The 112,786-nt window shown below is 72.5% G+C and carries 105 protein-coding genes and 1 tRNA gene (2 of these 106 running past the window's edge); 29 read left to right on the forward strand and 77 right to left on the reverse strand.

Annotation, left to right across the window (positions count from 1 at the left end; all coding sequences use genetic code 11):
- The 7 genes from cobA to ACIGXW_RS28785 all read right to left on the reverse strand — a co-directional run.
- Positions 1–173: the 5' end (the start) of a uroporphyrinogen-III C-methyltransferase gene (gene cobA, locus ACIGXW_RS28755; RefSeq protein WP_399575641.1), read on the reverse strand. The gene continues 1,060 nt to the left of window position 1, outside the view; 173 of the gene's 1,233 nt are visible here — the first part of the coding sequence; the start codon lies at positions 171–173; its stop codon lies beyond the left edge, outside the window.
- A gap of 157 nt (positions 174–330) precedes the next feature.
- Positions 331–3,918: a nicotinate-nucleotide--dimethylbenzimidazole phosphoribosyltransferase gene (gene cobT / locus ACIGXW_RS28760; protein ID WP_399575642.1), complete on the reverse strand. Its 3,588-nt coding sequence runs from the start codon at positions 3,916–3,918 to the stop codon at positions 331–333.
- A gap of 220 nt (positions 3,919–4,138) precedes the next feature.
- The gene (gene cbiE, locus ACIGXW_RS28765; protein WP_360911780.1) at positions 4,139–5,353 is read right to left on the reverse strand and encodes a precorrin-6y C5,15-methyltransferase (decarboxylating) subunit CbiE; all 1,215 of its coding nucleotides are present in this window, start codon (positions 5,351–5,353) and stop codon (positions 4,139–4,141) included.
- A 123-nt stretch (positions 5,354–5,476) separates the two neighbouring features.
- Positions 5,477–6,121, reverse strand: coding sequence for a GNAT family N-acetyltransferase (locus ACIGXW_RS28770; RefSeq protein ID WP_399575644.1), 645 nt, complete (start codon positions 6,119–6,121; stop codon positions 5,477–5,479).
- Positions 6,122–6,296: 175 nt separating this feature from the next.
- Complete coding sequence (locus ACIGXW_RS28775; protein WP_399575647.1) at positions 6,297–7,166, reverse strand: MetQ/NlpA family ABC transporter substrate-binding protein; 870 nt, start codon at positions 7,164–7,166, stop codon at positions 6,297–6,299.
- Positions 7,167–7,263: 97 nt separating this feature from the next.
- Positions 7,264–8,022, reverse strand: coding sequence for a methionine ABC transporter permease (locus ACIGXW_RS28780; RefSeq protein WP_399575649.1), 759 nt, complete (start codon positions 8,020–8,022; stop codon positions 7,264–7,266).
- Positions 8,019–9,068, reverse strand: coding sequence for an ATP-binding cassette domain-containing protein (locus tag ACIGXW_RS28785; RefSeq protein WP_071965248.1), 1,050 nt, complete (start codon positions 9,066–9,068; stop codon positions 8,019–8,021). The genes ACIGXW_RS28780 and ACIGXW_RS28785 overlap by 4 nt, the downstream gene beginning before the upstream one ends.
- 479 nt (positions 9,069–9,547) lie before the next feature.
- Here ACIGXW_RS28785 and ACIGXW_RS28790 point away from each other — a divergent pair, with 479 nt between their 5' ends.
- Both ACIGXW_RS28790 and ACIGXW_RS28795 read left to right on the forward strand, forming a co-directional pair.
- The gene (locus ACIGXW_RS28790; RefSeq protein WP_071965247.1) at positions 9,548–9,907 is read left to right on the forward strand and encodes a hypothetical protein; all 360 of its coding nucleotides are present in this window, start codon (positions 9,548–9,550) and stop codon (positions 9,905–9,907) included.
- 2 nt (positions 9,908–9,909) lie between these two features.
- A complete protein-coding gene (locus ACIGXW_RS28795; RefSeq protein ID WP_399575650.1) occupies positions 9,910–10,335 on the forward strand; it encodes a hypothetical protein in 426 nt (141 codons plus the stop codon).
- 22 nt (positions 10,336–10,357) lie between these two features.
- Here ACIGXW_RS28795 and ACIGXW_RS28800 read toward each other — a convergent pair whose 3' ends face one another.
- The 3 genes from ACIGXW_RS28800 to ACIGXW_RS28810 all read right to left on the reverse strand — a co-directional run bounded on the left by ACIGXW_RS28800 (position 10,358) and on the right by ACIGXW_RS28810 (position 12,676).
- Positions 10,358–10,858, reverse strand: coding sequence for a GNAT family N-acetyltransferase (locus ACIGXW_RS28800; RefSeq protein WP_071965246.1), 501 nt, complete (start codon positions 10,856–10,858; stop codon positions 10,358–10,360).
- Positions 10,859–10,906: 48 nt separating this feature from the next.
- Positions 10,907–11,401 (reverse strand): sigma-70 family RNA polymerase sigma factor, encoded by a 495-nt coding sequence (locus ACIGXW_RS28805; RefSeq protein ID WP_399575652.1) that lies wholly within the window; start codon positions 11,399–11,401, stop codon positions 10,907–10,909.
- Between the two features lie 108 nt (positions 11,402–11,509).
- Positions 11,510–12,676, reverse strand: coding sequence for a glycerophosphodiester phosphodiesterase (locus tag ACIGXW_RS28810; RefSeq protein ID WP_399575654.1), 1,167 nt, complete (start codon positions 12,674–12,676; stop codon positions 11,510–11,512).
- Positions 12,677–12,886: 210 nt separating this feature from the next.
- Between ACIGXW_RS28810 and ACIGXW_RS28815 the strand changes: the two genes are divergently transcribed.
- Entirely contained in the window at positions 12,887–13,555 is a 669-nt protein-coding gene (locus ACIGXW_RS28815) for a lysophospholipid acyltransferase family protein (protein ID WP_399575656.1), read from the forward strand.
- A 25-nt stretch (positions 13,556–13,580) separates the two neighbouring features.
- Here the strand turns inward: ACIGXW_RS28815 and ACIGXW_RS28820 are convergent, their stop codons facing one another.
- The 5 genes from ACIGXW_RS28820 to ACIGXW_RS28840 form a co-directional block, all read right to left on the reverse strand.
- Positions 13,581–14,411 (reverse strand): alpha/beta fold hydrolase, encoded by an 831-nt coding sequence (locus tag ACIGXW_RS28820; RefSeq protein WP_399575657.1) that lies wholly within the window; start codon positions 14,409–14,411, stop codon positions 13,581–13,583.
- A 204-nt stretch (positions 14,412–14,615) separates the two neighbouring features.
- On the reverse strand, positions 14,616–16,157 hold the full coding sequence (locus ACIGXW_RS28825; protein ID WP_399575924.1) for an MFS transporter: 1,542 nt from the start codon (positions 16,155–16,157) through the stop codon (positions 14,616–14,618).
- A gap of 8 nt (positions 16,158–16,165) precedes the next feature.
- Positions 16,166–16,714: a helix-turn-helix domain-containing protein gene (locus ACIGXW_RS28830; RefSeq protein ID WP_360911759.1), complete on the reverse strand. Its 549-nt coding sequence runs from the start codon at positions 16,712–16,714 to the stop codon at positions 16,166–16,168.
- A 74-nt stretch (positions 16,715–16,788) separates the two neighbouring features.
- Positions 16,789–18,219, reverse strand: coding sequence for an argininosuccinate lyase (gene argH / locus ACIGXW_RS28835; protein WP_399575658.1), 1,431 nt, complete (start codon positions 18,217–18,219; stop codon positions 16,789–16,791).
- Entirely contained in the window at positions 18,216–19,409 is a 1,194-nt protein-coding gene (locus ACIGXW_RS28840) for an argininosuccinate synthase (RefSeq protein ID WP_071965557.1), read from the reverse strand. The genes argH and ACIGXW_RS28840 overlap by 4 nt, the downstream gene beginning before the upstream one ends.
- Positions 19,410–19,543: 134 nt before the next feature.
- Here ACIGXW_RS28840 and ACIGXW_RS28845 point away from each other — a divergent pair, with 134 nt between their 5' ends.
- The 5 genes from ACIGXW_RS28845 (at position 19,544) to ACIGXW_RS28865 (ending at position 26,415) form a co-directional block, all read left to right on the forward strand.
- Entirely contained in the window at positions 19,544–20,089 is a 546-nt protein-coding gene (locus ACIGXW_RS28845) for a Uma2 family endonuclease (protein WP_399575659.1), read from the forward strand.
- Between the two features lie 88 nt (positions 20,090–20,177).
- A tRNA-Pro gene (locus tag ACIGXW_RS28850) sits at positions 20,178–20,251 on the forward strand.
- Positions 20,252–20,367: 116 nt separating this feature from the next.
- Entirely contained in the window at positions 20,368–25,407 is a 5,040-nt protein-coding gene (locus ACIGXW_RS28855) for a caspase family protein (protein WP_399575661.1), read from the forward strand.
- On the forward strand, positions 25,400–25,798 hold the full coding sequence (locus ACIGXW_RS28860) for a hypothetical protein (protein WP_399575663.1): 399 nt from the start codon (positions 25,400–25,402) through the stop codon (positions 25,796–25,798). The genes ACIGXW_RS28855 and ACIGXW_RS28860 overlap by 8 nt, the downstream gene beginning before the upstream one ends.
- Positions 25,795–26,415: a hypothetical protein gene (locus ACIGXW_RS28865; protein WP_399575665.1), complete on the forward strand. Its 621-nt coding sequence runs from the start codon at positions 25,795–25,797 to the stop codon at positions 26,413–26,415. The genes ACIGXW_RS28860 and ACIGXW_RS28865 overlap by 4 nt, the downstream gene beginning before the upstream one ends.
- Positions 26,416–26,439: 24 nt before the next feature.
- Here ACIGXW_RS28865 and ACIGXW_RS28870 read toward each other — a convergent pair whose 3' ends face one another.
- From ACIGXW_RS28870 to argC, 5 genes are all read right to left on the reverse strand, one after another.
- Entirely contained in the window at positions 26,440–26,982 is a 543-nt protein-coding gene (locus ACIGXW_RS28870; protein WP_360911745.1) for an arginine repressor, read from the reverse strand.
- Positions 26,983–26,990: 8 nt separating this feature from the next.
- Positions 26,991–28,196 carry an acetylornithine transaminase gene (locus tag ACIGXW_RS28875; RefSeq protein ID WP_399575667.1) on the reverse strand — a complete coding sequence of 402 codons (1,206 nt, stop codon included), beginning with the start codon at positions 28,194–28,196 and terminating at the stop codon, positions 26,991–26,993.
- Positions 28,193–29,092 carry an acetylglutamate kinase gene (gene argB, locus ACIGXW_RS28880; RefSeq protein ID WP_399575668.1) on the reverse strand — a complete coding sequence of 300 codons (900 nt, stop codon included), beginning with the start codon at positions 29,090–29,092 and terminating at the stop codon, positions 28,193–28,195. Before argB ends, ACIGXW_RS28875 begins: the two co-directional genes overlap by 4 nt.
- Positions 29,089–30,240, reverse strand: a complete 1,152-nt coding sequence (gene argJ / locus ACIGXW_RS28885; protein ID WP_399575670.1) for a bifunctional glutamate N-acetyltransferase/amino-acid acetyltransferase ArgJ — start codon at positions 30,238–30,240, stop codon at positions 29,089–29,091. The genes argB and argJ overlap by 4 nt, the downstream gene beginning before the upstream one ends.
- 88 nt (positions 30,241–30,328) lie before the next feature.
- Positions 30,329–31,357, reverse strand: coding sequence for an N-acetyl-gamma-glutamyl-phosphate reductase (gene argC, locus ACIGXW_RS28890; protein ID WP_399575672.1), 1,029 nt, complete (start codon positions 31,355–31,357; stop codon positions 30,329–30,331).
- Positions 31,358–31,606: 249 nt separating this feature from the next.
- Here argC and ACIGXW_RS28895 point away from each other — a divergent pair, with 249 nt between their 5' ends.
- Positions 31,607–32,122, forward strand: coding sequence for a hypothetical protein (locus ACIGXW_RS28895; RefSeq protein ID WP_399575674.1), 516 nt, complete (start codon positions 31,607–31,609; stop codon positions 32,120–32,122).
- A gap of 175 nt (positions 32,123–32,297) precedes the next feature.
- Entirely contained in the window at positions 32,298–33,077 is a 780-nt protein-coding gene (locus ACIGXW_RS28900) for a S1 family peptidase (RefSeq protein WP_399575676.1), read from the forward strand.
- Between the two features lie 13 nt (positions 33,078–33,090).
- Here the strand turns inward: ACIGXW_RS28900 and ACIGXW_RS28905 are convergent, their stop codons facing one another.
- The 7 genes from ACIGXW_RS28905 to ACIGXW_RS28935 form a co-directional block, all read right to left on the reverse strand.
- The gene (locus tag ACIGXW_RS28905; protein WP_399575678.1) at positions 33,091–33,624 is read right to left on the reverse strand and encodes a GNAT family N-acetyltransferase; all 534 of its coding nucleotides are present in this window, start codon (positions 33,622–33,624) and stop codon (positions 33,091–33,093) included.
- A 33-nt stretch (positions 33,625–33,657) separates the two neighbouring features.
- On the reverse strand, positions 33,658–34,329 hold the full coding sequence (locus tag ACIGXW_RS28910) for a response regulator (protein WP_399575679.1): 672 nt from the start codon (positions 34,327–34,329) through the stop codon (positions 33,658–33,660).
- Positions 34,326–35,618 carry a sensor histidine kinase gene (locus tag ACIGXW_RS28915; protein WP_399575682.1) on the reverse strand — a complete coding sequence of 431 codons (1,293 nt, stop codon included), beginning with the start codon at positions 35,616–35,618 and terminating at the stop codon, positions 34,326–34,328. The genes ACIGXW_RS28910 and ACIGXW_RS28915 overlap by 4 nt, the downstream gene beginning before the upstream one ends.
- A gap of 16 nt (positions 35,619–35,634) precedes the next feature.
- The gene (locus tag ACIGXW_RS28920; RefSeq protein WP_399575683.1) at positions 35,635–36,804 is read right to left on the reverse strand and encodes an acyltransferase; all 1,170 of its coding nucleotides are present in this window, start codon (positions 36,802–36,804) and stop codon (positions 35,635–35,637) included.
- On the reverse strand, positions 36,797–37,765 hold the full coding sequence (locus ACIGXW_RS28925) for an alpha/beta fold hydrolase (RefSeq protein WP_399575926.1): 969 nt from the start codon (positions 37,763–37,765) through the stop codon (positions 36,797–36,799). The genes ACIGXW_RS28920 and ACIGXW_RS28925 overlap by 8 nt, the downstream gene beginning before the upstream one ends.
- 159 nt (positions 37,766–37,924) lie before the next feature.
- Complete coding sequence (locus ACIGXW_RS28930) at positions 37,925–38,590, reverse strand: response regulator transcription factor (protein WP_071964694.1); 666 nt, start codon at positions 38,588–38,590, stop codon at positions 37,925–37,927.
- A complete protein-coding gene (locus ACIGXW_RS28935; RefSeq protein ID WP_399575684.1) occupies positions 38,587–39,798 on the reverse strand; it encodes a sensor histidine kinase in 1,212 nt (403 codons plus the stop codon). Before ACIGXW_RS28935 ends, ACIGXW_RS28930 begins: the two co-directional genes overlap by 4 nt.
- A gap of 160 nt (positions 39,799–39,958) precedes the next feature.
- On the opposite strand from ACIGXW_RS28935, the gene ACIGXW_RS28940 reads away from it, so the two are divergent.
- Positions 39,959–40,507: a hypothetical protein gene (locus tag ACIGXW_RS28940; protein WP_399575686.1), complete on the forward strand. Its 549-nt coding sequence runs from the start codon at positions 39,959–39,961 to the stop codon at positions 40,505–40,507.
- 15 nt (positions 40,508–40,522) lie between these two features.
- Here ACIGXW_RS28940 and ACIGXW_RS28945 read toward each other — a convergent pair whose 3' ends face one another.
- Complete coding sequence (locus tag ACIGXW_RS28945) at positions 40,523–41,977, reverse strand: MFS transporter (RefSeq protein WP_399575687.1); 1,455 nt, start codon at positions 41,975–41,977, stop codon at positions 40,523–40,525.
- 81 nt (positions 41,978–42,058) lie between these two features.
- On the opposite strand from ACIGXW_RS28945, the gene ACIGXW_RS28950 reads away from it, so the two are divergent.
- Positions 42,059–42,967, forward strand: a complete 909-nt coding sequence (locus ACIGXW_RS28950) for a LysR family transcriptional regulator (protein ID WP_399575689.1) — start codon at positions 42,059–42,061, stop codon at positions 42,965–42,967.
- On the opposite strand, the gene ACIGXW_RS28955 is transcribed toward ACIGXW_RS28950, so the two are convergent.
- Positions 42,951–44,402: a PLP-dependent aminotransferase family protein gene (locus tag ACIGXW_RS28955; RefSeq protein ID WP_399575691.1), complete on the reverse strand. Its 1,452-nt coding sequence runs from the start codon at positions 44,400–44,402 to the stop codon at positions 42,951–42,953. The genes ACIGXW_RS28950 and ACIGXW_RS28955 overlap by 17 nt on opposite strands.
- Here ACIGXW_RS28955 and ACIGXW_RS28960 point away from each other — a divergent pair.
- The gene (locus tag ACIGXW_RS28960; protein ID WP_399575693.1) at positions 44,401–45,351 is read left to right on the forward strand and encodes a DMT family transporter; all 951 of its coding nucleotides are present in this window, start codon (positions 44,401–44,403) and stop codon (positions 45,349–45,351) included. The genes ACIGXW_RS28955 and ACIGXW_RS28960 overlap by 2 nt on opposite strands.
- Positions 45,352–45,463: 112 nt before the next feature.
- Positions 45,464–45,664 carry a DUF1918 domain-containing protein gene (locus ACIGXW_RS28965; RefSeq protein ID WP_399575694.1) on the forward strand — a complete coding sequence of 67 codons (201 nt, stop codon included), beginning with the start codon at positions 45,464–45,466 and terminating at the stop codon, positions 45,662–45,664.
- 13 nt (positions 45,665–45,677) lie between these two features.
- On the opposite strand, the gene ACIGXW_RS28970 is transcribed toward ACIGXW_RS28965, so the two are convergent.
- Positions 45,678–46,925 carry a glycoside hydrolase family 10 protein gene (locus ACIGXW_RS28970; protein ID WP_399575695.1) on the reverse strand — a complete coding sequence of 416 codons (1,248 nt, stop codon included), beginning with the start codon at positions 46,923–46,925 and terminating at the stop codon, positions 45,678–45,680.
- A 176-nt stretch (positions 46,926–47,101) separates the two neighbouring features.
- Here ACIGXW_RS28970 and ACIGXW_RS28975 point away from each other — a divergent pair, with 176 nt between their 5' ends.
- Together ACIGXW_RS28975 and ACIGXW_RS28980 are read left to right on the forward strand one after the other, a co-directional pair.
- Positions 47,102–47,959, forward strand: coding sequence for a 3-hydroxybutyryl-CoA dehydrogenase (locus ACIGXW_RS28975; protein ID WP_071964701.1), 858 nt, complete (start codon positions 47,102–47,104; stop codon positions 47,957–47,959).
- Positions 47,960–48,129: 170 nt separating this feature from the next.
- The gene (locus ACIGXW_RS28980; RefSeq protein WP_071964703.1) at positions 48,130–48,387 is read left to right on the forward strand and encodes a hypothetical protein; all 258 of its coding nucleotides are present in this window, start codon (positions 48,130–48,132) and stop codon (positions 48,385–48,387) included.
- A gap of 24 nt (positions 48,388–48,411) precedes the next feature.
- Here the strand turns inward: ACIGXW_RS28980 and ACIGXW_RS28985 are convergent, their stop codons facing one another.
- The 10 genes from ACIGXW_RS28985 to infC all read right to left on the reverse strand — a co-directional run bounded on the left by ACIGXW_RS28985 (position 48,412) and on the right by infC (position 59,131).
- The gene (locus ACIGXW_RS28985; protein ID WP_071964726.1) at positions 48,412–48,942 is read right to left on the reverse strand and encodes an NUDIX hydrolase; all 531 of its coding nucleotides are present in this window, start codon (positions 48,940–48,942) and stop codon (positions 48,412–48,414) included.
- A 58-nt stretch (positions 48,943–49,000) separates the two neighbouring features.
- A complete protein-coding gene (locus ACIGXW_RS28990; RefSeq protein ID WP_071964704.1) occupies positions 49,001–50,338 on the reverse strand; it encodes a transcriptional regulator in 1,338 nt (445 codons plus the stop codon).
- Between the two features lie 85 nt (positions 50,339–50,423).
- Positions 50,424–51,500 (reverse strand): PP2C family protein-serine/threonine phosphatase, encoded by a 1,077-nt coding sequence (locus tag ACIGXW_RS28995; RefSeq protein WP_399575697.1) that lies wholly within the window; start codon positions 51,498–51,500, stop codon positions 50,424–50,426.
- A gap of 195 nt (positions 51,501–51,695) precedes the next feature.
- Entirely contained in the window at positions 51,696–54,206 is a 2,511-nt protein-coding gene (gene pheT, locus ACIGXW_RS29000; RefSeq protein ID WP_399575698.1) for a phenylalanine--tRNA ligase subunit beta, read from the reverse strand.
- Entirely contained in the window at positions 54,206–55,327 is a 1,122-nt protein-coding gene (pheS, locus tag ACIGXW_RS29005) for a phenylalanine--tRNA ligase subunit alpha (protein WP_071964707.1), read from the reverse strand. The genes pheT and pheS overlap by 1 nt, the downstream gene beginning before the upstream one ends.
- A gap of 146 nt (positions 55,328–55,473) precedes the next feature.
- Positions 55,474–56,613 (reverse strand): ATP-binding protein, encoded by a 1,140-nt coding sequence (locus tag ACIGXW_RS29010; protein WP_104531681.1) that lies wholly within the window; start codon positions 56,611–56,613, stop codon positions 55,474–55,476.
- A 36-nt stretch (positions 56,614–56,649) separates the two neighbouring features.
- A complete protein-coding gene (locus ACIGXW_RS29015) occupies positions 56,650–57,504 on the reverse strand; it encodes a TrmH family RNA methyltransferase (protein WP_399575699.1) in 855 nt (284 codons plus the stop codon).
- 156 nt (positions 57,505–57,660) lie between these two features.
- Positions 57,661–58,047 carry a 50S ribosomal protein L20 gene (gene rplT / locus ACIGXW_RS29020; protein WP_071964710.1) on the reverse strand — a complete coding sequence of 129 codons (387 nt, stop codon included), beginning with the start codon at positions 58,045–58,047 and terminating at the stop codon, positions 57,661–57,663.
- Between the two features lie 102 nt (positions 58,048–58,149).
- Positions 58,150–58,344, reverse strand: a complete 195-nt coding sequence (gene rpmI / locus ACIGXW_RS29025; protein ID WP_071964711.1) for a 50S ribosomal protein L35 — start codon at positions 58,342–58,344, stop codon at positions 58,150–58,152.
- Positions 58,345–58,471: 127 nt separating this feature from the next.
- Positions 58,472–59,131, reverse strand: a complete 660-nt coding sequence (gene infC, locus ACIGXW_RS29030; RefSeq protein WP_079274136.1) for a translation initiation factor IF-3 — start codon at positions 59,129–59,131, stop codon at positions 58,472–58,474.
- 323 nt (positions 59,132–59,454) lie between these two features.
- Between infC and ACIGXW_RS29035 the strand changes: the two genes are divergently transcribed.
- Complete coding sequence (locus ACIGXW_RS29035) at positions 59,455–59,844, forward strand: DUF1844 domain-containing protein (protein WP_071964728.1); 390 nt, start codon at positions 59,455–59,457, stop codon at positions 59,842–59,844.
- 32 nt (positions 59,845–59,876) lie between these two features.
- Here ACIGXW_RS29035 and ACIGXW_RS29040 read toward each other — a convergent pair whose 3' ends face one another.
- The 4 genes from ACIGXW_RS29040 to ACIGXW_RS29055 all read right to left on the reverse strand — a co-directional run bounded on the left by ACIGXW_RS29040 (position 59,877) and on the right by ACIGXW_RS29055 (position 63,623).
- Positions 59,877–60,701: an MIP family channel protein gene (locus tag ACIGXW_RS29040; RefSeq protein ID WP_399575701.1), complete on the reverse strand. Its 825-nt coding sequence runs from the start codon at positions 60,699–60,701 to the stop codon at positions 59,877–59,879.
- Positions 60,702–60,774: 73 nt separating this feature from the next.
- Positions 60,775–61,509: an SseB family protein gene (locus ACIGXW_RS29045; RefSeq protein ID WP_399575702.1), complete on the reverse strand. Its 735-nt coding sequence runs from the start codon at positions 61,507–61,509 to the stop codon at positions 60,775–60,777.
- 102 nt (positions 61,510–61,611) lie between these two features.
- Positions 61,612–62,787 carry a type VII secretion-associated serine protease mycosin gene (gene mycP, locus ACIGXW_RS29050; RefSeq protein WP_399575703.1) on the reverse strand — a complete coding sequence of 392 codons (1,176 nt, stop codon included), beginning with the start codon at positions 62,785–62,787 and terminating at the stop codon, positions 61,612–61,614.
- Entirely contained in the window at positions 62,784–63,623 is an 840-nt protein-coding gene (locus ACIGXW_RS29055) for a hypothetical protein (protein WP_399575704.1), read from the reverse strand. The genes mycP and ACIGXW_RS29055 overlap by 4 nt, the downstream gene beginning before the upstream one ends.
- A gap of 169 nt (positions 63,624–63,792) precedes the next feature.
- Here ACIGXW_RS29055 and ACIGXW_RS29060 point away from each other — a divergent pair, with 169 nt between their 5' ends.
- Positions 63,793–64,980 carry an amino acid deaminase/aldolase gene (locus ACIGXW_RS29060; protein WP_399575705.1) on the forward strand — a complete coding sequence of 396 codons (1,188 nt, stop codon included), beginning with the start codon at positions 63,793–63,795 and terminating at the stop codon, positions 64,978–64,980.
- Positions 64,981–65,002: 22 nt separating this feature from the next.
- Here the strand turns inward: ACIGXW_RS29060 and ACIGXW_RS29065 are convergent, their stop codons facing one another.
- The 5 genes from ACIGXW_RS29065 to ACIGXW_RS29085 all read right to left on the reverse strand — a co-directional run bounded on the left by ACIGXW_RS29065 (position 65,003) and on the right by ACIGXW_RS29085 (position 71,127).
- Positions 65,003–66,052, reverse strand: coding sequence for a zinc-binding dehydrogenase (locus ACIGXW_RS29065; RefSeq protein ID WP_399575707.1), 1,050 nt, complete (start codon positions 66,050–66,052; stop codon positions 65,003–65,005).
- Positions 66,053–66,194: 142 nt separating this feature from the next.
- Positions 66,195–67,466: a haloacid dehalogenase-like hydrolase gene (locus tag ACIGXW_RS29070; protein WP_399575708.1), complete on the reverse strand. Its 1,272-nt coding sequence runs from the start codon at positions 67,464–67,466 to the stop codon at positions 66,195–66,197.
- An 89-nt stretch (positions 67,467–67,555) separates the two neighbouring features.
- A complete protein-coding gene (locus tag ACIGXW_RS29075) occupies positions 67,556–68,341 on the reverse strand; it encodes a 3-oxoacyl-ACP reductase (protein WP_071964717.1) in 786 nt (261 codons plus the stop codon).
- Positions 68,338–69,714, reverse strand: coding sequence for an aldehyde dehydrogenase family protein (locus ACIGXW_RS29080; RefSeq protein WP_399575709.1), 1,377 nt, complete (start codon positions 69,712–69,714; stop codon positions 68,338–68,340). Before ACIGXW_RS29080 ends, ACIGXW_RS29075 begins: the two co-directional genes overlap by 4 nt.
- 45 nt (positions 69,715–69,759) lie before the next feature.
- The gene (locus tag ACIGXW_RS29085; RefSeq protein ID WP_399575711.1) at positions 69,760–71,127 is read right to left on the reverse strand and encodes a glutamine synthetase family protein; all 1,368 of its coding nucleotides are present in this window, start codon (positions 71,125–71,127) and stop codon (positions 69,760–69,762) included.
- A 73-nt stretch (positions 71,128–71,200) separates the two neighbouring features.
- Between ACIGXW_RS29085 and ACIGXW_RS29090 the strand changes: the two genes are divergently transcribed.
- The 3 genes from ACIGXW_RS29090 (at position 71,201) to ACIGXW_RS29100 (ending at position 74,270) form a co-directional block, all read left to right on the forward strand.
- Positions 71,201–71,923 (forward strand): FCD domain-containing protein, encoded by a 723-nt coding sequence (locus tag ACIGXW_RS29090; protein ID WP_071964720.1) that lies wholly within the window; start codon positions 71,201–71,203, stop codon positions 71,921–71,923.
- 110 nt (positions 71,924–72,033) lie between these two features.
- Positions 72,034–73,500, forward strand: coding sequence for an ethanolamine permease (gene eat / locus ACIGXW_RS29095; protein WP_399575713.1), 1,467 nt, complete (start codon positions 72,034–72,036; stop codon positions 73,498–73,500).
- Complete coding sequence (locus ACIGXW_RS29100; RefSeq protein WP_399575715.1) at positions 73,497–74,270, forward strand: gamma-glutamyl-gamma-aminobutyrate hydrolase family protein; 774 nt, start codon at positions 73,497–73,499, stop codon at positions 74,268–74,270. Before eat ends, ACIGXW_RS29100 begins: the two co-directional genes overlap by 4 nt.
- A gap of 31 nt (positions 74,271–74,301) precedes the next feature.
- Here the strand turns inward: ACIGXW_RS29100 and ACIGXW_RS29105 are convergent, their stop codons facing one another.
- Together ACIGXW_RS29105 and ACIGXW_RS29110 are read right to left on the reverse strand one after the other, a co-directional pair.
- On the reverse strand, positions 74,302–75,162 hold the full coding sequence (locus ACIGXW_RS29105; RefSeq protein WP_071964723.1) for a siderophore-interacting protein: 861 nt from the start codon (positions 75,160–75,162) through the stop codon (positions 74,302–74,304).
- Positions 75,163–75,218: 56 nt separating this feature from the next.
- Positions 75,219–76,169 carry a 5'-3' exonuclease H3TH domain-containing protein gene (locus ACIGXW_RS29110; RefSeq protein ID WP_399575717.1) on the reverse strand — a complete coding sequence of 317 codons (951 nt, stop codon included), beginning with the start codon at positions 76,167–76,169 and terminating at the stop codon, positions 75,219–75,221.
- A gap of 114 nt (positions 76,170–76,283) precedes the next feature.
- On the opposite strand from ACIGXW_RS29110, the gene ACIGXW_RS29115 reads away from it, so the two are divergent.
- Genes ACIGXW_RS29115 through ACIGXW_RS29125 form a run of 3 tightly spaced genes read left to right on the forward strand, consistent with a single transcriptional unit; the run spans position 76,284 to position 79,933 of the window.
- A complete protein-coding gene (locus ACIGXW_RS29115; RefSeq protein ID WP_399575719.1) occupies positions 76,284–77,357 on the forward strand; it encodes a glycine betaine/L-proline ABC transporter ATP-binding protein in 1,074 nt (357 codons plus the stop codon).
- A complete protein-coding gene (locus ACIGXW_RS29120; RefSeq protein WP_071965018.1) occupies positions 77,350–79,161 on the forward strand; it encodes an ABC transporter permease/substrate binding protein in 1,812 nt (603 codons plus the stop codon). The genes ACIGXW_RS29115 and ACIGXW_RS29120 overlap by 8 nt, the downstream gene beginning before the upstream one ends.
- 31 nt (positions 79,162–79,192) lie before the next feature.
- On the forward strand, positions 79,193–79,933 hold the full coding sequence (locus tag ACIGXW_RS29125) for a helical backbone metal receptor (RefSeq protein ID WP_399575927.1): 741 nt from the start codon (positions 79,193–79,195) through the stop codon (positions 79,931–79,933).
- Here the strand turns inward: ACIGXW_RS29125 and ACIGXW_RS29130 are convergent.
- On the reverse strand, positions 79,860–80,981 hold the full coding sequence (locus ACIGXW_RS29130; protein WP_399575721.1) for a TDT family transporter: 1,122 nt from the start codon (positions 80,979–80,981) through the stop codon (positions 79,860–79,862). The two genes, ACIGXW_RS29125 and ACIGXW_RS29130, sit on opposite strands and share 74 nt — an antisense overlap.
- 70 nt (positions 80,982–81,051) lie before the next feature.
- Between ACIGXW_RS29130 and ACIGXW_RS29135 the strand changes: the two genes are divergently transcribed.
- Positions 81,052–81,966 carry a LysR family transcriptional regulator gene (locus tag ACIGXW_RS29135; RefSeq protein ID WP_399575723.1) on the forward strand — a complete coding sequence of 305 codons (915 nt, stop codon included), beginning with the start codon at positions 81,052–81,054 and terminating at the stop codon, positions 81,964–81,966.
- A gap of 126 nt (positions 81,967–82,092) precedes the next feature.
- Here ACIGXW_RS29135 and ACIGXW_RS29140 read toward each other — a convergent pair whose 3' ends face one another.
- The 12 genes from ACIGXW_RS29140 to ACIGXW_RS29195 form a co-directional block, all read right to left on the reverse strand.
- On the reverse strand, positions 82,093–84,918 hold the full coding sequence (locus ACIGXW_RS29140; RefSeq protein ID WP_399575725.1) for a DEAD/DEAH box helicase: 2,826 nt from the start codon (positions 84,916–84,918) through the stop codon (positions 82,093–82,095).
- 44 nt (positions 84,919–84,962) lie between these two features.
- Positions 84,963–85,880 (reverse strand): diacylglycerol kinase, encoded by a 918-nt coding sequence (locus ACIGXW_RS29145; protein ID WP_399575727.1) that lies wholly within the window; start codon positions 85,878–85,880, stop codon positions 84,963–84,965.
- Positions 85,881–85,973: 93 nt separating this feature from the next.
- On the reverse strand, positions 85,974–86,843 hold the full coding sequence (tatC, locus tag ACIGXW_RS29150) for a twin-arginine translocase subunit TatC (protein ID WP_399575928.1): 870 nt from the start codon (positions 86,841–86,843) through the stop codon (positions 85,974–85,976).
- 111 nt (positions 86,844–86,954) lie between these two features.
- On the reverse strand, positions 86,955–87,233 hold the full coding sequence (tatA, locus tag ACIGXW_RS29155; protein WP_071962855.1) for a Sec-independent protein translocase subunit TatA: 279 nt from the start codon (positions 87,231–87,233) through the stop codon (positions 86,955–86,957).
- A gap of 234 nt (positions 87,234–87,467) precedes the next feature.
- Complete coding sequence (locus tag ACIGXW_RS29160; protein ID WP_071962854.1) at positions 87,468–87,665, reverse strand: hypothetical protein; 198 nt, start codon at positions 87,663–87,665, stop codon at positions 87,468–87,470.
- 38 nt (positions 87,666–87,703) lie between these two features.
- Positions 87,704–87,964: a hypothetical protein gene (locus tag ACIGXW_RS29165; RefSeq protein ID WP_071962853.1), complete on the reverse strand. Its 261-nt coding sequence runs from the start codon at positions 87,962–87,964 to the stop codon at positions 87,704–87,706.
- Between the two features lie 14 nt (positions 87,965–87,978).
- Positions 87,979–88,941: a WYL domain-containing protein gene (locus ACIGXW_RS29170; protein ID WP_071962852.1), complete on the reverse strand. Its 963-nt coding sequence runs from the start codon at positions 88,939–88,941 to the stop codon at positions 87,979–87,981.
- Positions 88,942–88,962: 21 nt separating this feature from the next.
- Positions 88,963–89,946, reverse strand: a complete 984-nt coding sequence (locus ACIGXW_RS29175; RefSeq protein ID WP_399575729.1) for a helix-turn-helix transcriptional regulator — start codon at positions 89,944–89,946, stop codon at positions 88,963–88,965.
- A 116-nt stretch (positions 89,947–90,062) separates the two neighbouring features.
- Positions 90,063–90,434 (reverse strand): FKBP-type peptidyl-prolyl cis-trans isomerase, encoded by a 372-nt coding sequence (locus ACIGXW_RS29180; RefSeq protein WP_399575730.1) that lies wholly within the window; start codon positions 90,432–90,434, stop codon positions 90,063–90,065.
- Between the two features lie 66 nt (positions 90,435–90,500).
- Entirely contained in the window at positions 90,501–91,484 is a 984-nt protein-coding gene (locus ACIGXW_RS29185; RefSeq protein ID WP_360911655.1) for an FKBP-type peptidyl-prolyl cis-trans isomerase, read from the reverse strand.
- 153 nt (positions 91,485–91,637) lie between these two features.
- Positions 91,638–92,999 (reverse strand): Pup--protein ligase, encoded by a 1,362-nt coding sequence (gene pafA / locus ACIGXW_RS29190; RefSeq protein WP_399575732.1) that lies wholly within the window; start codon positions 92,997–92,999, stop codon positions 91,638–91,640.
- A gap of 9 nt (positions 93,000–93,008) precedes the next feature.
- On the reverse strand, positions 93,009–94,277 hold the full coding sequence (locus tag ACIGXW_RS29195; RefSeq protein WP_399575733.1) for an MFS transporter: 1,269 nt from the start codon (positions 94,275–94,277) through the stop codon (positions 93,009–93,011).
- Positions 94,278–94,553: 276 nt separating this feature from the next.
- On the opposite strand from ACIGXW_RS29195, the gene ACIGXW_RS29200 reads away from it, so the two are divergent.
- On the forward strand, positions 94,554–95,531 hold the full coding sequence (locus ACIGXW_RS29200; protein ID WP_399575930.1) for a LacI family DNA-binding transcriptional regulator: 978 nt from the start codon (positions 94,554–94,556) through the stop codon (positions 95,529–95,531).
- A gap of 66 nt (positions 95,532–95,597) precedes the next feature.
- Here ACIGXW_RS29200 and prcA read toward each other — a convergent pair whose 3' ends face one another.
- From prcA to arc, 5 genes are all read right to left on the reverse strand, one after another.
- The gene (gene prcA / locus ACIGXW_RS29205; protein ID WP_399575735.1) at positions 95,598–96,353 is read right to left on the reverse strand and encodes a proteasome subunit alpha; all 756 of its coding nucleotides are present in this window, start codon (positions 96,351–96,353) and stop codon (positions 95,598–95,600) included.
- A 51-nt stretch (positions 96,354–96,404) separates the two neighbouring features.
- Positions 96,405–97,247, reverse strand: coding sequence for a proteasome subunit beta (prcB, locus tag ACIGXW_RS29210; RefSeq protein ID WP_360911647.1), 843 nt, complete (start codon positions 97,245–97,247; stop codon positions 96,405–96,407).
- Positions 97,248–97,351: 104 nt separating this feature from the next.
- On the reverse strand, positions 97,352–97,570 hold the full coding sequence (locus ACIGXW_RS29215; protein WP_016325855.1) for a ubiquitin-like protein Pup: 219 nt from the start codon (positions 97,568–97,570) through the stop codon (positions 97,352–97,354).
- Between the two features lie 176 nt (positions 97,571–97,746).
- Positions 97,747–99,258: a depupylase/deamidase Dop gene (gene dop, locus ACIGXW_RS29220; RefSeq protein ID WP_360911645.1), complete on the reverse strand. Its 1,512-nt coding sequence runs from the start codon at positions 99,256–99,258 to the stop codon at positions 97,747–97,749.
- 307 nt (positions 99,259–99,565) lie between these two features.
- Complete coding sequence (gene arc / locus ACIGXW_RS29225; protein ID WP_399575737.1) at positions 99,566–101,332, reverse strand: proteasome ATPase; 1,767 nt, start codon at positions 101,330–101,332, stop codon at positions 99,566–99,568.
- Positions 101,333–101,574: 242 nt separating this feature from the next.
- On the opposite strand from arc, the gene ACIGXW_RS29230 reads away from it, so the two are divergent.
- On the forward strand, positions 101,575–101,871 hold the full coding sequence (locus tag ACIGXW_RS29230) for a ferredoxin (protein ID WP_360911641.1): 297 nt from the start codon (positions 101,575–101,577) through the stop codon (positions 101,869–101,871).
- A 14-nt stretch (positions 101,872–101,885) separates the two neighbouring features.
- On the opposite strand, the gene ACIGXW_RS29235 is transcribed toward ACIGXW_RS29230, so the two are convergent.
- The 3 genes from ACIGXW_RS29235 to ACIGXW_RS29245 form a co-directional block, all read right to left on the reverse strand.
- A complete protein-coding gene (locus ACIGXW_RS29235; protein ID WP_399575739.1) occupies positions 101,886–102,440 on the reverse strand; it encodes a hypothetical protein in 555 nt (184 codons plus the stop codon).
- Between the two features lie 173 nt (positions 102,441–102,613).
- Positions 102,614–103,501, reverse strand: coding sequence for a tRNA (adenine-N1)-methyltransferase (locus ACIGXW_RS29240; RefSeq protein WP_099202134.1), 888 nt, complete (start codon positions 103,499–103,501; stop codon positions 102,614–102,616).
- Between the two features lie 44 nt (positions 103,502–103,545).
- Entirely contained in the window at positions 103,546–104,790 is a 1,245-nt protein-coding gene (locus tag ACIGXW_RS29245; RefSeq protein WP_399575740.1) for a site-2 protease family protein, read from the reverse strand.
- Positions 104,791–104,916: 126 nt separating this feature from the next.
- On the opposite strand from ACIGXW_RS29245, the gene ACIGXW_RS29250 reads away from it, so the two are divergent.
- A complete protein-coding gene (locus tag ACIGXW_RS29250) occupies positions 104,917–105,891 on the forward strand; it encodes a RecB family exonuclease (RefSeq protein WP_399575742.1) in 975 nt (324 codons plus the stop codon).
- 15 nt (positions 105,892–105,906) lie between these two features.
- Positions 105,907–106,578 (forward strand): response regulator transcription factor, encoded by a 672-nt coding sequence (locus ACIGXW_RS29255; protein WP_071961902.1) that lies wholly within the window; start codon positions 105,907–105,909, stop codon positions 106,576–106,578.
- A 40-nt stretch (positions 106,579–106,618) separates the two neighbouring features.
- On the opposite strand, the gene ACIGXW_RS29260 is transcribed toward ACIGXW_RS29255, so the two are convergent.
- From ACIGXW_RS29260 to ACIGXW_RS29280, 5 genes are all read right to left on the reverse strand, one after another.
- Positions 106,619–108,214 carry an ABC transporter substrate-binding protein gene (locus ACIGXW_RS29260; RefSeq protein WP_399575743.1) on the reverse strand — a complete coding sequence of 532 codons (1,596 nt, stop codon included), beginning with the start codon at positions 108,212–108,214 and terminating at the stop codon, positions 106,619–106,621.
- A gap of 96 nt (positions 108,215–108,310) precedes the next feature.
- Complete coding sequence (locus ACIGXW_RS29265; RefSeq protein WP_399575746.1) at positions 108,311–109,900, reverse strand: ABC transporter substrate-binding protein; 1,590 nt, start codon at positions 109,898–109,900, stop codon at positions 108,311–108,313.
- 429 nt (positions 109,901–110,329) lie between these two features.
- On the reverse strand, positions 110,330–111,022 hold the full coding sequence (locus ACIGXW_RS29270; RefSeq protein WP_071961907.1) for an HAD family phosphatase: 693 nt from the start codon (positions 111,020–111,022) through the stop codon (positions 110,330–110,332).
- A 172-nt stretch (positions 111,023–111,194) separates the two neighbouring features.
- On the reverse strand, positions 111,195–112,265 hold the full coding sequence (locus tag ACIGXW_RS29275; protein ID WP_399575748.1) for a PAC2 family protein: 1,071 nt from the start codon (positions 112,263–112,265) through the stop codon (positions 111,195–111,197).
- 143 nt (positions 112,266–112,408) lie between these two features.
- Positions 112,409–112,786, reverse strand: partial view of a glycosyl hydrolase family 18 protein gene (locus ACIGXW_RS29280; RefSeq protein ID WP_399575750.1) — the 3' portion only. Its footprint extends 663 nt past the window's final position; the window shows 378 of its 1,041 coding nt (coding positions 664–1,041); its start codon lies off the right edge, out of view; its stop codon occupies positions 112,409–112,411.

Below are 112,786 nucleotides of genomic sequence, written 5' to 3' on the forward strand. Positions count from 1 at the left end.
ATGGCCTCGACGGAGGGGGTGGCGGAGGGGGAGACGAGCAGCACGTCGGCGCCGGCGGCGATCAGGGCGGGCAGCCGGCGCTGTGCGACCTGGCCGGCGCCCAGGACGACGACGCGGCGCCCGGCCAGGCGCAGTCCGACGGGGTAGGCGGCGACTTCGGCGTGCTCGGCCATGGGCAGGTCTCCTCGTACGAATGCGCTGGTGAGGACACCTTAAGGGGCGTGACGCAGGTTGTGGGTAGTCGTTCCGCAGGGCTGGGGGCACCTCCCAGCGGTAGCTGGGGGAGGGTGGGCACAACCCGACCACCGGATCGCACCCACCCACCAAGCGTCAGCTCTTCTCGGCCACACCCGCCGCGTCGAACGTGGCGACCTCGTGCATCGCCCGCGCAGCGCTCTGCACGATGGGCAGCGCCAGCAGCGCCCCCGTGCCCTCGCCCAGCCGCAGGTCGAGGTCCACCAGCGGGCGCAGGCCCAGCTTGGTGAGGGCCGCGACGTGGCCGGGCTCGGCGCTGCGGTGGCCGGCGACGCACGCCGCCAGCGCCTCGGGGGCGATGGCGCGGGCGACCAGGGCCGCGGCGCCGGCGCTGACGCCGTCGAGGATCACCGGCGTACGCAGGGACGCGCCGCCCAGGATCAGGCCGACGAGCGCGGCGTGCTCCAGGCCGCCGATCGCGGCGAGCACACCGATCGGGTCCTTCGGGTCCGGCTTGTGCAGCTCCAGCGCACGGCGTACGACGTCGATCTTGCGGGCGTGCATCTCGTCGTTGATGCCGGTGCCGCGGCCGGTGATCTCGGCCGGGTCGGCTCCGGTGAAGACGGAGATGAGGGCTGCCGACACCGTGGTGTTGGCGATGCCCATCTCGCCCGTGAGCAGCGCCTTGTTGCCGGCCGTGACCAGGTCGCGGGCCGTCTCGATGCCCACCTCGAGGGCCTGCAGGGCCTCCTCGCGGGTCATCGCGGGACCGGTGGTGAAGTCGGCCGTGCCGGGCCGGATCTTGCGGGGCAGCAGGCCGGGCGTGCTGGGCAGCTCGGCCGCGACGCCCACGTCCACGACGCAGACCTCGGCGCCGACCTGGTTGGCGAAGGCGTTGCACACGGCTCCGCCGCCCAGGAAGTTGGCCACCATCTGCGAGGTGACCTCCTGGGGCCACGCCGTGACGCCCTGGGCGTGCACGCCGTGGTCCCCGGCGAAGATCGCGACGGCCGCGGGCTCCGGGATCGGCGGCGGGCACTTGCGGGACAGTCCGCACAGCTGCGCGGAGATGATCTCCAGCATGCCGAGCGCGCCGGACGGCTTGGTCATCCGCTTCTGGCGCTCCCACGCCTCGCCGAGCGCCTTGGCGTCCAGCGGGCGGATGCCGCGCAGGGTCTCGGCGAGCAGGTCGTGCGGGTCCTCGCCGGGCAGGGCGCGGCGCCCGTACTCCTCCTCGTGCACGACCCAGGACAGCGGGCGGCGCTTGGACCAGCCGGCCTGCATCAGCTCGGGCTCGTCGGGGAACTCGTCGACGTAGCCGATGCAGAGGTAGGCGACGACCTCGAGGTGCTCCGGGAGGCCGAGGGCGCGGACCATCTCGCGCTCGTCGAAGAAGCTGACCCAGCCGACGCCGAGGCCCTCGGCGCGCGCGGCGAGCCAGAGGTTCTCCACGGCGAGCGCGGAGGAGTACGGCGCCATCTGCGGCTGGGTGTGCCGGCCGAGGGTGTGCCGGCCGCCGCGGGTGGGGTCGGCGGTGACGACGATGTTGACCGGGGTGTCGAGGATGGCCTCGATCTTCAGTTCCTTGAACTGCTTGGCCCGGGCCTTGGGGAGGGACTTGGCGTAGGCCTCGCGCTGGCGGGCGGCCAGCTCGTGCATCGTCCGCCGGGTCTCCTCGGAGCGGATGACGACGAAGTCCCAGGGCTGGGAGTGGCCGACGCTGGGCGCGGTGTGCGCGGCCTCCAGGACGCGCAGCAGCACCTCGTGCGGGATGGGGTCGGTGCGGAACCCCTTGCGGATGTCGCGCCGCTCCCTGATGACACGGTGGACGGCGGCCCGCTCGGCCTCGTCGTAGCCGACGGCCGGGGGGCCCAGCGGCTCGGGCTCGGGCTGCGGTTCGGCCTCGGCGGCTTCGGCTTCGCCTTCGTCGGCGGACGTGGTGTCTGCCGCCGGAGCCGCCTCGTCCTCCTGGGCCGGTTCGGCCGGGACCAGGTGGATGTGTACGGGCTCGGGGACCGCTTCCGGCTCCGGCTCGGGCGCCGGGGCCTGGGCGGTCGGCGTCTCCTCGACGGGAGCCGGGGCTGGGGCCTGGTCCTGCTCCGGGACGCCCTGCGCGGGCACCGCGGGGGCGGGGGCCGCCTCTTCGGGGGCCGCCTCTTCGGGAGCCGTCGCCTCAGGAGCCGCCTCCTCGGGGGCGGCCGCCTGCGGCGCGGGCTCCTCGGCGGGGGCCGGGGGCTGCTCCTCGGCGGCGGGGGCCTCGGGCGCGGGCTCGACCGGCGCCTCGGCGGGCACCTCCACGGCCGGGGCCGGCACGACCGGGACCTCGGCGACCGGGGCCTCGACCACGGGGGCCGGGGCGGGCACCTGCTGGTCGGGGGCCGGCGCGACGGGCGCCTCGACGACCGGGGCCGGCGCGGGCTGCGCGACCGCCACCGGCTCGGCCGGGGCCGGGACGGTCTCGGGGACGGGCTCGGGCTCGGCCGGGGCCGGTTCCGCCTCGACGACGGCCTGGACGGGCGCGGGCTGCTCGGCGTCCACGGCCGGCGTCTCGACCGGCGCGACGGCCGCGTCGTGCTGCTCGGGTGCGGACGGGGCGTCAGCCGCCGCCACCGCGACGGGCTCGACGGCCTCCGCGACCGGCGCCTCGGGCGCGGGCTGCTCGACGACGGCCTGCGGCTCGGGCACGGCCGCCTCTTCGGCAACCGGAGCCGGGGGCACGACCGCTGCCGCTTCCTGGGCGGGCGTCAGGGGTTCCTCGACGGCGACCGGCGCCTCGGGCTGCGGGTCCAAGGGTGCGGCCGGGGCCGGCGTGGGCGCCGGTGCCTGAGCCGGGGGCTGCGCGGCGAGGTTCGGTACCAGGCGGTCGACGAACGCCTGTGCCGCGCCGGGGGCCACGCCCCCGACCGGCGGCTGCGGCTGCGGTTCGGCAGGCGCCGGGACGGCGGGCTCCACGGCCGCCGTCTGCGGCTGGGGCGCGGCGGCCGGCACGGGCACGGCCTGCGGCTCGGCGACGGCGGCGGCCCCGGGCTCCCGCTGGCCGGGCACGGACTGCGCGGCAGGGCTCTCCGCGGACACCGCGACCGCTGACACCGGCTCAGGCTCCGGCGCGGTCTGGGGTTCGGCGAGTATGTCGTGCGCCACCGCGGGTGCGGGCGCCGCCTGCGTGGCGACACCGGTGTTCTGCGGCGGCACGAAGGCCGCGGGGGGCGCCGTGTCGTCGGCGCCCGGGACGGGCGGTGCGTCGAGGTACTCGACGCCCGCGACCTGCGGGGATCCGGCGGGCTGCTGGGGGGCGGCCGGGCCGCGGTCGGCGAGGGAGAGGACGACGCCGTTGGAGGGGTCGGGCACGGGCGGGCCCATGTGCAGGGGGCGGCGCGGCGGCGCGGCGGCCGCGGGGGCCTGGCCCGGCGGCGGGGTGCGCACGCCCGTGTAGTCGAGCGAACCCGTGTCGCGGCCGCCCGTCTCGTGCGTACCGCCCTGGGGCGCCGGCTGCTCCATCCAGGCGCCCTGGGCGCCCGGCATCAGCAGGAGGTCGTCCTCGTCGGCGGCGTCGTTCTCGAGGAAGGCATACGTCGAAGGCGCAGTGGGTGCGGCGGGCGCCGGGGGCGCCGTCGGGACTCCGGTGTCGGCAGGGGCTGCGGCGTCCGCGGGAAGCGGGTGGCCGGGCAGTGCGCCTGCGTTCTCCGGCTGTCCCTCGTCCGGGAACCGGCCGGTGTCGGTCATGCGTACCCCTCGCCCATCGGTAGTGCTCCTTCCAACCGCTCACGCCCATAGACAAGAACGAGCGTGGATGCCTCGCGGCACGTTGTGTGCCGTCCGGTGTCACCCTGCCCTGTACGCGCCAAGCGGGGGGTGCGTTCGGAGCATTGACGACTGTGGTGTCGGACACCGAGCGGCTTGCAACAACGATCCGCCAGCCTACCCTCCGCCCGGCCCCCGGCCCTCAGGGGTGTGTACGACGGCCACTCAGCAAGAAGGCTACGGCGCGCTCGCGCTCGGACCAGGCGGTTGTGTCCAACTCCACCGCCTGGAGCAGCGTGCACTCCACGGCGTACCCGCCCTCGGCGAGGGCGCGGCCGATGGCCTCGGCCTGGTCGCGGGTGGCGGCGTGGGCGACGATGCGCTCGGGGCGGCGGTCGGCGCAGGCGGCGACGACGGGGGCTCCTCCGCCGCCGACGCGGATGACGTCGGGCTCGGGGAGGTCCTCCAGGACCTGGGGTGCGGTGCCCTGGACGACCTGGAGTTGCACGCCGTGGTGCCGGGCCGCGGCGGCGGTGCGCCGGCAGGCCTCGGGGTCGCGGTCGACGGCGATGACGGCGGCGCCGAAGCGGGCGGCCTCCACGGCCGCCGCGCCGCTGCCGGAGCCGATGTCCCAGACGAGGTCGCCGACGCGCGGCCCGAGCCGTGCGAGTTGGGCGGCGCGCAGTTCGGTCGACTCGCCCTCGCCGAGCCCGGAGCCGTACGCCGCGGCGGGCAGGGCCCAGCCCCGTACGGCCGGCGGGTAGCCGGGGTCGCGGCCGGCGATCCAGCCGCCGGTGCGCACGGCGGGGATGCCGGAGCCGCCGATGACGATGACGACGTTGGGGTCGCGCCAGGTGTGGTCGGCGGCCCGGTCGGAGGTGACGACGGTGACCTGTTCGCGCTCGGTGCCCAGCTCCTCGCAGATGACGAAGGTGCGGTGGACGGGGCCGAGGAGGAGGGCGAGTTCGGCGGGGCCGGCGCCGGGCGAGGTGAGGACGGCGACCTTGGGGTGGGCGCGGCAGACGTTGACGGCGCGTCGCAGGTCGCGGCTGTGGGCGACGACGATCTGGGCGTCGTCCCAGGGCATGGCGGCCCGGGCGAAGGCGGCGGCGACGGCGGAGACGGCGGGCACCACCTCGACCTCGAGTCCGTGCTCCGGGGCGCGCAGGGTGCGGACGACGCCGAAGAATCCGGGGTCGCCGTCGGCGAGGACCACGGCCGAGCCGCGGTGCTGGGCGATGCGGCGGGCGGCGAGGTCGACGCTGCCGAGCCGGATGCGCTCGGCGGTGGGCGGCACCTCGGGCAGGGCCAGGTGGTGGGCGGCGCCGGCCACCAGGGTGGCGGCGGCCAGGGCGGAGCGGGCCGCGTCCGTCAGCGGTGAGCCGTCCCACCCGATCACCGTGACCCGGTCGGCCATCGTCGTCTGTCTCCTGGGCTTGTCTGGGGTCGGTGGTCCCCCGGGCGGGGGGGGGTGGCACGGGCAGGGTGAGCGTACCCCGATTGGTACGGACCGCAGCCGGGGCTGTGCGGCGGGAGGGGGCTAGCGCCAGTCGGGGAAGGTGGCGGCGTAGTCGTAGCCGCCCCCGGCCGGGGAGTCGCGGACCTCGTCGAGGTCCTCGGGCAGCAGGCTCCAGACGATGAGGTCGGTGCGGTTCTCGGTCCAGCCCGCGTCCTCGGTGCGGGTGCGTGCTATCCAGGCGCTGCGCAGGACCCCCTCGCTGACGCAGCCGGTCTTCTGGGCGACCTGCTGGGCGGCGGTGTTGTCGGCGGCGGTGCGCAGTTCCAGGCGTTCGAATTTCTGGTCGCGGAAGAGCCACTCGGCGACGGCGAGGACGGACTCGCAGGCGTAGCCCTCGCCCCGGGCCCAGGGGGCGGTCGCGTAGGCGGCCTCGGTGGCCAGGATGCGCCAGTCGGTGTTGCGGAGGTGGACGGTGCCCACGAGGCGGTGGGTGAGGAACTCGGTGACCGCAAAGACGATTCCGCGCCCGGAGGTGCGCTCGCCGGGCGCCCGGCGCAGCGCCCAGTCGCGGGCGTCGGCGGTGGTGTAGGGGTACGGGGCGGAGGTCCAGGCCGTGATGAGCTCGTCGTTCATCATCTCGGCGAGGGCGGGGATGTCTCCGGCTTCGAACGGGCGCAGCACCAGCCGGTCCGTACTGATGGAGATGTCCGGAAAGGTGGAAGTCATGCGCTGCTCCAACGCCGGGGCGGGTGGGCTCGGGGGTGTTGCGGGTGTGCTCGGGTGCACCAGCATGCAGCATCGGTGGGTGGGTACGCCAAGCGCCGGGCCCCGCGTACGGCGAATGCGTACGCGGGGCCCTGGGCCGTACGGGTCGGCCTTGATGACGAAGTGTCAGGTACCGTCAGCTCTTCGGGGCGCCGAAGGCGGGGATGACCGCGCCGTTGCTGAACTTCTCCTCGATGAACTTCTTGACCTCGTCGGAGTTGAGGAGCTTGGCGAGCTTGGCGATGCGGGGGTCGCCCTCGTTGCCCTTCTTCACGGCGAGGAAGTTCGCGTAGGGGTTGCCGTCGGCCTTCTCCAGGGCCAGGGAGTCCTTGGCCGGGTTGAGCTTGGCGCCGATGGCGAAGTTGCCGTTGATGACGGCGGCGTCCACGTCGGCCAGGCGCGAGGGGATCTGGGCGGCCTCGAGCTCGGTGAACTGCACGCCCTTCTTGTCCTCGATGTCGGAGAGCTTGGCCTCGGCGCCGACGCCGTCCTTCAGCTTGATCACGCCGTTGTCGGCGAGGAGCTTGAGGGCGCGGCCCTCGTTGGTGGCGTCGTTGGGGACGGCGATGGTGGAGCCGGAGCCCAGGTCGCCGACCTTCTTGCCCTTCTTGGAGTACAGGCCGAGCGGCTCGATCTCGACGTTGACGACGGGGACGATGTCCGTCTTGTTCTTCTTGTTGAAGTCGTCGAGGTACGGCTTGTGCTGGAAGAAGTTCGCGTCGACGTCGCCGTTCTGGGTGGCGGTGTTGGGGAGCACGTAGTCGTTGAACTCCTTCACCTCCAGGTTCAGGCCGGCGTCCTTGGCGAGCTTGTCTCTGACGAAGTTCAGGATGTCGCCGTGGGGGGTGGGGCTGGCGGCGACGACGAGCTTGGCCGCCGGGTCGGCGTCCTTGCCCTTCTTCGAGCTGCTGGAGGAGGTGTCGGAGGGGGCGCTGCAGGCGCTCAGGCCGAGGGTCAGCGCGGCGGCTGCCGCGACGGCGGCGGTGAGCTTGACGGTGGTACGCACGAAGAGTGCCTCTTTCTTGTTCTCACGAGGTGTTGCCGCCCGGCAAAGGGTCCGGGCTCGTGGGTGTGGGGGGTGGGGGCCCTGCGGGCCGCCCGGCTCAGGAGACCTTGGTGGCCTCCGCGGCCTCGGGGGCGGTGCGGGGCTTGGGGACGGCGGGGGCCCAGAGCCTGCGCAGGCCCACGGACGCGGCCTGGCGGCCGCTGCGCCGGGTCAGGCGTCGTACGGCCAGGTCGCCGGCGAGCTGGACGATCGTCACGATGGCGATGAGCAGCACGATGGTGACGTTCATCAGGCCGGTCTCGTGGCGCATGTAGCCGTAGGTGATGGCGAGGTTGCCCAGGCCGCCGCCGCCGACCGCGCCGGCCATGGCGGAGTAGCCGAGGAGGGCGATGACCGTGGTGGTCAGGCCGGCGATGAGGGAGGGCAGGGCCTGCGGGAGGAGCACCTTGAAGATCACGGTGAAGGTGCCGCCGCCCATCGACTGGGCCGCCTCGATCAGGCCGTGGTCGACCTCGCGGATCGCGGTCTCCACCAGCCGGGCGAAGAACGGCACGGCGCCGATGACGAGGGCCACGACGGCGGCGCTGGGGCCGATGGAGGTGCCGACGATCATGCGGCTGAAGGGGATCAGCCACACGAGCAGGATGATGAAGGGCAGCGACCGGCCGAGGTTCACGATCACGCCGATGACCTTGTTCACCACGACGTTCTGCAGCAGGGCGCCCCGGTCGGTGAGGACCAGCAGCAGGCCCAGCGGGATGCCGCCGACGACCGCCCAGACGGTGGACCACCACACCATGAAGAGGGTGTCGAGACAGGCGTCGCGCAGCAGCGGCTGCATCTCGGTCCAGGTCACTTGGCACCTTCCTTCAGGAGCGCGTCGGCAGGTGCCGGGGTGGTGAAGTCGGCGACGTCGACCTGCAGGCCCTGCTCGCGCAGGAAGCCGATCGGTACGACGTTCTCCTCGAAGCGGCCGGGCAGCTCGATGCGCATCCGGCCGACCTGCTTGCCGGCGACGGTGTCCATCGCGGCGCCCAGGATCGAGATGTCGATGTTGTACGTGCGGGACAGCTGGGAGATCACCGGCTGGGTGGCCGCCTCGCCGTGGAAGGTGACGTCCACGACGGTGCGGTCGGGGCCGGAGGGCTCGCCGCCGACGGGGAAGAGCTCGGCGGCGAGCTCGGAGCCGGGGGTGGCGAGGATCTCGGAGACGGTGCCGGACTCCACGACGCGGCCGCCCTTCATCAGCGCGGCGGAGTCGCAGATGGTCTTGACGACCTCCATCTCGTGGGTGATGAGGAGGACGGTCAGGCCGAGCTGCTGGTTGAGGTCGCGCAGCAGCTGGAGGATCGAGCGGGTGGTCTCCGGGTCGAGCGCGGAGGTCGACTCGTCGGAGAGCAGCACCTTGGGGTCGCCGGCCAGGGCGCGGGCGATGCCGACGCGCTGCTTCTGGCCGCCGGAGAGCTGGGCGGGGTAGGCCTTGGCCTTGTCGGCGAGGCCGACGAGGTCGAGCAGCTCGAGGGCCTTGCGCTCGCGCTCCTTGCCGGAGATGCCGAGGATCTCCAGCGGCAGCTCGATGTTGCTCTGCACCGTGCGCGAGGAGAGCAGGTTGAAGTGCTGGAAGACCATGCCGATGCGGCTGCGTGCCCGGCGCAGTTCGGCGCCCGCGCGGGGACCTCGGCCGGCCAGCGCCGTCAGGTCCTGTCCGGCGACGGTGACCGTGCCGGAGCTGGGGCGCTCCAGGAGGTTGACGCAGCGGATGAGGGTCGACTTGCCGGCGCCGCTCTGGCCGACGACGCCGTACACCTCGCCCTCACGGACGTGCAGATCGACGCCGTCGAGGGCGGTGACCTCGCGGCCGCCTGAGCGGTAGACCTTTGTCAGGCCCGTAGTGGTGATCACAGGGGTTTCCGTCACTGTCGAGTGCGCGGCGGTGGTGGTGCCGGCACGGGCATTCATTGCGGAACGCGGCATGGGAGTCCCCGGAGGGTGCGCGAAAGCGCGGTGCGGGGGAATCCTGGTGACGCGGGGCGGGTGGTCCGGCTCCGGCGGCGGTGGCCGGGGCGCGGGGTCCACGGGGTCTCGCTTCGGGGCGCGAGGCTACAGAACGGGGGCCCTCAGCGGTCACACATTCGACACATGCAACGAGCAGCACCGGGCGTCGTCATCGCCTCGGTCGCAAGGGTGCGGGTGCTCGTCGTGGTCATGCGGGCAAGTAAAACAGAAGTGCGTGCGAATCGGCCAAGCCTGTCCGAATGTCGGACATCGATGATCACCTGGTGGACAGGCGGGGCCGCGGGCGGCCCGCCCGCACCGGACGATTAAAGTCGTCCCATGCCTGTCACGTCCCATTCGCCCGCCCGCGCCGCCGGGGGGTCACGGTGATCGGCGCGCTGACGCTCGCGGCCGGTCTGGCCGCCCTCGCGCTCGCCGCCTGGTGCGGCTTCGCCTTCTCGCGCGACCAGCCCACCAAGGACTGGCACTTCATCGGCATGGCCGTGGTGACGGTGCTGGTGCTGGTGCAGCTGGTCATCGGCGTGGTGCGGCTGGCCGGCGGCGACGAGCCCGCGCAGGGCACGGCCATCTTCGTGGCCTATCTGCTCGGCGCGGCCGCTGCGGTGCCGGCGGCGGGCTTCATGTCACTGGCCGAGCGGACCCGCTGGGGCTCGGCCACCGTGGCGGCGGGCGCCGTCATCCTGGCCGTGCTCGAGGTGCGGCTGTACGACATCTGGGGAGGCTGACCGTGTCCGAACCCACGACGCCCGGGAAGGGGTCCGGGGCCGCCTTCGACCTCGGCCAGGGGCCCGGCCGCCTGCTGGTCTGGCTGTACGGCGTGTTCACCGTCGCCGCGGCCTCGCGCTCGATCGTGCAGATGATCCTGGACTTCGGCCGGGCGCCGCTGGCCTATGTGCTGTCGGCCGCCGCCGCGCTGGTGTACGCCTTCATCACGTACTCCCTGGTGCGCGGCGGCGAATCGGCCCGCAAGGCGGCGCTGGTGTGCTGCGCCGCCGAGCTGGCCGGCGTCCTGATCGTGGGCACCTGGACGCTTCTCGAGCCGTCCGCCTTCCCCGACGCGACGGTCTGGTCCGACTACGGCATGGGCTATCTGTTCATCCCCGTGATCCTGCCGGTGACCGCCATGGTCTGGCTGCGCCGGGCGGAACGCTGAGGGGAGCGCGACCGCAGGAGGCTCAGGCGCTCGCCACGAAGGCGGGCGCCGCTTCCTTTTCCAGGGTGATCAGGGTCAGGGTGCGCGAGATCTGCTCGGTATGGGTGGGCTGGTAACCCCTGTTGCGGTAGAGACGCAGATTGACCTCGCTGCGCTGGCCGGTGGCGAGCCGGTACCGCTTGGCGGACCACTCCCCCGCCAGCTGCTCCTCGATCGCGGCGAGCAGCCGCCCGCCCAGACCGTGCCGCCGCATCCGCGGGTGCACGATGAGCCCGGTGATCACGGCGGTTCCCGCACCGTCGACCGTGCCGCGCACCGAGCCGACGACCTCCTCGCCGAGCCGGGCCACGAGCACGCAGCCGCCGCCCAGTTCGGCGCGCAGGTCGTCGAGGGTCTGGGTGAGGGGGTCGATGGAGTAGTCGCCGTAGAGCTCGGCCTCGCTCTGATAGCAGAGGTACTGGAGTTTGAGGATCTGCTCGGCATCGTTCCCGGCCGCGGCCGAGATGGTCACGCTCATGCCCATGTGCGCCTGCCTCCCCTGGTGGGTTGCCTATCGCTCCTTTCCCCCGGGTCAAGGAGCCGCAATCTCTGCCATGAGCATTCTGCGCAGGCATCCCAGGCAACGGGAACGTACGGGTCCCAAAGATCCTTGTGACATTCCCAACTTCCCTGCGATTTCCCGGTAGGTCGGGTCGTTGCCGGACAGCAGGGCGGCCAGCAGCCTGGGGCAGCGGCCCGGCAGACGGCGTACGGCGGCGCGGAGCTCACGGCCCGCTTCGGCGTCCAGGACCGCTTGTTCGACGCCGGGCCCGTCCCCGGCCGGCGGCTGTGCGGTCGGATCGTACGGCACCTCCCGGCGCGCCCGGCGGCGGGCGGCGCGGGCCTCGGCGCGCACGGTGGCCCGTAACCGGGCGGCGGAGACGGCGGTGCGGCCGTCGCTCAGCAGCCGCAGCCAGACGGACTGTTCGAGATCGGCGGCGTCGAGCCCGCCGGCCGCGGCCGCCTCGGCGGCGCACTCGGCCTCGAGCAGGGGGCCGAGCCGCGTCAGGAGATCGCTGTGCGTCATGCGGTCGGGGACGTCGTCCCCTCCCCCGCCGGTTTCCCCCTCACCCGGCAATCACCCGTACGGGGCGGGCCGCGGCCGGCCCGCCCCGTACAGCGAGGACGTCGTGCGTCAGCGCTTGAGGTAGGCGTCCCGCGCGAGCGCCGCCGTGTCGGGGTTGTCCGAGAAGATGCCGTCGATGCCGGTCGCGAAGTACGTGTTGAACGCGCCGAACGCGTCACCGTAGGCGTTCGGGTCGCTGCCGCGCCGGAAGTCGGCCGGCAGGAAGCTGTTCTCGTTGCGCATCGTGTACGGGTGCAGGATCAGCCCGGCGGCGTGCGCGTCGCGCACCAGCGCGGTCGGCTTGGTGAGCTTGTCGTTCTTGTCCCGGGGGATGATCAGGTTCAGCCACGGGCCGATGCCCTGGGCGAAGCCGGAGACCCACTTCAGACCCTTGGGCGTGATCAGGTCGGCGACCGTGCGCGGGTCCTTCGCCTCGGTGAAGTCCCAGGGCCGGGTGGTGAGGTCGTCCAGCAGCAGGACCTTGGGGCAGTCGACGCCGAGCCTGTTCAGCCGCTGGAGGCTGCTGGGCTCGAAGGACTGTACGAAGGTGTAGCCGTTGCGGCCGGAGCGCCCGTAGCGGCGCAGCAGCTTGGCCAGGCGCTCCTCCAGGCCGAGGCCGGCCTTGCGGAAGTAGGTGGGGTGCTTGGTCTCGACGTGCAGCCAGATCCGGCGTCCGCGCTTGCGGCCCTGCTCCTCGGCCCACTTGAGGACCTCTTCGAAGGTGGGCACCTGCCAGCGGCCGTCGTAGAGGGTGTTGTGCTGGCGGGTGGCGGGGATGCGCTCCTTGGCCCGGAGCGTCTTCAGCTCGGCGAGGGTGAAGTCCTCGGTGAACCAGCCGGTGTGGGCCTCGCCGTCGACGGTCTTGGTCGTCTTGCGGGAGGCGAACTCCGGGCGGGAGGCGACGTCGGTGGTGCCGGTGATGTCGTTCTCGTGACGGCACACCAGGTGTCCGTCCTTGGTGGGCACGAGGTCCTGCTCGATGACGTCCGCGCCGTTGTCCAGGGCGAACTGGTAGGAGCCGAGGGTGTGCTCGGGCCGGGAGCCGCTGCAGCCGCGGTGGCCTATGACGGTCGGCACCGGCAGGTCCTTGTACGAACCTCCCCGGCCGCCGCGCTCCGTCGTCGTCCCTGCCGCCATCGCCGGTGCCGCCCCGCCGCCGAGGACGGCCGCTCCCGCGCCGAGGGCCGCCGCGGCCCCCAGCACCGTGCGCCTGCCCGGCCGCTGCTCCTGCTGCATGAACTCTCCTCGTTGCATTGTGTTGCGCTGGCCGGGCGATCGTATGCATGTACGACTGCCCGGTTGAAGAACGGAAACGGAACGGAGTGAAAAGTCACGTCAACACTCTGTTTCGAGTCGGTCAACCCCATGTGCACAGGGTGGGTACCCGCGAGTATCGTCACGACCGCGCCCTGCGCGCCTGACCGAACACCACGACCGGAGGGTCCGTTGTCCCGCATCTTGCTCAAGGCGTTCCTCGGATTGCTCATGCGTGTCCTGTACCGTCCGACGGTCCAGGGAGCCGAGCACATCGCCGGCAGCGGGCCCGTGATCCTGGCCGGAAACCACACCACGTTCATCGACTCGCTGTTCCTGGCCCTGGTCGTCAAGCGGCAGGTGTTCTTCATCGGCAAGGACGAGTACGTCACGGGCAAGGGCATCAAGGGCCGGCTGATGGCGTGGTTCTTCGGCGCCTCTGGCATGATCCCGGTCGACCGGGACGGCGGCAACGGCGGTGTGGCCGCGCTGATGACGGGCCGCCGGGTGCTGGAGGAGGGCAAGGTCTTCGGCATCTACCCGGAGGGCACCCGCTCCCCCGACGGCCGTCTGTACCGCGGCCGTACCGGCATCGCCCGCCTCGCGCTGATGACGGGCGCGCCGGTGGTGCCGTTCGCGATGATCGGCACCGAGAAGGTCCAGCCGAGCGGCAAGGGCATCCCGCGCATCGCGCCGGTGACGGTGCGCTTCGGCGAGCCGCTGGACTTCTCCCGCTACGAGGGCATGGACCGCGACCGCTATGTGCTGCGGGCCGTCACCGACGAGGTGATGAGCGATGTGATGCGCCTGTCGGGCCAGGAGTACGTGGACATGTACGCCACCAAGGCCAAGGCGGCCTGACAGGGATCGCACCGCCCCGGGAGGCTCAGGCCCCGCCGAGGCAGCGGGGCTGGAACGCCGGGTCGGCCGGGCCCTTGCGGCCCAGTGCGTTGAGCACCCACTGCGCGACGACCGGGTCCTTGGTGGCCTGGTCGTGCATGTAGAGGTCGAGCGGGCACTTGTCCTGCAGGACGACGTTGGTCAGGCGCTCGGCCGGTCCGGTGAGCAGGGCGCTGGTGTAGGGGATGACCACCTCGTCGTACCGGGTGGTGACGACCGTGTAGTCCGGGCCGGCGGGCGTCTCGTCGCCCTCGTTGAGCTTCTTCAGCAGGTCGGAGCCGACCTGCTGGTCCACGCACGAGGGGCAGAAGGTCCAGCCCGCCGGGATGGCGAGCGGGTTCTTCGTGCCGTGGTTGGAGGGGACGATGCCCACGAGGTCGTCGACCTTGTCCGCGCCGCCGAGGAACTTCACGTAGTAGCGCGGCAGCATGCCGCCCTGGCTGTGGCCGACGATGTCGACCTTCTCCGCGCCCGTCGCGCCGCGCACGGCCTCGACGAAGTCCTTGAGTTCGGCGGCGCCCTGCGGGATGGGGGCGGTCTCCATCTTCCCGTAGTTGAAGGCGAAGACGCAGTAGCCCTCCTCCTTGAGCTTCGGGGAGAGCTTGGCCCAGTTCTCGACCATCAGCTTGAACGTGCCGTTGACCAGCACGACCGGCTGCGGATGCGCCGAATCCGGCTTGCAGGACCAGTCGTTGGCGCCCTTGGGCGGGATGTCCAGGGGCGAGGCGGAGGCCGGGGAGGCGTTGAGCCCCATGAGGCTCAGGGCGGCGGTGGCCGCGGCGGCGACCAGGAACCGTGCAGTGGTGCGCAGACGCATGGTGTGGGGATTCCTTTGAACACGGCGTCCGACCACGGGACGCCCTCGTCCGAACCACGTTCGACAATGTCGACCGGTGGCGTGATGTTCTCCGGTGCGTCAGGACCGCGTCAAGACGGTTACTCGCCGGTAAAATTCACAGGGCCCGGGGCTTGCCAGCCCCGGGCCCTGTGCGGTTTGCTGCTCATTCGAGCCGCGCCCGGCTCAGCCGCCGTACCCTTCCTCCAGCCGTTGGCCGCGCAGCAGGCGCCAGGCCGCCACCGCCGTGACCAGCAGCACCACGGCCCCGACGCCGGAGGCGATCCGCATCCCCTCGACGAACGCGTCCTGGGCCGAGGCCAGCAGCGCCCCGCCGGTGTCCGCCGGCAGGGTGCCCGCCGATTCGACCGCGCCGCCCAGGGATTCCTGGGCCGCGGCCGCCTGGGCCGCCGGGACCCCCGCGGGAACGGCGAAGTCGCGGTAGACGCCGGTGACGATCGAGCCCAGCAGCGCGATGCCGAGCGCGGCACCGAGCTCGTAGGCCGTCTCGGAGACCGCCGAGGCCGAGCCCGCCTGCTCCTTGGGCACGCTGGAGAGGATCACATCGGCGGTGACGGTGAACGAGAAGCCCGCCCCCACGCCGACGACCAGCAGCACCGTGCCGAGCACGGGGTAGGAGGTGTCGGTCTCCAGCCCGACGAGGACCGCCAGCGCCAGGCCGATCGCCGCCAGCCCGCCGGCCACCACCGACCGCACCGACCAGCGCCGGGCGGCCTGCCCCGCCAGCAGACCGGCCGTCACCGCGCCGATCGCCGCGGGCAGCTCCGCGAGCCCCGCCTCCAGGGGGCTGCGGTCCTGCACCAGCTGGAGGAACTGGGACAGGAAGAAGACCATCCCGGACAGGCCCAGCACGGTCAGCAGGTCCGCCATGACCGCGCCCGAGAAGCCCCGGTGATGGAAGAGCCGCATGTTCAGCAGCGGCGAGTCCAGGGTGAGCTGACGCCGCACGAACCACGTCAACGCCCCCGCGCCCACCGCGGCCACCAGGGCGATCTGCCAGGTCGGGCCGTGCGTGGCACCTTCCTTGATCGCGTAGACGACGGCGATGATGCCCACCATCGACAGCACCACGCTGAGCAGGTCCCAGGGCCCCGGCGCGGGGTCGCGGGACTCGGGCAGCAGCTTGATGCCGACGAGGACGAGCACGGCCATGACCGGCAGGTTGATCAGGAAGACCGACCCCCACCAGAACTTCTCCAGCAGGAACCCGCCCACGACCGGGCCCACGGCCGCACCGGCGGAGGCCATGGCACCCCAGATGCCGATGGCCAGGCTGCGCTCCCTGGGGTCGTGGAAGATGTTGCGGATGAGGGCGAGGGTGGACGGCATCAGCGTCGCGCCCGCCACGCCCAGCAGCGCCCGGGCGGCGATCATCATCTCGGGGCTGGTCGCATAGGCGTTGAGCACCGAGACCGCGCCGAACGCCACCGCGCCGGTCAGCAGCAGCTTCTTGCGGCCGATGCGGTCGCCGAGGCTGCCCATGGAGACGAGCAGACCGGCGATGACGAAGGAGTAGACGTCGCCGATCCACAGCAGCTGGGTGCCGGTCGGCTGCAGGTCCTCGCTGAGGAACGGCGTCGCCAGACCCAGCACGGTGGCGTCGACGGCGACGAGCAGCACGGCCAGCGCGAGCACGGCCAGCGCGAGCCAGCGCCCCGGACGCGGCGGCTGGACCTCTTCCCGCTCGCCCGGCCGGGGGGTGGTCATCTCGCTGCTCACCGCTCCATCCTCCGCTGTGCGCCGCCGAGCAGCAGCTCGGCGACCATGCGGCTGATGTCCTTGGCGGCCACCCGGCCGTCGTGCACGGCCCAGGCCCCGGTGCCGATCAGCCCGTACAGGGCCTCGGTGAGCCAGGCGGGTGACAGGTCGATCCGGAAGGCGCCTTCCTCCTGGCCCCGGAGGAACAGGGCGTGGACACGGGCGTCGAGCCGGTTCCAGCCCTCGTTGGTCCCGCCCTCGTAGAGCTGGTTCTCGGAGAAGAGGAAGGCGAGCATCGCGGCGATGGGCTCGGCCTCGGCGACCAGCCGGCGCACGGCCTCGGAGGCGTCGCCCTCGTCCACCCGCGCCGCGTCCAGAGCGCGCCCGAAGAGCTCGATGCCGAGGTCCTCCAGGGCGCGCACGAGCGCGTCACGCCCGGCGAAGTGGCGGTGGAGGGTGGCGCGGCTGATGCCGGCGGCCTTGGCGATCTCATCCATCGAGGCGGTCGACTTGCGGGTGAGCAGGGCCGCAGCTGCTCTCAGGACACGTTCACGATCGAGGCTCATGAGACGACGATAACCCGAATGAGACGTTGATGTCTCACTCGGGTTATCGTCGTCTCACTTACGACGGGTCGTCGTCAGCCGCGTCGCTGGTCCGACCACTCCCGCTGGAGGGCCAGGTCCGCCTTGACCTCCTGCAGCTGCACCGCCACGGCGGAGGGGGCCGTACCGCCCCGGCCGCTGCGGGACGCGAGCGCGCCCGGCACGCTGAGGACCGTGCGGACCTCGGGGGTCAGATGGGCGGAGATCGCCTCGAACTGCTCGTCGGTCAGCTCGTCCAGCTCGATGCCCCGCGTCTCGCACTCCTTGACGCACTCGCCGGCGACCTCGTGCGCCACCCGGAAGGGCACGCCCTGCTTGACCAGCCACTCGGCGATGTCGGTGGCCAGCGAGAAGCCGGCGGGGGCCAGCTCCTCCATCCGCTCGCGGTGGACCGTGAGGGTCGCCATCATCCCGGTGAAGGCCGGCAGCAGGACCTCCAGCTGGTCGCAGGAGTCGAAGACCGGCTCCTTGTCCTCCTGCAGATCGCGGTTGTACGCCAGCGGCAGGGCCTTGAGCGTGGCCATCAGACCGGTGAGGTTGCCGATCAGCCGGCCCGACTTGCCGCGCGCCAGCTCGGCGATGTCGGGGTTCTTCTTCTGCGGCATGATCGAGGAGCCGGTGGAGAAGGCGTCGTGGAGGGTCACGAAGGAGAACTCCTTCGTGTTCCAGATGATGACCTCCTCGGCGATGCGCGACAGGTCGACGCCGATCATCGCCGCGATGAAGGCGAACTCCGCGACGAAGTCGCGCGAGGCCGTGCCGTCGATGGAGTTGCCCGCCGAGCCCCGCTCGAAGCCGAGGTCGGCGGCGACCGCCTCAGGGTCCAGCCCCAGGGAGGACCCGGCGAGCGCCCCCGAACCGTACGGAGAGACCGCCGTGCGCTCGTCCCACTGCCGCAGCCGCTCCGCGTCCCGGGACAGCGCCTGGACGTGGGCGAGCACATGGTGGGCGAAGAGGACGGGCTGGGCGTGCTGCAGGTGCGTACGCCCGGGCATGGCCACGTCCGGGTGGGCCTCGGCGAGGCCGACGAGCGCCTCCTGGAGGTCGGCGATCAGGCCGCCGATGATCCGTGCGTGGTCGCGCAGGTACATCCGGAAGAGCGTGGCGACCTGGTCGTTGCGGGACCGCCCGGCACGCAGCTTGCCGCCGAGGTCGGGGCCGAGCCGCTCCAGCAGCCCCCGCTCGAGGGCGGTGTGCACGTCCTCGTCGGCGACGGTGCCGGTGAACGTGCCGGCCGCGACGTCGGCCTCGAGCAGCCCGAGGCCCTCGATCATGCGCGTGAGCTCGTCGTCCGTCAGCAGCCCGGCCTTGTGCAGCACGCGCGCGTGGGCCCGGGAGCCGGCGATGTCGTAGGGGGCGAGCCGCCAGTCGAAGTGGACGGAGGCCGAGAGCTTGGCGAGGGCCTCGGCCGGTCCGTCCGCGAACCGGCCGCCCCACAGGCGTACGTCCTGCTGCTGCCCGCTCATGCGAGGTCCCGCTTGGCGGCGATCTTCGAGGACAGGCCGAAGATCTCGATGAAGCCCTTGGACATGGACTGGTCGAAGGTGTCGCCGGTGTCGTAGGTGGCGAGGTTGAAGTCGTAGAGCGACTGCTCGGACTTCCGGCCCGTCACGACCGCCCGGCCGCCGTGCAGGGTCATCCGGATGTCGCCGGAGACATGCTCGTTGGCCTCGGCGATGAAGCCGTCCAGGGCCCGCTTGAGCGGGGAGAACCACAGGCCGTCGTAGACCAGCTCGGTCCACCGCTGCTCGACGCCCCGCTTGTACCGGGCGAGCTCGCGCTCGACGGTGACGGCCTCCAGCTCCTGGTGGGCGGTGATCAGCGCGATGGCGCCGGGCGCCTCGTAGATCTCCCGGGACTTGATGCCGACCAGCCGGTCCTCGACCATGTCCAGCCGCCCGACGCCCTGGGCGCCGGCCCGCTCGTTGAGCTGCTGAATGGCCTGCAGGACGCTGACGGGCCTGCCGTCGAGGGCCACCGGGACGCCCTGCTCGAAGGTGATGACCACCTCGTCGGCCTCCCGGGGGGTGGCCGGGTTGGCGGTGTAGTCGTAGACGTCCTCGATCGGCGCGTTCCAGATGTCCTCGAGGAACCCGGTCTCCACGGCCCGCCCGAAGACGTTCTGGTCGATGGAGTACGGCGACTTCTTGGTCGTCGCGATCGGCAGGCCCTTGGCCTCGCAGAAGGCGATGGCCTTGTCCCGGGTCATGGCGTAGTCCCGGACGGGCGCGATGCACTTCAGCTCGGGGGCGAGCGAGGAGATGCCCGCCTCGAACCGCACCTGGTCGTTGCCCTTGCCGGTGCAGCCGTGGGCGACGGTGGTCGCGCCGTGCTTCTTGGCGGCGGCCACGAGGTGCTTGACGATCGTGGGCCGCGAGAGGGCGGAGACCAGCGGGTACCGGTCCATGTACAGGGCGTTGGCCTTGATCGCCGGGAGGCAGTACTCCTCGGCGAACTCGTCCTTGGCGTCGGCGACCTCCGCCTCCACCGCACCGCAGGCGAGCGCGCGCTTGCGAATGACGTCCAGGTCCTCGCCGCCCTGGCCGACATCCACGGCGACGGCGATGACCTCGGCGCCCGTCTCCTCGGCGATCCAGCCGATGGCGACGGAGGTGTCAAGGCCGCCGGAGTAGGCGAGTACGACGCGCTCGGTCACGGTTCCTCCTTACGGTGCTGCATGTACTGGTAGGCATAACTATGCAGTGCGCCGTATGTTTCGTCAATAGCTCGTGGGGGTGAACGTCGGCCCCCGGGTCCCCGCGCAGGCCGCACGTCCAGCACGCTGGGCACATGTCATGGCCGCTCGACGCCCTCGTCAGCACGTTCCACGCCATCTGCGAGCGCCAAGGGGGCATCAAGATCGATGTGGTGGGCGACCGGATCGTCATCTCGATGCGGACAGAGGTCCACTGCCACACTGACTTCGCCGTCCAGGAGGCGGTAATTGCAGCAGGCCTGGTCGGCGAACGGGTGCTGTCCAATGTGCTGATCGAGTTCCCGGGGGAGGCCCCCCGCGTACCGGACGTGTCGATCCTCCGGGGCGGCCGACCCGAGGAGCCCTACTCGTACAAGGACCTCCTGGCCGCTGTCGAGATCGTCTCCACGAAGCACGACAGGTACGACTTCACGCTCAAGGAGGAGCAGTACGCCCGCTTCGGCGTCCCAGCGTTTCTGGTCATCGACCCGTTCCGGGGCGAGTGCGACCTGCTCACCCGTCCCGTCGACGGCAGGTACGCCAGCCGCAAGCTGTCCAAGTACGGAGACGTGATCCACCTCCGGCTGGCCGACGGCAGCGAGATCGACATCCCCACGGACACCTTCGACCGGAGGAAGTAACCACCCCCGATTTGGATCAAAGCGCGGAACAGGATATTTTCTTCCTGCACGCCCCACCGGGAAGAAACGCCCGGAGGGAACGTCGCACCGGGACGTGGCGCAGCTTGGTAGCGCACTTGACTGGGGGTCAAGGGGTCGTGGGTTCAAATCCCGCCGTCCCGACGGTGAAGTAAAGGTCGGCCGCCCGAGGGTTTCCTCGGGCGGCCGGCCTGTTTTGGTGCACCCGTACGGCCGCCTCCCCGGTGACATCATGATTCCTCCGCACTGGGGAGGGACCAATGGAGAACGTCGCCCGAAGGGCACTGCTGATCGGTGTCCGGCAGGCGCCCGGAGCGCTGGATGCGTTCGAGCCCTTGGACGAAGCGGTCGACGCGGACCTCGCGGCCATGCGATCCGCCCTCGAAGAGTCCGGATACGAGGTGGACACGCTGGCGGGGGCCGAGCGCGCGGCCATCGGGACCGGCATTCACGAGGCCGCCCAGCGGATTCCGGCCGGTGGCACGCTGCTCCTCTACTTCACCGGCCACGGCGTGCGCTTGAACGGCGTGGACTACCTGGTGCCGGCGGACGCCCGGGCACCGCGGGACGGCGACTGGCAGCAGCCCTACCTCGACTCCCTCCTCCGTGCCGACATCAGCCCCTACCTGCGCTCCAGTGCGGCGGGAACCGTGCTGTGGATCATGGATGCCTGCCGCGACGAGCTGTCCGGAACGCGGGAGGCGTTCGGCAGCCACATCGTGCAGGGCCCGCCCACGGGGCGTTTCGCCGTCATGGCGGGTTGCTCGGCCGGAGAGCGTTCCGGTTTCACGGCGGACGGCAGCTTCTTCACCCGGGGGCTGGCCGAGGCCCTCGGTTCCCTGTCGGCGCCGAGAACCGTGGAGGAGGTGTACGCGGCCGCCAAGGCCCACGCCTTCAAGGCCGCCAGAGGACACGGCCTGACGCAGAAGGCGTGGCTGCGCTGCGGCACCGAGCTCGACCGCGAGACACGGGATACGGAGATCTGCCAGGGGCGCCACATGCTGGAGGAGTGGCGGGACGCGGTACTCGACGAACGGCTGTGGAAGCTCGCCACGGCGGCGGACGCCTCGCACAAGGAGGTGTCCCACCTGCAGGAGTGTCTGGTCTCGCTGGTCGGGGAATGCGCGCGTACGGTCCACCACGCCCGCAAGCGGTTACCGGACCCGTGGGCCGACGACGACTTTCCCGTACGCCTGCTCCAGCGCGGCCTCGTCGACCTGCTGCCGGAGGGCGCCGAGCTCTCGCTCGTGGAGGTCGCGGCGGTCCTGGCCGCGCCCTTCCTGCACGAGGCCGCGTGGGCCGAGCGACTGAGCCAGGCGGCGGAGATCGATCCAACGTGGATGCGGCACGACCCCGATGCCGGTCCGCACCGCAGACATCTGGAGCAGGTCTGGGATCACCACGCACCGGCCGCGCAGAAGCTGAGGTCCTGCTGGCTGCAGGACCGTGAGGACGACACGCAGGCCGTCTCCCTGTGGCTGGTGCACCGCTGGATCGCCGAGCGCTTCGAGACGGACGAGCAGCCGGTGCCCGCCGGGCGCGCGGACGCCTGGGCTCGCGACGTGCTGGGCGCGCACGAGAGCGAAGGGGCGCGGAGCGACGAGCTCTCGGTCGCGCTGCGTGGCCTCGCGGCGGCGGTCACCGCGCACGCGCCGCTGGACGACGTCCAGGACATGGCTCCCCTCATGGTCCGTCTCCCCGGGGGATGGAAGCCGCAGCGGCTGCGGGTCCGGCCGCTGGCCGCGCTGCTACGGCTGGCGGCTGCCCTGGCAACCGACGTGCGCACCCTGCCCGAGATCGTCGCCGAACACCTGGCGGTATCGGACCCGCTGCGGCCCGAGGCCGTCGTCCGGGCGGCCCAGCACTCCCTGCGCTGGACGCCTGACGGCGACCAGCTGCACATGGACATGCCCTGCCGGCACCACGCGCTCCACGCCGCCATGGCCGAGACGGCCGAACGAGCCGACCGGCTCGCCTCCCTCGCACGGAGGGCTGCCGAAGACCTCCCCCGCAGCGAGGAAGACCTCCTGACCGCGGTTCCCTCCCGCATCACGGCGCGCGGCCTGCGTCCCTCGCAGCTGCAGGACGGACGTGCAGCGTACGAGATACCTCTGCTGCGCTTTCACCTGGCGCAGACGGAGGTACGCGACCTCCTGATGGGCACCCAGCTCTACGGGGACCGGGCGCTGGCCGTGCGCGAGCTCTACCAGAACGCGATGGACGCCTGCCGGTACCGCGCCATGCGCGGCAAGTACCTGCGGCTCAAGGGGCGGCAGACGCTCGACTGGGCCGGTGAGATCACCATCGTCCAGGGCGAGGACGAGCGCGGGCGGTACGTCGAGTGCCGGGACAACGGCGTCGGCATGAGCAAGGAACAGCTCATGAACACCTTCACCCGGGCCGGCAGCCGCTTCGAACGGTCGCGGACGTTCCAGCGCGAGCAGGCGAGCTGGCTCCGGCTGGACCCGTCTCTGCAGCTGTACCCGAACAGCCGGTTCGGTATCGGCGTCTTCAGCTACTTCATGCTCGCCGACGAGATGTCGATCGTGACCCGGGAGGTGAGCCCGGACGGCATCCCGGCCGACCACGCGTTGCGGGTCGACATTCCGAGCAGCGGGAGCCTGTTCCGCATCCGGCGGCACGACGACAGCCAGGACGGGGACGGGCTGCTGGCGGGAGGAACGCGCGTACGGCTGTATCTGCGCAGTGGAGTCACTGTGTCGTGCGCGGACACGCTCCGGAAACTGGTGCGTGTGAGCGAGTTCGCGTTGAGGGTCGACGACGGATCGCTTGCTGAGGAGTGCTGGGAACCTGGGGTGCTCTACGAAGGCCGTGAGAAGAGCACAGGGCAGGAAGCGGTGCCAGGCGTGCTGTGGTGGGTGAACGGTCAGGGCGCCATCCTGTGCGACGGTATCGCGACGGACAAGACGCCCTACGGCTACGTCCTCAATCTCACCGGCCGGCATGCCGGAAAGCTCACCGTGAACCGCAATGAGCTGCAGGAGTACGACAAGGGCTGGGCAAAGCACAACTGGCGTGAGGGCGCCGGCTGCCTTCCCAAGTGGCCGGGGCTCAGCATGGAGTGGCTCTGGGCACTGGAAGAAAAGAGTCTGCCCACTGCCCGGGTGGTCTGGGGCGTGTTGCGGGGCAAAGGAATACAGGTCCCGTCACGCACGCGCGAGTGGGAATCACACTCCTTGGACGCGGTCGGATGGTTCCGGCCGGACCAGCAGGTGGATCAGGCGATACCGGCCGGCGGTCACGGCATCGCACTGAACGCACGGCCGTGGCGTGCGTCCGTGCTCGGGAGGCGGTATACACCGGCCTCGAAATCCGCCCCTCTGTCATTGACCGGTTTCCCAGTGCCTGGCCCGGGAGACGCTGCCATCTGTGACGAGGTCGGCCAGGACTGGCGCTCCGCCGTATATCAGGCAGCCGGCCGAAACATCACGGTCGCCGATGTGCTGCGATCCCTGCGACGGCTGAGAATCGTCCACCCTTCCGTCGCACCTCCGCCTGTCCTTGACGGAGCACTCGACTGGAAACCGAACGCACTGGACGCTTGGTTGGCCGAGGCGTTGAGGGGCGGCTTGGCCGCGCAGAAGCGGCGGAAGGTCGTCACCACGGAACCGGACGACCTGGGCGCCTTGGTCTGGGCATCGCAGCTCCATCGCAGGCCACTGGGTGAATTGGCCCGCGCGTGCGCGCGCTACGCGCCGCTGCTGCGTTCGCCGGTCCCCGAGGCCCCCGAGCCTCACCAGGACTACGTGTGCACCAGCAGGGACCTCTCGTTGCTCTACGTCACCGAGGGGGACGGAAGTTCACGTTCGACGCGACGCACACAGTGGTCCTGGGACATCTGGGCAGTGGCCCGGGAGCAGTCCATGGACCCGCGGGACGTCCTGAAGCACGTCTCGCAGTTCCGCTGGCTCGGCTGGACTCCCCCAGCCGAACACGAGGTCCTCGCGTGGACCCCGGACGACATCGAGGTCCTCGGAGTCCTTCGGGAATACCTCATCGTCGAGCCCGACGGCCGTCACGTCCTTCCCTGGGCAGCCACCATTGCCGCTGCGGAGCAAGGACTCGAGCCGGAGCGGAACAAGGAAGGAGAGCCGGAGGACGCGGACGATTGGGAGGATTGGTGGGAGACCAATCTGCAGGAGGCCGAAGACAGGCTGGCGAGCTGTGCGGCACGGCTCGGGTTCATCTACAAGAAGCGCTTCGTCTCCGACGATCCCCGGGGCGAGGTCGTGCCGTCGGAAGAGGCGGCGACCATTGTGTCCCTCGCGCACCAGCGCGGAATCCGGGTCGAGGACGGACTCACGCTGGAAGACCTGGCACTGGCGCAGCCGTACGGGCTGGACGAGGAAGATTTCTCCGCTGCTGTTGACGACCTCCGTGATGCGGGAATCTCCGTCCCGGACAACCTAGATCTCATCCACCAGTGGAACGACCTCCCCACCCGTACGCGCTATGCATTTTCAGGGGAGGACCCCAACTGGGACGGCAACGACTTTCCCGTCCTGCCCACTGCGGTGGTGCTCTTCACCGCGAGCACGGAACTGGGCGAGCCCCTCGGCGACATGTGGGAAGTTGTCCGGCGCGAGGCTCCGCGCTTCGAAGTCAGCACCCCCTCCCTGCCCGATTCACTCACCGGCTTCACACCCGCCGGGCAGGAGTGGCAGGCGCTGGTGTCGGGCGGGATGACCGAAGACGATGACGAAGCCGGCCTTCACTTCGAACCCCTCCGCTGGCGCCCCCTGACCGCCGGTTCCCTCGCCCGCTACGCCCACAACCGGAATCTGACCCCGGCCCGTGCCTACGACCGCCTGGCTCCACTCCGCGACATCGGCGCCCTGATCCCCGAGCTCACCCCGGACACACTGGCCGGCTTCCCCCAGACCGTCCCCACCGCACACGACCTCATCGCACTGGAGGACGGCCACCGGGTCTCCTCCCCCGACGCACCCCTCACCCCGCTCGACCTCGTGAGCATGGCCGGCCGTCTGGGTGAACCCGTCACCGACACCTGGCAGCGCATCGAGCCCTACCTGCCCCTGCAGCCGACCCCTCGGCTCTCCGCACCGCACATCCCTCACGTCACCCCCCTCTGGCAGGACCTGGCCCTCCTCTCCCTCCATCTGGACGGCCTCCTGCCCGCCCTCAGCGGCAGCGTGTCCGCGGCTCACGTGAGCTTCGCCGCACGGGAGGTGGGCGAGAGCGCAGCATGGGTATGGCAGCGCCTGGAGTTGTACGCAGATCTGTTCGGACTGGAGCTTGATGAACGTCCCCATGAGTGAGAACCGGGCCGTGGGCGGCCACGACTTCGACGTCCCCTACGTCGAGACGCCGCCCCTGGAGGCGTCCGCGCCGTTCACCGCCCGTACCTCGGCCGATGGCCGGCGGGTGATCGTCGAGGGGCACTGTCCCCGCTGTCAGGGCCGGACGGTGTCCGAGCTCCCCCGCGGTGTCCCGGGCGGCCGCGGGGCCACGAAGGGCGTGCTCTCCCGCCTCTCCGGGCGCGAGCGCCGCGGCGGTGCGCCCGACCCCGCCGCGGAAGTCCTCTCCTCGGAGGTCTTCTTCTGTGAGTGCGGCTACGCCCATCCGCAGCAGCCCGCCGACGTGTCGTTCATGGGGTGCGGGGCCAGCTGGCGTGCCGTCGCGCCGGCAGACGGCGGCAGCGGCCGGTGAGCAGTGCCCGTACGGAACGACGGTGGGCGGAGCTGGCCCGGGAGCTGGAGTTCAACCAGCTGCCGGAGCTGCGCCGCCAGGCCGAGGGGTGGCGGACGGGACTGACCGGGCTGACGGCGCTCATCACGGTGCTGGCCGTGCTCAAGGGGCGGGACAACCTGGCGGATCTGCCCGAGGGGGCCCGGCTGGCCGCCACGTGTCTGCTCGGCAGCGCCTTCCTCGTGCTCGTCGTGGGTTCGCTGCTGGCCGTGCGGGCGTCGCACGGGCGGCCCGGGGACGAGATCATCCTCGGTGGCCAGGCCCTGCGCCGGTGGACCGAGCGCGAGGTGGTGCGCATCAGTCGGTTCGTGAAGGCCTCGGCCGTGTGCTGCGTGCTGGGCGTCGTCCTGGTCTTCGCCGCGGTGGCCACCGCCTGGTCAACGGCGGGCGGCCCGGCGGCGGGCCTCGTACAGGTCCGCACGCCGTCGGCCACCGTGTGCGGCGAACTCCACGCGGCGGGGTCTGAGGGGGTGAGCCTGTGGGTCACGGCGGAGGGCCGGCGTGAACTGCGCGTCCTGCCGGTGGGGGCGGACACCTCGATCACGCCCGCCAAGGCCTGCCCCGCCGCCCGGCCGTGACGGCGGGGGCGGCGGGGACGGGCCTCAGCGTTCCTTCTGTGCCAGCCTCAGCAGGTGGTCCGCCAGGGCCTGGCCGCCGGCCGGGTCGCGGCTGATCAGGAGGAGGGTGTCGTCGCCGGCGATGGTGCCGATGATCTCGTGGACGCCCGCCTGGTCGATGGCCGAGGCGAAGAACTGCGCCGCGCCCGGCGGGGTGCGCAGGACCACGAGGTTGGCCGAGGCCTCGGCCGAGATCAGCAGTTCGGCGGCCAGGCGGCCCATGCGGGCCTCCGTGGCGGACTCGCCGAGGGGGGCCCGGGGGGTGCGGTCGCCGCCCTCGGAGGGGACCGCGTAGATGAGCTCGCCGCCGGTGTTGCGGATCTTCACCGCGCCCAGCTCGTCGAGATCCCGGGAGAGCGTCGCCTGCGTGACGGAGAGGCCGTCGTCCGCGAGCAGCTTGGCCAGCTGGCTCTGCGACCTGACGGCTTGCCGGCTGAGGATGTCCACGATCCGGCGGTGGCGTGCGGTGCGGGTCTGCGGCACGGCCTGGCCGCCGTGGCCCGGCTCGGTCTCCTGCGCCTCGGTCATCGTTGTCGTCAGTCTCCGGATCGTCGTTCCCCGTGTGCCCCGCCGGCGGCGGCGTCCAGTACGCCGGGCAGCGCCTGGAGGAACGTCTCCACCTCATCCTCGGTGATGATCAGTGGAGGGGCCAGCCGCACCACGTGGGGTGCGACCGCGTTCACCAGGAGACCGGCTTCCTGGGCCGCCTGCTGCACCTTTGGTGCGAGGGGCTCGTCAAGGACAATACCCAGGAGCAGGCCCGCACCACGGACGTGGCCGACGAGCGGGTGCTTCAGCGCAGCGATCCCGTCACGCAGCAGGGCGCCCGTGCGCCGGACGTGGGCGAGGGCGTCCCCGGCCGCGAGGGTGTCGAGGACGGCGAGGGCGGCCGCGCAGGAGACGGGGTTGCCGCCGAACGTGGAGCCGTGCTGACCGGGTGTCAGCAGGTCGGCGGCGGGTCCGAAGGCCAGGGTGGCCCCGATGGGCAGGCCGCCGCCGAGGCCCTTGGCGAGGGTGACGACGTCGGGCTCGATGCCCTCGGACGTGTGCGCGAACCAGTCCCCGGTGCGGCCGATACCTGTCTGGATCTCGTCCAGTACCAGCAGCGTCCCGGTGGCCCGGGTGATCTCGCGGGCGGCGGCCAGATAGCCCTCCGGCGGCACGACCACGCCGTTCTCGCCCTGGACCGGCTCCAGCACCACCAGCGCGGTGTCGGTGGTGACCGCCGCGCGCAGGGCCGCGACGTCCCCGTACGGGACGTGGGTGACGTCTCCGGGCAGCGGAAGGAACGGTTCCTGCTTCGTGGGCTGGCCGGTGAGGGCGAGGGCCCCCATGGTGCGGCCGTGGAAGCCGCCGGCGGCGGCCACCATGTGGGTGCGGCCCGTGCGCCGGCCGATCTTGAAGGCGGCTTCGACCGCCTCCGCGCCGGAGTTGGAGAAGTACACCCGCCCCGGCCGGCCGGCCAGACTCAGCAGCCGCTCCGCCAACTGGACGGTGGGCTCGGCGGTGAAGAGGTTGGAGACGTGGCCCAGCGTGGCGATCTGGTCGGAGACCGCGCGGACGATCGCGGGGTGCGCGTGCCCGAGGGCGTTGACCGCGATGCCGCCGACGAAGTCCAGGTAGGCGTTGCCGTCGGCGTCCCAGACCGTGCTGCCCTCGCCGCGCACCAGCGGGATGCGGGGGGTGCCGTAGTTGTCCATGAGGGCGCCTTGCCAGCGCCGGGTGAGATCCGCGTTGGTCATGACTTCCCCTCGGGGTCAGGGACGACCATCGTGCCGATGCCCTCGTCCGTGAAGATCTCCAGCAGGATGGCGTGCTGGACCCGTCCGTCGATGACGCGGGCGGTGGTGACGCCGTTGCGGACGGCGTGCAGGCAGCCCTCCATCTTGGGGACCATGCCGCTGGCCAGCTCGGGCAGCAGCCGCTCCAGCTCGCTGGCGGTGAGCTGGCTGATGACGTCGTCGCTGTGGGGCCAGTCGGCGTAGAGGCCCTCGACGTCGGTGAGGACCATCAGGGTCTCGGCGCCCAGCGCGGCGGCGAGCGCGGCGGCGGCGGTGTCGGCGTTGACGTTGTAGACGTGGTCGTCGTCGGCGCTGCGGGCGATGGAGGAGATGACGGGGATGCGGCCGTCGTCCAGCAGTGCGCGCACCGCGCTCGGGTCGATGTCGGTGATCTCGCCGACCCGGCCGATGTCCACCCGCTCGCCGTCGATCTCGGCGAAGTGCTGGGTGGCCGTCATCAGGTGGGCGTCCTCGCCGGTGAGGCCGACGGCGAGCGGGCCGTGCCGGTTGAGGAGCCCGACGAGCTCGCGCTGGACCTGGCCGGCCAGCACCATGCGGACGACGTCCATGGCCTCGGGCGTGGTGACCCGCAGCCCGGCCTTGAACTCCGACGGCAGGCCCATCCGGTCCAGCTGGGCGCTGATCTGCGGGCCGCCGCCGTGCACGACGACCGGGCGCAGTCCGGCGTGGTGGAGGAAGACGACGTCCTGGGCGAAGGCGGCCTTCAGCTCGTCGTCGATCATGGCGTTGCCGCCGAACTTGATGACGACGGTCTTGCCGTGATGGCGCGTCAGCCAGGGCAGCGCCTCGACGAGGGTGCGGGCCTTGGGCAGGGCGGTGTGCTTGCGGGTGCTCATGAGCTGTACGCGCTGTTCTCGTGGACGTAGTCGGCGGTCAGGTCGTTGGCCCAGATGACGGCGGTCTCGGTGCCCTCGGCCAGGTCGGCGGTGATGCGGACCTCCCGGTAGCGCATGTCGACGAGGTCGCGGTCCTCACCGACGGAGCCGTTCCGGCAGACCCAGACGCCGTTGATGGCCACGTTGAGCTTGTCGGGGTCGAAGGCGGCGGAGGTGGTGCCGATGGCGGAGAGCACCCGGCCCCAGTTGGGGTCCTCGCCGTGGATGGCGCACTTGAGGAGGTTGTTGCGGGCGATGGAGCGGCCCACCTCCACGGCGTCGTCCTCGGTGGCCGCGCCGACGACCTCGATGCGGATGTCCTTGCTGGCGCCCTCGGCGTCGCCGATGAGCTGGCGGGCGAGGTCGTCGCAGACGGTGCGGACGGCCTCGGCGAAGGCGGCCGCGTCCGGGGTGATGCCGGAGGCTCCGGAGGCGAGCAGCAGCACGGTGTCGTTGGTGGACATGCAGCCGTCGGAGTCGACGCGGTCGAAGGTCTGCCGCGTGGCGGACCGCAGGGTCGCGTCGAGGCCTTCGGCGTCCACGTCGGCGTCGGTGGTGAGGACGACGAGCATGGTGGCCAGGCCCGGGGCGAGCATGCCCGCGCCCTTGGCCATGCCGCCCACCGTCCAGCCCTCGCCCTGGGCGACGGCGGTCTTGTGGACGGTGTCGGTGGTCTTGATGGCGATGGCGGCCTTCTCGCCGCCGTGCGCGGAGAGTTCGGCGGCGGCCTTGTCGATGCCGGGCAGCAGCTTGTCCATGGGCAGCCGGACGCCGATGAGGCCGGTGGAGGCGACGGCGATCTCGCCGGCGTTGTGGCCCAGCACCTCGGCGGCCTTCTCCGCGGTGGCGTGGGTGTCCTGGAAGCCCTCGGGGCCGGTGCAGGCGTTGGCGCCGCCGGAGTTGAGGACGACGGCGGAGACCTGACCGCCCTTGAGGACCTGCTGGGACCACAGGACGGGTGCGGCCTTGACGCGGTTGGCGGTGAACACGCCGGCGGCGGCCAGACGCGGTCCCTGGTTGACCACGAGGGCCAGGTCGGGCCCGCCGCTCTCCTTGATCCCGGCGGCGATGCCCGCGGCCGTGAAGCCCTTTGCTGCGGTGACGCTCACTGCATCTCCTCGTCGGTCGTGCTCGTGGTGTTCCGGGGGTCGCACGGCACCAGCCGTGCCAGTACGGTCGCGATCATCCGGCGGACGCTCACGGCGCCACCCCGGTGGCCGGCAGCCCCAGCTCCTCGGGGAGCCCGAGGGCGAGGTTCATGCTCTGGACCGCGCCGCCGGCGGTGCCCTTGGTGAGGTTGTCGATGGCGCTGACGGCGACGATGCGGCCGGCCGCCTCGTCGAGGGCGACCTGGACGAGCGCGGTGTTGGAGCCGTACACGGACGCCGTGGCCGGCCACTGCCCCTCGGGCAGGAGGCGGGCGAACGGCTCGTCCTGAAAGGCCTTCTCGTACGCGGCCCGCAGGGACTGCGCGGTGGTGCCCGGGGCGGCCTTGGCGCTGCACGTGGCGAGGATGCCGCGCGACATGGGCGCCAGGGTGGGGGTGAAGGAGACGCTGACGGTCTCCCCGGCGACGGCCGAGAGGTTCTGGCTCATCTCGGGGGTGTGCCGGTGCCCGCCGCCGACGCCGTACGGGCTCATCGAGCCCATGACCTCGCTGCCGAGCAGGTGGGGCCTGGCGGCCTTGCCGGCGCCGGACGTGCCGGAGGCGGCGACGATCACGGCCTCGGGCCCGGCCAGGGCGGCGGCGTAGGCGGGGAAGAGCGCGAGCGAGACGGCGGTGGGGAAGCAGCCGGGCACGGCGACCCGCTTCGTCCCCCGCAGCGCCTGCCGGGCGCCGGGCAGCTCGGGCAGCCCGTACGGCCACGTGCCGGCGTGGGGCGAGCCGTAGAAGCGCTCCCACTGCCCCGCGTCCCGCAGCCGGAAGTCCGCGCCGCAGTCGACGACCAGCACCCCGTCGCCGAGCTCCGCCGCGACGGCGGCGGACTGCCCGTGCGGCAGGGCGAGGAAGACGACGTCGTGTCCGGCGAGCACCTCGGCCGTGGTCGGCTCGAGCACCCGCGCGGCGAGCTGCGGCAGGTGCGGCTGGAGGACGCCCAGCGGCTGACCGGCGTTGGAGTTCCCGGTCACGGCGCCGATGCGCACCTCGGGGTGCCCGAGCAGCAGGCGCAGTATCTCCCCGCCCGCGTATCCACTCGCCCCGGCCACTGCGGCACGTATCGCCATCGGTCGTTCCTCCTCCGTATCGAGCATGACTATACGGATGCCTGCAGTTTTATGCAATGCCTCTTTTGAATGCGCTCTTTACGGGCCATATCAGGCCGCGCAGGCCGTGGCGCCACGTGTGGCGCCATTAATGGCTCGCCATGGCGCCATTCATGCGCCATGATGACGCCACGAGCGGCGAATCCCTCGGCCTCACGGGCCGGAGGGGTGCGCGTTCGCGGGGGTGGGCCATCAAAAGGGGGACGGATCATGGAGACAGCACAGGGCCGGCAGCAGGCGGCACCGGGGGCCTTCGCCGCCTTCGCCCGCTTCGTGCTCTGCGGCGGCGGGGTAGGGCTCGCCTCCAGCTTCGCCGTGGTGGCCCTCGCCTCCTGGGTTCCCTGGTTCCTGGCCAACGCCCTGATCACCGTGGTCTCCACGCTCCTCGCCACCGAGCTGCACGCCCGCTTCACCTTCGGCGCCGGCGGACGCGCGACCTGGCGCCAGCATGCGCAGTCGGCCGGGTCCGCGGCGGCCGCGTACGCGGTGACCTGCGGGGCGATGCTCGCCCTGCAGCAACTGGTGGCGGCGCCCGGTGCGGTGCTCGAGCAGGTCGTCTATCTGTCCGCCTCCGCACTCGCCGGGGTCGCGCGGTTCGCGGTGCTGCGCCTCGTCGTCTTCGCGCGCGGCCGCTCGCAAGCCGCGACCACCGCCCTCCCCGTGCACGCGACCGTGGCCCTCGCCTCGGCCCCGGCCGGCCCCGCAGAACTCTGCCACGCCGCCTGACCGTTCCACCCCGCCGTTCCACCTTCGCCCGTTCGCGCAGGTCACAGGCGGTAAAACGTCCCGGCGTCCCGCATCGGCGGCAGCCTCTGGCGGTGGGGACGGCCCCCGGGCCAGGGTCGGGGCCAGACCCGCCGGGCCGACCGGCACCGCACCGACAGACAACGGGGAATCCCACATGTCCCAGCACAGCCGACGCCTCACCGCCGCCCTCCTGACCGCCGCCGGCCTGACGGCGGTCGCCGGCGTCGGCGCCACTCCGGCTGCCGCCGTCCGCGGCGGCTCGGCCACCACGAGCCAGGCGGCGCCCTTCACCGTGATGCTCAAGAACCCGGACGCGCCGGCGGGCGCGGACAGCGCGTGGTGCGGCGGCACCCTCGTCGCCCCCGACAAGGTGCTCACGGCCGCCCACTGCGTGACGAACGCGCCCCGCCCCCTGTCGATGACCGTGGTCGGCGGGCGCACCGACCGGCTGTCGGCGGCGGGCCAGGAACGGCGCGTCACCGCCGTCAAGCTGGACCCGCGGTACACGAGCGACCTCGTGCACGACGCGGCCGTCCTCACCCTGGACAAGCCGCTTCCGTACAAGCCGCTGCGCGTCGCGACGGACAAGGACGCCGCGCTGTACGCCACCGGGCGCACCGCCACCGTCTACGGCTGGGGCCTCACCGACGGCGCCACCCAGGGCCGCGTCCTGAAGAAGGCCACCCTGACCCTCTCTCCGCTCGCCGCGTGCGAGCCGTACTCCAACACCACCGACACGACCCTGAAGGTCTGCGGCACCTCCGCGAAGGGCAAGGGCGACAGCATCTGTCCGGGCGACTCGGGCGGTCCGCTCGTCGCCGACGGGGTCCTGATCGGCATCGTGTCGACGGGCAACAAGTACTGCGACGCCCAGTACCCGGTCTCGGTCTTCACCAAGGTGAGCACGGTCGCCCCGGCGCTGGGCCTGCGCTAGCCCGGCCACGCGGTCACATGGGGAGGGAATGCAGCCGCACCGGGCCCTCGGGCCATGGCGCGTCCCCGTGCAGGGGCGTCCACATGGTGCACAGCGGCATGACCACGGGGCCCGTGGGCTGTTCGACGTGGACGTCCCCCTCGAGCACCCGCCACCCCAGCCGGCGGTAGAGGGCGACGAGGGGCGGCCGGCAGAAGAGGAGGGCGTGGCGGGGACCCATGGTGCGGGCGTGGTCCAGGGCCGCCGTCATGACCAGCCGGGCCAGACCCTGGCCCCGGGCGTCGGCCGCGACGGCCACCCCGCCGACGCCCACCGCCTCGGTGGCCGCCCCGCCGACCGAGAGCGGCAGCCTCACCAGGCCGGTGTGCGCGACGAGCCGGCCCGCACGCCTGATGCCGAAGTGCTCGTCCTTGGGGCGCCACGTCAGGCCGGTGTCCTCGACGCCGAAGGGGTCCGCGACGTCACCGAGGATCTCGCTCAGGTCGGTCTTCGTGTACTGCGCGAGCCGCACCACGGCCGGCGGCGTGGGAAAGGGATCATCAGTCATCTCCCCATGATCACTCCCGGCCCGGCGGAGGGGTCAGTATCCGGCCGGGCGCACCAGGCCCGTCTCGTAGGCGAAGACGGCTGCCTGGGTCCGGTCGCGCAGGCCCAGCTTGACCAGGATCCGGCTCACATGGGTCTTCACGGTCTGTTCCGCGAGCACCAGGCGTGCGGCGATCTCCGCGTTGGACAGGCCCTGGGCGATCAGGGACAGGACCTCGGTCTCGCGTTCCGTCAGGCCGCCGACGCGTTCCCTGAGCGGGGCGCGGGGGGCGCCGGCCGTCCGGGAGAACTCGGCGATGAGGCGCTTGGTGAGGTTCGGGGAAAGCAGGGCGTCGCCGCCCGCCACCACGCGGACGGCGTGGGCGAGCTCGTCGGCCGAGGCGTCCTTCAGCAGGAACCCGGACGCGCCCGCGCGCAGCGCCTCGTAGACGTACTCGTCAAGGTCGAAGGTGGTCAGGACCAGGACCTTGACGGTGGCGCCGGCGGGCGCGGTGATGCGGCGCGTGGCGTCGATGCCGCCGAGCCGGGGCATGCGGATGTCCATCAGCACGACGTCCGGGGCGAGTTCGGCGACCTTGGCGACGGCGTCCTCGCCGTCCACGGCCTGGCCGACGACCTCGATGCCGGGTTCGGCGTTGAGCAGGACCGTGAAGCCCTGACGGACCATCATCTGGTCGTCGGCGATCAGCACGCGGATGGCGGTCATGCGGTGTCCTCGACGGGGTCGGCGCCTGGGGCGGCGAAGAGTACGGGCAGGGTGGCGATCACTTCGTAGCCGCCGTCGGGGGTGGCTCCGGCGGCGAGTTCGCCGCCGAGCATCGCGGTGCGCTCGCGCATGCCGAGCAGGCCGTGGCCGGCGCCCGGCGAGGGCGCCACCGGCCGGTCCGGGGCGGTGTTGACGACGCGGACCGTGACCCCCGAGGGGTGGTAGCCGATCCCCACGCGCACCTGGGCTCCGGGGGCGTGGCGCATCGCGTTGCTGAGCGACTCCTGGACGATGCGGAAGGCCGAGAGCTCCACGCCCGGGGACAGCGAGCGCGGCCGGCCCGTGATCTCGGTGGTGACGGCGAGGCCGGCGCCCCGTACGTTCTCGACCAGTTCGGCCAGGCGGTCGAGGGTGGGCTGCGGCGCGTGTCGCGCACCCTCGGCGGAGGGGTCCTCGGAGCGCAGGACGCCCAGGACCCGGCGCAGTTCGGTCAGCGCCTCGACCGCGTTCTGGCGGATGCCGGCGAGGTTCTCCTTCAGATCCGCGGACGGGTTCTCGACCAGGTGCGGGGCGACCTGGGCCTGGATGGAGATGACCGACATGTGGTGAGCGACCACGTCGTGCAGCTCGCGGGCGATGCGGTTGCGCTCCTCCAGCAGGGTGCGCCGGGAGCGCTCCTCGGCGGTGAGCACCTCCTGCTCGACCAGGCGCGTGCGGGCCACCCGGCTCATGCGCAGGGAGGCTCCGACGACGACCGCGGTCGCGAAGGGTACGAGGGCGCGGGTGAGGACCTCGTTGTGGTCCTGGGTCTGGAAGACGGTGTTGAGCAGCCCGGACAGGACGGTCAGTGTCAGCGCCTGGGCCGCGATCAGGGGGCGGACCCGCAGGGCGAGGAGGAGCAGCACGAGGGTGTGCAGGACGATGCCCTCGATGCCCCACGGCCACAGGTGGTCCCGGCTGACCTCGGCCTCGCCGAGCGCCGCGACGAGGAAGAGGGTGGTCGTCGACAGCCACCAGGCGGGTACCGGGCGGGACAGCGCGAGGACGACGGACGCCGACTGGAGCACCGAGAGCAGCATCCGGAGTGTCGGATTCTGGTGGAACTCCCCGCTGCTGCCGGCGACGTTGAAGGGACAGATGAACAGCGCGATCAGCACCACGTGGGCATGCGGCAGCCAGCCGAGCGAGCGCAGCCGCGGCAGCGGGTCGCGCCGCATCGTCAACAGGCCCGTGGCCAGGGCGCGCAGCGTCGAGCGCGCCCCTGCGGCGAACCGTTCCTTCTCCCCCATCCGCACAAGATCAACTCTAGGCACGCCGTACCTCCGCCGTCCGCGCGGGCCCCCGCCCGCGCACGGTGCGGCTCCCGCCGCGCCCGCCCGCGGTGCCCCGTTCGTAGGCGTGGAAGGCCGCCAGGCACACCAGCAGCGCCACGGCGAACACCGGCAGCCAGGCCAGCCGGGCGAGCACCCAGCCGGGTCCGTCGGGCACGGTGTGCAGGCCGGGCAGGGCCTCGCCCGCGAGCAGGCCGAGGGCGGTTACCGCCATCATCGCGGTCTGGTGCCAGAGGAAGACGGTCATCGCGGCCAGGTTCACCAGCGCCACCGCCGCCCACGCCACCGGCCGCCGCAGCAGCCGGCGCAGCGGGCCGAGCAGCAGCAGGGCCGCCCCGCACTGGGCGAGGCCGAAGGTGACGGCCGCGAGGGTGGGCGGGTCGAGGTTGGACACCGCGGCGCCGGGCACCCCGACCATGGACGCCGGGTAACCGGCGTACAGGACGAGGCCCGTGGCGGCGGCCGCGCCGCCGGCCAGCAGCGCCCGCCCGGTCGCGCGCACCGGGAAGGCGCCGCGCGCCCAGGCCGCGCCCAGGCAGTACGGCACCAGCCAGCCGGCGGCCACGTTCAGCCAGCCGAGCCAGGCGGGGCCGCCGAGGCCCAGCCGGACGAGGTCCCCGCACGCCACCACCGCGAGCGGCCACAGCGGGTGCAGCCCGGCGACCAGCGGGGTCGCGGCCGTCAGCACCGCGAAGACCAGCAGGAACCACAGGGGGGAGAGCACCAGCTTGCCCAGGGTGTGCACGGTCGCGTACCCGGCCCCGGCCGCCAGCATCGCGCCCGCCGCCACCGTCCACACCGCCAGCACGGCGGCGACCGGCCCGAACAGCCGCGCCAGCCGGGCGCCGAGCCACTGCCGGTACGTCGCGCCGCGGGCGCGGGCCGAGGCGTACCCCGCGGCGCCGACGTGCCCGCCCACCAGGAAGAAGACGGCGAGGGTCTGGAACAGCCAGGAGAGGGGGGCCAGCCCGGGCATGTGCTGCAGGGGGCTGGCGCCGCGCACCGTGCCGGTGTCGGCGACCAGGGCGGTGACCAGCCAGTGGCCGAGGACCACGCCGAGGACGGCGAGGGCGCGCAGGGCGTCGATGCCGCGGTCGCGGCCGGGCGGGGTGGCGCGCTCGATGCGCCGTACGGTGTCACGCATGGCGACCCTCCTCGGCGGGCATCGCTCCGGAGACGATCCGGGCGATGTTCCTCAGGGACGTGGAGCGGGGCTCGAGGTAGTCGCCGTGCCCGGCGGAGCCCGCGTCGAAGGGGCGGGCTCCGAACCGCTTCGCGAGCGGATCGGTGCCGAGCCCGACGGTGGCGAAGCCCAGGGCGAGGCGTATGTGCGGCACGTCCGCGATCCAGTCGCGGGCGCCGCGGCCCGCCCAGACCCTGGCCCGCGTCCGCAAGTGGCCGACATGGTCGGCGGCGCCGGTGCCGGGGCTGCCGTACAGGACGATGTCGGCGACCGGCAGGCCCGGGGCGGCCCGGGCGCAGACGACCGCGCCGTAGGAGTGGCACACCAGCGAGGTCCTCGCCGCCGGCCTGGCGACGCTCAACTCCTGGACGAAGTCCCGCAGTCGGGGGGCGGCGGTGTCGGCCCGCGCCGGCGTGAGCACCGCGGTGCTGAAGGTGCCCGGGGTGCCGTAGCCGAGCCAGGCGACGACGGCGGCCCGCTCGCCCAGCTCCCGCCGCAGGGCCACGGCGCCGGCCAGGAACCGCCCGTAGGTGTCGAGGCTGGTGTCGGAACCGGGTACCAGCACCGCGATCCGCTCTGCGCGCGCGAGGTCGCCGAGGACCTCGGCGGTGCGTCCGCCGTCACGGCCGTCGAAGGCGAGGAAGCGGCGCGCCGGGTCGGCCATGGCGCGCAGCGTGGCGGCCCGTCGGCGGTCGCCGTGGGCGGCGGCCGCCCGTTCGGCCGCCCGGATGCCGGCGCGGTGGGCGGCGTAGCGCTCCTGGAGCGCGGCGGGGGTCGCGGCGCGCAGGGGGGTGAGGGCGGCGGGGGCGGGGGCCGGGACCGCCGCCGGGCGGGCGACGCCCGCCACCGGCACCGCGACGGAGGCGGCGACGAGCGCGGCGAGCAGGGCGCGGCGCGGGCCGCTGCGCGGGCGGGACGCCATGACGGCCATGACGGGGTCCTTCCGTACCGGGGGCTTTCGTGCTTGCGGTACGGAAGGTAGGGATCAGGTGGTGTGGTTGGCGTCCCACCGGGGAGCCGACCCTGCGCGTAGCTCCGGAGTACTACGGGTAGGGGGCGCGGGCGGTCGGAACGGCCGGTGCTACGGGCGCGGGGCAACCAGGCCCGTCTCCCAGGCCCAGGCCGCGATGCCGACGCGGTTGCCGGCCCTCAGCTTGGCCTGGATGTTGGCGACGTGGGTCTTGGCGGTCCCGGGCGAGATGAACAGCTCCGCGCCGATCTCCGCGTTGGTGCGGCCGCGGGCGATCAGGCGGACGATCTCCCGCTCGCGGTCGGTGAGCGGATCGGCCACGGGCGTGCGCACGGTGGGCGGGTCGGCCAGCCGGCGCAGCAGGCGCACCGTGATCTGCGGGCTGATCAGGGCGTCCCCGGCCATGGCCGAGCGGACCCCCTCGATCAGCAGGGCGGGGCCGGAGCGTTTGAGGAGGAAGCCGCAGGCGCCGTCGCGCAGGGCGGTGTGCACGTAGTCGTCGAGGTCGAAGGTGGTGACGACCACGACCCGGACCGGCTCCGGTGCCTGGGGGCCGGCCAGGAGGCGGGTGAGTTCCAGGCCGTCGAGGCCGGGCATCCGGATGTCGGCCAGGACGACGTCCGGCCGCAGCCGCCGGGCCAGTTCGAGCGCGGTACGGCCGTCGGCGGCCTCGCCCACGACGGTCATGTCCGGCTGCGAGTTCAGCACGAGGCGGAAGCCGCTGCGGACGTCGTCCTGGTCGTCGGCCAGCAGGATGCGGGTCGGTCCGTCGCTCATGCCACGTCCTGGTGGGTGTGGGGCAGGACGGCGGCCACGTGCCATCCGCCGTCGTGCGGGCCGTAGGTCAGGGTTCCGCCGGCGGCCCGTACGCGCTCGCGCAGCCCGCTCAGGCCCTGTCCGCCGTGCCCCTCGCGCTCCCGGCGCAGCGCCGTGCGGGTGCCGGTCGCGCCGGTCCCGGGGGCGTTGACCACCCGGACCTCGACGGCGGGCGCGCCGTCGGCGGTACGGGCGCGGTCGAGCGTGACGTCGACGTGACGGGCGCCGGGGGCGTGGCGGCGGACGTTGGTGAGGGCCTCGGCCACCACGCGGTGGACCGTGGATCCGGTGGCACGGGAGAGGCCGTCGGTGGCGCCGGGCGCCACGACGAGCCGGGCCTCTTCGCCGATGCCGGCGAACCGTTCGACGAGGCCGGGCAGTTGGTCCACGCCCGGCAGGGGCTCGACGGCACCGCCGTCCGGCCGTTCGGTGCCGGCCGCCGCGCGCAGCATCGCTATGGTGCGGTCCATCGAGGCCAGGGCGCTCAGGCCGGCGGCCTCGATGCGCTCCAGGGCCGGCAGCGCCTGGCGGGGGTCGGTGGCGGCCACGAAGCGGGCGGCCTGTGCCTGCGCCACGATGCCGCTGACGTCGTGGGCCACGAAGTCGTGGAGGTCGCGGGCGAGTTCGAGCTGCTGGGCCCGGCGGACCTCGGTGACCAGCAGGTTCCTGCGGTGTTCCATCAGCCGCGGATAGCCGCCCACGACGACGGCGCCCAGGACGGGCAGGCTCCAGAACGCGGCGGCGCCGGCCAGCGACAGCGGGGAGGGCGCCGGCAGCAGCGGCAGCGTCCACGCGGCGACCGCCGCGCCCGCGAGGGCGACCGCCACCGCCGCCCGGCGGAGCGGGGCCCGGCGGGTCACGACGACGATCAGCAGCAGGAGCGCGACGGTCTCCCCGAGCCGCGGCCAGGAACCGCCGGACGTCGTCGGCGGGGCCGTCAGGGCCGTGGTGGCCAGGGACAGCACGCCGGTGACCGCGAGCGGTTCCGCCAGTCCGTGCCGCGCGGACGGCCCGCCGACGAGCGCCCACAGCAGCAGCGCCACCGCGGCGGTCGCCGGCACGACCGCGTACGGCAGCGCCGCCGTGCCGTACGCGACGACGGTGGCGCCCACCGCGGCGCAGCCGGCCGCGGCCGCGTCACGGCCTGTCCATCCCCCGGTCCTCCCCATGGAGTCGATCTTACGGACGGGTGGCCGCCGTTCTCCTCTGCCGATCGGCGGAGGAGAACGGCCCCGCGGGGGCCGGAGATCCGCTGATCGGCAGATGGTCCGGGGGCCGGGGTGCGCACGAGATTGGAGACGCCCACTCACCACGGACAAGGAACGCGCCATGGCTCTCTCGACGACAGTCCACCACCCCCGGCCGACCGCACCGGCCGTCCCGCGGGCGATCCGCTGGGCGGCGCACGCCGTGCCGCTGACGCTGCTGCCCTCCGGCCTGTGGCGGTGCGCGATCGCCGTCGGCATGCCGTCCGGGTTCGGGGAAGGCAGCGAGCTGCACGCGAGCAACTTCCCCGGCTGGACCTCGCTCAATCTGGTCGCGCTGAGCGTCTTCGCCGAGTGTCTGGGCCTGCTCGCCCTCGGCCTGATCGGCGCGTGGGGCGAGCGGGTGCCGCGCTGGGTGCCCGTCCTGGGCGGACGGAACATCCCCGTCCTCGCCGCGGTCGTCCCCGCCGCCCTGGGGGCCGCCGCCGTCACCGTGATCACGGGGATGGCGGCGTGCGGCGGCTGGCAGGGCCAGTTCGAGGCCGCCGACGCTCCGAAGGGCGCCTCGGCATGGCTCATGACGGCCTGTTACGTACCGCTGCTGGCCTGGGGGCCGCTCCTGGCGGTGGTCACGGTGGCGTACTACCGCAGGCGCCGCGCGGCCGGTGCGTGAAGGGGCGGGCCCTCGTCACGCGCGCTCGAGGTCACGGTGCCCCGCGGGGCGCGGTGCCGGGCGGCGGACCGCGTCGCCCGCCGTGGGGTGCAGGCGCAGGGCGCCGGCCAGCGCGCCGAGGCTGACGAGCGCGAGCAGGCAGAAGGCCACCGTGTAGGCGGTCGCCGGGGTCGGCTGTCCCGGCAGCAGGTCGCCGAGGGGCCCTCCGGCGCGCAGCGCGACCGTGGCGGCGGCGACGCCGAGGCCCGCGGCGGCCTGCTGGGCCGTGGACTGGAGGGTGTTGGCGTGGCGCATCCGCTCCTGCGGGACGTCGGCGAAGGCGATGACCTGGTAGCAGGTGAGGCCGAGGGAGCGGGCGGCGCCGCTGATCACGGTGAGGACGACGACGAGGGCGAGCGGCGTCGCGGCGGTGAGGAAGGCGCACAGCGTCGTGGTGGCGCCGACCCCGAGCGTGGCGACGACCAGCAGCGGCCGGAAGCCGTAGCGGTTGAGCAGGAAGGTCGTCGCCGGCTTGATGGCGATGTTGCCCACGAAGACGAACAGCACCATGGCGCCGGACTCGACCGCGCTCCAGCCGAAGACCTCCTGGAAGAGCAGCGGCAGCAGGAAGGGCACGGCCGCCACGACGATCCAGAACAGCGAGCCCCCGGACACCGACGCCCGGAAGGTCGCCACCCGCAGCGTGCGCAGGTCGATCAGCGGCTCGGCCGTACGCAGCAGATGCCGCGCCGCCACCGCCAGGAGCAGCACGGCGACGCCTCCCGCGACGAGCGCGGGCACCAGGTCCGTCCCGGGCTCGGAGAGCAGGTGGGCCGTCCATGTCAGCGCGCCGAGGCCGGTGGAGGTCAGGACGACGCCCCACCGGTCCAGGCGCGGCACGGCGGCGGTGTCCGGGCCCTCGGCGGGGGCGTCGACGAGGCGCCATGCGACGGCGAACGCCAGGGCGCCGAGGGGGAGGTTGACGAGGAACATCCAGTGCCAGCTCGCATAGGTGGTGAGCAGGCCGCCTGCCAGCGGTGCGAGGACCGGGGCGACCAGAGCGGGCCAGACGACGTACGAGACGAGCCGGGGTATGTCGGGCTTCTCGGCGCCGGAGACCACCATCAGCCGTCCGACCGGGACCATCATGGCGCCGCCGGCCCCCTGCAGGACGCGCAGGGCGACCAGCTCGCCGAGGCTGGTGCTGAGCGCGCACCCCAGCGAGGCCAGGGTGAACACGGCGATGGCGGTCAGGAAGACGCGCCGGGCCCCGAAGCGGGCGGTCAGCCAGCCGCTGAGCGGTATCAGGACGGCGAGCGTCACCAGGTAGGCGGTGACGACCAGGCCGATGGCGGTCGGGTCGACGCCCAGGGCGTCACCCATCCTGGGTGCGGCGGTGGTGACGATGGTGCCGTCCAGGTTCTCCATGAAGAAGCAGCCCGCGACCAGGAGGGCGGTGTTGCGTCGCTTGGTGTCGATCATCTGTCCCATCGCTTTCCGGTGTCGGGTTCATCGTGGGGGCGGGGGATGATTGACCACAAGTTCCGAATGCTCAAGCCAGAATTGACTGCCATGCAACTACCGGACATGAACCTGCTGCCCGCGCTGGACGCCCTGCTGCGCGAGGGCAGTGTGACGGGGGCGGCCGCGCGGATGAACGTCTCGGCGTCCGCGATGAGCCGCACCCTGGGCCGGCTGCGCCGGGTGCTGGGCGATCCGCTGCTGGTCCCCGCCGGGCGGGGGCTCGCCCTCACCCCGCGGGCGCTGGAGCTGCGCCCGCGGGCCGAGGCGGCCCTCGCCGGCGCGCTGGCCGCGCTGCGGCCGGCCGAGCCGCTCGACATCGCCTCCGTCCAGCGGGACTTCACGCTCCGCACGAACGACGCCTTCGCCGTCGTCGTCGGCCCGGCGCTCACCGAGCGCGTCGCCCGCGAGGCCCCCGGCATCCGGCTGCGCTTCCTGCCCGAGGGCGACGAGGACCCCGCCGACCTGCGCGACGGCGTCGACCTGGACGTCGGCCGACTGCCCGCGCTCCCCCACGACGTGCGCAGCGCCCCGCTCGCCCGGCACCATTTCGTCACCGTCTGCCGGGCCGGCGCGCCGCACGCCCACGAGCCGCTGACCGTCGAGATGTTCGCCGCGCTCCCCCACATCACCGTCACCCGCCGGGGCCGCCTGCGCGGCGTCGTCGACGAGCGTCTGGCGGTGCTGGGGCTGAGCCGTCAGGTGCTGGCGACCGTGCCGAGCCATGCGACGGCTTGCTTCCTGGCGCTGAGCTCGGACGCCCTGGCCCTGGTGGCCGCGCCCGTCGCCGCGCACGCCGCGCGGACGATGCCGCTGGTCGTCCGGGACGTTCCGCTGTCGCTGCCGGGCGTCGACACGGGCATGGCGTGGCATGTGCGGGTCGATGACGATCCGGCGCACCGGTGGCTGCGGGAGGCGGTGACGCGGGCCGGCGGCGGGCCCCTCAGCGACCCGCGCTGAGCTCCTCGTACGCCGTGCGCAACCGGCGTACTCCCTCGGCCAGTTCGGCCGTGCCCGCCGCGCCCGCGAAGCACAGGCGCAGGTGCGGGGCGGGGGGTTCGGCGCAGTAGAACGGGCGGCCGGCGTTGACGGCGACCCCGGCGCGCAGCGCGGCGGCGGCCAGGGCGCTCTCGTCGGTGCCGTCCGGGAGGCGGAACCAGATGTGGAAGCCGCCCTGGGCCACGACGTCCGGGACGAGGACGGGGAGTTCGCGGGCCAGTTCGGCCAGGAGCGTCTCGCGGCGGGTGCGCAGTTCGGCGGCGACCGCGCGGCGGTGCCGGGACCAGGCGGGGGCGCCGACGAGTTCGAGGGCCGTTTCCTGCAGCGGGCGGGGCACGAAGAAGCTGTCGACGACCTGGATGGCCCGCAGCCGTTCCAGGACGGGGCCGCGGGCGGCGAGGGCTCCCACGCGCAGGCTGGGCGAGGTGAACTTGGTCAGTGAGCAGACGTGGACGACGACGCCGTCCACGTCCTGCGAGGCCAGCGTGGGCGGCAGCGGCGGGGCGCCCTCGTGGACGAGGCGGCGCGCGAAGTCGTCCTCGATGACGAAGGCCCCGGCCGCGCGGGCGATCCGCAGGACCTCCCGGCGCCGGTCGTCGGCCAGCACCGTGCCGGTGGGGTTCTGGAAGAGCGGCTGGCAGACGAAGACCCTGGCGCCGCTGGCCCGGAAGGCCTCCGCGAGCAGATCGGTGCGTACGCCGCGGTCGTCCACGGGTACGGGCACGGGCCGCAGCCCCGAGGCGCGCGCGGCGGCGACCATGCCTGGGTAGGTGGGGGACTCGACGAGCACGGGTGCGCCGGGCGGGGCGAGGGCGCGCAGGGCGGTGGTGAGGGCGCTCTGGCCGCCGGAGGTGATCAGTACGCCGGAGGGGGCGACCGTGCCGGCCGGGCCGCCGATCTCGCGGGCGAACCACGACCGCAGCTCGTCGACGCCCTCCAGGGGCGGGCGCTCCCACGCGCCCGGCCGGCGCCCGGCCCGTCCGAGGGCGGCGGCCAGGGCGCGTTCGGGCTGGAGGCCGGGGTGGAGGTAGCCGCCGCTGAGTTCGATGACGCCGGGGGGCGGGCTGGCGAGGGAGGTGAGGACGCCGCCGGCGTCGACGGAGCGGGGCACGGAGTCGTCGCCGGTCTCGGCGCTGAGCGCGACCTGCTGCCAGGAGGTGTCGCCGGCCCGGGCGGGGGCGGCGTGCGGCTGGGCCCGGAAGGCGCCCGCGCCGGGCCTGGTGCGCACCAGGCCCTCGGCGGCCAGGGAGGCCAGCGCTCGGGAGACGGTGACGGGGCTGACGTGGAAGCGCTCGACGAGGGCCCTGCTGGAGGGCAGCTTCTCACCGGGAGAGTAGCGGTCGAGCTCTCCGCGCAGGATGCCCGCGAGTTCGGCCACGCTGTTACGCTCATGCATGACAGCACAAGATAGCGCTACTGCCCCTTCTTCGATAGCGGTGAGCGTTCCCGCGCAGGCGCCGCCCGTGGTGGACGCCGCCGGGGCGCGCGGCCGTTCGGGCGGCGGCATGCTGCTCGCCGCCCTCGGGGTCGGCATGTTCTCCCTGACGTTCCCCGCGACCGCCTGGGCCCTCGAGGGGATGGGGCCGTGGTCGGTGACGACCTGCCGGGCCGTCCTGGCGGCGTTGATCGCCGGAAGCTGCCTGCTGGCCGGGCGGGTGCCGCTGCCGGCCCGCCGGCACCTGCTGCCCCTGCTGGCCGTGGCCGCCGGCACCGTCGTGGGGTTCCCCCTCCTCACCACGCTGGCCCTGCAGACGTCCTCGACCTCGCACGCGGCCGTGGTGGTGGGCCTGCTGCCGCTGACGACGGCCGCGTACGCGGCGGTGCGGACCCGCACCCGGCACTCGCGCGGCTTCTGGGCGGCCGCGCTGGCCGGCGCCGCCGTGGTCGTCGCCTTCGCCCTCTACCAGAGCGGCGGACGCTTCTCGCCCGGCGACCTGTACCTGCTGGGCGCCCTGCTGATCTGCGCCGCGGGATACGCCGAGGGCGGCGCCCTGGCGCGCGAGCTGCCGGGCTGGCAGATCATCGGCTGGGCACTGGTGCTGTGCCTGCCCCTGGCCCTGACCGGTGCGGTCATCGCCCTGCTCGCCGAGCCCGTCCGGCCGACCGGGCACGCCCTCGCCGGGCTGCTCTGGCTGGGCACGTCCCAGTTCGTCAGCCTGTGGGTCTGGTACCGGGGCATGGGCGCCATCGGCGTGCCCAGGGCCAGCCAGGTGCAGCTGGCCCAGCCGCTGCTCACCCTGGTGTGGTCGGTGGCCCTGCTGGGCGAGAGCCTGACGCCGGCGGCGCCGCTGGCGGCGCTCGCCGTGCTGGTCTGCATCGGCGCGACGCAGCGGGCCGGACGGTGACACGACGGCCGGCCGCCGCACATTCCTGAGCGCGCCCTATACCGCCGGTCACCCTAGGCTGGGAGTATCCGAGTGCACCTTGTCCACCCACACAACGGAAGGGTCACCGTCGATGCATGCGAGCAAGGGCGACCGGCTGGTCGTACACGGCAGGGTGGTCGGCAAGCAGGACCACGTCGTGGAGATCGTTGAGGTACTGGGCCCCGACGGAACGCCGCCCTACCGCGTCCGGGCGGAGAACGGGCACGAGACCATCATGTCCCCGGGGCCCGACTCCGTGGTGGACCACCGCAAGGCCGGCGACCAGGGCTAGCCGGCCGTAGCCGTCAGCGCGGCGGGCGCGCGCGGTGGGGGTAGTGGTCCTTCACCACGCGCGCCATCGCCCCGATGCGGTCGGCCGCCACCTGCTTGGCGGAGAAGTAGACGTTGCCGAGCACTTCGGGGTGCGCACGGCCCAGGGCGATGTGGCGGGAGAGCTCGGCGGGGTCCTGCCAGGGCGCCGGCTGCGCGGGATCGCCGGCCCGGTACAGGGCCTCGCCGATGTAGAGGTGGACGTCCGTGCCGCGTACGGTCCGCGCCCACCAGGGGACGAGCTTGGCGTAGTCGGCGACGGGGAAGCCGATGTGCCAGTAGCACTGCGGGACGATGTAGTCGATCCAGCCCTCGCGGACCCACCTGCGGGTGTCGGCGTACAGGTCGTCGTAGGTCTGCACCCCGGCCCGGGTGTCGGAGCCCAGGGGATCGGTGGCGCGGTTGCGCCAGACGGCGAACGGGCTGACGCCGAAGCGCACGTGCCGCTTGCGCTTCTTGATGCGCTCGCGCGTCTCGCGCACCAGGCGGTCGATGTTGTCGCGCCGCCAGGCGGCCCGGTCGGGGAAGCCGGCGCCGTAGCGCTGGTAGGCGGCCGTGTCGTCGAAGACCTGACCGGCCACGGGGTAGGGGTAGAAGTAGTCGTCGAAGTGCACGCCGTCCAGGTCGTAGCGCCAGACCGCGTCGAGCATGGCGTCCTGGACGAAGCGGCGCACCTCGGGCAGGCCGGGGTTGTAGTAGAGCTTGCCGCCGTAGCGCACGGCCCACTCGGGGTGGACCCGCGCCGGGTGGCCGGGGACGAGCCGACCGGGGTCGGTGTGGTTGGCGATGCGGTAGGGGTTGAACCAACCGTGCAGCTCCAGGCGGCGCTTGTGGGCCTCGCGCACGGCGAAGGCCAGCGGATCCCAGCCGGGCGAGCGCCCTTGAGTGCCGGTCAGGTATTCCGACCACGGCTCGTACCGTGACGGCCAGAAGGCGTCGGCGGTCGGCCGGATCTGCAGCAGCACGGCGTTCAGCCGGCGGGCCACGGCGGCATCGAACAGCGCCAGCAGCTCGGCGCGTTGGACCTCGGGTGCCAGGCCGGGGCGCGAGGGCCAGTCGACGTTCACGACCGTGGCCGCCCACATGCCGCGGAACTCCCGCTTGCGGGCCTGGGCTCCGCCGGCCCCCGATGCCGGCAGCGCGCCCGCCTCACCCGTCGCCAGCATCACCGTCATGGCACCGGCCGCGGCGACGGTGAACCCTCTTCGACTCATACGTCCCATATGCAACCCCTCTTTCGTCAACGGCGGACCGCCCGTCACACCCCTCGCGCAGAGCATGCCCGCCCCGGCCCGCCCGGCACCGCCCCCCGCGGAGTAACGTCTTTTCCGAGGCGGGAGCCGGATGACCTCCGATCCCCGCCGGTCGACGAAGATCAGCGATCAGCGAAAGGCACGATGTGACCGACATCGAACGCGTCGGAGTGGTGGGCTGCGGCCAGATGGGCGCGGGCATCGCGGAGGTGTGTGCCCGGGCCGGCCTGGACGTCAAGGTCGCCGAGACGACGGGCGAGGCGCTGGAGCTGGGCCGCACCCGCCTGACCAACTCCCTCGGCAAGGCCGCCGAACGCGGCAAGATCACCGAGGCGGAGCGCGACGCCACCCTGGCGCGCCTGACCTTCACCACCGACCTGGGCGAATTCGCCGACCGGGACCTCGTCATCGAGGCCGTCGTCGAGAACGAGCAGGTCAAGACCGAGATCTTCCAGGTCCTCGACCAGGTGATCACCCGCCCGGACGCCATCCTGGCGTCCAACACCTCCTCCATCCCGCTGGTGAAGCTGGCCGTGGCGACCTCCCGCCCCGACCGCGTGATCGGCATCCACTTCTTCAACCCGGCCCCCGTGCAGCAGCTCGTCGAGCTGATCCCCGCGCTGACCACCGGCGAAGAGACGATCAAGCGCGCCGAAATACTGGTCGGCAACGTCCTGGGCAAGCACGCCATCCGCGCCCAGGACCGCTCCGGCTTCGTCGTCAACGCCCTGCTCATCCCGTACCTGCTCTCCGCGATCCGGATGTTCGAGTCGGGCATGGCCAGCCGCGAGGACATCGACAACGGCATGGAGCTGGGCTGCGCCCACCCCATGGGCCCGCTCAAGCTCGCCGACCTGATCGGCCTGGACACGGTCGCCTCCGTCGCCGACAGCATGTACGCCGAGTACAAGGAGCCGCTGTACGCCGCCCCGCCGCTGCTGCAGCGCATGGTCGACGCGGGCCGGCTGGGCCGCAAGACGGGCTCGGGCTTCTACACGTACTAGATCGCTACGCACGGTGACCGACGGCGGCCCGGCGCACCCCCTGCTTTCACACGGGGTGTGCGCCGGTGACCCGCATATACCCCCCGCACACGCTCCCGCCCCGCAGGCCGACGCGGTTGACTCGCACTCGTCGGCAAGCACGAAGGACACTTCCGGAAGGGGTACGGACCGTGACCACCCATCCCGAGCACGCCGCGAAGGCGGCCGAGCTCGCGGAGCTCAGGCGCAGTCTCGATGTGGGCGTCGTCCGCATCGACGGCCACCTCGCTCTTCTCACCCAGCGCAGCGACCAGACCGAGCGCGACATCACCGAGATGACGGAGCGGGTACGGGCTCTGGAGCACGGCAAGTGGCCGCTGCCGTCACTTGCCGCGCTCACCGGCCTCGCCGGACTGGCGGTCGCCGTGTGGCAGGCGGTCGGCCGATGAGCGCGGGACGCGCCCGGCGGCCCGTCAGCCGAGCCGGATGTGGTGCAGGAGCAGCAGGGCCGCCGCCATGTTGGCGGCCGGCACCTCACCGCGGGCGATCAGGTCGGGCACCAGCTTGAGCGGCACCCACTCGCGGCGGTCCGACTCGAAGCCGTCCTCGGGGTCGCCGATGTACTCGGCCTCGTCCGTCCAGTAGATGTGGTGCCGGGCGTCGGTGAGCCCGTTGGACGGCTCGACGGACATCAGGTGCCGCAGCCGGGAGGGCCGCCAGCCGGTCTCCTCCTCCATCTCCCGGGCCGCCGCGTAGGCGATGTCCTCGCCGTCCTCGACGACGCCGGCCGCCAGCTCCCAGCCCCAGTTGTCGGTGATGAAACGGTGCCGCCACAGCAGCAGGACCTCGTTGGCCGCGTTGACCACCGTGGCCACGGCGACGGGCCGCAGCCGGATGAGGAAGTGGTCGAGATGCCGGCCGTCGGGGAGCTCGACGTCCGCGAGATTGACCTGGAACCAGCGGTTCTCGTAGACGGTCAACTCCTTGAGATTCTTCCAACGCACGTGTTTGCCACCTTCCGCCGAGGTGGCCACCTCCCGGGCGCTGTCCTGGCGATCTCACTCACAAGGGCACGCGCAGCGCCCCGTCGATCATCTCGGCGGCCTCGGCCGTGGCCGCGCACCCACTCTCGATCAGGTGCTCGCGCACCGCACGGAGCCGGTCCCGTAAGCGCTGCGATTCCATGCCTCTCGCCTGCTCGGTCATCTCCCGTGCGGTGGCCACCGCCTTGTCCGCGTCTCCCTGACGCAGCTCGATGTGCGTGAGCATGGCGAGCCGGTGGACACGGCCCCGGTCGTGGGCGGGGGTGTCGACGGCCCGGTCCGCGTGCTCACGGGCGGGTCCGAGGTCGCCGAGGCTCAGCAGCGCCTCCGCCACCTGTACGTTCACCAGGCCGGGCTGGACGTAGCCGGTCTCGGCGGGTTCCTGGCCACGGTGGATGCGCTCGGCGGCCGCCTCGGCCCGCCGGATGCAGCCCAGCGCCCCGGCGCCGTCGCCCAGCCGGGCGTAGGCCTTGGCCTGCATGGCGTAGAGGTCGGCGGCGAGGGCGGGGGTGAGATGGGTGCCCCCGGCCCGCAGCGCGGACTCGGCGAAGGCGACGGCCTGGCGGTACTCCCCCATGAACAGCGACTGGTTGACGAGGAGGGCGATCACATACGCGCCCAGCCCGCGGTCCCCGCTGGCCTTGGCCAGCCGGAGCGCCTGGTGGAAGTAGCGCTGGGCCAGTCCGTGCGCGTCGGAGTCGTAGGCGCAGATGCCGGCGACGGCCACCAGTCCGCCTGTGGCACGGTGCAGTTGACGGCCCATCGCATCGGAGTAGCCGCCGCGCAGCAGCGGCGCCGCCTCGGCGTTGAGGAAGCCGACGACGCGGCCCCGGGTCGCCACGCCGCCCGCCTTGCGGTACATCTGCTCGTAGTGCGCCCGGGCCGCGCGCAGCATGTCGATGTCGTCGTGGGAGACCCGGGTCAGGCCGCGCCGGGAGACGTCGGCGTCCTCGGGAGGGTTCTCCCACTCCCAGACCGGGATGACCGCGGGGGTGCCCGTGACGGCGGGGGCCGTGACCACGTGTTCGCGTTGCTGTTCGTCGGAGCGCCACAGGGCGGTGGCGCGCTCGACGAAGCCGGACAGGGGGGTGCCGGGCACCCGGGGGCTGCCGGGGGTGCCGAGTCCGATGTCGTCGAGGGTCAGCGCGCGGTGCAGCCGCTCGCCGAGGACCTCGCAGATGAGGTCCGGTACCTGGCCGCGCGGCCGCTGGCCCTTGAGCCAGCGGGCGACGGCGGTGTGTTCGTAACGCAACGCCAGTCCCCGGGCCCGGCCTGCCGCGTTGATGTGGGCGGCCAGACCTGCGTGGGAGATTCCCGCCTCGTCGAGGATGGCGTCGAGCAGTGTGTTGGGCTCCATCCTGCCCTCCGGTGCGCTCGGTGGGATCAGCGTAGTGGAGATCCCTTCGCACGGGGTGTGAACGGGCCACGGCCGCCCTCGCACGTCAGGAGCGCAGGCAGGAGCGCGCCAGGGACGGGGGACGGGACTGCGCCGGGACGCGGTCGCGGTCGTTGCGCAGGGCCAGCAGCGCGAAGTCGTCCGAGAGCAGCCCTCCGGTGTGCCGCAACAGGGCGTCCTGGACGCGCTCGACGACGGTCGCGGGGGCCGCGTCCACGCCGGCGCGGACGGCCTCGGCCAGGGCGCCGGCGAGGGGGAAGAACGCCCCCGCGGCGTCGCGGGCGTCCTCGGCGCCGTCGGTGTGCAGGACGAGGGCGTCGCCGGGCAGCAGCCGGGTGAGGGCGAGCGGGGGCAGCTCGGCGGGGAGCGGGAACATCCCCAGCGGCGGCAGCGGTTCGCCGCCCGTGGGCAGGACGGCCGGGGCCGGGCCGTCCGCGCCGGTGAGCCGATGCGGCCAGGGGTGACCGCAGTTGAGCGCCATGACCTCGCCCTGGTCGCGGATCTCCAGGAGCAGGACGGTCACGAACTCCTCGGCGTCCGAGCGGTCCCGCTCCGCGGCGTCGGCGGCGGGATGCTCGCCGCGCGCCCGGTCGCGCAGGTGGCGGTGCAGGGCGCGCTCCAGGCGGCGCAGCACGCCGGGGAGTTCGCCCTCGTCGTGGGCGGCCTCGCGGAAGCTGCCGAGTAGGGCGGCGACGGTGGCCAGCGCGGGCAGGCCGTGGCCGCGGACGTCGCCCATGATGATGCGCACCCCCTGCGGGGTGGCCTGCACGTCGTACAGATCGCCGCCGACCAGGGCGCCTTCGCTCGCCGAGAGGTGGCCGCCGGCGAGGGCGAGCCCGTCGATCCGGGGCGGCAGGGGGCGCAGCAGGGCGCGCTGTGCGGTGACCGCGATCTCCTTGGCGCGCTCCAGCTCGGCCGCGAGGCGTCGGCCGTGGCCGTCGGGCCGGCCTCCGCCGGCGGCCACGGCCACGGCGCAGGCGATGACGGGTGCCGCGGCGAGGAGCGGGACGAACTGCGGGCCGAGCGAGCCGACGAGCTCGAAGACGACGACGGTGAGCATCCACAGGCCGGGCAGCGCGAACACCGCACCCCGCCAGCAGCGCAGCGCCCCGGTACGGATCATGCCGTGCCCCCCGTAGCAGCAATGACGGCTCGATTCTTGCGAGCAGTCACGCGAAAGTAACGACCCGACCCCCCGATTCCACCCCATTGAGTGATATTCGGACCGTGCTTCGCTGACGGTGCGTGACATACGGAAGGGCGCCCCGGAGTTCCGGGGCGCCCCTCGCGCATGACGGCGGCGTGCCGTCGGGCAGTGCTAGGCGCCGCGCAGCACCGCGCCCGTGCGCTCGACGGCCACCCGGACCGCCGCGTCACGGGCCGCCGAGGCCTCCTCGGCGGTCAGGGTGCGGTCGTCGGCGCGGAAGCGCAGCGCGTAGGCCAGCGACTTCTTGCCCCCGCCCAGCTGTTGGCCGGTGAAGACGTCGAACAGGCGCAGCGACTCCAGGAGTTCACCGGCGCCCTCGCGCAGCGCGGCCTCGACGTCGGCTGCGGCGACCGAGGCGTCCACGACGAGCGCGACGTCCTGGGTGGCCACGGGGAAGGTCGACACGTGCGGGGCCTCGACCACGCCCGCGCCGGCCTCCTCCAGCCGGTCCAGCTCGATCTCCATCGCGCAGGTGCGCTCCGGCAGACCGAACGCCTTGGTGACGCGCGGGTGCAGCTCACCGGCGTTGCCGACGAGCACCTCCTGGCCGTCGACCAGCGCCAGCAGCGCGGCGCAGCGGCCGGGGTGGAAGGGGGCCTGCTGGTCCTGGCGGACGATCAGCTCGACGCCGGCCTCGCGGGCCACGACCCGGCCGGCCTCGACGGCGTCCGCCCAGGTCGCCGGGCGGCCCTTGTCCCACCAGCCGGCCTGCTCGCGCGCTCCGGCCAGGACCACGGCCGCCCGGCGCGGCTGCCGGGGCAGCGCGGCGTTCAGGCGGGCGATCTCCTCGTCGGTCGGGCGGCGGTCGACGGGCAGCCGGACCGGGGCGACCTCCTCGCCGGTCGGCCGGAAGACCGAGCCGGTCTCGAAGAGCGCCAGGTCGTGCTCGCCACGGCTGTCGTTGCGGCGCAGGGCGGCGAAGAGCCCGGGCAGCAGCGTGGTGCGCAGCGACGGCTCGGCGTCGGAGAGCGGGTTGAGCAGGCGCACCGTGGTGCGGCGCGGGTCGTCGGCGTCCAGGCCGAGGTGGTCCAGGGCCCAGTCCCCGATGAAGGGGTAGTTGAGCGCCTCGACGTAGCCCGCGCCGGCCAGCGCCCGGCCGACGCGGCGGTGCAGGCGCTGACGCGAGGTCAGACCGCGGCCGGCCGGCGGGTGCGGGAGGGTGGCGGGCAGGTTCTCGTAGCCCTCGAGCCGGATGACCTCTTCGGCGAGGTCGTTCGGGTCGGTGAGGTCGGGCCGCCAGCTGGGGACGGTGACGAGCAGCTCGTCCTGTCCGTAGACGTCGCAGCCGACCTGCTGCAGGCGGCGCACGACGGTCTCCCGGCCGTACTCGACACCCGCGACGCGGTCCGGGTGGTCGGCGTTCAGCGAGATGGTGCGCGGCCCGCTGGGGGCGACGATCTCGGTGACGCCGGCCTCGGCGGTGCCGCCCGCGAGCAGCACCAGCAGGTCGACGGTGCGCTGGGCGGCCGCGGAGGCCGCCTGCGGGTCGACGCCGCGCTCGAAGCGCTTGGACGCCTCGGTGGACAGCTTGTGGCGGCGGGCCGCCCGGGCGATGGCGACGGCGTCGAAGTGCGCCGCCTCGATGACGACCTCGGTGGAGCCCTGGCCGGCCGCGTGGTCCGCGATCTCGGTGTCGGCGCCGCCCATGACACCGGCGAGCCCGATGGGGCCGCGGTTGTCGGTGATGACCAGGTCCTCGGCGTCCAGGACGCGCTTGGTGCCGTCGAGGGTGGTCAGCTTCTCGCCCGCCTGGGCGCGGCGCACGCCGATGGTGCCCTCGACGCGGGAGCGGTCGTAGGCGTGCAGCGGCTGGCCGAGCTCGAGCATCACGTAGTTGGTGATGTCGACGGCGAGCGAGACCGGTCGCATGCCCGCCTTCTGCAGACGGCGCTGCAGCCAGATCGGGGAGCGGGCCTCGGGGTCGAGGCCGGTGACCGTGCGGGCGGTGAAGCGGTCGCAGCCGGACGGGTCGGCGACCTGGACGGGGTAGCCGTAGCTGTTGGGCGCGGGCACGTCCAGCAGGGCCGGGTCGCGCAGCGGCAGGCCGTAGGCGGTGGCGGCCTCGCGGGCGATGCCGCGCATCGACAGGCAGTAGCCCCGGTCGGGGGTGACGGCGATGTCGAGGACGTCGTCGACGAGCTCGAGCAGCTCGATGGCGTCGGTGCCGGGCTCGTACTCCTGCGGCAGCACGATGATGCCGTGCGTGCCGTCGTCGCCCATGCCCAGCTCCTCGCCGGAGCAGATCATGCCGTGCGAGGTCTTGCCGTAGGTCTTGCGGGCGGCGATCGCGAAGTCACCGGGCAGCACGGCGCCGGGCAGGACCACGACGACCTTGTCGCCGACGGCGAAGTTGCGGGCGCCGCAGACGATCTCCTGCGGCTCGCCGGTGCCGTTGGCCTGGCCGACGTCGACCGTGCAGAAGCGGATCGGCTTGCGGAAGCCCTCGAGCTCCTCGATGGTGAGGACCTTGCCGACGACCAGGGGGCCCTTGAGGCCGGTGCCGAGCTGCTCGACGCGCTCGACCTCGAGGCCGGCGGCGACGAGCTTGGCCTGTACGTCACGGCCGGTCTCGCCGACCGGCAGGTCGACGTATTCCCGCAGCCAGGAAAGCGGGGCGCGCATCAGATCTCCATCCCGAACGGCCTGGTGAAGCGCACGTCACCCTCGACCATGTCTCGCATGTCCTCGACGTTGTGGCGGAACATCAGCATCCGCTCGATGCCGAACCCGAAGGCGAAGCCGCTGTACTTCTCCGGGTCGATGCCCGCGGCGACCAGCACGCGCGGGTTGACCATGCCGCAGCCGCCGAGCTCGATCCAGCCCTCGCTGGAGCAGGTGCGGCAGGGGCGGTCGGGGTTGCCCACCGACTCGCCGCGGCAGACGTAGCACTCCATGTCCAGCTCGGCGGAGGGCTCGGTGAACGGGAAGTAGTTCGGGCGCAGCCGGGTCGTGAGGCCCTCACCGAACAGCGAGCGCACCATGTGCTCGATGGTGCCCTTGAGGTCGGCCATGGTCAGGCCCTCGTCGATGGCGAGGAGCTCGACCTGGTGGAAGACCGGGGTGTGCGTGGCGTCCAGCTCGTCCGTGCGGTACACACGGCCGGGGCAGACCACGTAGATGGGGGGCTCGCGGTCGAGCATCGAGCGGACCTGCACCGGGGAGGTGTGGGTGCGCAGTACGATGCCGGACTCGGCCTTGGGGTCGGCGCCCTGGACGAAGAAGGTGTCCTGCATGGCGCGGGCCGGGTGGTCCGGCTCGAAGTTCAGGGCGTCGAAGTTGAACCACTCGGCCTCGACCTCGGGGCCCTCGGCGACCTCGTAGCCCATGGCGACGAAGACGTCCTCGATGCGCTCGCAGAGCGTGGTCAGCGGGTGACGGGCGCCGGCCGGGATGCGGTCGTAGGGCAGCGTGACGTCCACCGCCTCCTCGACCAGCACGCGGGCGTCCCGCTCGGCCTCCAGCTCCGCCTGACGGGCGGCGAGGGCCTTGTTCACGGCACCGCGGGCCATGCCCACGCGCTTGCCGGCCTCGGCCTTGGCCTGCGGGGGCAGGGCGCCGATCTCGCGGTTGGCGAGGGCGAGCGGGGAGCGGTCGCCCATGTGCGCGGCCTTCGCCTCCCGCAGAGCCTCGAGGTCGGCGGCCGCGGCGAAGGCGGCGAGCGCCTCGTCCCGCCTGCGCTCGATCTCTTCCGGTTTCAGTGCCTCGACCTCGACAGGGTCGTACGACTTATTGGGTGCCGACATATCTTCCCGTGCTTCCGATTCGCTGGCTTCGCTTGGCTGCGCGCTTTCGCCCGACGGCATGGACCGGGGGCCTTCAGTAATGCCAAAGGTGCCAAAGGTCGAGTCTAAGGGGCGCGTGTGGTCGGATGAGCCCGTGGGGCGCGGCTTCAGGCCTGGGTGAGGAAGGCCGGGGCGCCCACGGGCAGGGTAAATCGGAACTGGGCGCCGCCACGGGCGGCCCGTCCCACCGTGATCGTCCCGCCATGGGCCTCGACGATGCCCTTGACGATGTACAGGCCCAGGCCGGTGCCGCCGCGCTTGCTGCCCCGCCAGAAGCGGGTGAAGACGCGGGCCATCGATTCCTCGGGGATTCCGGGGCCCTCATCGCTCACGGTGACCGCCGTCCCCTCCGTCCGGGCCTTCGTCACTGCTGGTGTCACCTCTATGGTGACCGTTCCCTCGCCGTGGCGCACCGCGTTTTCCAGGAGGTTGCCCAGAACCTGGTCGACCTTGTCCGGATCGGCCCAGAGCGCGGGCAGCCCGTCGGCGACCTCCACCCGGAACCGGTCGGCCCGCAGGCCGGCCCTGGTGTACGCCTCGACGTGCCGGCGCACGGCCGCGGCCATGTCGACCGGCTGGCGGCGCACCTCCAGCCGGCCGGAGTCGATCCGGGAGATGTCCAGCAGCTCGGCGATGAGCCGGGTGACGCGGTCGGCGTCGGCGTCGACGGTCTCCAGCATCAGCCGCTTCTGGTCGTCGGTGAACCGCTCCCACTTGGCCAGCAGCGTCGCCGTGAACCCCTTGACGGACGTCAGGGGCGAGCGCAGCTCGTGGGCGACGGTGGCGATCAGCTCGGCGTGGCTGCGCTCGGTGCGGCGCCGCGCCTCGGTGCCGCGCAGCTGGATCACGACGCGCACCACGGGCCCGCCGGGCCGCTCCCGGACGTACCGGGCGGAGACCAGCACCTGGCGGCCGCCGGGCAGCAGGAGGTTCCGCTCGGGCTGGCCCGTGCGCGTGGCGAGCCCGCCGTAGGGATCGGTCAGCGGCCACCAGCGGCGGCCGTCGAGGTCCTCCAGCGGCAGGGCGCTCTCCAGGGGGCGGCCCAGCGCCTCGGCGGGGTGGACGGCCGTGATGCGGGCGGCGGCGGCGTTGAAGCAGGTCACGCGGCCGGCGGCGTCCGCGACGACCAGACCGTCGGGCAGGTCGTCGGCGTGCAGGCCGAAGCCGTTCGCCGTGCCCGGAGAGCCGCTGGAGGCGGTCGGACAGGTGCCGACCACCGCGCTCCCGGAAGTCCTGACGTTCCTCATCCGCACCCCCTCCCGAGCCCCCGGAGCGCCACCCTACTAGCTGGAGGTCACGGAGCGGCACCCTCCGGACGCGCGCTGCGCACGGGCGGAGGCGTACAGGCACACCGCGGCGGCCGTGGCGAGGTTGAGGGACTCGGCCTTTCCGTGGATCGGCACGCGCACCACGGCCTCGGCCAGGGCGCGGGTCTCCTCGGGCAGGCCCCAGGCCTCGTTGCCGAAGATCCAGGCGGTGGGGCCGCCCATCGTGCCCCGGTCCAGCTCCGCGTCGAGGTCCCGGTCCCCGGCGCCGTCGGCGGCCAGGATGCGCGCTCCGGCCCCCTGCAGGCCGCGGACGGCCTGCTCGACGGGGACGCCCACGGCGACCGGCAGGTGGAAGAGGGAGCCGACGGAGGCCCGCACCGACTTGGGGTTGTACAGGTCCACCGAGGCGTCGGTCAGCACCACGGCCTCGGCGCCCGCGGCGTCGGCGCAGCGCAGGACCGTGCCGGCGTTGCCGGGGTCGCGCACGTGCGCCAGGACGGCCACCAGCTTGGGCCGGGCGGCGAGGATCTCCTCGAAGGGCGAGTCGAGGAAGCGGCAGACGCCGACGAGGCCCTGCGGGGTCACGGTCTGCGAGAGGTCCGCGACCGTGGCGTCGTCGGCGTGGTGCACCCGCACGCCGGCGGCGTGGGCGGCCTCGATGATCTCGGCGTGCCGGCCGGCCGCCTCGACGGTGGCGAAGAGCTCGAGCAGGGTCGGCTCGCCGCCGCTGCGGTGCTCGATCGCCTCGCGCACGGCCTGGGGGCCCTCGGCGATGAACCGGCGCTCCTTGACCCGGAAACTGCGCTTGGCCAGCCGGCGGGCGGCGATGACGCGGGGGGAGCGCGGGGAGATCAGCTCGGGGGTGCCCATGGGCGGCGGCTCACTTCACTGTGGGGGTCGTACGGCATCGCGGACTCGCGAGGCGGGGCGGGGCGGCCGCTGGGGCCGCCCATGACGGCAAAAGTCAGCGGACCCGCAGGCCGCGGGGGCCTGCGGGTCCGCTCATGCCATGAGGGGCGCGCCGGATCAGGCAGCGGCCTTCGGGGCGTTGACGTCGGCCGGCAGCGCCTTCTGCGCAACCTCGACGAGCGCGGCGAACGCGTTCATGTCGTTGACCGCGAGCTCGGCCAGGATCTTGCGGTCCACCTCGATGTTGGCGGCCTTCAGACCCTGGATGAGGCGGTTGTACGTCATGCCGTTCTGGCGGGCAGCGGCGTTGATGCGCTGGATCCACAGCTGACGGAAGTCGCCCTTGCGCTTCTTGCGGTCGTTGTAGTTGTAGACCAGGGAGTGGGTGACCTGCTCCTTGGCCTTGCGGTACAGACGCGAGCGCTGGCCGCGGTAACCGCTGGCCGCCTCGAGGATCGCCCGACGCTTCTTGTGCGCGTTGACTGCGCGCTTGACGCGTGCCACTTGTTAACTCCTTGTAGCGGGGCCGCGGTGGGTTCTCACACGGCCCGAATTCGATTGGGTCCCGGTCCGACGCGCACCCCGTGGGTCACGGGGTGCAGGGCGTCACTTGCCGAGAAGCTTCTTGATCTTCTTGGCGTCGCCCGGGGCCATCTCGGCGTTGCCGGTGAGGCGACGCGTCAGCTTGGACGACTTGTGCTCGAGCAGGTGGCGCTTGCCGGCGCGCTCACGCATGACCTTGCCGGAACCGGTGATCTTGAAGCGCTTGCTGGCACCGGAGTGCGTCTTGTTCTTCGGCATCGCGCCGTATCTCCTCGTCGGTGGCGCTCCCCCGGCCCGGCTACGGGCACACGGGTAGCGTCAGCTGTGTTCGGTTGCTGTCCGGGGCGGCTGCCCCGGAGTGAGCCAGGGCACGAGTGCCCCGGAATCACGCCTCTGCGGGCTCCTCGGCGGCGTCCGCGCTGGATCCACCCTGGCGCTCGGCCTTGCGGGCGGCCTGCGCCTCGCGGGCTTCGGCCATCGCCTCGGTCTTCTTCTTGTGCGGACCGAGAACCATGATCATGTTGCGGCCGTCCTGCTTGGGGTTCGACTCGACGAAACCCAGGTCCTGGACGTCCTCCGCCAGACGCTGCAGCAGTCGGTAGCCCAGCTCGGGCCGGGACTGCTCGCGACCACGGAACATGATCGTGATCTTGACCTTGTCGCCCTGCTTGAGGAACCGTACGACGTGACCCTTTTTGGTGTCGTAGTCGTGCGGGTCGATCTTCGGCCGGAGCTTCATCTCCTTGATGACCGTGTGCGCCTGGTTCTTGCGCGCCTCACGGGCCTTCATGGCCGACTCGTACTTGAACTTCCCGTAGTCCATGAGCTTGCAGACCGGCGGGCGTGCGTTCGCCGCCACCTCGACCAGGTCGAGGTCGTACTCCTGCGCAAGCTCCAGTGCCTTGGCAAGCGGCACGATGCCGACCTGCTCGCCACTGGGACCGACAAGTCGCACCTCGGGGACTCGGATCCGGTCGTTGATGCGGGGCTCGGCGCTGATGGGGCCTCCTCGGTAGCACCACGCGGCACCCTCGCGGGCGGCCACGTAACGTCTTTTCGTAAAGACCAACCGCGCCGGCACATGAAAAAATGCCCCGACGGGACACAGGCGGGGCTCCATGAAACCGGAACACCGCCACGGCATGCCGCGGGGCGCATCATCGGGCAGCTCCATCGTCCGTACGGAACGATGGGCGCCGCCTGACCGGAGACCTGCCGACCTGAGATCGGCGAGGTGGGAGATCGGAGCTCCACTTGTGGGCCGGGCACACATGCGCCCAGCCGGTCGTTCCACAACCTTAGCAGCTGGTGAGCGGGCGTGCTAACCGGTGGCGAACCGATACGGCAACGGGACGTATCGTGTCCGCCATGAGCGACGCGACCCCCAGCGCCAACGGCCACGCCGACGGCGCCGAGCCCACCAGCCCGGACTTCGACACCATGACCCGCGACATCGCGGACGTCCCCGCCGTCGAGGTGATCACCACGGTCGCGGTGCACCTGATGAGCGCCGCCGCCGTCAACCTCGGCCTGGCCGAGGAGGGCGACAAGCACAAGGACCTGGACGAGGCCCGCAAGCTGATCCACGCCCTCGCCGGCCTGGTCACCGCGAGCGCCACCGAGGTCAGCAACTTCCACGCGGCGCCGCTGCGCGACGGCCTGAAGTCGCTGCAGCTGGCCTTCCGCGAGGCCTCCGTCGTCCCGGACGAGCCGGGCCAGGGCCCCGGCGAGAAGTTCACCGGGCCCGTCTTCGGCTGATCCTCCGGTCGGCGGCCCGGGGGCCGCCGCCCTCAGGGCACGTCGCCGCGGTGCGGCTTGTCCTGCCGGACCTCGCCCGGCTCCGGCAGCGGCTCGGGCCGCGCGACGTCGTTGGCGACGATGGCCGCGCCGTGGTACGGGTGCGTGACCCGGTGCGCGAAGGCGGCCAGGGCGGCCCCGATCAGCGGCGCCACGATGAACAGCCACAGCTGGGACAGGGCCGCACCGCCCGCGAAGAGGGCCGGGCCGATGCTGCGGGCCGGGTTCACGGACGTACCGGTCAGCGGCACGCCGATGAGGTGCACCACGGCCAGGGCGAGTCCGATGGCCAGCCCGTCGAAGCCCACCACCGCGATCCGGTGCGTCACCGCCAGCACCACGAACACCAGCAGGAAGGTCATCACGACCTCCGCCAGGAACGCGCCGCCGGTGTTCAGGTGCACGGCGGAGCGGTCGCCGAAGCCGTTGCTGCCGAAGGCCCCGTCCGTCTTGAGCCCCGGCACCTGCTTGGCCAGCAGGAAGAGGATCAACGCGCCCACGATGGCGCCGAGCAGCTGCGCGATCCAGTACTCGATGGCGGTGTGCAGCGAGATGCGGCGCTCCACCAGCATTCCGAGGGTCACCGCCGGGTTGACGTGACACCCCGAGACCGGCCCCAGGCCGTACGCCAGGGCCAGAAGGGTGAAGCCGAAGGTGAGCGCGATGCCGAGCACACCGATGTAGTCGGCCGCGAGCACCACGGAGCCGACGGCGAAGAAGACCAGCAGCAGGGTTCCCAGGAATTCCGCGGCGATGGTCCTCGTCTTCACCGGGTCGAGGCCCGCCAGGGCCGGCTTCACGTTCTTCAGGGCGTCCATGGCGTCCTCCAGAGGATCAGTGGACAGTCCTCTGGCATTGTCGGACGATCCACCGCCCGGCGCCTGTCGGAGATCAGCGGCTGTGGAGCGGCTCCCCCGGAACGTTCGCCTCCGCCGGCAGCAGGGCCAGGTCCAGGCCCTGTACGAGCCGGGCCCGCAGCACGTCGTCGGCCGCCAGCCCCTCCGCGACCCGCCGCACCACCTCGGGGGCCTGCGCCCCGGCCGCCAGCACGAGGGCCAGGGTGCCGTCGGCGTCCCGGGAGGGGGTCAGATGGGCGCGCAGCACGCCGGGCTCGGCCGCCAGCACGGCCCGCAGCGCATCGGCGACGGCGGGATCGGCCAGCGGGTCGGCGCTGTCGCGCCCCTCGGCCAGGGCGAGCAGGGCCGGGCCGGTCAGCGGGTACGTCACCGGGCCGGCCAGGTCCAGGACGATCGTGTCCGCCTTCTCGTGCGCGGCCGCCTGCAGCGCCTGGTGCAGCGGTACGGCCACGGGCCGGGCATCCGCGCGCCAGCGCGCCAGCGTCTCGGTCGAGGTGAACGCCGGGAGCGCCCGGCGCCCGTCCGGCGCCTGCAGCGTCGGCACGGCCATGTCGCTGGTCTTCTCGCGCTTGAGCCCGTCGGGCCCGGTCTCCACCTCGCCGAGCACGGCCACGACGGGGACGAGCAGCCGCGCGCCCTGCAGGGCGGCGAGCACCCGGCCCTCGGCGGAGCGGTCGGCCGACCAGGCGGCGAGCGCCTCGGTCAGGGCGGCGTCGGCGGAGCCGTCGTCGTCGGAGAATCCGGGGTCGGGGATGTTCTTGAGGGCCACGCCCCCGAGCCTATCCGGGCAGGGGGGTGGCGACGGATGGGGGTGCGCCTCAGTCGACGGGCGGGACCGGAATTTCAGCCCCTCTGGGGGCACCTCCCAGCGTTAGCTGGGGGAGTTTGAGGAGCGGGGTCTGGGGCCGAGCCCCAGGACGGCGGCCAGCAGGAGCAGAACGACGCCCGCCCCACCCGCCGTCAGAGCGGAAGCGCTCAGGCCACTGCCCCCGCCGTCGCCGCGGCCCTGCCGAGGGCCGGAGCCGAAGTAGCGCGGGGCAAGCGCAGCGTCACGGCTCTGGGGCCGCTCCCCCGCCCCCCGCGCAATGGCCGCCGCCGGATCGACCAACCCCGCGCCCAGCTCGTCGCTGCGCCCGCCCGCCGGGGCGTCCTGCGCGGTCTCGGTCAGCAGCTCGCGGACCTGCGCCGGGCTCAGGCCCGGGTGCGCGGCGCGGACGAGCGCCGCGGCGCCGGAGACGAAGGCGGCCGCGGCGCTGGTGCCCCAGCCCTCGTAGTAGCGCCGGTCCGGGTCGGCGATCACGACGTCGACGCCCGGCCCGCTGACGGTGGCGTACCAGCGGCGGGTGGAGAACGGGGCGCGGACGCCGTAGCGGTCGACCGCGGTCACCGCGATGACGCCGGGGTAGGCGGCGGGGTAGGAGACGTGGTCGCCCTTTTCGCCGCCGTTGCCGGCCGAGGCCACGACGACGGCGCCCTTGGCGAGGGCGTACTGGACGGCGGCGTCCTCGCGCGGTTCGGGGTGGGCGGTGTCGCTGTCGTCGCCGAGGGACAGGTTGATCACGTCGGCGCCGTGGTCGGCGGCCCAGCGGATGCCGTCGGCCAGCGCGCCGCCGCGCGCCCCGCGGGCCTTGGCGCGGGCGGGGTCGCCGTCCTCGAGGATCACGCGGACCGGCAGGATCCGGGCCTCGGGGGCGACGCCGGTGACGCCGTCGGCGTCGCCCTCGCCGTGGCCGCGCCCGGCGATGATCCCGGCCATGGCGGTCCCGTGCCGGGCCCAGGCCCGCTCGCCGGGCCCGGCCCCGAAGCCGATCAGGTCCTTGCCCGGCAGCACCCGTCCCCGCAGGTCGGGGTGGCTCTCGTCGACGCCGGTGTCGAGGACGGCGACGGTGACCCCGGCGCCCTTCGTGGTGCGCCAGGCGTCCTGCGTGTGCAGGGCGTCCAGCGCCCACTCCTGGGCCCGTATGACGTCGGCGCGCGCGGGGGCGGCGGCGACCAGGGCGAGGCTGACCGCGGCGGCGAGTACCGGCAGGGCGCGCGGGGCCGTCATCGGTCCGCCTCCCCCGGCGGCTTGTGCGCCGCGTCGCGGAAGGCGCGTTCCACTTCCTCCGCGAGGGACGTGGCGTCGTGGCCGAGGCCGGCCTGGGCGGCGGCGGTGGTGCCGCCCGGGGCGACGGCCCGGGCGGCGGGCTGGGCCGGGGTGCCCGTGCGGCCGTCGGCGAAGCCCGTCACCGCGAAGACGACCGCGGGGACGTCGGTGAGGACGGTGATGTGCCAGCTCACGCGCTGGGCGACGCCGAACCGGTCGGCGGCCGTGCCCTGGGGGGCGTACGGGCGGGGCATCAGGTCGGAGCGCTCGTCGAGGCGTTCGTCCGCGAACCTCTTGCGCAGGGCACGCATGCCGGCGGTGTCCGCGTCCGTGACGAGCAGGCCGACCGTGGTCACGGAGGAGCCGGTGGCGTCGGTGTAGGTGGCGCGCAGCAGGCGCTTGCAGCCGACGGGGGCGAGGGCCGTGGCGAGCAGCGGGTCGAAGGCCTCCGCGCAGTCGCCGTCGGGGGCGACGCCGGCCCGGTTCCAGTCGCGGGGGGCACCGCCGGGGCCGGCCGCGTCGCGGTGGACGGTGGGCGGGAAGAGCCGGTCGACGGGGACGTTCTGCCACACCGTGGCGCCGCGCGCGTACGCCGCTTCCGCGGCCGAGCGCTCGGGGGGCCCGTCCGTGAGCCAAGTACCGGCCGCCGCCCCGGCTATGAGGCCCAGTCCGAGGACGAGGCACACGCCGGCGGCAGCCGTACGGCCGCGCGGGCGGGGGTCCTCGGGGGGCGGTGGGGGCGGCGGGGCGCACAGGGGAACGGTGGGCGGCGGCATGGCATCCGCTTCGGTGCTCAACTGCGCTCCCCCTCGCGAGCCGGCTCGCCGTACCGCCTCATGTCGGACATCGCCGCCGGCCCGTGGGCCGTGGCGTGCGCGCCACTTTACGGGGCACGGCGCGGCGGGTGCCATTTCGTCCGTGCGGGACCTCTATCCAGGGCAATTCGGCTCTGGCAAGCTGCCCGCCATGTCGTCCGACCGAGTGCGCTACGACCGGGCCACCGCCCACCTGGACGCCCCGCTGGCGGTGGTCGACCTCCAGGCGTTCGACGCCAACGCCGCCGATCTGGTGCGCAGGGCGCGGGGCAAGCCGGTGCGGGTGGCGAGCAAGTCGGTGCGCTGCCGGGCGCTGTTGGAGCGGGTGCTGGAGCGCGAGGGCTTCGCGGGGGTGCTGAGCTACAGCCTGGAGGAGTCGCTGTGGCTGGCGCGCTCGGGGGTGGCGGACGTGCTGCTGGCGTACCCCTCGGCCGACCGGGCGGGCTTCGCGGAGCTGACCTCGGACCCCAAGCTGGCCCGCGCGGTCACGGTGATGGTGGACGACCCGGCGCAGCTGGCGGTGGTCGAGGCGGCCCGTGCGGGGCGCGAAGAGGTGCGGGTGTGCCTGGAGTTCGACGTCTCGCTGCGGCTGCTGGGCGGCCGGGTGCGGATCGGGGCATTACGGTCGCCGCTGCACACCCCCGAGCGGCTCGCGGAGCTGGCCCGGGCCGTCGTCCGCCGTCCGGGCTTCCGGCTGGTGGGCCTGATGGCGTACGAGGCCCATGTGGCGGGCGTCGGGGACGCGGTGGCGGGTCGTCCGGTGCGCTCGGGGGCCGTCCGGCTGATGCAGTCCGCCTCCCGCGGCCGGCTGGCGGCCCTGCGGGCCGAGGCCGTGCGGGCGGTACGGGCCGTCGCGGAGCTGGAGTTCGTCAACGGCGGCGGTACGGGCAGCGTGCAGCACACGGCCGCCGAGGAGGCGGTGACGGAGGTCGCCGCCGGCTCGGGGCTGTACGTGCCGCGGCTGTTCGACCACTACACCTCGTTCCGGGGCAGCCCGGCGGCGCTCTTCGCGCTGCCGGTGGTGCGCCGCCCCGGGGTGGGCGTGGTGACCGTGCTGGGCGGCGGCTATCCCGCCTCCGGCGCGGCGGGCCCGGACCGGCTGCCGGTCCCGTACCTGCCGGCGGGGCTGCGGCTGACGGCGCGGGAGGGCGCGGGCGAGGTGCAGACGCCGCTGCTGGGGCAGGCCGCGGACGATCTGCTGATCGGCGACAAGGTGTGGTTCCGGCACGCGAAGGCGGGCGAGCTGTGCGAGCGCTTCGCGGCGCTGCACCTGGTCGACGGCGACCGGGTGACGCGGACGGCCCCCACCTACCGGGGCGAGGGCCGCGCGTTCCTGTGAGCCGGCCCGCCGCCGGGTGCTGTCAGGGGATCAGGACGATCCGGATGGGGTCGCCCTCCTTCTTCCGCAGGCGTTCCACTCCCGCCGCCGCCTCGGCGAGCGGCAGCGTCGCGCTGATGGACCGGCCGAGGTCCAGGCGGTGCAGCCGCGCGAGCGAGACGAGCTCCTCCACGTGGGAGGGCTCCGAGCCGTAGTGGCCGAGGACGCGCTGCTCGCGGTAGCTGAAGGCGATGCTGTCGGCGAGGGTCAGCGGGCCGGGGCCCAGGCCCACGAGGACGAGGCGGCCGCCCCGGCCCAGGCAGCGCACGGCCTGGTCGCGGACGGCGGCCACGCCCGCCATGTCGAGGGCCAGGTCCAGCCCGAGGCCCCCGGTGGCGGCCAGGATCCGCTCGCGGACGTCGGGGGCGGCGGGGTCCAGGGCGAGGTCCGCGCCGAATTCCAGGGCGCGTTCGCGTGCGGCCGGCAGCGGGTCGAGGGCGATGACGGGCGCGGCGCCGGCGAGCCGCAGCAGCTGCACGGCGTGGGCGCCCAGGCCGCCCACGCCCCATACGCCCACGGGGCGGGCGGGCCGGACCCGGCCGGTGGCGGTGAGGGCGGCCCAGGGGGTGGAGACGGCGTCGGGGATGACGGCCGCCTGCTCGAAGGGGAGGTCGTCGGGGATCGCGACGAGCGTGTGGTGGGTGGCCAGGGCGTACTCGGCCCAGCCGCCGTCGTAGTCGAAGCCGCGGGTGCGCACCGCCAGGCAGGGCTCGTGGCGCAGGCAGGCCGCGCAGCCGCCGCAGCGCTCCCCCGCCTGCAGCAGGACGCGCTGCCCGGCCGCCCAGTCGCCGGGTACGTCCAGGCCGAGGGCGTCGATGACGCCCGCCGTCTCGTGGCCGACGGTGACCTTGTCCGCGGTCGCGTACGCGGGCCTGAGGCTGCCGTCCATGAGGTGGACGTCGGACAGGCAGATGCCGGCGGCCTTGACCTTGATGCGGACCTGGCCGGGGCCGGGCTCGGGCACGGGGGTCTCTTCGACGGCGAAGCGGCCGGTGCGCAGGTCGAACCGTCCGGCGAGCATGGTCTCGGGCATGGCTGGGGCCTCCTGGGGACGCGAAACCGGCGAGGAGAACAGGAAAACCGATACTTCATGCATCGGAAAAGACGGCAGGGACCGGTGGTGCCGATGGCCACCGGTCCCTGCCGTCCTGCAGAACCGCGCGGGAGACGTTCCGTCAGAACGCCTTGTCCGCCTGGTCCGGGATCACACTCCCGTCGGCGCGCAGCACCGGCACCTTGGAGCCGTCCGCGGCGGTGGCACCCGTCGTCGAGCAGGGGTACGTACCGGACTTGCGCGGCATCGGCTCGATGAACATCGGGTTGGCCACCCAGCGGCCGTCCGCGTCGTCGTAGGCGCGGCACATCAGCTCGGACTTGTTGCGGTTGATGGCGACGTGGGCGCCCGTGGCGTCGTTGACGAACGTCACGTCGGTGTCGGCGTCGCCCGCGCCGAGGGCGATGCGGTGGGCGGCGTCCTGCTGCTTCCAGGCCTTCGCACCCTTGATCTTGAAGATCTCCTGGTTGATCATGCAGCGCTTGCCGTCCATGTACGGCAGGGCGTCGCCGCGGCCGGTCTCGACGCCACCGCAGCCCTTGAGGGACGCGGTGAGGCGGCCGTGCTCGGTGATGCTGCGGATGCCGATGGTGTGCTTACGGTCGAGGCCGACGCCGCTCGACCAGGCCTCGGCGATCGGCTCCGAGGAGGCGGAGACGATGTAGACGTCGAACCCGGCCGCCTTGAGCGTGCGGATGAGGTCCTTCTGCTGGTCGTAGTAACGGATGTAGCCGGCGATGGTGTGGGTGCCGACGGTCTGCTTGGCGCCGACGGGTGCCGCGAGCTGCTCGGCGCGTGCCTGCTTGGCGAAGGAGTTGAGGGCGGCGGGGGTGTGGCCGGCGAACAGCTGCGGTATCCAGCCGTAGGCGGGGACCGTGCGCCGGTGGTTCCAGCCGCCGGCGAAGGCCGGCTCGCCCGCCATGGTCTGCGACTTCTCACGGATCTCGAAGATCTCGTCGGTGCAGGCGGTGTTCTTCGAGGTGGGCAGCGGCCGGCCGACGGGCACGGAGGTGCCGCACGCCTTGGTGAGGGCCGCATCGGCGGCGGGGGTCAGCCAGGCGCTGGTGTCGCTCCAGCGCTTGGGCCGCAGGATCTTGTCGTGCTTGAGAGACCAGGCGAGCGTGGCGTCCGTGATGTCGTTCTTGACGACGGTGTTGTCCCAGTCGAAGGCGGCGACCGGGCGCGGGCCGCGCTTGCCGGAGCAGGTGCCGCGCTCGTCGATCATCTTCTGCAGCCGGGCGCGGTTGTCGCCGGCCCAGGGAAGCTTCTTGTCCAGCTGGGGGCAGTTCGGGCGGGACGCGCGGTCGTGGGCGGGGGCCGCGGTGGCGGGGACCGACGCGGCGAGGGCCGCGGCGGCAGCGAGGCCGACGACGATGGCGGACTTGGTGCGCATGTGCTCTCTTTGGTGCGTGAGGAGGGCAGGACGTACGCCGGGCCGGACCGGTCAGACGGCGGACCGGCCCTGGCGTCTGATCATGGACCTTACAGCGGGGTCACATACGCGCCCGCGATGCCACCGTCCACCAGGAACTCGGCGGCGTTGACGAAGGACGAGTCGTCGCTGGCGAGGAAGGCGACGGCGGCCGCGATCTCCTCGGGCTCGGCGAACCGGCCCACCGGCACGTGCACCAGGCGCCGCGCCGCCCGCTCGGGGTCCTTGGCGAACAGCTCCTTCAGCAGGGGCGTGTTCACCGGCCCCGGGCAGAGCGCGTTGACGCGGATGCCCTCGCGGGCGAACTGCACGCCCAGCTCGCGGGACATGGCCAGCACGCCGCCCTTGGAGGCGGTGTAGCTGATCTGCGAGGTGGCGGCGCCCATCACGGCGACGAAGGAGGCGGTGTTGATGATGGAGCCCTTGCCCTGGCGCTGCATGTACGGCAGCGCCGCCTTGCAGCACAGGTAGACGGAGGTGAGGTTGACCTCCTGGACGCGCTTCCAGGCCTCGAGGCCGGTGGTGAGGATGGAGTCGTCGTCGGGCGGGGAGATGCCGGCGTTGTTGAAGGCGACGTCGACCGAGCCGTAGGTGTCGTAGGCGGTCTTGAAGAGCGCCTCGACCTCCTCGGGGCTGGTGACGTCGACCTTGACGAACAGTCCGCCGGTCTCGGCCGCGGCGGCCTTGCCCGCGCTCTCGTCGATGTCGGCGCACACGACGTTGGCGCCCTCGGAGGCGAACCGCCGGGCGGTGGCCAGGCCGATGCCGCTGCCGGCTCCGGTGACGACGGCGGTCCGTCCGGCGAGTCGGCGGCAGACGGGGGTCTGGTCGGTCACTTGGTCTCCTCCAGAGGGTCGATGGCGATGAAGACGTTCTTGGTCTCGGTGAAGGCGGACAGCGCGCCGGGGCCCAGCTCGCGGCCGAGGCCGGACTGCTTGAAGCCGCCGAAGGGGGTCCAGTAGCGCACGCTGCTGTGGGAGTTGACGGAGAGGTTGCCCGCCGCGACGGCGCGCGAGAGGCGCAGGGCGCGGGAGACGTCCCGGGTCCAGATCGAGCCGGAGAGCCCGTAGTCGGTGGCGTTGGCGATCCGCACCGCCTCCGCCTCGTCCTCGAAGGGGATGACGACGGCGACCGGCCCGAAGACCTCCTCCACGGCCGCGCGGTCGCCCGCCGTGCCCTCGAGCACGGTGGCCGGGTACCAGAAGCCCTTGCCGGCCGGGGCCTCGCCGCGGATGGCGGCGGGGGCGGACTCGGGGACGTAGGACCGTACGCGCTCACGGTGGGCGGCGGAGATCAGCGGGCCCATCTGGGTGGCCGGGTCGGCGGGGTCGCCGGCGACGAAGGCCTTGACCGCCGGCTCCAGCAGCTCCATGAACCGGTCGTAGACGCCGCGCTGGACCAGGATGCGGCTGCGGGCGCAGCAGTCCTGGCCGGTGTTGTCGAGGAAGGAGCCGGGGGCGGCCGCGGCGGCCTGTTCGACGTCGGCGTCGGCGAAGACGATGTTGGGGCTCTTGCCGCCGAGTTCGAGGGTCACGCGCTTCACGCCGGCCGCGCACTTGGCCATGATCTGCTTGCCGACGGCGGTGGAGCCGGTGAAGACGACCTTGGCGACGCCGGGGTGTTCGACGAGCGCGTCGCCCGCCTCGGGTCCGGCGCCGGGCAGGACCTGCAGGAGGCCCTCGGGCAGACCGGCCTCCAGGGCCAGCCCGGCCAGCCGCAGGGCGGTCAGCGGGGTGGTCTCGGCGGGCTTGACGAGCACGGCGTTGCCCGCGGCCAGGGCGGGGGCGAAGCCCCAGGCGGCGATGGGCATGGGGAAGTTCCAGGGCGCGATGACGGCGACGACGCCCAGCGGCTCGTGGAAGGTGACGTCCAGGCCGCCGGCCACCGGGATCTGGGAGCCGGTCAGCCGCTCCACTCCGGCGGCCGCGTACTCCAGCAGGTCGCGGACGTTGCCGGCCTCCCAGCGGGCGTTGCCGATCGGGTGCCCGGCCTCGCGGACCTCCAGCTGTGCGAGTTCCTCCAGGTGGGCGTCGACTACGGCGGCGAAGCGGCGCAGCTGCCGGGCCCGGTCGCCGGGGGCAAGCCGGGCCCAGCCGCGCTGGGCGTCGGCGGCGCGCGTCACCGCCGCGTGGACGTCCTGCCGCGTCGCGGCCGGGACGGTGGCGACGAGTTCCTCGGTCGCCGGGTTGAGTACGTGAAGCTCGTGCAAGTCCTCTCCTGTGGTTCGGCGGAACGATTGCCCACAACGTGGTGGTTACATCCGCTCGAAGGAGCGGAACCGCTCCCAGTCGGTGACGGCGGTGTCGTACGCCTCCTGCTCGACACGCGCCATGTTCAGGTAGTGCTCGACGACCTCGTCGCCGAAGGCGGCCCGGGCTATGGGGCTGGCCTCCCACAGCTGTGCGGCCTCGCGCAGCGTGGCGGGGACGTGTGCGGCGCCGCCGGTGTAGGCGTTGCCGGTGCACACCTCCGGCAGCTCCAGTTCGTGCTCGACGCCGTACAGTCCGGCGGCGACCATGCCGGCGACGGCGAGATAGGGGTTCACGTCGCCGCCGGGCAGCCGGTTCTCGAAGCGGTGGGAGTGGCCGTGGCCGACGACGCGCAGCGAGCAGGTGCGGTTGTCGGGGCCCCAGGCGACGGCGGTGGGGGCGAAGGAGCCGGGCCTGAAGCGCTTGTAGGAGTTGATGTGGGGTGCGTACAGGAGGGTGAAGTCGCGCAGGGCGGCGAGCTGCCCGGCGAGGAAGTGCCGCATCGTCGTCGACATGCCGTACGGGCCGGAGTCGTCGGCGAGCACGGGACGGCCGGCCTCGTCGCGCAGCGAGAGGTGGATGTGGCAGGAGTTGCCCTCGCGCTCGTCGTACTTGGCCATGAAGGTGAGCGCCATGCCCTCCTGGGCGGCGATCTCCTTGGCGCCGGTCTTGTAGACGACGTGCTGGTCGCAGGTGGTGAGCGCCTCGTCGTAGCGGAAGGCGATCTCGTGCTGGCCGAGGTTGCACTCGCCCTTGGCGGACTCCACCGTCATGCCGGCGGCGCCCATCTCGTTGCGGATGCGGCGCAGCAGGGGCTCGACGCGGCCGGTGCCGAGCACGGAGTAGTCGCAGTTGTACTGGTTGGCCGGGGTCATGTCGCGGTAGCCGCGGTTCCAGGCCGCTTCGTAGGTGTCCTTGAAGACGATGAACTCCAGCTCGGTGCCCACGTGGGCGCTCCAGCCGCGCTCGGCCAGCCGGTCCAGCTGGCGGCGCAGGATCTGGCGCGGCGAGGCGAGGACGGGCGAGCCGTCGTGCCAGGCGAGGTCGGCGGTGATGAGGGCGGTGCCGGGATTCCAGGGGGTGCGGCGCAAGGTGGTGAGGTCGCCGTGGAGGGCGAAGTCGCCGTAGCCGCGTTCCCAGGACGACATGGTGTAGCCGTCGACCGTGTTCATCTCGGCGTCCACGGCGAGGAGGTAGTTGCAGCCCTCGGTGCCGTGTTCGAGTGTGTCGTCGAGGAAGAACCGGGCGGCGAACCGCTTCCCCTGGAGCCGTCCTTGCATGTCCGTGAAGGCGAGGACGACAGTGTCGATCTCCCCGGTGTCGACGAGCCTGCGCAGCTCCTCGACCGTGAGCGGGGGCATGCGGTCTGCCACGGTGTTGCCTCCTGTCGGTGCGACCGGAGGTCTTAAGGTAGGGCCGTAGACCATTGATTGGGAAGGGGGGCCGATGAACGAGCATGCGACGGACCGGCTGTCGCCGGTCCTGCGACCGGTCCGGGCGGGCAACGGCTTCGAGGAGGCGCTGGAGCAGATACTCCAGATCATGCGGCTCGGCCTGGTGGCCCGGGGGGAACGGCTGCCGGCCGAGCGCGAATTGGCCGAGCGGCTGCGGATCAGCCGGGTGACGCTGCGCGAGGTGCTGAAGGTCCTGCACGACCAGGGCCTGGTGGAGAGCCGGCGCGGCCGGTACGGCGGCACGTTCGTCCTGGACCGGGACCGGTCGGCGGGCGAGGACGAACTGCGGCGCCGGGTCGCGGCCGTGGACGTAGAGGACACCCTCCGCTTCCGGGAGGTCCTGGAGGTGGGCGCCGCAGGGCTGTGCGCCGCGCACGGGCTGGACGACGAGCAGGCCGCCCGGCTGCGGGCCGCGCTGGCCGCCACCCATGACGCGCCGCTGGCCGACTACCGCCGCCTGGACACACTGTTCCACCTGACGCTGGCGGAGCTCTCCGGTTCCGTCTCGCTGGCCGCGCAGTACGCCGCGGTCCGTGCGACCGTCAACGACCTGCTGGACTGCATCCCGCTGCTGGTGCGCAACCTCGAGCACTCCCAGCGGCAGCACACCGCCCTGGTGGAGGCCGTGCTGGACGGGGACGCGGACGGGGCGCGCGAGGTGATGCGGGAGCACTGCTGCGGCACGGCGGCGCTTTTGCGGGGATTCCTGGCATAGGCGGCGGGCCCGTAACCGGGGTTTAACGCACGGGGGTTGCCTTTCGGCCGTCGGCACGGCAAAGGTATGGCGCGAAACCTTTGCCTCACGTCTCCAGGCAGGAGCGGCTCATGGCCGAACGCACGGATTCCCCCAGCGCACCTCCCGCCGGCCCAGTGGGTTCGGCGGACCCGGCCGACTATCTGGACAGGCGCACGCTGCGCCGGGGAAGCGCCGGACCCCTCCTGCTCACCGGCCTGGGAGTGGCCTACGTCGTCTCCGGCGACTTCTCCGGCTGGAACTTCGGCCTCGCCCAGGGCGGCTTCGGCGGACTGGCCATCGCCGCCGTGCTCATGGGCCTGATGTACACCTGCATGGTCTTCGCCCTGGCCGAGCTCGCCGCCATCCTCCCCACGGCGGGCGGCGGTTACGGCTTCGCCCGCCGCGCGCTGGGCCCCTGGGGCGGCTTCCTCACCGGAACCGCCATCCTCATCGAGTACGTCCTGGCGCCCGCCGCCATCTCGCTGTTCATCGGGGACTACGTCGAGTCGCTGCAGCTGTTCGGGCTCACCTCCGCCTGGCCGGTGTACCTGGCCTGTTTCGTGATCTTCATCGGCATCCATCTGTGGGGCGTGGGCGAGGCGCTGCGCTTCAGCTTCGTGGTGACGGGGGTGGCGGTCGCCGCCCTGGTCGTCTTCGCCGCGGGCGCGTTCACCGACTTCGACGCGGGGCGGCTGAACGACATCCCCGCCGACCCGGACGCCTTCGGGGCCTCCTCCTGGCTGCCGTTCGGCCTGCTGGGCATCTGGGCGGCGTTCCCCTTCGGCATGTGGTTCTTCCTCGGCGTCGAGGGCGTGCCGCTCGCGGCCGAGGAGACCCGGGACCCGGCCCGGACGCTGCCGAAGGCCATGGCCACCTCCATGGGCATCCTGCTGCTCCTGGCCCTGCTGACCTTCCTCGCCTCCACCGGCGCGGGCGGCGCGGACGCGCTCAAGGACGCCGGCAACCCCCTGGTCGCCGCCCTGCAGCCGGACGGGCGGGCCACGACGCTGGGCCGGATCGTCAACTACGCCGGCCTGGCGGGCCTGGTGGCCTCCTTCTTCTCCCTCATCTACGCCGGATCGCGGCAGCTCTTCGCCCTCTCCCGGGCCGGCTACCTGCCCCGCTTCCTCTCCCTGACCAGCCGCCGCAAGGCCCCCTGGCTCGGGCTGGTGGTGCCGGGCGCGCTCGGCTTCACGCTGGCGGCGGTCACGGGCGACGGGGCGCGGATGCTCAACGTCGCGGTGTTCGGCGCCACCATCTCCTACGCCCTGATGTCGCTCTCCCACATCGTGCTGCGCCGCCGCGAGCCGGACCTGGCGCGGCCCTACCGCACCCCGGGCGGCACCGCCACGTCCACCGTGGCCTTCGCGCTGGCCTGCTCGGCGCTGGTGGCCACGTTCCTGGTGGACGTCACCGCCGCCTTCATCGCCCTGGGCGTCTACGCCGTCGCCGCCGCCTACTTCGCCCTCTACAGCCGGCACCGCCTGGTGGCGAGCGCCCCGGAGGAGGAGTTCGCGGCACTGGCCGCGGCGGAGGCGGAGCTCGCCCGACAATGACCGTGCACACGACCGTTCACGAGGAAAGGACAAGGACGTTGGAGGACCGGCGGCCGCTCATCGGCGTCAGTACCTATCTCACCCGGGCCCGTTGGGGAGTGGCCTGGGACCTTCCCGCCGCCCTGCTGCCGGCCGCGTACGCGCGCTACGTCCAGGGGGCGGGCGGCCTGGCGGTGCTGCTGCCGCCGGACGAAGACCCGGCGAGCGGCGCCGCGGTGGTCCGGCGGCTGGACGGCCTGGTCCTGGCCGGCGGGGAGGACCTGGACCCGGCCCTCTACGGCCAGGAGCCGCACCCCCGTGCGGGCGTCCCCGTGCCCGAGCGCGACCGCTGGGAACTGGCCCTGCTGGGGGCCGCGCTGGAGCAGGGTGTCCCGGTCCTCGGCATCTGCCGGGGCATGCAGCTGATGAACGTCCACGCGGGCGGCACCCTCTGCCAGCACCTGCCCGACGCGGTGGGCCATGACGCCCACAACCCGGTGGCGGGCTCCTTCACCGACCACGCCGTCAAGACGGTCCCCGGCACCCTGACCGGCCATCTGGCGCCCGGATCGCTGGACGTGGCCACCCACCACCACCAGTGCGTGGACCGCCTGGGCGCGGGCCTGGTGGCCACCGCCCACGCGGAGGACGGCACGGTCGAGGCGCTGGAGTACGCGGACGGGCGCTTCGCGCTGGGCGTCCAGTGGCACCCCGAGGCCCGGGACGACCTGCGGCTCGCCGAGGCGCTGGTGCGGGCCGCCACGGGGACGGCGGGGCCGTCCGGCGGGTGACGGCCCCCCGGGAGGACCGGGGCGGGGAGGGCTAGGCGGCGGCCCCGGCCGCCGGCCCGCTCTCCTGCTCCGCCTCCACCTGCTGGTTCCACTCGCGCTTGGAGGCCTGCCAGCCGTCCTCGTCGTGACCGCGCCGCCAGTAGCCGGAGATGGACAGCCGCTCGCGGGGCACCTCGCGCTCCATCCGCAGGTGGCGGCGCAGCTCCTTCACGAAGCCGGCCTCGCCGTGCACGAAGGCCTGCACGTCCCCGGCGGGGAAGTCCAGCGAGCGGACGGCCTCGACCAGGGCCTCGCCCACGGGGCGGCCCGCCCGGTGCAGCCAGGTGACCTCGACGCCGGCGGGCAGCTCCAGCTTCTGCTCCTCCTCGGCGTCGGCGACCTCGACGAAGGCGTGGACGAGGGCGCCCTCCGGCACCCGCTCCAGGGACGCGGCGATCGCGGGCAGCGCGCTCTCGTCGCCCGCCAGCAGGTGCCAGCCGGCGGCCGGGTCGGGGACGTAGGCGCCGCCGGGGCCGAGGAAGCGGATCTCGTCGCCGGGACGCGCGGCCGCAGCCCAGGGGCCGGCCAGGCCCTCGTCGCCGTGGAAGACGAAGTCGATCACCAGCTCGCGCGCCGCGCGGTCGAAGGAGCGCACCGTGTACGTACGCGTCCGCGGCCACTGATCGCGCGGCATGTCGCGGCGGATGACCTCCATGTCGAAGGGCTCGGGGTAGGCCACGCCCTCGACCGGGAAGAGCAGCTTGACGTAGTGGTCGCTGTACTCGCCGGCGCCGAACCCGGCGAGCTCCTCGCCGCCGAGCACCACGCGCACCATGTGCGGGGTCAGCCGCTCGGTGCGCACCACGTGCGCCCGGGTCAGCTGCGGCTTCTTACGGACCGGACGGTCTGCCATGGCTGTCTCCCCTGATCCCCTGATCATTCAAAGTTAGGACTGCCTAACCTAACAGCTCACCCGCCGAGCGTGGACAGCAACCGCTGCAGCGAGCCGCCCAGACCCCAGCGCTCGGCGAGGGCGTCGAGGCCCTGCGGATCGCGGGGCGCGGCCGGCAGCGCGGCGTCGAAGGGCGCCAGCGGCACGTCCGCGGCGACCCGCACCACCTTGGGCGCCACCGCCAGGTACGGCCGCGCCTCGTCCAGCCGCCGGCGCTGGGCCGGGGTCAGCTTCGCCGCCGGGTCGTCGACCGCCGCCATGATCCCGGCCAGGTCGCCGAAGGCCGCCAGCAGCTTCGCCGCCGTCTTCTCCCCCACGCCCGGCACGCCCGGCAGCCCGTCGCTGGGGTCGCCGCGCAGCAGGGCCAGGTCGGCGTAGCCGGGGCCGTCCACGCCGTACTTCTCCCGCAGCAGCGCCTCGTCCACGGCCTGCAGGGTGCCCACGCCCTTGAGCGGGTACAGCACCCGCACCCCGCGGCGGTCGTCGACGAGCTGGTAGAGGTCGCGGTCGCCGGTGACGATGTCCACCGGGCCCCCGGCCCGGCCGGCCAGCGTGCCGATCACGTCGTCGGCCTCGTACCCCACGGCCCCGACCCGGGCGATGCCCACCGCGTCCAGCACGGCCTCGATCACCGGCACCTGGGGGGAGAGGGTGTCCGGCGTCTCCTCCTCATCGGGAGCGCCCTCGACCTCCTCGGCCACCCGGTGCGCCTTGTACGAGGGGATCAGCGCCACCCGCCACTCGGGGCGCCAGTCGAAGTCCATGCAGGCGACCAGGGCGTCGGGGTGGTGGTCCTGGACCAGGCGGGCGATGAAGTCCAGCAGGCCGCGCACCGCGTTCACGGGCGTGCCGTCGGGGGCCTTCACCGATTCCGGCACCCCGAAATAGGCACGGAAGTACAGGGAGGCGGTGTCGAGGAGCATCAGGCGTCGCGTCACGGCACCGATCATGCCGCACCCCGCTGACATGTGAACCGGGTCACTGTTCGGTTTGCCCCGAATGAACGGGGGCAGGCGCGGCGCCGGAGTGGCCCCGTCCCTTGGGGGGTGGCGGGGCCTTGCTGTTCGACCCGAGAGGTTTATGTGTCCAGGCTGAAGGCCGAGCACCTGTACAAGGTGTTCGGCAGACGACCCGAAGCAGCCGTCCGGCGGCTCGAAAGCGGTGCGGACCGCGACGAGCTGCGCGCCGACGGCACCACCGCGGCGGTGATCGACGCGTCGTTCGAGGTCGAAGCCGGCCAGATCTTCGTGGTGATGGGGCTCTCCGGATCCGGAAAGTCCACCCTCCTGCGCATGCTCAACGGGCTGCTGGAGCCGACCGCAGGCCGCGTCCTGTACGACGGACGGGACCTGACCGCGCTGTCCCCGCGCGAGCTGCGCGACGTGCGCTCGCGGAACATCAGCATGGTCTTCCAGCACTTCGCCCTCTTCCCCCACCGCAGCGTGCTCGAGAACGCCGCCTACGGCCTGGAGGTGCGCGGCGTGCCGCGCGAGGAGCGCGAGACGCGGGCCACCGAGGCCCTGGAGCTCGCCGGCCTCAAGGGCTGGGAGCGCTCCTGGCCCGACGAGCTCTCCGGCGGCATGCAGCAGCGCGTCGGCCTGGCCCGTGCGCTGGCCACCGACGCCGACCTGCTGCTGATGGACGAGTCCTTCAGCGCGCTGGACCCGCTGATCCGCCGCGACATGCAGGACCAGCTGCTGGACCTGCAGAAGCGGCTGAAGAAGACCATCGTCTTCATCACCCACGACCTCAACGAGGCCATGCGCCTGGGCGACCGCATCGCCGTCATGCGCGACGGCCGCGTCGTCCAGAACGGCACGGCCGAGGACATCCTGCTCCGCCCGGCCAACGACTACGTCGCCTCCTTCATCCAGGACGTCGACCGCTCCCGGGTGCTCACCGCGGGCTCGATCATGGACAAGCCGGCCGGCATCCCGGCCGGGGCCGCCACCGTCAGCGCGCAGACGGCCGTCTCCGAGCTGTTCGCCCCCTTCTCCCACAGCGGCGACCCCGTCGCGGTCACCGACGAGCGCGGCGAGCTGGCCGGCGTCGTCACCCGCGACCGCCTGCTGGAAGCCCTGGCCGAGCAGCCGGCCGAAGCGGACGCCGCGCCCCTTGCGCAGCGGCCCGAGCCGGAGGTGACCGCCCATGCCTAAGATCCACCTCGGCAGCTGGGCCGAGAGCGCCGTGGACTGGCTGCAGTCCCACCTCTCCTGGCTCTTCGACGCCGTCAACACCGTCCTGTCCGGCATGTACGACGGGGTCAACGCCGTCCTCGGCGCCCCCGACGCGCTGCTCATGGCCGGCATCCTCGCCGTCCTCGCCTGGTGGCTGCGCGGCCTGCTCGCGGGCGCCCTGGCGTTCGCCGGGCTCGCGCTCATCGACTCCTTCGGCCTGTGGGACGAGGCGACCTCCACCCTCTCGCTCGTCCTCGTCGCCAGCCTCATCACGCTCGTGCTCGCCGTTCCGCTGGGCATCTGGGCGGCCCGCGACCGCCGGGTCAGCGGGGTGCTGCGGCCCGTGCTCGACGTCATGCAGACGATGCCCGCCTTCGTCTACCTGATCCCGGGCGTGATGTTCTTCTCCATCGGGCCCATCCCCGGCCTGATCGCCACCATCGTCTTCTCGATGCCGCCCGGCGTGCGGATGACCGAGCTCGGCATCCGCCAGGTCGACGGCGAACTCGTCGAGGCCGCCCGCGCCTTCGGCACCACCCCGCGCGACACCCTCACCCGGGTGCAGCTGCCGCTCGCCCTGCCCACCATCATGGCGGGCGTCAACCAGGTCATCATGCTGGCGCTGTCCATGGTCGTCATCGCCGGCATGGCGGGCGCCGGCGGCCTCGGCGAGTCCGTCTACGCGGCCGTCACCCAGGTCGACATCGGCGGCGGCGTCGAGAGCGGCCTGGCCGTCGTCGTCCTCGCGATGTACCTGGACCGGATGACCGGCGCCCTCGGCAAGCGGGTCTCCCCGCTCGGCCGCCGCGCCGCAGCCAAGGCCGCCGCCTCGGTGCGCTCCGGCGCCCCGAAGTTCCTCAGCCACCGGCCCGGCACCGCCGTGGCCGCCGTCGGCGTCGTCGTCCTCGCGCTCGTCGCGGGCGGCATGCGGCTGACCCAGGGCGGCGGCGACGGGCAGGCGGTGGCCGCGGGCAAGAACGTCGGCCACGGCAAGCAGGTCAAGCTCGGCTACTTCCCGTGGGACGAGGCGGTCGCCACCACCTACCTGTGGCAGAACGTCCTGGAGGACCGCGGCTACAAGCCGGACGTCAAGCAGCTCGACCCCGGCCCGCTCTACACCGCCCTGGCCCAGGGCCAGATGGACCTCCAGTTCGACTCCTGGCTGCCCACCACCCACAAGCAGTACATGGACCGCTACGGCGACAAGCTCAGCGACCTCGGCTCCTGGTACGGCCCCACCTCCCTGGAGCTGACCGTCCCCTCGTACGTCAAGGGCATCGACTCCCTGGCGGACCTCAAGGGCAAGGGAGCGCAGTTCGGCGGGAAGATCATCGGCATCGAGTCCAGCGCCGGGATGATGGGCACGCTCAACGACAAGGTGCTCAAGGAGTACGGCCTGGACGGCGAGTACAAGGTCGTCTCGTCCTCGACGTCCACGATGCTCGCCGAGCTCGACCGGGCGATGAAGAAGAAGGAACCCATCGTCACCACCCTCTGGTCGCCGCACTGGGCGTACGCCAAGCACGACCTGAAGAAGCTCAAGGACCCCAAGGGCGCCTGGGGCGAGGGCGAGCAGATCCACGCCGTCGGCAAGAAGGACTTCGCCGCCGACTTCCCGAAGATCGCTCAGTGGGTGAAGAACTTCAAGATGTCCGAGAAGGACCTCGCCTCCCTCGAGGCGGAGATCCAGAGCGGCGGCAAGGGCAAGGAGAAGGACTCCGCCCGCCGCTGGCTCGACGCCCACCCGGGCTTCGCCGACAAGCTGGCGCCTGTCGGCGCCTGACGAACAGGCGTACGGTGGGGCGGTGAGCTCGCTGAGCGGCCGCCCCGCCGTACGCCGTGTCGTCTCCCTGGTCCCCTCGCTCACCGAGGCCGTGGCCGCCACCGCGCCCGGCCTCCTCGTGGGGGCCACCGACTGGTGCGAGCACCCGGCCGGCCTCGACGTCGTCCGGGTCGGCGGCACCAAGAACCCCGACACCGCGCGCATCGCGGCCCTCGCGCCCGACCTCGTCATCGCCAACGAGGAGGAGAACCGCGCCCCCGACCTCGCCGCGCTGCTCGCCGCCGGTCTCGAGGTCCTCGTCACCGAAGTACGCACCCTGGACCAGGCGTTCACCGAGCTGGAGCGCGTCCTGGTGCGCGGCTGCGGGCTGGCCCGGCCCGGCTGGCTGGACGACGCGCGCGACGCATGGCGGGACACCAGCGCCGCGGGCCCCTTCCTGCGGGCCGTGGTTCCGGTGTGGCGCAGACCCTGGATGGTGCTCGGCCGGGACACCTTCGCCGGTGACGTCCTCGCCCGGCTCGGCGTCGTCAACGTCCATGCCGGGCACGCCGATCGCTATCCGCGCATCCCGCTGGCCGAGCTGAACGCCTGCGGCGCGGAGCTGGTCGTCCTGCCCGACGAGCCGTACCGCTTCGGCGCGGACGACGGGCCGGAGTCCTTCCCCGGCCTGCCGTCCGCGCTGGTCAGCGGGCGTCATCTCACGTGGTACGGGCCATCGCTGACCCAAGCGCCGCAGGTGCTGGGCGCGGCGCTGCGAGCAGCCTCCCGCTGACCACGCCGGCCAGCGTCCGGGCCCCCGCGACCGCCCAGGCCGCCACCAGCAGGACGTAGAGCGCGACGGCCAGCCAGGTCAGGGCGTGCAGACCCGTGTGGCGCGCGAGCGCCGCGGCGCCCGTCACGCACGTACCGACGGGGAAGGTGAAGGCCCACCACGTCATGGCGAAGCCCATACCGCCGCGGAAGGCGCGCACCACCATCGCGACGGCCAGCGCGAGCCACAGCAGGGCGAAGCCCATGACGGGCGTGCCGTACAGCACCGCGAAGCCGGCCATCGCCTGCGCGTACGGGGCCGGGACGGCGCCCTGGGCGACGTCGGCGAGGTTGTTCACGGCGGTCGTGGACTGGCCCAGCGGGCCCAGGACGAGGAACAGCGTCGGCGTCAGCGCGAGCGGCAGCGGGCCGTGGTGGACGAGCCGCGCGAAGACCAGCGGCAGGATGACCAGCGTCGCCAGCAGGCTCAGCCCGAACAGCGCGTAGCAGCCCAGCACCATCGCCTCCCGCCACTGCCCGGCCGGCAGATGCGGTACGAGGGCGGGGCCGAGCGCCGCGGAGACCATGGGCGCCACCACGGGCAGCAGCCACACCGGCGAGGCGTCGCCGGGCGCTATGCGGTGCCGGGTCACCATCAGGTATGGAATGGCGGCCGCCGCGCCGAGCCCTATGACGGTGCCGCTCACCCACAGCACCGCGTCGGTCGCCAGGGCGGCCCGTTCGCCGATCACCCCGGACCCCACGGAGAGCGTGGCGCCGCCGACGGCCAGCAGGGCCATCGCCAGACAGCCGTAGAAGGGCGCCACGGCCGGGTCGGCCAGGTGCCGCCTGGCCTGGTCGCGGTGGCGGGCCCAGTGGCCCGCGCGCGCGGCGAGCACGGTGAGCAGCGCCAGCGCCGCCAGCGCCCACACCGTCTCGTACGCGCCCCGCAGCCCGGGCCCGTGGAGGGGCAGGGCGGCTCCGGCGGAGGCGACGATGGCGGTGCCCATGACGGTGGCGTACCAGTTCGGGCCGAGGTGGCGCAGGCGGGGGCGGGGTTGCTCACTCATGTCCCCACCGTCTCCCGGGCCCGCACCCGCCACCAGGGACCGCCGGGCTATGAGGACATAAGCTGGGGTTATGAGTGCGGACCTGCCGACGCCCCTCGCCCACCGGGTGCCCGACCTCGGGGCGCTGGAGCTGCTGCTCGCCGTGGCCCGGCTGGGGAGCCTGGGGCGGGCCGCGAGGGAGCTGGGCATCACCCAGCCCGCCGCCAGCGGCCGGGTGCGCAGCATGGAACGGCAGCTCGGCGTCGCCCTCGTGGAGCGCTCCCCGCGCGGTTCCCGGCTGACGGACGCCGGGGTGCTGGTCACGGACTGGGCGCGGCGCGTGGTGGAGGCCGCGGAGGCCCTCGACGCGGGGGCGCAGGCGCTGCGCGGGCGCCGCGACTCGCGGCTGCGGGTGGCGGCCAGCATGACCATCGCGGAGTATCTGCTGCCCGGGTGGCTGATAGCGCTGCGCACGGAGCGGCCGGGCACGGCCGTCTCGCTGCTGGCCGGGAACTCGGCGGCGGTGGCCGGGCGCCTGCTCGCCGGGGAGGCCGACCTCGGGTTCGTGGAGGGCCTGGACGTGCCGCCCGGCCTGGACGGCGCGGTCGTCGCCCACGACCGGCTCGTCCTGGTCACCGCCCCGGGCCACCCGTGGGCCCGCCGCAGGGCCCCACTGGCCGCGTCGGAGCTGGCGGCCACCCCGCTGATCCTGCGCGAGCGCGGCTCGGGCACCCGCCAGGTCCTGGACACGGCCCTGGCCTCGTACGGCGGTCTGGCCGAGCCGCTGCTGGAACTGGCGTCGACGACGGCGGCGAAGGCGGCCGTGGTCAGCGGCGCGGGCCCGTCAGTGCTGAGCGAGCTCGCGATCGGCGAGGAACTGGCGACGCGGCGCTTGGTGGAGATACCCGTCGCCGACCTGCCGCTGCGCCGGGCGCTGCGCGCCGTCTGGCCCCGCGGCCAGCGCCCGACGGGCCCGGCCCGCGACCTACTGGGGCTGACGCGGTAACGCGTCTCTTGTCCTCAATCGCCGGACGGGCTGAATTTCAGCCCGTCCGGCGATTGAGGACACGGCACAGTCAGCCCGTCCGGCGCTTGAGGACCGGGGTCCGGGGCTGAGCCCCGGTTACGGCGCTCAGCCCACCGACGAGTACGCCACGACCCCACGCAGCAGACCATCCACCGCGCGCCGCGCATTCCGCGCGACAGGACTACCCGCCGGCGCCGCCGCCGCGATCTGCCCCAGCACATCGATCAGCTGCTTCGACCACCGCACGAAGTCGCCCGCCGGCATGTCGATCTCCCGCAGCACCTCGTCCAGGCCATGGCCGGAGGCCCACCGGTAGGCGGGCCAGGCGAAGCCGAGGTCCGGCTCGCGCTGGCCGACGCCCTCGGCCTGGTTGATCTTGTGCTCCTCCTCCAGGGCGTCCAGCCGGCCCCAGATGCGGACCATCTCGGCGAGCGCCTCCTTCGCCGCCCCCGTGGGCAGCTTCGGCGGCACCGCGTCGTCGGCGGCCCGCGCCTCGTACACCAGCGCCGAGGCGCACGCCGCCAGCTCCGCCGGCCCCAGGCCGTCCCAGACGCCTTCGCGCAGGCATTCGGAGGCCAGCAGGTCCAGCTCGCCGTAGAGGCGGGCCAGCCGGCGGCCGTCCTCGGTGACCTCGTCCGCCCGCAGGTAGCCGAGCTCGCTCAGCAGCGCGCAGATGCGGTCGAAGGTGCGCGCGATGGTGTTCGTGCGGCCCTCGATGCGCCGCTCCAGCTGACGGGTGTCGCGCCGCAGGCGGTGGTAGCGCTCCGCCCAGCGGGCGTGGTCCTCGCGCTCGTCGCACCCGTGGCAGGGGTGCGCGCGCAGCGCGGCCCGCAGCCGGGTGATCTCGGTGTCGTCGGCGGCCGCGGCCCGCGACTTGCGGTGCCGGTCGGGCTCGATGTGGCCGGCCTTCGTGCGCAGCGCGGAGGCGAGGTCGCGGCGCGACTGGGGGCTGCGCGGGTTGAAGGACTTGGGGATGCGCATCCGCTCCAGCGGTTCCACCGGGATGGGGAAATCGATGGAGGCGAGCCGCTTGACCTGCCGCTCGGCGGTGAGCACCAGCGGACGGGGCCCGTCGTAGTGGTCGAAGCCGCGGTGACGGTCGGTGCGCCCGGCGGGCAGGCCCGGGTCGAGCACCAGCGCGAGGCCGGCGAACTTGCCGGACGGCACGTGGATGACGTCGCCGGGCTTGAGCCGCTCCAGCGCCGCCGCGGCGGCGGCCCGCCGCTGTACGGCGCCCTGCTTGGCCAGCTCGGTCTCGCGGTCCTTCAGGTCGCGGCGCAGCCGGGCGTACTCCTCGAAGTCGCCCAGGTGGCACTCGATGGCCTCGCGGTAGCCGGCCAGGCCCTCCTCGTTCTTCTGCACCTGGCGGGAGATGCCGACGACCGACTTGTCCGCCTGGAACTGGGCGAAGGAGGTCTCCAGCAGCTCCCTCGAGCGGTGCCGCCCGAACTGGGAGACCAGATTGACCGCCATGTTGTACGACGGCTTGAAGCTGGAGCGCAGCGGGTACGTGCGGGTGCCGGCCAGGCCGGCCAGGGCGCCGGGGTCCATGGCGCGCTGCCACAGCACGACGGCGTGGCCCTCGACGTCGATGCCGCGCCGTCCGGCGCGCCCGGTGAGCTGGGTGTACTCGCCGGGGGTGATGTCGGCGTGCTGCTCGCCGTTCCACTTCACCAGCTTCTCGAGGACCACGGTGCGGGCGGGCATGTTGATGCCCAGCGCGAGGGTCTCGGTGGCGAAGACGGCCTTGACCAGGCCCTTGACGAAGAGCTCCTCCACGACCTCCTTGAAGGTCGGCAGCATGCCGGCGTGGTGCGCGGCGATGCCCCGCTCCAGGCCCTCCAGCCATTCGAAGTAGCCCAGGACGTGGAGGTCCTCGTCGGGGATGGCGGCGGTGCGCTCCTCGACGATCTCCCGGACCTTCACCCGGGCCGCGTCGTCGTTCAGCCGCAGCCCGGCGTAGAGGCACTGCTGGACGGCGGCCTCGCAGCCGGCCCGGCTGAAGATGAAGGTGATGGCGGGCAGCAGGCCCTCGGCGTCCAGGCGCTCGATGACCTCGACGCGGCTGGGCGTCCAGATGCGGCTGCGCTGGCGCCGCTCGCGCTCGCGGTCGGCCTCGCGCACCATCTTGCCGCGGCGGCGCTCACGCGGGTTGTAGGTGCGGCTGTTCTCCATGCGGGCCATGCGCAGCAGGTCGGGGTTGACCTCGCGCCGGGCGGCGCCGCGGCCGCCGTGGTCGCTGCGCTCCTCGAAGAGGTCGTACATCCGCCGGCCGGCCAGCACGTGCTGCCACAGCGGGACGGGCCGCTCCTCGGAGACGATCACCTCGGTGTCGCCGCGCACGGTGTCCAGCCAGTCGCCGAACTCCTCGGCGTTGGAGACGGTGGCCGACAGGGAGACCAGGGTCACCGACTCCGGGAGGTGGATGATGACCTCCTCCCAGACGGCGCCGCGGAAGCGGTCGGAGAGGTAGTGCACCTCGTCCATGACCACGTAGCCGAGGCCTATGAGGGCCTGGGAGCCCGCGTAGAGCATGTTGCGCAGGACCTCGGTGGTCATCACGAGCACCGGGGCGTCGGGGTTGACGCTGTTGTCGCCGGTCAGCAGGCCGACCTTGGCGGCGCCGTAGCGTCTGACGAGATCGCTGTACTTCTGGTTCGACAGCGCCTTGATGGGCGTGGTGTAGAAGCACTTGCGGCCCTGGGTGAGGGCCAGGTGGACGGCGAACTCGCCCACGATGGTCTTTCCGGAGCCGGTCGGCGCCGCGACCAGCACTCCCTTCCCGGCTTCCAGGGCCTTGCAGGCCTCTATCTGGAAGGGGTCCAGCTCGAATTCGTACATCTCGCGGAAGGGGGCGAGCGCGGTGGCCTGCTCCGCGGCGCGCTGCCGTGCCAGGGCGTAGCGCTCAGCAGGGGACATGTCGTCGGTCATCTTGTCTACGAGCCTACCGGGGACCTCCGACAGCCACCCGATCTTTATCGAGCTCCCAGGAGGCGTACGGCCGCGGGCACGGTCTCGGCGGTGAGCGGCAGCGGGCCGAGCCGCTCGCCGTCCGCGTAGCCGGTGACGCTCCCGGCGTCCGGCGCCGCCGCGGGGTCCACCTCCAGCGTCACCTTGGCCGCGCGGTAGGTGGTGACGCGCGGGTGGCTCAGGTGGGTGCCGCGGTAGACCTTCGGGAAGACCCGCAGCAGGGTGGAGCGGCTGCAGGGGCCGACGACGGTGACGTCGAAGAGTCCGTCGTCCAGCCGGGCCTGACCGCAGATGCGCATGCCGCCGCCGTAGGAGCTGCCGTTGCCGACCGCCACCAGCGTCGCCTCGACGCAACTCTCGGGCCCGTCGTCGAGCCGTATGCGGTACGGGACGGTGCGCAGCGCGGCCAGCTCCGCGACCATGGCCACGTCGTAGCGCAGCCGCCCGGTGGGGAAGCGCATCCGGTTGCCCCGGTCGTTGACGCGCGAGTCGAAGCCGGAGGCGAGGACGGTGCCGAACCAGGTCGTGCCCACCCTGCCGAGGTCCACGGCCCGGCCGCCGTCGCCCTTGAGGGCTCCGGCGACGACGCGGGCCGCCGCGACGGGGTCGCGGACGGGCAGGGCGGCGGCGCGGGCGAAGTCGTTGCCGGTGCCGACGGCCACCACGCCAAGCGGGGTCCGCGTCCCGGCGACGGCCTGCAGCGCCAGCGAGGTCATGCCGTCCCCGCCGACGGCGATCAGCGCGCCGGTGCCGCCGGCGACGGCCTCGCGCGCCCGGCGCAGGGCGTCGGAGGCGTCGGTGCCCAGAACCGTACGGACGGAGAAGCCGGCATCGCGCAGCACCCGGGCCGCGGGCTGGGCGGCGCGGGCGCCGCGCCCCCGGCCGGCCGAGGGGTTGACGAATAACGTGATGTCGCTAGTCACGCGGGGACACTACCGGGTGCCGCCGGTCGCCATGAACACGACCGGGGCGGCCGCCGTTTCCGGCGACCGCCCCGCATCGGTGTGCACCGGGGATCAGGTCACGTCGTCGTAGCCGCCGCGGTGGGCCTGCTCGGGCAGGGCCGGCATGGCGTCGCTGTCGCCGACGGACTGCGGCGTGAGGTCCAGCGGGGACGCCTCGTCGTCGTCGAGCATGCGGTCGGGGTTGCGGCGCTCGCGGCGCTTGTCGTTGAGCAGCGAGAAGCCGACCGCGCCGAAGTACAGGATGATGATCGGCACGGCCAGGATGCACATGCCGAACGGGTCGGTGCTCGGGGTGGCGACCGCACCGAAGACGAAGACGCCCATGACGACGCCGCGCCACCACTTGACCATGGCCCGGCCCGTGACCATGCCGGCCACGTTCATCATCACCAGCAGCAGCGGCAGCTCGAAGGCGAGGCCGAAGACGAGGATCATCCGGACGCTGAAGTCCAGGATGTCGTCCAGGGCGAGGGTGTTGGCCGCGGAGTCGGGGGTGATGCTCAGCAGCACCTGCATGCTGGTGGGCATGATCAGGTACGCCAGGTAGGCGCCCGCGAGGAAGAGCGGTGCCGCGGTCGCCACGAAGGCGATCGTGTACTTCTTCTCGTTGCGGTGCAGCCCCGGGGCGAGGAACGCCCACAGCTGGTACAGCCAGATCGGCGACGACACCGTGACGCCGGCCAGCAGACAGACCTTGACGATCGTGGTGAAGGGCGACGTCAGGTTGGAGAAGATCAGGACCGCGCAGTTGCCGCCGTGGCTCTTGGCCAGGTCGCGGTCCGGGCACTGCGGAACGGGCCCGGACAGGAAGTCCATGATCTGTTTGTTGTAGAACGCCGCGACGACGGCGACCACGACGATCGCGAGGACCGCCTTCGCCAGCCGGTTGCGCAGCTCACGAAGGTGCTCCGTGAGCGGCATCCGCCCCTCGGGGTCCTTCTCCTTCTTGCGGGCAGACGTGAGCAACCCACCGTCCCTATCTCGTGCGGCAGACGGGCGCCGTCCGGGCGGCCGTCTCAGTCTGTCCGGGGGTCAGCGCTGGGTCGTGCGGTCGGTCTGCTCGGTCACCGGGCGGGAGGTCACATCGCCGGGCGCGGCCTTGATCGTACGGGGAGCCTGCTCGGCGGGCGGGTCGGCGGGGGCCGAGGCGTTGTCCTGACCCTCGGTCTTCATCGCCTTGGCCTCGCTCTTGAGGATGCGGGCGGACTTGCCGAGGGCACGCGCCATGTCCGGAAGCTTCTTCGCACCGAACAGCAGGACGATGACGACAAGAATGAGGATGATCTCGGTGGGGCCGAGCCGTCCGAACATGTGGTTTACCTTCTCACCGAAGCGGCATGGGTGTGGGGCAGCTGACCGACCGATCGGACAAATGTCCATCAGTCGTACGGCAGCGATCGTAACGCGCAGGGGTAAACGCTGGGCAATCCCTGTGCATACTCCCAGTCGCGACCCTCCGCCTCGTCAACAGGGCCACCCCGACCAGCGTACCGTCCACCCCGCGGGGCCAGCAGGGCACCGGACGCGACGGACGGGCCGGCCCTTTCAGTCCCGGCGCGGGGCCTGCGCGGCGAGCGGCGTCGCCGCCCGCTCCAGGTCCTCGGCGGCCAGGGTGATGCGCCGCGAGGCCTCGGCCACCTGCCGGGCCAGCCGCCGGGTCTCGACGAACACGCGCGCGGCGAGCACGCCGAGCACGGCGAGGCCGCAGAAGCCGAGGGCGATGGCGAGCATGGGCCAGAACATGGGACGAGCCTATCGGGGGGGTGCCGGGAGCGGAGGGATCAGGCGGTGATGTGCAGCCGCAGGGTGCGTACCCCGCCGCCCGTCAGCAGCTCGACGATCCGCTCCCCCGCCGGCTTGCGGACCGCGGAGCCGCAGTCGGGGCACGTGAAGGAGTAGAAGGTGGTGCGGTCGCTGGCGCCGATCGCCAGCCGCAGCGCTCCCGCGGCCAGCTCGAAGCAGCCCCGGCAGTCCGGGCACGCGGCTTTGAAGACCGCGGCGGCCGTCGTCCCGGCGTCCCTCACGTCCCCTGCCCATTCCACTGTCCGGTTCCCCTTCACTCTCCGTATGCCGCCAGCGCCTCGCGGGCGGCCTCCCGTGCGCTGTCGGCCACGGCGGCCGGGGCGGCGATCCGCCCGTCCCGGCCGAGCCGCAGCGCCAGCCGGCGCAGCGAGGCCGGGTCCGGGGTGCGCAGCGTGATCCGCAGGCCGCCGTCGGGCAGCTCCTCGGCCCGGTCGTGCGGGTAGTACTCGGCGACCCAGCGGCCGCCGGGGCCCACCTCGATGACGACCTCAGGGTCCTCGGCGGCCGGCTGCACCAGCCCCTCGGACAGGTCGCGCAGCTCGACGGGCGGCGGGTCGGAGGGCTCGTCCAGGATCCGGATCTCGGCCACCCGGTCCAGCCGGAAGGTGCGCCGCGCCTCGGACAGCCGGCACCACGCCTCCATATAGGTGTGGCCCACGGCGAACAGCCGGATCGGGTCGACCTCACGCTCGGTCAGCTCGTCGCGCGCGGGCGAGTAGTAGCGCAGCCAGACGCGACGGCGCTCGGAGATGGCCCGGTCGACATCGGCGAAGACCCCGCCCTCGGACTCGAAGGTCACCGAGAGCCGGGAGCTGGCGCCCGCCGCCTCCCCGGCCGCGGCCTCGATCTTGGCGGTGGCGCGCACCAGCGCCTGCCGGTCGCTCTCGCGCAGCCCCGGCAGGGTCGCCACGGCACGGGCGGCCACCAGCAGGGCGGTGGCCTCGTCGGCGGCGAGCCGCAGCGGCTCGCCCGTGCTGGTGCCCGACGCGTCGGGGTTGTGCCACCAGATGCGGTCGCCGTCGGTGTCGATGTCCAGCAGGTCACCGCCCCGGAAGCTGGTGCCGCACATGGGCAGCACATCGAGGTCGCCGATCAGCTCGTCCTCGGTGATGCCGAAGGCGCGGGCCACGTCGGTGACCCGGGCGCCGGGGCGTTCGCGCAGGTAGGTGACCAGCGACAGCATCCGCCGGGTCTGGTCAATGGCGTTGGTGGCCATCAGTGCTCGGTTCCGTTCCTCTCAGCCCTTGGCCACGGCGCGCAGCCGGTCGATCACATCGGCCCGCAGCTCGGCGGGCTCCAGCACGATCACGTCGGGGCCGAACTCCACGAGCCAGGCGTCCAGCCCGTGCCCGTACGGGATCTCAAGCTCCTCCCAGCCGTCGCCCGCCTCGCGCGTGCTCAGGGCGCGGGCCCGCAGCGGATAGCCGTGGCCCGCCCGCACCTTGATCCGGGCCGTGCCGGTGGCCTTCTCGCCCGCCCAGCTCTCGACGGTGGTGCGGATGGTGACGTGGTCGGGTACGGGCGCGGTGAACGGCAGGGCCCGGGAGCGGACCTTGCCGGTGATCCGGGAGAGCCGGAAGACCCGCTCGGCCTGCCGGTCGCGGTCCCAGCCCGCCAGGTACCAGTGGCCGCGCCAGCACTCCAGCGCCCAGGGCTCGACGCGGCGCTGCTCGGAGGTGGCGGCGTTGCCCTTGCGGTAGTCGAAGACGACGGGCCGGCGGTCGCGGGCGGCGAGCATCAGCGGCTCGAAGGCGGCCTCGTGGACGGGGATGCGGGTCTCGAGGGCGCTGTGCGTGCCGTACGGGTCCTCCGCCAGCGGCATCCCGGCGGCGCGCAGCTTCTGCAGGGCGCCGCTGGCGGCCGAGGCGAGGCGGGCCTGCTGCCAGACCTTGGCGGCCAGGCCGAGGGCGGCGGACTCCTCGACGTCGAGGGTGATCGCGGGGAGGCGGTTGCTGTCGCGGCGGGCGAGGTAGCCGGTCTCGCCGTCGAGGCCCTCGACGGTCTCGATGATCAGGCCCAGCTCGCGCAGGTCGTCCTTGTCGCGCTCGAACATCCGGTTGAAGGCGTCCTCGCTCCCGGAGTCGCCGCTCGCCGCACCGGCCGCGCCGGCCTCAATGTAGGCCTCGATCGAGGCCCGCAACTCCCCTTTGCTGAGCGGGCGGCGCGTGCCCAGCAGGCACAGCGCCAGGTTCATCAACCGCTCGGCCTTGGCGATCGCCATCGACGCCCTCTCTACTTGTGCTCTCAACCGTTGACCGTACCGCTCGGGGCTCCCACGACAAAAGCCGAGGGCCCGCGCCAGGCAGGCACGGGCCCTCGGCCTTCGTTCGGGGTGTCTCAGACGCCCATCAGGTCGCAAACGAAGATCAGCGTCTCGCCCGGGGCGATCTTGCCGCCGGCGCCACGGTCGCCGTAGCCGAGGTGGGCGGGGATGACCAGCTTGCGGCGGCCACCGACCTTCATGCCCTGGATGCCACGGTCCCAGCCCTCGATGACCTGGCCGGCGCCGAGCTTGAACTCCAGCGGGCCGCCGCGGTTCCAGCTCGCGTCGAACTCCTCACCGGTGGAGAAGGAGACGCCGACGTAGTGGACCTTGACGAAGTCCCCGGCCTTGGCCACGGGGCCGTCGCCCTCCCAGATCTCGGTGATCTCGAGGTCGGCCGGAACCGGACCGTCGGGAAAGTCGATCTCGGGCTTTTCGATGTTCACGAACGTGCTCCTACGAATTCAATGCTGCAGACAACCGTGCAATTCTGGCAGATTCCGATCAGCGGATCAGACCTTGCCCACGATGTCCACGACGAAGACCAGGGTGTTCTTGTCGAGGCCGCTCTGCGCCTGGCCCTCGTAGCCGAACTTCGGCGGGATCACCAGCTCGACGCGGTCACCCACGTGCTTGCCGACCAGGCCCTTGTCCCAGCCCTGGACGACCGAGCCGGTGCCGATCTGGAACGCCGTGGCGCCGGCGTGGTCCCAGGAGGAGTCGAACTTCTTGCCGTCCTCCCACTTCACACCGGTGTACTGCGCGATCAGGCCGTCACCGGCCTTGATCTCCGCGCCGGTGCCCTTGATCAGCACCTGCTCCTTGAGGTCGGTCGGCGCCTTCTCGTCCTTGGGGATGGTGATGTCGGCGGCCTTCTGCGCATTGGGCTTGACCTCGGGCATGCCGGCCTCCGGCTTGGCCTGCTCGCCCTTGACCTCGCTCTTGGCGTCGACCTTCTGGGCACCGACGACGTCGATGACCCACACCAGGCCGTCCTCGGGCTTGACGCCCGCCTGCGGGTTGAGCTGGTCGCCGATCAGCGCCTTGGCCGTGCCCTCGACCTCGATGCGGGAGCCGGCCTTCTGGCCCACCACCGCGTCCAGCACCTTGGCGGGCATCTCCTGGCTGGGCTGGCCGAGCTGCTGCACCATCTGACGGCGCGGGCCCTTGCCGTCCGTCTTGTCCTGGCTCGCCCAGGTGCCGCCGAGCGGCTTGTTGTCCTTCATCGTCTGCCCGGCGAAGTCCAGCCGGACGAAGGAGCCCTTCTCCGCCTTCTCGCCGGTGCCCTCGGTCAGGGTCTTCACGACGAGCTTGTCCGCCGGCTTGGCGTCCTTCGGCACGGTGATCTCGGGCTTCTCCCCGAACTTGCCCTCCACCTTCACCTTGGCGTCGGAGGAGCCGCCGCCGTCCTCGGACCCGCACGCCGCGGCGGTGAGCAGCAGGACGGGCACGGCCAACGCCGCGGCGAGGCGACGCGCGTTCTTCGTGTGGTTCATGAAGTCCAACTCGGCTATAGAGGTCGCTGGGCAGTGCCCGTCACTCTACGGCCTGCGCCCCGCCGATCAACCCCGTCCGACACGGATGCACGCCGGGTGCGGTGGACCCGGCGCACATCCGTGCCTTTTACGCTGTCCCCTTTTTACGACGTGTCACATTCCGGCGATGAGCTTCTCCACCCGGTCGTCGACCGACCGGAACGGGTCCTTGCACAACACCGTGCGCTGCGCCTGGTCGTTGAGCTTGAGGTGCACCCAGTCGACGGTGAAGTCCCGGCGCTGCTCCTGGGCCCGGCGGATGAAGTCGCCGCGCAGCCGGGCGCGCGTGGTCTGCGGGGGCACGGACTTGCCCTCGAAGATCTTGAGGTCGTTGCACACCCGGGCCGCCTGCCCGCGCTTCTCCAGCAGGTAGTACAGGCCGCGGCGGCGGTGGATGTCGTGGTAGGCCAGGTCTATCTGCGCGACCCGCGGATGCGACATGGTGATGTTGTTCTTGGCCCGGTACCGCTCGATGAGCTGGTACTTCATCACCCAGTCGATTTCGGTGGAGATCCGGTCCAGGTCCTCGTCCCGGATGGCCTCCAGGGAGCGGCCCCACAGCTCCAGCACCCGCTCGACGGTGCCCGTGCGGATCCCGCGGCGCTCGCAGAAGTCCACGGCCTTCTCGTAGTACTCCTGCTGGACCTCCAGCGCGGAGGCCTCGCGGCCGCTGGCCAGGCGCACCTTGCGCCGGCCGGTGATGTCGTGGCTGACCTCGCGGATGGCCCGGATGGGGTTCTCCAGGGTCAGGTCGCGCATGACGGTGCCGGCCTCGATCATGCGCAGGACGAGGTCGGTCGCGCCCACCTTGAGCAGCATCGTCGTCTCGGACATGTTGGAGTCCCCGACGATGACGTGCAGCCTGCGGTACCGCTCGGCGTCGGCGTGCGGCTCGTCCCGCGTGTTGATGATCGGGCGGGAGCGGGTGGTGGCGGAGCTGACGCCCTCCCAGATGTGCTCCGCGCGCTGGCTGACGCAGTACACCGCGCCGCGCGGGGTCTGCAGGACCTTCCCCGCCCCGCAGAGCAGCTGCCGGGTGACGAGGAAGGGGATGAGGATGTCCGCGAGACGGGAGAACTCCCCGTGTCTGGCCACGAGGTAGTTCTCGTGACAGCCGTAGGAGTTCCCCGCGGAGTCCGTGTTGTTCTTGAAGAGGTAGACGTCGCCCGCGATCCCCTCCTCGTGCAGGCGGCGTTCGGCATCGACGAGCAGGCCCTCGAGAATGCGCTCGCCCGCCTTGTCGTGGGTGACCAGCTCGGTCACGCTGTCGCACTCGGGTGTTGCGTATTCCGGGTGCGAGCCCACATCGAGGTAGAGGCGGGCGCCGTTGCGCAGGAAGACGTTGCTGCTGCGGCCCCAGGAAACGACACGGCGGAAGAGGTAGCGCGCCACTTCGTCAGGCGACAGTCGGCGCTGTCCCCTGAACGTGCACGTGACGCCGTACTCGTTCTCCAGCCCGAAAATGCGGCGGTCCATGCCTGAACATTACGCCTGATGCCCTGCGCTGAAACCGGGTTCGACAGCACCGTTCCGATCATTTTCCGACCGGGCCACGACGGTCGAGGGGGCCTCGGGGGCCCGCAGGGCGCGCCGGGAGGCGACCATCACCAGCAGGGCCGCGACGCCGCCGCCCACGGCGACGAGGAAACCGGAGCGGGCACCGCCGGACTGGACCGCCGGCCCCACGAAGGCCGTGCCGATGGCCGCGCCGACGCCGAAGGAGGTCACCAGCCAGGAGAACGCCTCGGTCACCGTGCCGCGCGGCGCGTGCCGGTCCACGACCACGAAGGCGGTGGCCAGACAGGGCGCGAGGAAGAGGCCCGCCACCCCGGCGAGGACCGTCATGGCGACCACGCCCGGCACGAGCACCAGCGGCACGTAGAGCAGGGCCAGTCCGCCGACGAGGACCCGCAGGCGCTGCTCGGGGCTGCCGGGCCACTGGCGGGCACCGTGGACGGAGCCGCCGATCAGGGCGCCGACGCCCAGGGCCGACAGCAGCCAGCCGGATATGCCGCCGCCCCCGTGGGCGTCGCCGTAGGCGACCGCGGCGACCGCGATGGAGCCGAGGGCCGAGCCGATGAAGAAGAACGTGCCGAGCAGCACCAGCAGCCCGCGGGAGCGCAGCGCGCCCAGCCAGTGCGCCTCGCGGGGCTCGCTGCGCCACTTCCGGGAGGGCGGCGAGGTGACCACGGCGAGCGCGCCGACGACGCCCATCAGGTGCAGCGCGTTCAGCGCGGCGGCCTCGGACCACAGGGCCACGATGCGCGTGACGATCAGCGGACCGACCACGTAGATCAGTTCCTGTGCGATCGCGTCGAGGGAGTACGCGGCGTGGAGGTCGTCCTCGTTCTTCAGGACCGAGGGCCACAGCGCCCGCAGGCCGCCCTCGAGGGGCGGCGCGAACAGACCGGCGACGATCATGGCAAGGTAGGACAGGGGCAGCGGGTCCAGGCCGACGACGGTGAAGAGCCCCATCCCCAGCGCGGTCAGCACGGCCGACGGCAGGATGACGCGGGGCTGGCCGTAGAGGTCGACGGCCCGGCCGAGCAGCGGCTGGCCGACGGCGTTGGCCACGCCGTAGACGGCGGAGAGGGCTCCGGCGAGGGTGAAGCTGCCGCCCTCGGCACGGACGAAGAGGACGATCGCCAGCGCGGCGGTGGCGTTCGGCAGCCGGCCCACCAGGGTGCCGGTGAGCAGTCGCGCCGCGTGCCGCGTCTTGAGCATCTCGACGTAACCGCCGCCCGCCGCCGCCATTGTCCGCCTCTCGTCCTCCGGCCGGGCCGCCCCGGCCGGCCACCTTTGACCGAGCCATCCCGGTTTTACGTATAACTAGCGTCGTTATACGTACCATGGCCGCAGCCCGCGGGTCCAGCCGCAGGCCACGGCAGACCACGGCCGGCAACGGAGAGGGGCGTCGCAGCGGTGACGGAAGTCGAACGCGGGGTCGGGCACGGCGACGGGGCGAGCGGGCCGCGCTGGCCCACGGTCCGGGGACGGCACGCGGCCGCGGCCCGCGCCACCAGCCGGGACGTGGCACGCGCGGCGGGGGTCTCGCAGGCGACCGTCTCCCTGGTGATGGGCGAGAAGTGGCGGGGCCGGGTCTCCGAGCCGACCGCCGAGGCCGTGCGCACGGCCGCCCGGGAGCTGGGCTACCGCCCCAACCTGGCGGCCCGGGACCTGCGCCTGGGCCGCACCCGGACCGCGCTGCTGGTCGTACCGGCCCTCACCAACGAATTCTTCGCCCGCGTCTACACGGGCGCGGCCCGGGCCGCGGCCGAGCACGGCGTGGGCGTGGTGCTCTATCCGTCCCCGGAGGGCACCGGTCCCGCCCGCGACCCCTTCGCCTCCGCACGGGCGACGCTGGACGGCGTCATCGCGTCCTCGATGGCGGCCGAGGCCCTGGCGGACATCCGCGAGGGCGGGCTGCCGCTCGTCATGCTCGACAGCGATCCGGAGCGGCCGGAGGCGGCGGCGACGGTCAACCTCGACATCGCCGACGGAATACGGCAGGTGACCGGACACCTGCTGGCGCTCGGCCACCGGCGCTTCGCGCACCTGGCGGCCGACGTCGACTCCTGGACCTTCCGCGTCCGGGCGCGGGCTCTCGCCGAAACGCTGCGGGGGACCGCGGGCACGGTGGTCCGCACCGAGGCCGCCGCGCTGGAGGTGACGGCCGGCCGGCTGGCCGCCGAGCGGGCCCTCACCGCCCCCGGCCCCCGCCCCACGGCGCTGATCTGCGACAGCGACACCCTGGCGGCGGGCGCCTGCAAGGCGGCCCGCAGGCTCGGACTGCGGGTGCCGGACGACGTCTCGGTGACCGGCTTCGACGACCTGCCGCTGGCGACCGCCCTCGAACCGGAGCTCACCACCCTCCGGCTGCCCGCGGAGGCGGTCGGCGAGGCGGGCATGCGGGCGCTGGTGGCCGTACTGGACGGCGCGGCGGTGCCGCCGGCGTCCCTGCCGGTGGAACTGGTGCCGCGCGCGTCGTCGGCGGTGGCGTCCGCGTAACCGAAACGCCGGACGGGTTGGATGTCAGCCCGTCCGGCGCTTGAGGACACCGCGCGAAGCGCTGGCCTACTCCTCCTCGGCCACCTCGGCCGCACCGGCCTCGGCAGAGGCACCCGACCCCGAGCCCTCCTCCAGCAGCCGGGACAGCTGCCGCCCCAGCAACCGCTTGAACTTCCGCTGCTGCGGCCGCTTGCGGTCCAGGACCGCGACCTCCAGCTGCTCGGCGCTCAGCGTGCGCTCGCTGCCGTTGGCGTCGCGGGTCAGTGACTCGACCGCCAGCTTGAGCGCCTCGGCCAGCGTCATCCCGTCCCGGTGACGCTGGTCGAGATAGCTGCTGATCTGATCGGCGTTGCCGCCGATGGCGACCGAGCCGTGCTCGTCCACGATCGAGCCGTCGTGCGGCAGCCGGTAGATCTGGTCGTCCTCGGGGCCCGCCCCGACCTCGGCGACGATCAGCTCCACCTCGTAGGGCTTCTCGGCCGCGCTGGAGAAGATCCCGCCCAGCGTCTGGGCGTAGACGTTGGCCAGACCACGGGCCGTGACGTCGTCCCGGTCGTAGGTGTAGCCGCGCAGGTCGGCGTAGCGCACGCCGCCGATGCGCAGGTTCTCGAACTCGTTGTACTTCCCGACCGCCGCGAAGGCGATCCGGTCGTAGATCTCACTGACCTTGTGCAGCGCCCGGGACGGGTTCTCGGCGACGAAGACAACGCCATCGTTGTACTGGAGCACCACGACGCTGCGGCCGCGGGCGATGCCCTTGCGGGCGTACTCGGCGCGGTCGGCCATGGCCTGCTGGGGTGAGACATAGAACGGCGTCGACACCGCTGTCCGTCCCTTCTTGTCTTGTGTGGGGTTCCGTCGGTATCGAGGGGATCAGAGGAGTGCGGCCCGCGGGCCGTCGGGCTCCTCGAGCCGCCGCTCGTGGATGGCGCGCACGATCTCGGAGCACTGCGCCTCGGTGAGCTTGCGGAAGCCGTCCTCGGTGATGACGGTGACGATCGGATAGATGCGGCGCGCGAGGTCGGGGCCGCCGGTCGCGGAGTCGTCGTCGGCGGCGTCGTAGAGGGCCTGGACGACGAGCGTGGTGGTCTGCCCCTCGGTCAGGTCCTCCCGGAAGAGCTTCTTGAGCGATCCGCGCGCGAACAGCGATCCGGAGCCCGTGGCCGAGAAGCCGTGCTCCTCGGAGCGGCCGCCGGTGACGTCGTAGGAGAAGATGCGGCCCTTCTGCCGGTCGACGTCCCAGCCCGCGAAGAGCGGCACCACGGCCAGGCCCTGCATGGCCATGCCGAGGTTGCTGCGGATCATCGTCGACAGCCGGTTCGCCTTGCCCTCCAGCGAGAGCTGGACGCCCTCCACCTTCTCGAAGTGCTCGAGCTCGAGCTGGAAGAGCTTGACCATCTCCACGGCCAGCCCGGCCGTGCCCGCGATGCCCACGGCCGAGTACTCGTCGGCCGGGAAGACCTTCTCGATGTCCCGCTGGGCGATGATGTTGCCCATCGTGGCCCGGCGGTCACCGGCGAGCACCACGCCGCCGGGGAACGTCGCGGCCACGATGGTCGTCCCGTGCGGGGCCTCGAGGACGCCCTGCGCGGGCAGCTGCCGGTTGCGCGGCAGCAGCTCGGGCCGGTGCGCGCCGAGGAAGTCCATGAACGACGACGAACCGGGCGTCAGGAAGGCAGCCGGCAGACGCCCCGTACCAGGAAAGTTGGCTTCCACACGATTCCTTCGAAGAGATCTTGAAATACTGTCCGGACCCTACCGCCGGGCCGGCGAGCCGTCCGTCCCGCACCCCTGCCCGGGACACGGGACGGGGTGCTCGCCTACTGCCCGCCCTTCTGGACGAAGGACCTCACGAAGTCCTCGGCGTTCTCTTCGAGCACATCATCGATTTCGTCCAGCACGGAGTCCACGTCGTCCGACAGCTTCTCCTGGCGCTCCTTGAGGTCCTCGGATGCCTGCGCGTCCTGCGCCTGCTCCTCGACCTCCTCTGTCGAACGCGTGGCCTTCTGCTGTCCGCCGCCGGTGTCCTTGGTCGCCATACCCCTCACCCCGCTCGGTTTCGACGTACACGTACACGAGACGTACAAGATCAGACCCTACAAGCAGGGTCCGGCACAGGCCCTGCACTTGCTACAACGTCCCGGAACCACCGTGATGATTCCCGGTTCACGCGCTTCTCAGACCCTCCCCCGGCCATCGCCGGAAGGTGTCTTCATCAGCCGCCCGACAGGACCCGGACCAGTTCCTCCGCCGTGCGGCAGCGGTCCAGCAGCTCCTTGACGTGGTTGCGGGTGCCCCGCAGTGGCTCCAGGGTGGGGACCCGTTGCAGGGAGTCACGGCCGGGCAGGTCGAAGATGACCGAGTCCCAGGAGGCGGCGGCCACGTCGTCGGCGTACTGCTCCAGGCAGCGGCCGCGGAAGTAGGCCCGGGTGTCCTCGGGCGGAGCCGTACGGGCGCGAAGCACGTCGGCCTCGTCGAGCAGGCGCTTGATCTTCCCGCGGGCCGCGAGGCGGTTGTAGAGGCCCTTGTCGGGGCGTACGTCCGCGTACTGCAGGTCCACCAGGTGCAGCCGGGCCGCGTCCCAGTCCAGTCCGTCGCGGCGGCGGTAGCCCTCGAGGAGCTCGCGCTTGGCCACCCAGTCCAGCTCGCCGGCCAGGCTCATGGGGTCGTGCTCGAGCCGGTTCAGGACGTCCTCCCAGCGGGTCAGCACGTCCTTGGTCTGCTCGTCGGCGTCCGCCCCGAAGCGGTCCTCCACGTACTTGCGCGCCAGCTCGAAGTACTCCATCTGCAGCTGGACGGCCGTGAGCGTGCGGCCGCTGCGGAGCGTGATCAGACGGCGCAGCGAGGGGTCGTGACTGACCTGGTGGAGGGTGCGCACGGGCTGTTCGACGGCGAGGTCGGCGGCGATGAAGCCGTCCTCGATCATCGACAGGACCAGGGCGGTGGTGCCGAGCTTGAGGTAGGTGGAGATCTCGGAGAGGTTGGCGTCGCCGATGATCACATGGAGCCGGCGGTACTTCTCGGCGTCGGCGTGGGGCTCGTCGCGGGTGTTGATGATGGGGCGCTTGAGGGTGGTCTCCAGGCCCACCTCGACCTCGAAGTAGTCGGCCCGCTGGCTGATCTGGAAGCCGTGTTCGTGGCCGTCCTGGCCGATGCCGACGCGGCCGGCGCCCGTGACGACCTGGCGGGAGACGAAGAAGGGCGTCAGGTGGCGCACGATGTCCGAGAAGGGGGTCTCCCGCTTCATCAGGTAGTTCTCGTGCGTGCCGTAGGAGGCGCCCTTGTTGTCGGTGTTGTTCTTGTAGAGGTGGATGGGCTGGGCGCCGGGCAGCTGGGCGGCGCGCTCGGCGGCCTCGGCCATGATGCGCTCGCCGGCCTTGTCCCACAGGACGGCGTCCCGCGGATTGGTGATCTCCGGCGAGCTGTACTCGGGGTGGGCGTGGTCGACGTACAGACGCGCGCCGTTGGTGAGGATGACATTGGCCAGGCCGATATCCTCGTCGGTGAGCTGGCTGGAGTCCGCGGCCTCGCGGGCGAGGTCGAAACCACGGGCGTCCCGCAGCGGGTTCTCCTCCTCGAAGTCCCAGCGGGCACGGCGTGCCCGGTGCATCGCGGCCGCGTAGGCGTTGACGATCTGGGACGAGGTGAGCATGGCATTGGCGTTCGGGTGACCGGGGACGGAGATCCCGTACTCCGTCTCGATGCCCATTACTCGCCGTACGGTCATGCGGCCCTCCTTGCCCGGCGGCGCCCCCTGGTGGGGTCGGCGCTCAAGTACCGCTGCGCTTCCGGTCCGTATACGGTCTCCGATCCCCCACTGCGCTGCGCGGCGGTACCGAAGAGCCTAGAACGGCTTTGCGGCGCTGGGGAGATCATTACAGTCATTGCTCCGGTTCGTGCGGTGCGCGGAACAGGTCGTCGTACGAGTCCCACAGGTGGGGCAAAACGCGTCCGGCTGCGGACGCCCTGGTCTCCCCCCGCCGGGAGGCGGGGGGAATGAGAACAACAGGGACATCCGCAGCCGGACGGCGGTGTTACAGGTACTGGCCGGTATTGGCCACGGTGTCGATGGAGCGGCCCGTGTCCGCACCCTGCTTTCCGGTGACCAGGGTGCGGATGAAGACGATCCGCTCGCCCTTCTTGCCGGAGATGCGGGCCCAGTCGTCCGGGTTGGTGGTGTTGGGCAGGTCCTCGTTCTCCTTGAACTCGTCCACGCAGGCGGCGAGCAGGTGGGAGACGCGCAGGCCCTTCTGGTTGTGGTCGAGGAACGCCTTGATGGCCATCTTCTTGGCCCGGTCCACGATGTTCTGGATCATCGCGCCGGAGTTGAAGTCCTTGAAGTAGAGGACTTCCTTGTCGCCGTTGGCGTACGTGACCTCGAGGAAGCGGTTTTCCTCGGACTCCGCGTACATCTGCTCGACGACGGACTGGATCATGCCGTCGACGGCGGCCCGGGCCGACCCGCCGTGCTCGGCGAGGTCGTCCGCGTGCAGCGGGAGGGTCTCGGTCAGGTACTTGGAGAAGATGTCCTTGGCGGCTTCCGCGTCCGGACGCTCGATCTTGATCTTCACGTCGAGCCGGCCGGGGCGCAGGATCGCCGGGTCGATCATGTCCTCGCGGTTGGAGGCGCCGATGACGATGACGTTCTCCAGGCCCTCCACGCCGTCGATCTCGGAGAGCAGCTGCGGGACGATGGTGTTCTCCACGTCCGAGCTGACCCCGGAGCCGCGGGTGCGGAAGAGGGAGTCCATCTCGTCGAAGAAGACGATGACCGGCGTGCCCTCGCTGGCCTTCTCCCGGGCGCGCTGGAAGATCAGCCGGATGTGCCGCTCGGTCTCGCCGACGTACTTGTTGAGCAGCTCGGGGCCCTTGATGTTGAGGAAGAAGCTCTTGCCGGCGGGCTTGCCGGTGACCTCGGCGACCTTCTTGGCAAGGGAGTTGGCCACGGCCTTGGCGATGAGCGTCTTGCCGCAGCCGGGCGGGCCGTACAGCAGCACGCCCTTGGGCGGCCGCAGTTCGTGCTCCTTGAAGAGGTCGGGGTAGAGGTAGGGCAGCTCGACCGCGTCGCGGATCAGCTCGATCTGGTTGCCCAGGCCGCCGATCTTCGTGTAGTCGATGTCCGGGACCTCTTCGAGGACGAGTTCCTCGACCTCGCTCTTCGGGATGACTTCGTAGACATAGCCGGAACGGGATTCGAGCAGCAGGGCGTCGCCGGGGCGGATGGTGGTGTCCAGCAGCGGCTCGGCGAGCCTCACCACCCGCTCCTCGTCGGTGTGCCCGATGACCAGGGCGCGCTCGCCGTCCTCGAGGATCTCCTTGAGGGTGACGATGTCGCCGTGGCGCTCGTACGCCATGGCGTCGACCACGTTGAGCGCCTCGTTGAGCATGACCTCCTGGCCGGGCCTGAGGTCCTCGATCTCGACGCTCGGGCTGACGTTCACCCGGAGCTTGCGGCCCCCGGTGAAGATGTCGGCCGTGCCGTCCTCGTTGGGCTGCAGGAAGACGCCGAAGCCGGCCGGCGGCTGGGCGAGCCGGTCCACCTCCTCCTTGAGGGCCACGATCTGGTCGCGGGCCTCACGGAGGGTGTTCGCGAGTCGTTCGTTCTGTGCGGACACGCCGGCCAGGTTCGTCTGGAGCTCGACGATCCGCTCTTCGAGAATCCTCGTGTGACGCGGAGAGTCGGCGAGCTTGCGTCGCAGGACGGCGATCTCCTGCTCGAGATAGGCAACCTGGCCCGCGGGGTCGTCAGACCCTCGTCCCGGCCGGATGCCGCGGTTCATGTCGTCGTCGTGGGCTGCCACGGTCCTCACCTCCTCCAAGGGGAGCTGGACGCTTCCTGACCCTACCTGGGCCGGTGCAGGTTGAAACCCCTAGATCACAAACCCGGTCGGAGTGTGTCCGATCTTCACCCTTGCGCACGTCCTCACGTGAGGGGGATACCCACCCACCAACATCGGAAAGCGGGCGGTTGTATCGTCGACTCGGTCAACACCCGTCAGTGCTGGCTCCAATTGATTCACATACGTAGGGAACGGCAGGCGAGATGACCGTGCAGGAAGACGGACTCGGCGAACTGGAAGTCTGGATCGACCAGGACCTGTGCACCGGGGACGGCATCTGCGCGCAGTACGCACCCGAGGTCTTCGAGCTGGACATCGACGGTCTGGCCTATGTGAAGAGCCCCGACGACGAGCTGCTCCAGGACAAGGGTGCCACCACGCCCGTACCGCTGCCGTTGCTCAACGACGTCCGGGACTCGGCGAAGGAATGCCCGGGCGACTGCATCCATGTCCGGCGCGTTTCGGACAAGGTCGAAGTTTACGGGCCGGACGCGGAATAACGCCGCGTAACGGATCACACACTCCCCGCCGCCGGCTGGGGCGTGAGGATGAACTTCCCCTCCCTCCAGTGCCACTTGACCACGCGGCGCCTGTCCGGGCAGCAGCGCGGCACGCTCGCGGAGGAATAGCCGAGGAGAGTGGCCGAAACCGTCCCTCCGGCCGCCTCCAGGCCGGTGACGCTCATCCCCTGCCCGGCGTCGACGAGGGTCGCCACGACGCGGGGCGCGGCCCCCGGGGCGGCCGGGCGCGCTAGGACGTGGACGCCGCTGGGCCGGGTGCCCGCCCCCGAGGGGCAGCGCACGACCGCGACCGTCTCGGCCCGCCCGTCGCCGTCCAGGTCCGCGGGGACCTGCCGGACGACCTCGGCCCTGGCGGGTCCGCAGTCGACGGGATAGCGGGCGGCGAGCGCGTCGGGAGCGCCCGCGGGGACGGGTGCGGTGGCCGTGGCGTCGCCGGGGCCGAGAAGGGCCGCACCGGCGAGCACGGCGGCCAGCGCCGTGGCGGTCGCGAGCCAGTGGAGAGGGCGGGGACGGGAGTGCGGGTGGGACTCGGGTCCTGCTGACTGCACGCGCACGACTCCTGTGAGAGCTGCGGGGACGAGGATCTTCCGCATCGTGCCACACGCCCGCCCGCCGCGGAACGGCGACCCACGGGCCCGCGCACACCCCCAACGAAGAGGCGCCGCCGCCGAGTTCCGCGAAGTGCGGTCCCGGCGGCGGCGCCCATGGGTCGTGCGGGGGGTCAGCCCTTGTTGGGGCCCTCGTAGTCATCGCCGTACGCGCCCTTGGCGGGGCGGCGGCGGCGCATCGGGGGCTCCACGCCGTCGGCGAGACGGCGGGCGGTGACCAGGAAGCCGGTGTGGCCGATCATCCGGTGGTCCGGGCGGACCGCGAGGCCCTCCACGTGCCAGTTGCGGATCATCGACTCCCACGGCTGCGGCTCGGCGAAGCAGCCGATCTCACGGATGGACTCCACGGTCCGCGCGAGCTGGGTGGTGGTCGCCACGTAGCAGCACAGGATGCCGCCGGGCACCAGCGCCTTGGAGACGGCCTCCAGGCACTCCCAGGGCGCGAGCATGTCGAGGATGACCCGGTCGACGTCGGTGTCGGAGAGGTTGTCCTGCAGATCGCCGACGGTCAGCTGCCAGGCGGGGTGCGGACCGCCGAAGTAGCGCTCCACGTTCGCCTGCGCGATCTCGGCGAAGTCCGCGCGGCGCTCGTAGGAGTGCAGCATGCCCTGGTCGCCGATGGCGCGCAGCAGGAAGGCGCTGAGCGAGCCGGAGCCCACTCCCGCCTCGACGACGCGGGCGCCGGCGAAGATGTCGGCGAAGGCCAGGATCTGCCCCGCGTCCTTGGGGTAGACCACGGCGGCACCGCGGGGCATGGACAGGACGTAGTCGGGGAGCAGGGGGCGCAGCGCGAGGTAGGCGACGTTTCCCGTGGTACGGACAACACTGCCCTCGGGAGCACCGATCAGCTCGTCGTGGGGGAAGGAACCCTTGTGGGTGTGGAAGTTCTTCCCGGCCTCGAGCGTGAACGTGTAGTGGCGTCCCTTGGGGTCGGTGAGCTGGACCTGGTCCCCGACCTGGAAGGGGCCGCGACGGCGGGCGGCACCGGTCGGTTCGGACATGTGACCAGCCTACCGGGCGCGGGAGGGGCCCAGCACCACGAGGCTCAGGGCGCGGGCCGGGCCATGGCGGCCACGAAGGCGCGCTCGACGTCGGAGGTGGACAGCACGCCGTAGACCTCGCCGGTGTCCTCGACGACCAGGTACTCGGTGGCGGGGGTGGCGCGCAGGGTCTCCAGCAGTTCCTCGCCGCACAGCTCGGCGGACAGGCGCATGCCGTCGGTGAGCTCCTGGGCGAGGGTGCCGACCTCCACCCAGGGGCGGCGGTGCTCGGGGACGGCGACGATGGCGGCCTCGCGGACCAGGGCGGTGGGGCCGCCCTGCCCGTCGACGACGACCAGGGCGCGGGCGCCGGCCTCGTTGGCCCGGCGCAGGGCCTCGGAGAGCGGGGTGGCGGCCTGGACGGGCACGGCACGCCGGGTGAGGGCGCGGGCGCGCAGGGCGGGCAGGTGTTCGCGCAGCCGGGCCATGCGCAGGCTGTTGCCGGCGCCGGTCCAGATGATCGCGGCGAGGATCGCGGCGAGCAGGGCGTCGGTGAGCATGTCGACGCCGCCGAAGTCCTCGGAGTCGCTGCCGCCGAGCCCGCCGCCGTGGGTGAGCATCGGCAGGCCGACCAGGACGGCGACGGCCAGGGCCCGGCCGACCCAGGCCGCGGCGACGGTGCCGGTCATGGGCTTGCCGCTGATCTTCCAGACGACGGCGCGGAGCATCCGGCCGCCGTCCAGGGGCAGGCCGGGCAGCAGGTTGAAGACGGCGACGAGCAGGTTGGAGACCATCAGCCCGGCGAGCAGGACGCCGGGCACCGAGTCGGGCTCGACGGCGAGCATGCCGAGGTAGAAGACGCCGGCCAGGACGAGGGAGAGCAGGGGGCCGACGAAGGCGAGCACGAATTCGCGGCCCGGGGTCTCGCTCTCCTTCTCGATCTCGGAGACGCCGCCGAAGAACTGCAGCTGGATGCGGCGCACGGGGAGCTTGAAGCGCAGGGCCGCCACGGTGTGGGCGAGCTCGTGGACCAGCACGGACCCGTAGAAGGCCACGGCGAAGAAGAGGGCGACGAGATAGCGGGCGCGGCCGAGCTCGGGCAGGACGCGGTCGAGCTGGCCGCCGAAGACCCAGGTGATGAGGGCCGCGACGAGGAACCAGCTGGGGGCGACGTAGACCGGCACGCCGAAGGGGCGGCCCATGAGGATGCCGCCGCCGGCCTCGCGCGGGCGCTGCGGCTTGCGGTCCCCGGGCCCGGTCGGTCGGCCCGCGCCCCCGCCGCCGGATTGGCCCTGCCCGCTGTTGTCCACGGTGTCCCCTCGTCGGATCCGGCCCCCCGCACCCGCCTGGTGCGCTGCCACGATCATGCAGTGCGAGGGGGTCTACCGTCGATGGTATGCGTCCGACTGTCAGTGACGGGCCGTAGGGTCTCTGTCATGGATACCGCCACCGAGAATTCCGCCGGGCAGGCCGACGAGCCGGCCGGGGACCGCAGCGCCGCCCCGTCGGGGGCCGTGCGCCCGGCCTCGCTGTCGCCGTCGCGCGCGGCCGATTTCATGCGGTGCCCGTTGCTCTACCGCTTCCGGGTGATCGACAGGCTGCCGGAGAAGCCGAGCCCCGCCGCCACCCGGGGCACCGTGGTGCACGCGGTGCTGGAGCGGCTCTTCGACGCCCCGGCGGCCGAACGGACGCCGCCGCGGGCCCGCTCCCTGGTGCCGGGCGAGTGGGAGAAGCTGCTGGCGGCGCGGCCGGAGCTGGCGCAGCTGTTCCACCGGGAGGACGGCTCGCACGATCCGGACCGGCTGGCGACGTGGCTGGGGGACGCGGAGCGGCTGGTCGAGCGCTGGTTCGAGCTGGAGGACCCCACGCGGCTGGAGCCGGCCGAGCGCGAGCTCTTCGTGGAGACGGTGATCGAGGGTGCGGGCGAGTCGGGGCTGAAGCTGCGGGGCATCGTCGACCGGGTGGACGTGACGCCGTCCGGCGACGTGCGGATCGTGGACTACAAGACGGGCAAGGCCCCCGCCCCGCAGTACCGCGGGGACGCCCTGTTCCAGATGATGTTCTACGCCCTGGTGGTGTGGCGGCTGCGCGGCCGGGTGCCGCGCCGGCTGCAGCTGGTCTACCTCGGCAGCGGCGACGTGCTGACGTACGACCCGGTAGAGGCGGAGCTGCTGGGGGTGGAGCGCAAGCTGCGGGCCCTGTGGGAGGCGATCTCGCTCGCCACGGAGACGGGCGACTGGCGGCCGCGGCCCACCAAGCTGTGCGGCTGGTGCGACCACCAGGCCCTGTGCCCGGAATTCGGGGGCACTCCCCCGCCGTATCCGCTGCCCGTTCCCGGGCAGCGCCGGGCGGCCGCCGACGGACCGGCTGCCCCGGGCGAGGCCGCTCAGGGCAGAATGGACGCGGTCTAGCGAAGGAGTTCTCCTGTGGCGATCCGCGTCCTACTGGTCGACGACCAGCCGCTGCTGCGCACCGGCTTCCGCATGATCCTGGAGGCCGAACAGGACCTGGCGGTCGTCGGGGAGGCCGGGGACGGTCTGCAGGCGCTCGACCAGGTCCGGGCCCTGCAGCCCGATGTGGTGCTGATGGACATCCGGATGCCGCGCATGGACGGCGTCGAGGCGACCCGGCAGATCACCGGGCCGGAGCGCGACGGCCCGGCGAAGGTGCTGGTGCTGACCACCTTCGACCTCGACGAGTACGTGGTGGAGGCGCTGCGCGCGGGGGCCAGCGGGTTCCTGCTGAAGGACGCGCCCGCCCATGAGCTGGTGCAGGCGATCCGGGTGGTGGCGGGCGGCGAGGCGATGCTGGCGCCGAGCATCACGCGGCGGCTGCTGGACAAGTACGCCGGGCATCTGCCGTCGGGCGAGGAGCCGCTGCCGGACACCCTGCACACCCTGACCGAGCGTGAGGTCGAGGTGCTGAAGCTGGTCGCCCGCGGCCTGTCGAACGCCGAGATCGCGGCGGACCTGTTCGTCAGCGAGACGACGGTCAAGACGCATGTGGGGCACGTGCTGACGAAGCTGGGGCTGCGCGACCGCGTGCAGGCCGCCGTCTACGCCTACGAGAGCGGACTGGTACGCCCCGGCGCGCAGTAGCGGCACCGGGGCGTCCTCGGGGTTCGTAAAGGTCAGGCCGTCATTCCTTGGCGGCCTTGCTGATCTCCCAGAATCGGAAGACGGTCGAGGCGTCGAGCGTCCACTGCAGACCGGAGATGCGGTTGTTGGCGACGGCGTACTGCTTGCCCTGCCACAGCGGGAGCAGCGGTACGTCGTCGGCGACGGTCTTCTGCAGCCTGATGAAGTCGCTGACGGTCGCCGGGCGGCTGCCCTGGGCGGCCGTGGCCGGGAGGATGCCGGCGATCTCCTTGGACTGGTAGCCGTTGGCGAGGACGTTGTCCTCACCGAAGAACGGCGCGGTGAAGTTGTCGGGGTCCGGGTAGTCGGGGACCCAGCCCTTGACGTAGACGCCGTACTTGCCGGCCTCGATGCCCTTCTCGTACTCCTCGAACGGGACGCTCTGGACGTCCACGTCGAAGAGGCCGCTGGCGTTGAGCTGCTTGGCGATCTCCTGGAACTCGGCGACCGTGGCCGGGCCGTAACGGACCGGGGTGGCCCACATGGTGAGCTTGACCTTGCCCGTGATGCCGGCGGACTTCAGGGCGTCGGCGGCCTTGTCCGGCCGCGGCCGGTCGCCGTAGACGTCGAAGAACGGCGTCTTGTGGCCGGTGATCCCGGAGGGGACGACCGAGTACAGCGGCTCGGCGGTGCGCTTGTAGACCTCGCGCACGAGGGTGCTGCGGTCGACGAGGTAGGCGATGGCCTTGCGCACGCCGGCCTTGCCGACCACCGAGTCCTTGGTGTTGAAGACCAGGTGCTGGACCTCGGCGCTGGTGCCCTCGACGACCTTGAGGCTGTTCTTGTCGCCCAGGCTGGCGACCTCGAGGTCGGCGATGTCCTTCATGGCCAGACCACGGTAGGCGAGGTCGACGTCGCCCTTCTGGACGGCGGACTTCAGCGCGTCCTGCTGGCCGTGGAAGAACTTGATGGTCATACCGCTGTTCTGCACGGTCGCGGTGCCGTGGTAGGAGCTGTTGACCTTGAAGACGGCCTTGGACTTGTCGAAGGACGACAGCTTGTAGACACCGGAGCCCACGGCCTTGCCGTCGGTGCGGAGCTTGTCCGCCGGGTACTCGGTGTGGTCGACGATCGATCCCGCGCCGGAGGCTATCTTCTGCGGGAACGTGGCGTCGGAGCGCTTGAGCTGGAAGACGACGGTCGCCTTGTCCGGCGTCGAGATGTCCTTGATCGACGAGAGCATCGTCGCGGCCGGACCGTTCTTGTCGTTGATCTTCAGCGTGCGGCGGAAGGAGTAGGCGACGTCCTCGGAGGTGAGGTCGTTGCCGTTGCTGAACTTCAGCCCGTCGCGCAGCTCGCACTGGTAGACCGTGCTGGTCTCGTTCTTGAACTTGCAGTTCTTGGCGGCTTCCGGGACGGGCGTGGTGCTGCCCTTGGGGAAGGCCAACAGCGACTGGAAGACGTTGTTGAAGAGCAGCCAGGAACCCGGGTCGTAACCGGATGCCGGGTCGGTGGCGAGCACCTCTTCCGACATTCCCATGACCACCGACTCCCCGGTGCCGGCCGCGTTGCCGTCTTCCGATCCGCACCCGCTGAGCAGGGCGGCGGCAAGCCCCGCGCCAAGCGGGGCGGCGAGCCACTGGTCACGTTTCCTCACGTGCACGTTCCTCACAGTTCTTGTGTCGCTGAAGAGACCGTTTGTTGCTGTAGAACTCGTTCTGTGGAGCTGGGGTGAATCAGGTGGAGCGGGGTGTCACGCGCCGCGGCCGAGCTCCCACGGCTGCAGCTCGGAGGAGGCGTTGAGGGCCCACTCCGCACCCGTGATCTTGTTGCGGACCGCCACGTACTGCTTGCCCTGCCACAGCGGAAGCACCGGGACCTCGTCGGCGACGATCTCCTGTACCTGCTGGAAGTACTTGGCGGCCCCGTCGCGCTGCGACGCCTGGCGCGACTGGGGAATCAGGTCCTCGATCTTGGAGTTCCGGTAGGAGGAACCGAGGAAGTTGTCCGGGCCGATGAACGGGGCGACGTAGTTGTCGGGGTCCGGGAAGTCGGGGAACCAGCCCATGCCGTAGACGGCGTACTTGCCCTTGGCGGCCTCGGGGCGGAACTCCGCCCACTTCACACCCTGGATCTTGACGTTGAACAGGCCGCTGGAGTTCAGCTGCTTCTGCAGCGTCTTGAACGCCTTCTCGGTGCCCTGACCGTAGTGGTCCGTGGTGTAGGTGAGGGTGAGCGGCAGCGCCGAGGTGATGTTGGCGCCGCGCAGGATGGCGCGGGCCTTGTCGACGCTGGGCTCGCCGTACTTGTTGGCGAACGCGTTCTGGTGGCCGGTGATGCCCTTGGGCACCAGCGAGTACAGCGGCTCGCTCGTACGGTTGTAGTTGTCGCGCGTCAGGGCCTGGCGGTCGATCAGCTGCGCCATGGCCTGGCGCACCGCCTTGTTCTTCACCGAGGAGTCCTCGGTGTTGAAGGCGAGGTAGCTGATCTCCTGGCCGGGCGACTCGATCAGACGGACGCCCTGGTCCGCGGAGGAGCGCAGCCGGTCGATCTGCTCGGGCAGGATGGCACGGTTCATGATGTCGATGTCGCCGTCGGAGAGCGCCTTCTCCATCGCCTTGGAGTCGTCGTAGAAGCGCATCTCGACCTTGTCGTTCTGCAGCTTCACCGAACCCTTGTAGTCGGGGTTCTTGGTGAAGGTGGCCTTGACGACACGGCCGTCCTTCTGCTCGGTCTTCAGGGTGTACGGCCCGGAGCCGACGGTCTTGAAGCCGTTGCCGAGCTTGTTCTTGTCGTAGGACTCGCTGTCGACGATGGCCGCGGCCGGGGTGGCGATCTTCTGCGGGAAGGTCGCGTCGGGCGACTTCAGGTGGAAGACGACCTCGCGCTCGCTGGGGGTCTCCACGGTGTCGATGTTGTTGAGCAGCGAGACAGGGCCGTTCTCGAAGTTGATGGCCCGGGCGCGGTCGATGGAGAACTTGACGTCCTGGGCGGTCAGCGCGTTGCCGTTGGAGAACTTCAGGCCGCTGCGCAGGGTGCAGCGGAACTGCTCGCTGTTGCGGTCGCCGAAGGAGCACTTCTCGGCCGCGTCGGCGACCGGCGCCGTGCCGGAGCGGGGCAGCCGCAGCAGGGTCTGGAAGGTGCTGTGGAGAACGTTCCAGGCACCGATGTCGTACGCGGCGGCCGGGTCGAAGGGCGCGGGCGCGTCGGTGGTCTCCTCGAACCGGTCGGTGGTCCCGACGACGATGGCGCCCCCGCCGGAACCCTCGCCCCCGCCGCAGGCGACGAGTACGGGGGCCAGCAGGCCTGCCACGACGGGCAGGACCATCGTCTTGCGGTTCATTGTCTGGGGTTCTCCCTGTGGTGCGTTCGGTGCCCGGACCCTACCGATACCTGATGTGCTGGTCATACGGGCAGCCGTGAAGTTCTCGCGAAAAGATTAGTGCGCGTGGCCACCGGCACCGGGACACGATGAAGTTGATGCGATATCACGTGGTGATAACGGCGGGCCAATGTCCGATATCCGGACGCCGGAACGATTCCGGCACCGAATGATCAATCGGGACACAAGGGTGCGCTTCAGCCCTCGTGAGAGCACTTCGGCGGGTGCGCAAGCCGACGCGCGGGCGTCGAAACCGGTGACGAACGTCACTTCTTCCGGGCCGTCGCCACCCATGGGAATTCAGCCGCCGTATTCGTCACGGAAAACAATCGACCAAACGCCCAGAGTTCTTGGTCATTGTCCGCCGTACGCTCGGTGCACCCCCGCTGATCAGACGGTGATGAGACCCCGGAGAAAAGAGAGATCGACTTCCTCGAGCGAGCCGACGACCGTACGGCCCAGGGCCGGCGGGATCGGCGCGACCGACGGAACCGCCACCACCCGGCACCCCGCGGCCTCCGCGGCGGTGACGCCCGTCATGGTGTCCTCCACGACCGCGCACCGGGCCGGATCCACCCCCAGCCGGGCCGCGGCCAGCAGATACGGGTCCGGGTGCGGCTTGGTACGGGCCAGCTCGTCGCCCGCGACGGTCAGGGTGAAGTGCTGCGGGCCCAGGGTGTGCAGCACCCGGTCGATGATCTCCCGGTGCGAGGCCGAGACCAGCGCCGTGGGCACCGAGTGGGCCGCCAGCTCCGCCAGCAGCCGCCGTGCGCCCGGCATCAGCGGCACGCCCCGGACGATCATCTCCGCGAAGCGGGTGTTCAGCAGGGCGCTCAGCTCGGCGAGGGCGATCTTCGCGCCGGTGGCCTTGATCAGGAAGGAGGCGCTGCGCGTCATCGGCCCGCCGACCACGACCTCGCGCCACTCCTCCAGCAGCTGGTGGCCCAGCTCGGCGAAGACGGCGACTTCCACTTCCCACCAGAAGCCCTCGGTGTCGACCAGGGTGCCGTCCATGTCGAGCAGGACGGCCTGCAGGGCCGGTGCCGCCGAACGGGTGTCGACGACGGGGATGGTGCTGGTCATCCGCACTCCTCCTGAGGGGGCGAGAAGGCCGGCCCGCACCTCCTGTGACAGGGGGTACGGACCGGCCTTCACCGGACCGACAAGTGTACGACCGACCGTTACGGTGCGTCGCGTCGATATTTCGCGTACCTCGGACTACGCCGTCCTTCGACGGCGTAGCGAGGCGCGGGGCTCAGCCCTCGCCCTCGGAGCCGTCCGCGTCGTCCTCGGGGGCCGGGCCGGCGCCCTCGGCGCCCTCGCCGCCCGCCTCGTCGTCCCTGGCCTGCCGGCGCGGCGGACGCGTCCGGCCGCTGGCGGTGTCGCGCAGGTACGAGCCGTCCCGGCCGCCCTCGGTCAGACCGGGCTCGGCCGCGAGGCCGCCGGGCTGCCCCGGCTGCGCGGGGCCGGGCTGTCCGTCCCGGCGGCGCAGATAGCGCTCGAACTCGCGGGCGATGGCCTCGCCGGACGCCTCGGGGAGGTCGGCGGTGTCCCGCGCCTCCTCCAGCGACTGCACGTACTCCGCGACCTCGCTGTCCTCGGCCGCCAGCTGGTCCACGCCCAGCTGCCAGGCCCGGGCGTCCTCCGGGAGCTCGCCCTGCGGGATGCGCAGGTCGATCAGGTCCTCCAGGCGGTTGAGCAGGGCCAGGGTGGCCTTCGGGTTCGGCGGCTGGGAGACGTAGTGCGGCACGGCGGCCCACAGGCTCACCGCCGGGACGCCGGCGTGGGTGCACGCCTCCTGGAGAATGCCGACGATGCCCGTCGGGCCCTCGTAACGCGACTCCTCCAGGTCCAGGGTGCGGGCCAGGTCCGGGTCGGAGGTGACCCCGCTGACCGGCACGGGCCGGGTGTGCGGGGTGTCGCCGAGCAGCGACCCCAGGATCACGACCATCTCCACGCCCAGTTCGTGGGCGAAGCCCAGGATCTCGTTGCAGAAGGAGCGCCAGCGCATGCTCGGCTCGATGCCGCGCACGAGGACCAGGTCGCGGGACGTCCCCTTGCCCTCGGTCCCGCCCGTGCGCACCACGGACAGCCGGGTGGTCGGCCAGGTGATCTTGCGGACGCCGCCGTCGAGCCAGACCGTGGGCCGGTTGACCTGGAAGTCGTAGTAGTCCTCCGCGTCGAGCGCCGCGAAGACCTCGCCCTTCCACTCCCGGTCCAGATGCGCGACCGCACTGGACGCGGCGTCACCGGCGTCGTTCCAGCCCTCGAAGGCACAGATCATGACCGGGTCGATCAGCTCGGGAACCCCCTCAAGCTCGATCACCCAGCGCCTCCTTCCGACCGGGGCGCACGGGGTGGTTCCGTGGCGCCGCGGTTGCCGTTCCGTGCAGTTGCGGTTGTCTTGCGTGTGCCCCAAGCCTACGACTTCGAAGACCCCCCTTCGCAGCCCCTGAGGGGGAGGGACTTTCAGCCACGCACGCCCCATCCTGCGCGGTAGGCACGCCAGTCCGCCTCGGTGGCCGCGAAGTCCACGTAGAGGGCCATGCCGAACCGCTGCCTGCCGCGGTCCTCGCGGCCCAGGCCCAGCCGTGCGCCGCGCACGGCGGCCGCGGCCGTCTCGGCCCGGCTCTGGTGGCCCCAGTTGTCGGTGTGGTAGAAGGGCAGGCCCATCATCAGGTCCGTCGACGCCGGGGTCACCTGGAGGGCGAGCGCCGTCTGCCGCGCCACGTAGCCGCCGTAGAGGTTCTCCCAGGGCAGCGCGGTGTCGTAGGACATGACCGCGATCTGGTCCACCCGGCGGGCGACCTTGCCGAAGTAGCTCTGGGTCCACCACTTCTTGCTGCC

It is taken from the genome of Streptomyces sp. NPDC053079, from assembly GCF_044546695.1.
In the GTDB taxonomy this organism is placed as follows: Bacteria; Actinomycetota; Actinomycetes; order Streptomycetales; family Streptomycetaceae; genus Streptomyces.

Coding starts and splice junctions, on each gene's coding strand:
- cobT (WP_399575642.1), bottom strand. CDS start 3,918: ATGACCGACACCGGCCGGTTCCCGGACGAGGGACAGCCGGAGAACGCA.
- cbiE (WP_360911780.1), bottom strand. CDS start 5,353: ATGGCCGACCGGGTCACGGTGATCGGGTGGGACGGCTCACCGCTGACG.
- ACIGXW_RS28770 (WP_399575644.1), bottom strand. CDS start 6,121: ATGACTTCCACCTTTCCGGACATCTCCATCAGTACGGACCGGCTGGTG.
- ACIGXW_RS28800 (WP_071965246.1), bottom strand. CDS start 10,858: ATGGGCATGAGCGTGACCATCTCGGCCGCGGCCGGGAACGATGCCGAG.
- ACIGXW_RS28805 (WP_399575652.1), bottom strand. CDS start 11,401: ATGACGCACAGCGATCTCCTGACGCGGCTCGGCCCCCTGCTCGAGGCC.
- ACIGXW_RS28810 (WP_399575654.1), bottom strand. CDS start 12,676: ATGCAGCAGGAGCAGCGGCCGGGCAGGCGCACGGTGCTGGGGGCCGCG.
- ACIGXW_RS28820 (WP_399575657.1), bottom strand. CDS start 14,411: ATGCGTCTGCGCACCACTGCACGGTTCCTGGTCGCCGCCGCGGCCACC.
- ACIGXW_RS28825 (WP_399575924.1), bottom strand. CDS start 16,157: ATGACCACCCCCCGGCCGGGCGAGCGGGAAGAGGTCCAGCCGCCGCGT.
- ACIGXW_RS28830 (WP_360911759.1), bottom strand. CDS start 16,714: ATGAGCCTCGATCGTGAACGTGTCCTGAGAGCAGCTGCGGCCCTGCTC.
- argH (WP_399575658.1), bottom strand. CDS start 18,219: ATGAGCGGGCAGCAGCAGGACGTACGCCTGTGGGGCGGCCGGTTCGCG.
- ACIGXW_RS28845 (WP_399575659.1), top strand. CDS start 19,544: ATGTCATGGCCGCTCGACGCCCTCGTCAGCACGTTCCACGCCATCTGC.
- ACIGXW_RS28855 (WP_399575661.1), top strand. CDS start 20,368: ATGGAGAACGTCGCCCGAAGGGCACTGCTGATCGGTGTCCGGCAGGCG.
- ACIGXW_RS28860 (WP_399575663.1), top strand. CDS start 25,400: ATGAGTGAGAACCGGGCCGTGGGCGGCCACGACTTCGACGTCCCCTAC.
- ACIGXW_RS28870 (WP_360911745.1), bottom strand. CDS start 26,982: ATGACCGAGGCGCAGGAGACCGAGCCGGGCCACGGCGGCCAGGCCGTG.
- ACIGXW_RS28875 (WP_399575667.1), bottom strand. CDS start 28,196: ATGACCAACGCGGATCTCACCCGGCGCTGGCAAGGCGCCCTCATGGAC.
- argB (WP_399575668.1), bottom strand. CDS start 29,092: ATGAGCACCCGCAAGCACACCGCCCTGCCCAAGGCCCGCACCCTCGTC.
- argC (WP_399575672.1), bottom strand. CDS start 31,357: ATGGCGATACGTGCCGCAGTGGCCGGGGCGAGTGGATACGCGGGCGGG.
- ACIGXW_RS28895 (WP_399575674.1), top strand. CDS start 31,607: ATGGAGACAGCACAGGGCCGGCAGCAGGCGGCACCGGGGGCCTTCGCC.
- ACIGXW_RS28900 (WP_399575676.1), top strand. CDS start 32,298: ATGTCCCAGCACAGCCGACGCCTCACCGCCGCCCTCCTGACCGCCGCC.
- ACIGXW_RS28905 (WP_399575678.1), bottom strand. CDS start 33,624: ATGACTGATGATCCCTTTCCCACGCCGCCGGCCGTGGTGCGGCTCGCG.
- ACIGXW_RS28910 (WP_399575679.1), bottom strand. CDS start 34,329: ATGACCGCCATCCGCGTGCTGATCGCCGACGACCAGATGATGGTCCGT.
- ACIGXW_RS28915 (WP_399575682.1), bottom strand. CDS start 35,618: ATGGGGGAGAAGGAACGGTTCGCCGCAGGGGCGCGCTCGACGCTGCGC.
- ACIGXW_RS28920 (WP_399575683.1), bottom strand. CDS start 36,804: ATGCGTGACACCGTACGGCGCATCGAGCGCGCCACCCCGCCCGGCCGC.
- ACIGXW_RS28925 (WP_399575926.1), bottom strand. CDS start 37,765: ATGGCGTCCCGCCCGCGCAGCGGCCCGCGCCGCGCCCTGCTCGCCGCG.
- ACIGXW_RS28930 (WP_071964694.1), bottom strand. CDS start 38,590: ATGAGCGACGGACCGACCCGCATCCTGCTGGCCGACGACCAGGACGAC.
- ACIGXW_RS28935 (WP_399575684.1), bottom strand. CDS start 39,798: ATGGGGAGGACCGGGGGATGGACAGGCCGTGACGCGGCCGCGGCCGGC.
- ACIGXW_RS28940 (WP_399575686.1), top strand. CDS start 39,959: ATGGCTCTCTCGACGACAGTCCACCACCCCCGGCCGACCGCACCGGCC.
- ACIGXW_RS28945 (WP_399575687.1), bottom strand. CDS start 41,977: ATGGGACAGATGATCGACACCAAGCGACGCAACACCGCCCTCCTGGTC.
- ACIGXW_RS28950 (WP_399575689.1), top strand. CDS start 42,059: ATGCAACTACCGGACATGAACCTGCTGCCCGCGCTGGACGCCCTGCTG.
- ACIGXW_RS28960 (WP_399575693.1), top strand. CDS start 44,401: ATGACAGCACAAGATAGCGCTACTGCCCCTTCTTCGATAGCGGTGAGC.
- ACIGXW_RS28955 (WP_399575691.1), bottom strand. CDS start 44,402: ATGCATGAGCGTAACAGCGTGGCCGAACTCGCGGGCATCCTGCGCGGA.
- ACIGXW_RS28965 (WP_399575694.1), top strand. CDS start 45,464: ATGCATGCGAGCAAGGGCGACCGGCTGGTCGTACACGGCAGGGTGGTC.
- ACIGXW_RS28970 (WP_399575695.1), bottom strand. CDS start 46,925: ATGGGACGTATGAGTCGAAGAGGGTTCACCGTCGCCGCGGCCGGTGCC.
- ACIGXW_RS28990 (WP_071964704.1), bottom strand. CDS start 50,338: ATGGAGCCCAACACACTGCTCGACGCCATCCTCGACGAGGCGGGAATC.
- ACIGXW_RS28995 (WP_399575697.1), bottom strand. CDS start 51,500: ATGATCCGTACCGGGGCGCTGCGCTGCTGGCGGGGTGCGGTGTTCGCG.
- pheT (WP_399575698.1), bottom strand. CDS start 54,206: ATGCGCGCCCCGCTTTCCTGGCTGCGGGAATACGTCGACCTGCCGGTC.
- pheS (WP_071964707.1), bottom strand. CDS start 55,327: ATGTCGGCACCCAATAAGTCGTACGACCCTGTCGAGGTCGAGGCACTG.
- ACIGXW_RS29010 (WP_104531681.1), bottom strand. CDS start 56,613: ATGAGGAACGTCAGGACTTCCGGGAGCGCGGTGGTCGGCACCTGTCCG.
- ACIGXW_RS29015 (WP_399575699.1), bottom strand. CDS start 57,504: ATGGGCACCCCCGAGCTGATCTCCCCGCGCTCCCCCCGCGTCATCGCC.
- rpmI (WP_071964711.1), bottom strand. CDS start 58,344: ATGCCGAAGAACAAGACGCACTCCGGTGCCAGCAAGCGCTTCAAGATC.
- ACIGXW_RS29035 (WP_071964728.1), top strand. CDS start 59,455: ATGAGCGACGCGACCCCCAGCGCCAACGGCCACGCCGACGGCGCCGAG.
- ACIGXW_RS29040 (WP_399575701.1), bottom strand. CDS start 60,701: ATGGACGCCCTGAAGAACGTGAAGCCGGCCCTGGCGGGCCTCGACCCG.
- mycP (WP_399575703.1), bottom strand. CDS start 62,787: ATGACGGCCCCGCGCGCCCTGCCGGTACTCGCCGCCGCGGTCAGCCTC.
- ACIGXW_RS29060 (WP_399575705.1), top strand. CDS start 63,793: ATGTCGTCCGACCGAGTGCGCTACGACCGGGCCACCGCCCACCTGGAC.
- ACIGXW_RS29065 (WP_399575707.1), bottom strand. CDS start 66,052: ATGCCCGAGACCATGCTCGCCGGACGGTTCGACCTGCGCACCGGCCGC.
- ACIGXW_RS29070 (WP_399575708.1), bottom strand. CDS start 67,466: ATGCGCACCAAGTCCGCCATCGTCGTCGGCCTCGCTGCCGCCGCGGCC.
- ACIGXW_RS29090 (WP_071964720.1), top strand. CDS start 71,201: ATGAACGAGCATGCGACGGACCGGCTGTCGCCGGTCCTGCGACCGGTC.
- eat (WP_399575713.1), top strand. CDS start 72,034: ATGGCCGAACGCACGGATTCCCCCAGCGCACCTCCCGCCGGCCCAGTG.
- ACIGXW_RS29100 (WP_399575715.1), top strand. CDS start 73,497: ATGACCGTGCACACGACCGTTCACGAGGAAAGGACAAGGACGTTGGAG.
- ACIGXW_RS29105 (WP_071964723.1), bottom strand. CDS start 75,162: ATGGCAGACCGTCCGGTCCGTAAGAAGCCGCAGCTGACCCGGGCGCAC.
- ACIGXW_RS29110 (WP_399575717.1), bottom strand. CDS start 76,169: ATGTCAGCGGGGTGCGGCATGATCGGTGCCGTGACGCGACGCCTGATG.
- ACIGXW_RS29120 (WP_071965018.1), top strand. CDS start 77,350: ATGCCTAAGATCCACCTCGGCAGCTGGGCCGAGAGCGCCGTGGACTGG.
- ACIGXW_RS29130 (WP_399575721.1), bottom strand. CDS start 80,981: ATGAGTGAGCAACCCCGCCCCCGCCTGCGCCACCTCGGCCCGAACTGG.
- ACIGXW_RS29135 (WP_399575723.1), top strand. CDS start 81,052: ATGAGTGCGGACCTGCCGACGCCCCTCGCCCACCGGGTGCCCGACCTC.
- ACIGXW_RS29140 (WP_399575725.1), bottom strand. CDS start 84,918: ATGACCGACGACATGTCCCCTGCTGAGCGCTACGCCCTGGCACGGCAG.
- tatC (WP_399575928.1), bottom strand. CDS start 86,843: ATGCCGCTCACGGAGCACCTTCGTGAGCTGCGCAACCGGCTGGCGAAG.
- tatA (WP_071962855.1), bottom strand. CDS start 87,233: ATGTTCGGACGGCTCGGCCCCACCGAGATCATCCTCATTCTTGTCGTC.
- ACIGXW_RS29160 (WP_071962854.1), bottom strand. CDS start 87,665: ATGTTCTGGCCCATGCTCGCCATCGCCCTCGGCTTCTGCGGCCTCGCC.
- ACIGXW_RS29170 (WP_071962852.1), bottom strand. CDS start 88,941: ATGGCCACCAACGCCATTGACCAGACCCGGCGGATGCTGTCGCTGGTC.
- ACIGXW_RS29175 (WP_399575729.1), bottom strand. CDS start 89,946: ATGGCGATCGCCAAGGCCGAGCGGTTGATGAACCTGGCGCTGTGCCTG.
- ACIGXW_RS29185 (WP_360911655.1), bottom strand. CDS start 91,484: ATGAACCACACGAAGAACGCGCGTCGCCTCGCCGCGGCGTTGGCCGTG.
- pafA (WP_399575732.1), bottom strand. CDS start 92,999: ATGGACCGCCGCATTTTCGGGCTGGAGAACGAGTACGGCGTCACGTGC.
- ACIGXW_RS29195 (WP_399575733.1), bottom strand. CDS start 94,277: ATGGCGGCGGCGGGCGGCGGTTACGTCGAGATGCTCAAGACGCGGCAC.
- ACIGXW_RS29215 (WP_016325855.1), bottom strand. CDS start 97,570: ATGGCGACCAAGGACACCGGCGGCGGACAGCAGAAGGCCACGCGTTCG.
- dop (WP_360911645.1), bottom strand. CDS start 99,258: ATGACCGTACGGCGAGTAATGGGCATCGAGACGGAGTACGGGATCTCC.
- ACIGXW_RS29230 (WP_360911641.1), top strand. CDS start 101,575: ATGACCGTGCAGGAAGACGGACTCGGCGAACTGGAAGTCTGGATCGAC.
- ACIGXW_RS29240 (WP_099202134.1), bottom strand. CDS start 103,501: ATGTCCGAACCGACCGGTGCCGCCCGCCGTCGCGGCCCCTTCCAGGTC.
- ACIGXW_RS29250 (WP_399575742.1), top strand. CDS start 104,917: ATGGATACCGCCACCGAGAATTCCGCCGGGCAGGCCGACGAGCCGGCC.
- ACIGXW_RS29265 (WP_399575746.1), bottom strand. CDS start 109,900: ATGAACCGCAAGACGATGGTCCTGCCCGTCGTGGCAGGCCTGCTGGCC.
- ACIGXW_RS29270 (WP_071961907.1), bottom strand. CDS start 111,022: ATGACCAGCACCATCCCCGTCGTCGACACCCGTTCGGCGGCACCGGCC.